This is a genomic window from Kitasatospora sp. NPDC058170 (assembly GCF_042883905.1).
In the GTDB taxonomy this organism is placed as follows: domain Bacteria; phylum Actinomycetota; class Actinomycetes; order Streptomycetales; family Streptomycetaceae; genus Kitasatospora.
This window is the reverse complement of sequence record NZ_JBHVUV010000020.1, coordinates 57672-170369: the sequence shown is the minus strand read 5'-3', so window position 1 is coordinate 170369 and position 112698 is coordinate 57672. Positions and strand designations below refer to the sequence as shown.

Annotated in this window: 102 protein-coding genes and 3 pseudogenes (1 of these 105 cut by a window edge); 52 read left to right on the top strand and 53 right to left on the bottom strand. The window is 73.2% G+C overall.

Annotated elements, in window-relative coordinates:
- Positions 1-98 carry the final stretch of an alpha/beta fold hydrolase gene (locus ACFVVX_RS23315; RefSeq protein WP_387948506.1) on the top strand. Its footprint begins 748 nt before the window's first position, so the window shows 98 of its 846 coding nt (coding positions 749-846); its start codon lies beyond the left edge, outside the window; its stop codon occupies positions 96-98.
- A gap of 72 nt (positions 99-170) precedes the next feature.
- Positions 171-800 (top strand): TetR/AcrR family transcriptional regulator, encoded by a 630-nt coding sequence (locus ACFVVX_RS23310; RefSeq protein ID WP_387948505.1) that lies wholly within the window; start codon positions 171-173, stop codon positions 798-800.
- Here ACFVVX_RS23310 and ACFVVX_RS23305 read toward each other — a convergent pair.
- The 4 genes and pseudogenes from ACFVVX_RS23305 to ACFVVX_RS23290 form a co-directional block, all read right to left on the bottom strand.
- Positions 797-1150, bottom strand: a complete 354-nt coding sequence (locus ACFVVX_RS23305; RefSeq protein ID WP_387948504.1) for a hypothetical protein — start codon at positions 1148-1150, stop codon at positions 797-799. The genes ACFVVX_RS23310 and ACFVVX_RS23305 overlap by 4 nt on opposite strands.
- Before the next feature lie 782 nt (positions 1151-1932).
- A pseudogene (locus ACFVVX_RS23300) lies at positions 1933-3066 on the bottom strand (diguanylate cyclase domain-containing protein); the annotation flags it as partial.
- Positions 3067-3434: 368 nt separating this feature from the next.
- On the bottom strand, positions 3435-4559 hold the full coding sequence (locus tag ACFVVX_RS23295; RefSeq protein WP_387948503.1) for an adenylate/guanylate cyclase domain-containing protein: 1125 nt from the start codon (positions 4557-4559) through the stop codon (positions 3435-3437).
- A 169-nt stretch (positions 4560-4728) separates the two neighbouring features.
- Positions 4729-5643 carry a biotin--[acetyl-CoA-carboxylase] ligase gene (locus ACFVVX_RS23290; protein ID WP_387948502.1) on the bottom strand — a complete coding sequence of 305 codons (915 nt, stop codon included), beginning with the start codon at positions 5641-5643 and terminating at the stop codon, positions 4729-4731.
- A gap of 385 nt (positions 5644-6028) precedes the next feature.
- Here ACFVVX_RS23290 and ACFVVX_RS23285 point away from each other — a divergent pair, with 385 nt between their 5' ends.
- From ACFVVX_RS23285 to ACFVVX_RS23260, 6 genes are all read left to right on the top strand, one after another.
- The gene (locus ACFVVX_RS23285; RefSeq protein ID WP_387948501.1) at positions 6029-7618 is read left to right on the top strand and encodes an acyl-CoA carboxylase subunit beta; all 1590 of its coding nucleotides are present in this window, start codon (positions 6029-6031) and stop codon (positions 7616-7618) included.
- A gap of 40 nt (positions 7619-7658) precedes the next feature.
- A complete protein-coding gene (locus ACFVVX_RS23280) occupies positions 7659-7880 on the top strand; it encodes an acyl-CoA carboxylase subunit epsilon (RefSeq protein ID WP_387948500.1) in 222 nt (73 codons plus the stop codon).
- Positions 7881-8051: 171 nt separating this feature from the next.
- A complete protein-coding gene (gene mmpB / locus ACFVVX_RS23275; protein WP_387948499.1) occupies positions 8052-8177 on the top strand; it encodes a morphogenic membrane protein MmpB in 126 nt (41 codons plus the stop codon).
- Positions 8178-8210: 33 nt separating this feature from the next.
- A complete protein-coding gene (locus ACFVVX_RS23270; protein ID WP_387948498.1) occupies positions 8211-8810 on the top strand; it encodes a nucleoside triphosphate pyrophosphatase in 600 nt (199 codons plus the stop codon).
- A 140-nt stretch (positions 8811-8950) separates the two neighbouring features.
- Positions 8951-9709: a hypothetical protein gene (locus ACFVVX_RS23265; RefSeq protein ID WP_387948497.1), complete on the top strand. Its 759-nt coding sequence runs from the start codon at positions 8951-8953 to the stop codon at positions 9707-9709.
- 228 nt (positions 9710-9937) lie between these two features.
- Positions 9938-11713: an acetyl/propionyl/methylcrotonyl-CoA carboxylase subunit alpha gene (locus tag ACFVVX_RS23260; RefSeq protein ID WP_387948496.1), complete on the top strand. Its 1776-nt coding sequence runs from the start codon at positions 9938-9940 to the stop codon at positions 11711-11713.
- Positions 11714-11798: 85 nt separating this feature from the next.
- Here the strand turns inward: ACFVVX_RS23260 and ACFVVX_RS23255 are convergent, their stop codons facing one another.
- A complete protein-coding gene (locus tag ACFVVX_RS23255) occupies positions 11799-12749 on the bottom strand; it encodes a DeoR/GlpR family DNA-binding transcription regulator (RefSeq protein ID WP_387948534.1) in 951 nt (316 codons plus the stop codon).
- A 236-nt stretch (positions 12750-12985) separates the two neighbouring features.
- Positions 12986-14440, bottom strand: coding sequence for an NAD(P)H-quinone dehydrogenase (locus ACFVVX_RS23250; protein ID WP_387948495.1), 1455 nt, complete (start codon positions 14438-14440; stop codon positions 12986-12988).
- A 99-nt stretch (positions 14441-14539) separates the two neighbouring features.
- Here ACFVVX_RS23250 and ACFVVX_RS23245 point away from each other — a divergent pair, with 99 nt between their 5' ends.
- On the top strand, positions 14540-14977 hold the full coding sequence (locus tag ACFVVX_RS23245) for a gamma-glutamylcyclotransferase (RefSeq protein WP_387948494.1): 438 nt from the start codon (positions 14540-14542) through the stop codon (positions 14975-14977).
- A gap of 16 nt (positions 14978-14993) precedes the next feature.
- On the opposite strand, the gene ACFVVX_RS23240 is transcribed toward ACFVVX_RS23245, so the two are convergent.
- Positions 14994-16001 (bottom strand): hypothetical protein, encoded by a 1008-nt coding sequence (locus ACFVVX_RS23240; protein ID WP_387948493.1) that lies wholly within the window; start codon positions 15999-16001, stop codon positions 14994-14996.
- 195 nt (positions 16002-16196) lie between these two features.
- Between ACFVVX_RS23240 and ACFVVX_RS23235 the strand changes: the two genes are divergently transcribed.
- The 6 genes from ACFVVX_RS23235 (at position 16197) to ACFVVX_RS23210 (ending at position 24436) form a co-directional block, all read left to right on the top strand.
- Positions 16197-18410 carry a HAMP domain-containing protein gene (locus ACFVVX_RS23235; RefSeq protein WP_387948492.1) on the top strand — a complete coding sequence of 738 codons (2214 nt, stop codon included), beginning with the start codon at positions 16197-16199 and terminating at the stop codon, positions 18408-18410.
- A 17-nt stretch (positions 18411-18427) separates the two neighbouring features.
- Complete coding sequence (pgsB, locus tag ACFVVX_RS23230; RefSeq protein WP_387948491.1) at positions 18428-19864, top strand: poly-gamma-glutamate synthase PgsB; 1437 nt, start codon at positions 18428-18430, stop codon at positions 19862-19864.
- On the top strand, positions 19861-20343 hold the full coding sequence (locus ACFVVX_RS23225; RefSeq protein WP_387948490.1) for a poly-gamma-glutamate biosynthesis protein PgsC/CapC: 483 nt from the start codon (positions 19861-19863) through the stop codon (positions 20341-20343). Before pgsB ends, ACFVVX_RS23225 begins: the two co-directional genes overlap by 4 nt.
- Before the next feature lie 72 nt (positions 20344-20415).
- Positions 20416-21513: an NlpC/P60 family protein gene (locus ACFVVX_RS23220; protein WP_387948489.1), complete on the top strand. Its 1098-nt coding sequence runs from the start codon at positions 20416-20418 to the stop codon at positions 21511-21513.
- A gap of 171 nt (positions 21514-21684) precedes the next feature.
- Positions 21685-22506, top strand: a complete 822-nt coding sequence (locus ACFVVX_RS23215; protein ID WP_387948488.1) for a purine-nucleoside phosphorylase — start codon at positions 21685-21687, stop codon at positions 22504-22506.
- Positions 22507-22714: 208 nt separating this feature from the next.
- Positions 22715-24436 carry a phospho-sugar mutase gene (locus ACFVVX_RS23210; RefSeq protein ID WP_387948487.1) on the top strand — a complete coding sequence of 574 codons (1722 nt, stop codon included), beginning with the start codon at positions 22715-22717 and terminating at the stop codon, positions 24434-24436.
- Between the two features lie 88 nt (positions 24437-24524).
- Here the strand turns inward: ACFVVX_RS23210 and ACFVVX_RS23205 are convergent, their stop codons facing one another.
- Positions 24525-25202, bottom strand: a complete 678-nt coding sequence (locus tag ACFVVX_RS23205; protein WP_387948486.1) for a PH domain-containing protein — start codon at positions 25200-25202, stop codon at positions 24525-24527.
- 140 nt (positions 25203-25342) lie between these two features.
- On the opposite strand from ACFVVX_RS23205, the gene deoC reads away from it, so the two are divergent.
- From deoC to ACFVVX_RS23185, 4 genes are all read left to right on the top strand, one after another.
- Entirely contained in the window at positions 25343-26329 is a 987-nt protein-coding gene (deoC, locus tag ACFVVX_RS23200; RefSeq protein WP_387948485.1) for a deoxyribose-phosphate aldolase, read from the top strand.
- Positions 26330-26334: 5 nt separating this feature from the next.
- Positions 26335-27819 (top strand): aldehyde dehydrogenase family protein, encoded by a 1485-nt coding sequence (locus ACFVVX_RS23195; RefSeq protein WP_387948484.1) that lies wholly within the window; start codon positions 26335-26337, stop codon positions 27817-27819.
- Positions 27812-28738, top strand: a complete 927-nt coding sequence (locus ACFVVX_RS23190) for an aldehyde dehydrogenase family protein (RefSeq protein ID WP_387948483.1) — start codon at positions 27812-27814, stop codon at positions 28736-28738. The genes ACFVVX_RS23195 and ACFVVX_RS23190 overlap by 8 nt, the downstream gene beginning before the upstream one ends.
- Positions 28739-28961: 223 nt before the next feature.
- The gene (locus ACFVVX_RS23185; RefSeq protein WP_387948482.1) at positions 28962-29612 is read left to right on the top strand and encodes an ATP-binding protein; all 651 of its coding nucleotides are present in this window, start codon (positions 28962-28964) and stop codon (positions 29610-29612) included.
- 171 nt (positions 29613-29783) lie between these two features.
- On the opposite strand, the gene ACFVVX_RS23180 is transcribed toward ACFVVX_RS23185, so the two are convergent.
- Complete coding sequence (locus ACFVVX_RS23180; RefSeq protein WP_387948533.1) at positions 29784-30488, bottom strand: SigE family RNA polymerase sigma factor; 705 nt, start codon at positions 30486-30488, stop codon at positions 29784-29786.
- Positions 30489-31047: 559 nt separating this feature from the next.
- On the opposite strand from ACFVVX_RS23180, the gene ACFVVX_RS23175 reads away from it, so the two are divergent.
- The 4 genes from ACFVVX_RS23175 to ACFVVX_RS23160 all read left to right on the top strand — a co-directional run bounded on the left by ACFVVX_RS23175 (position 31048) and on the right by ACFVVX_RS23160 (position 34314).
- Positions 31048-31725, top strand: coding sequence for a response regulator transcription factor (locus tag ACFVVX_RS23175; protein ID WP_329487983.1), 678 nt, complete (start codon positions 31048-31050; stop codon positions 31723-31725).
- Positions 31726-31764: 39 nt separating this feature from the next.
- Positions 31765-33270: an ATP-binding protein gene (locus ACFVVX_RS23170; protein WP_387948481.1), complete on the top strand. Its 1506-nt coding sequence runs from the start codon at positions 31765-31767 to the stop codon at positions 33268-33270.
- The gene (locus ACFVVX_RS23165; protein ID WP_387948480.1) at positions 33267-33632 is read left to right on the top strand and encodes a hypothetical protein; all 366 of its coding nucleotides are present in this window, start codon (positions 33267-33269) and stop codon (positions 33630-33632) included. Before ACFVVX_RS23170 ends, ACFVVX_RS23165 begins: the two co-directional genes overlap by 4 nt.
- Positions 33633-33771: 139 nt before the next feature.
- Complete coding sequence (locus ACFVVX_RS23160; protein ID WP_387948479.1) at positions 33772-34314, top strand: VanZ family protein; 543 nt, start codon at positions 33772-33774, stop codon at positions 34312-34314.
- Here ACFVVX_RS23160 and ACFVVX_RS23155 read toward each other — a convergent pair.
- Positions 34289-36805, bottom strand: coding sequence for a tetratricopeptide repeat protein (locus ACFVVX_RS23155; protein WP_387948478.1), 2517 nt, complete (start codon positions 36803-36805; stop codon positions 34289-34291). The two genes, ACFVVX_RS23160 and ACFVVX_RS23155, sit on opposite strands and share 26 nt — an antisense overlap.
- Positions 36806-37019: 214 nt before the next feature.
- Between ACFVVX_RS23155 and ACFVVX_RS23150 the strand changes: the two genes are divergently transcribed.
- The gene (locus ACFVVX_RS23150; RefSeq protein ID WP_387948477.1) at positions 37020-37175 is read left to right on the top strand and encodes a hypothetical protein; all 156 of its coding nucleotides are present in this window, start codon (positions 37020-37022) and stop codon (positions 37173-37175) included.
- Positions 37176-37201: 26 nt separating this feature from the next.
- Here ACFVVX_RS23150 and ACFVVX_RS23145 read toward each other — a convergent pair.
- Positions 37202-37848 (bottom strand): annotated as a pseudogene (locus tag ACFVVX_RS23145) (PhzF family phenazine biosynthesis protein).
- A gap of 140 nt (positions 37849-37988) precedes the next feature.
- On the opposite strand from ACFVVX_RS23145, the gene ACFVVX_RS23140 reads away from it, so the two are divergent.
- Positions 37989-38417, top strand: coding sequence for a hypothetical protein (locus tag ACFVVX_RS23140; protein WP_387948476.1), 429 nt, complete (start codon positions 37989-37991; stop codon positions 38415-38417).
- 66 nt (positions 38418-38483) lie between these two features.
- Here the strand turns inward: ACFVVX_RS23140 and ACFVVX_RS23135 are convergent, their stop codons facing one another.
- From ACFVVX_RS23135 to ACFVVX_RS23115, 5 genes are read right to left on the bottom strand one after another with little or no spacing between them, the layout of a single operon-like run.
- Positions 38484-38684, bottom strand: coding sequence for a DUF397 domain-containing protein (locus tag ACFVVX_RS23135; RefSeq protein WP_387948475.1), 201 nt, complete (start codon positions 38682-38684; stop codon positions 38484-38486).
- 22 nt (positions 38685-38706) lie between these two features.
- Positions 38707-38907: a DUF397 domain-containing protein gene (locus tag ACFVVX_RS23130; RefSeq protein WP_387948474.1), complete on the bottom strand. Its 201-nt coding sequence runs from the start codon at positions 38905-38907 to the stop codon at positions 38707-38709.
- A gap of 28 nt (positions 38908-38935) precedes the next feature.
- Positions 38936-39151, bottom strand: coding sequence for a DUF397 domain-containing protein (locus tag ACFVVX_RS23125; protein WP_387948473.1), 216 nt, complete (start codon positions 39149-39151; stop codon positions 38936-38938).
- 25 nt (positions 39152-39176) lie between these two features.
- Positions 39177-39377: a DUF397 domain-containing protein gene (locus ACFVVX_RS23120; protein ID WP_387948472.1), complete on the bottom strand. Its 201-nt coding sequence runs from the start codon at positions 39375-39377 to the stop codon at positions 39177-39179.
- A 10-nt stretch (positions 39378-39387) separates the two neighbouring features.
- Positions 39388-40266 (bottom strand): helix-turn-helix domain-containing protein, encoded by an 879-nt coding sequence (locus ACFVVX_RS23115; protein ID WP_387948471.1) that lies wholly within the window; start codon positions 40264-40266, stop codon positions 39388-39390.
- Positions 40267-40513: 247 nt separating this feature from the next.
- On the opposite strand from ACFVVX_RS23115, the gene ACFVVX_RS23110 reads away from it, so the two are divergent.
- Genes ACFVVX_RS23110 through ACFVVX_RS23090 form a run of 5 tightly spaced genes read left to right on the top strand, consistent with a single transcriptional unit; the run spans position 40514 to position 41853 of the window.
- Positions 40514-40888 (top strand): ATP-binding protein, encoded by a 375-nt coding sequence (locus tag ACFVVX_RS23110; RefSeq protein ID WP_387948469.1) that lies wholly within the window; start codon positions 40514-40516, stop codon positions 40886-40888.
- Entirely contained in the window at positions 40885-41139 is a 255-nt protein-coding gene (locus tag ACFVVX_RS23105) for a hypothetical protein (RefSeq protein WP_387948467.1), read from the top strand. The genes ACFVVX_RS23110 and ACFVVX_RS23105 overlap by 4 nt, the downstream gene beginning before the upstream one ends.
- Positions 41136-41348 carry a hypothetical protein gene (locus ACFVVX_RS23100; protein WP_387948465.1) on the top strand — a complete coding sequence of 71 codons (213 nt, stop codon included), beginning with the start codon at positions 41136-41138 and terminating at the stop codon, positions 41346-41348. Before ACFVVX_RS23105 ends, ACFVVX_RS23100 begins: the two co-directional genes overlap by 4 nt.
- The gene (locus ACFVVX_RS23095; protein ID WP_387948463.1) at positions 41345-41476 is read left to right on the top strand and encodes a hypothetical protein; all 132 of its coding nucleotides are present in this window, start codon (positions 41345-41347) and stop codon (positions 41474-41476) included. The genes ACFVVX_RS23100 and ACFVVX_RS23095 overlap by 4 nt, the downstream gene beginning before the upstream one ends.
- Positions 41477-41520: 44 nt before the next feature.
- Positions 41521-41853, top strand: a complete 333-nt coding sequence (locus ACFVVX_RS23090; protein ID WP_387948461.1) for a hypothetical protein — start codon at positions 41521-41523, stop codon at positions 41851-41853.
- A gap of 444 nt (positions 41854-42297) precedes the next feature.
- Here ACFVVX_RS23090 and ACFVVX_RS23085 read toward each other — a convergent pair whose 3' ends face one another.
- Positions 42298-42450 (bottom strand): hypothetical protein, encoded by a 153-nt coding sequence (locus ACFVVX_RS23085; protein ID WP_387948459.1) that lies wholly within the window; start codon positions 42448-42450, stop codon positions 42298-42300.
- Between the two features lie 403 nt (positions 42451-42853).
- Between ACFVVX_RS23085 and ACFVVX_RS23080 the strand changes: the two genes are divergently transcribed.
- Positions 42854-43036, top strand: coding sequence for a PspC domain-containing protein (locus ACFVVX_RS23080; RefSeq protein ID WP_387948457.1), 183 nt, complete (start codon positions 42854-42856; stop codon positions 43034-43036).
- Between the two features lie 151 nt (positions 43037-43187).
- Here ACFVVX_RS23080 and ACFVVX_RS23075 read toward each other — a convergent pair whose 3' ends face one another.
- From ACFVVX_RS23075 to ACFVVX_RS23065, 3 genes are all read right to left on the bottom strand, one after another.
- Positions 43188-43556: an ATP-binding protein gene (locus ACFVVX_RS23075; RefSeq protein WP_387948455.1), complete on the bottom strand. Its 369-nt coding sequence runs from the start codon at positions 43554-43556 to the stop codon at positions 43188-43190.
- A 198-nt stretch (positions 43557-43754) separates the two neighbouring features.
- Positions 43755-44903, bottom strand: a complete 1149-nt coding sequence (locus ACFVVX_RS23070; protein WP_387948453.1) for an adenosine deaminase — start codon at positions 44901-44903, stop codon at positions 43755-43757.
- Positions 44904-45121: 218 nt separating this feature from the next.
- The gene (locus ACFVVX_RS23065; protein ID WP_387948532.1) at positions 45122-46069 is read right to left on the bottom strand and encodes a LysR family transcriptional regulator; all 948 of its coding nucleotides are present in this window, start codon (positions 46067-46069) and stop codon (positions 45122-45124) included.
- Positions 46070-46200: 131 nt separating this feature from the next.
- On the opposite strand from ACFVVX_RS23065, the gene ACFVVX_RS23060 reads away from it, so the two are divergent.
- Complete coding sequence (locus ACFVVX_RS23060) at positions 46201-47502, top strand: MFS transporter (RefSeq protein ID WP_387948451.1); 1302 nt, start codon at positions 46201-46203, stop codon at positions 47500-47502.
- A 175-nt stretch (positions 47503-47677) separates the two neighbouring features.
- Here ACFVVX_RS23060 and ACFVVX_RS23055 read toward each other — a convergent pair whose 3' ends face one another.
- Positions 47678-48187 (bottom strand): hypothetical protein, encoded by a 510-nt coding sequence (locus tag ACFVVX_RS23055; RefSeq protein WP_387948449.1) that lies wholly within the window; start codon positions 48185-48187, stop codon positions 47678-47680.
- 357 nt (positions 48188-48544) lie between these two features.
- Between ACFVVX_RS23055 and ACFVVX_RS23050 the strand changes: the two genes are divergently transcribed.
- Positions 48545-49219: an alpha/beta fold hydrolase gene (locus tag ACFVVX_RS23050; protein WP_387948447.1), complete on the top strand. Its 675-nt coding sequence runs from the start codon at positions 48545-48547 to the stop codon at positions 49217-49219.
- A gap of 42 nt (positions 49220-49261) precedes the next feature.
- Entirely contained in the window at positions 49262-49816 is a 555-nt protein-coding gene (locus ACFVVX_RS23045) for a Uma2 family endonuclease (RefSeq protein WP_387948445.1), read from the top strand.
- Positions 49817-49843: 27 nt separating this feature from the next.
- Here the strand turns inward: ACFVVX_RS23045 and ACFVVX_RS23040 are convergent, their stop codons facing one another.
- The 8 genes from ACFVVX_RS23040 to ACFVVX_RS23005 all read right to left on the bottom strand — a co-directional run bounded on the left by ACFVVX_RS23040 (position 49844) and on the right by ACFVVX_RS23005 (position 60435).
- Positions 49844-51121 (bottom strand): thymidine phosphorylase, encoded by a 1278-nt coding sequence (locus tag ACFVVX_RS23040; RefSeq protein ID WP_387948443.1) that lies wholly within the window; start codon positions 51119-51121, stop codon positions 49844-49846.
- A 98-nt stretch (positions 51122-51219) separates the two neighbouring features.
- Positions 51220-51615: a cytidine deaminase gene (locus ACFVVX_RS23035; RefSeq protein ID WP_387948441.1), complete on the bottom strand. Its 396-nt coding sequence runs from the start codon at positions 51613-51615 to the stop codon at positions 51220-51222.
- Positions 51612-52877 (bottom strand): ABC transporter permease, encoded by a 1266-nt coding sequence (locus tag ACFVVX_RS23030; RefSeq protein WP_387948439.1) that lies wholly within the window; start codon positions 52875-52877, stop codon positions 51612-51614. Before ACFVVX_RS23030 ends, ACFVVX_RS23035 begins: the two co-directional genes overlap by 4 nt.
- Positions 52874-54034 carry an ABC transporter permease gene (locus ACFVVX_RS23025; protein WP_387948437.1) on the bottom strand — a complete coding sequence of 387 codons (1161 nt, stop codon included), beginning with the start codon at positions 54032-54034 and terminating at the stop codon, positions 52874-52876. The genes ACFVVX_RS23030 and ACFVVX_RS23025 overlap by 4 nt, the downstream gene beginning before the upstream one ends.
- Positions 54035-54038: 4 nt before the next feature.
- Complete coding sequence (locus ACFVVX_RS23020; protein WP_387948435.1) at positions 54039-55862, bottom strand: ABC transporter ATP-binding protein; 1824 nt, start codon at positions 55860-55862, stop codon at positions 54039-54041.
- A 90-nt stretch (positions 55863-55952) separates the two neighbouring features.
- Positions 55953-57008, bottom strand: coding sequence for a BMP family protein (locus ACFVVX_RS23015; RefSeq protein ID WP_387948433.1), 1056 nt, complete (start codon positions 57006-57008; stop codon positions 55953-55955).
- A 358-nt stretch (positions 57009-57366) separates the two neighbouring features.
- Positions 57367-58620 (bottom strand): amidohydrolase, encoded by a 1254-nt coding sequence (locus tag ACFVVX_RS23010; RefSeq protein ID WP_387948431.1) that lies wholly within the window; start codon positions 58618-58620, stop codon positions 57367-57369.
- A gap of 225 nt (positions 58621-58845) precedes the next feature.
- Positions 58846-60435 carry a methylmalonyl-CoA mutase gene (locus ACFVVX_RS23005; RefSeq protein ID WP_387948429.1) on the bottom strand — a complete coding sequence of 530 codons (1590 nt, stop codon included), beginning with the start codon at positions 60433-60435 and terminating at the stop codon, positions 58846-58848.
- 180 nt (positions 60436-60615) lie between these two features.
- On the opposite strand from ACFVVX_RS23005, the gene ACFVVX_RS23000 reads away from it, so the two are divergent.
- From ACFVVX_RS23000 to ACFVVX_RS22990, 3 genes are all read left to right on the top strand, one after another.
- Positions 60616-61371 (top strand): SDR family oxidoreductase, encoded by a 756-nt coding sequence (locus ACFVVX_RS23000; RefSeq protein ID WP_387948427.1) that lies wholly within the window; start codon positions 60616-60618, stop codon positions 61369-61371.
- A gap of 67 nt (positions 61372-61438) precedes the next feature.
- Positions 61439-63109 (top strand): alpha/beta hydrolase, encoded by a 1671-nt coding sequence (locus tag ACFVVX_RS22995; RefSeq protein ID WP_387948425.1) that lies wholly within the window; start codon positions 61439-61441, stop codon positions 63107-63109.
- 294 nt (positions 63110-63403) lie between these two features.
- Positions 63404-63889 carry a 2-oxo-4-hydroxy-4-carboxy-5-ureidoimidazoline decarboxylase gene (locus ACFVVX_RS22990; RefSeq protein WP_387948423.1) on the top strand — a complete coding sequence of 162 codons (486 nt, stop codon included), beginning with the start codon at positions 63404-63406 and terminating at the stop codon, positions 63887-63889.
- Positions 63890-63895: 6 nt separating this feature from the next.
- On the opposite strand, the gene ACFVVX_RS22985 is transcribed toward ACFVVX_RS22990, so the two are convergent.
- Positions 63896-64735 carry a hypothetical protein gene (locus ACFVVX_RS22985; RefSeq protein WP_387948421.1) on the bottom strand — a complete coding sequence of 280 codons (840 nt, stop codon included), beginning with the start codon at positions 64733-64735 and terminating at the stop codon, positions 63896-63898.
- Between the two features lie 192 nt (positions 64736-64927).
- Here ACFVVX_RS22985 and sdhC point away from each other — a divergent pair, with 192 nt between their 5' ends.
- Genes sdhC through ACFVVX_RS22965 form a run of 4 tightly spaced genes read left to right on the top strand, consistent with a single transcriptional unit; the run spans position 64928 to position 68378 of the window.
- On the top strand, positions 64928-65308 hold the full coding sequence (gene sdhC, locus ACFVVX_RS22980; protein ID WP_387948419.1) for a succinate dehydrogenase, cytochrome b556 subunit: 381 nt from the start codon (positions 64928-64930) through the stop codon (positions 65306-65308).
- Between the two features lie 8 nt (positions 65309-65316).
- A complete protein-coding gene (gene sdhD / locus ACFVVX_RS22975; RefSeq protein WP_387948417.1) occupies positions 65317-65808 on the top strand; it encodes a succinate dehydrogenase, hydrophobic membrane anchor protein in 492 nt (163 codons plus the stop codon).
- Positions 65809-65862: 54 nt separating this feature from the next.
- Positions 65863-67605 carry a succinate dehydrogenase flavoprotein subunit gene (sdhA, locus tag ACFVVX_RS22970; RefSeq protein ID WP_387948415.1) on the top strand — a complete coding sequence of 581 codons (1743 nt, stop codon included), beginning with the start codon at positions 65863-65865 and terminating at the stop codon, positions 67603-67605.
- Positions 67605-68378, top strand: a complete 774-nt coding sequence (locus tag ACFVVX_RS22965) for a succinate dehydrogenase iron-sulfur subunit (protein ID WP_387948413.1) — start codon at positions 67605-67607, stop codon at positions 68376-68378. The genes sdhA and ACFVVX_RS22965 overlap by 1 nt, the downstream gene beginning before the upstream one ends.
- Before the next feature lie 88 nt (positions 68379-68466).
- On the opposite strand, the gene ACFVVX_RS22960 is transcribed toward ACFVVX_RS22965, so the two are convergent.
- Entirely contained in the window at positions 68467-68724 is a 258-nt protein-coding gene (locus tag ACFVVX_RS22960) for an SCO4848 family membrane protein (protein ID WP_387948411.1), read from the bottom strand.
- Positions 68725-68869: 145 nt separating this feature from the next.
- On the opposite strand from ACFVVX_RS22960, the gene ACFVVX_RS22955 reads away from it, so the two are divergent.
- Positions 68870-70078 carry a D-alanyl-D-alanine carboxypeptidase family protein gene (locus tag ACFVVX_RS22955; protein WP_387948409.1) on the top strand — a complete coding sequence of 403 codons (1209 nt, stop codon included), beginning with the start codon at positions 68870-68872 and terminating at the stop codon, positions 70076-70078.
- Between the two features lie 32 nt (positions 70079-70110).
- Here ACFVVX_RS22955 and ACFVVX_RS22950 read toward each other — a convergent pair whose 3' ends face one another.
- Both ACFVVX_RS22950 and ACFVVX_RS22945 read right to left on the bottom strand, forming a co-directional pair.
- Positions 70111-71046, bottom strand: a complete 936-nt coding sequence (locus ACFVVX_RS22950; protein WP_387948407.1) for a YihY/virulence factor BrkB family protein — start codon at positions 71044-71046, stop codon at positions 70111-70113.
- A gap of 100 nt (positions 71047-71146) precedes the next feature.
- A complete protein-coding gene (locus tag ACFVVX_RS22945; RefSeq protein WP_387948405.1) occupies positions 71147-72145 on the bottom strand; it encodes a glycosyltransferase family 2 protein in 999 nt (332 codons plus the stop codon).
- Between the two features lie 175 nt (positions 72146-72320).
- Between ACFVVX_RS22945 and ACFVVX_RS22940 the strand changes: the two genes are divergently transcribed.
- Positions 72321-75893, top strand: coding sequence for a CDP-glycerol glycerophosphotransferase family protein (locus ACFVVX_RS22940; protein WP_387948403.1), 3573 nt, complete (start codon positions 72321-72323; stop codon positions 75891-75893).
- 283 nt (positions 75894-76176) lie between these two features.
- Entirely contained in the window at positions 76177-78675 is a 2499-nt protein-coding gene (locus ACFVVX_RS22935) for a CDP-glycerol glycerophosphotransferase family protein (RefSeq protein WP_387948401.1), read from the top strand.
- Between the two features lie 7 nt (positions 78676-78682).
- On the opposite strand, the gene ACFVVX_RS22930 is transcribed toward ACFVVX_RS22935, so the two are convergent.
- The 6 genes from ACFVVX_RS22930 to ACFVVX_RS22905 form a co-directional block, all read right to left on the bottom strand.
- Positions 78683-79171: a 2'-5' RNA ligase family protein gene (locus tag ACFVVX_RS22930; RefSeq protein WP_387948399.1), complete on the bottom strand. Its 489-nt coding sequence runs from the start codon at positions 79169-79171 to the stop codon at positions 78683-78685.
- A 104-nt stretch (positions 79172-79275) separates the two neighbouring features.
- On the bottom strand, positions 79276-80316 hold the full coding sequence (trpS, locus tag ACFVVX_RS22925; protein ID WP_387948397.1) for a tryptophan--tRNA ligase: 1041 nt from the start codon (positions 80314-80316) through the stop codon (positions 79276-79278).
- A 30-nt stretch (positions 80317-80346) separates the two neighbouring features.
- Entirely contained in the window at positions 80347-81669 is a 1323-nt protein-coding gene (locus ACFVVX_RS22920) for a hemolysin family protein (protein WP_387948395.1), read from the bottom strand.
- Positions 81670-81772: 103 nt separating this feature from the next.
- Positions 81773-82765 (bottom strand): malate dehydrogenase, encoded by a 993-nt coding sequence (locus ACFVVX_RS22915; protein ID WP_387948393.1) that lies wholly within the window; start codon positions 82763-82765, stop codon positions 81773-81775.
- Positions 82766-82970: 205 nt separating this feature from the next.
- The gene (locus tag ACFVVX_RS22910; protein WP_387948391.1) at positions 82971-83396 is read right to left on the bottom strand and encodes a DUF3017 domain-containing protein; all 426 of its coding nucleotides are present in this window, start codon (positions 83394-83396) and stop codon (positions 82971-82973) included.
- Between the two features lie 54 nt (positions 83397-83450).
- Complete coding sequence (locus tag ACFVVX_RS22905) at positions 83451-84305, bottom strand: bifunctional methylenetetrahydrofolate dehydrogenase/methenyltetrahydrofolate cyclohydrolase (RefSeq protein WP_387948389.1); 855 nt, start codon at positions 84303-84305, stop codon at positions 83451-83453.
- A gap of 474 nt (positions 84306-84779) precedes the next feature.
- Between ACFVVX_RS22905 and ACFVVX_RS22900 the strand changes: the two genes are divergently transcribed.
- Positions 84780-85532 (top strand): RDD family protein, encoded by a 753-nt coding sequence (locus ACFVVX_RS22900; RefSeq protein WP_387948387.1) that lies wholly within the window; start codon positions 84780-84782, stop codon positions 85530-85532.
- Positions 85533-85653: 121 nt separating this feature from the next.
- On the opposite strand, the gene purH is transcribed toward ACFVVX_RS22900, so the two are convergent.
- Positions 85654-87237, bottom strand: coding sequence for a bifunctional phosphoribosylaminoimidazolecarboxamide formyltransferase/IMP cyclohydrolase (gene purH, locus ACFVVX_RS22895; RefSeq protein WP_387948385.1), 1584 nt, complete (start codon positions 87235-87237; stop codon positions 85654-85656).
- Complete coding sequence (gene purN / locus ACFVVX_RS22890) at positions 87234-87893, bottom strand: phosphoribosylglycinamide formyltransferase (protein ID WP_387948383.1); 660 nt, start codon at positions 87891-87893, stop codon at positions 87234-87236. The genes purH and purN overlap by 4 nt, the downstream gene beginning before the upstream one ends.
- A gap of 358 nt (positions 87894-88251) precedes the next feature.
- Here purN and ACFVVX_RS22885 point away from each other — a divergent pair, with 358 nt between their 5' ends.
- Entirely contained in the window at positions 88252-88902 is a 651-nt protein-coding gene (locus ACFVVX_RS22885) for a hypothetical protein (RefSeq protein ID WP_387948381.1), read from the top strand.
- Between the two features lie 27 nt (positions 88903-88929).
- Here the strand turns inward: ACFVVX_RS22885 and ACFVVX_RS22880 are convergent, their stop codons facing one another.
- On the bottom strand, positions 88930-90465 hold the full coding sequence (locus tag ACFVVX_RS22880) for a DUF6350 family protein (protein WP_387948379.1): 1536 nt from the start codon (positions 90463-90465) through the stop codon (positions 88930-88932).
- A 135-nt stretch (positions 90466-90600) separates the two neighbouring features.
- Here ACFVVX_RS22880 and ACFVVX_RS22875 point away from each other — a divergent pair, with 135 nt between their 5' ends.
- Positions 90601-92763, top strand: coding sequence for a sigma factor-like helix-turn-helix DNA-binding protein (locus ACFVVX_RS22875; RefSeq protein ID WP_387948377.1), 2163 nt, complete (start codon positions 90601-90603; stop codon positions 92761-92763).
- 78 nt (positions 92764-92841) lie between these two features.
- Here ACFVVX_RS22875 and sucD read toward each other — a convergent pair whose 3' ends face one another.
- From sucD to ACFVVX_RS22850, 5 genes are all read right to left on the bottom strand, one after another.
- Positions 92842-93726 (bottom strand): succinate--CoA ligase subunit alpha, encoded by an 885-nt coding sequence (sucD, locus tag ACFVVX_RS22870; RefSeq protein WP_387948375.1) that lies wholly within the window; start codon positions 93724-93726, stop codon positions 92842-92844.
- 18 nt (positions 93727-93744) lie between these two features.
- Positions 93745-94920, bottom strand: coding sequence for an ADP-forming succinate--CoA ligase subunit beta (gene sucC, locus ACFVVX_RS22865; protein ID WP_387948373.1), 1176 nt, complete (start codon positions 94918-94920; stop codon positions 93745-93747).
- 337 nt (positions 94921-95257) lie between these two features.
- Complete coding sequence (locus ACFVVX_RS22860; protein ID WP_387948371.1) at positions 95258-96430, bottom strand: VWA domain-containing protein; 1173 nt, start codon at positions 96428-96430, stop codon at positions 95258-95260.
- 103 nt (positions 96431-96533) lie between these two features.
- Positions 96534-98933, bottom strand: a complete 2400-nt coding sequence (locus tag ACFVVX_RS22855) for a DUF5682 family protein (RefSeq protein ID WP_387948369.1) — start codon at positions 98931-98933, stop codon at positions 96534-96536.
- 37 nt (positions 98934-98970) lie between these two features.
- On the bottom strand, positions 98971-100053 hold the full coding sequence (locus tag ACFVVX_RS22850) for an AAA family ATPase (RefSeq protein ID WP_387948367.1): 1083 nt from the start codon (positions 100051-100053) through the stop codon (positions 98971-98973).
- A 194-nt stretch (positions 100054-100247) separates the two neighbouring features.
- Between ACFVVX_RS22850 and ACFVVX_RS22845 the strand changes: the two genes are divergently transcribed.
- Complete coding sequence (locus ACFVVX_RS22845) at positions 100248-101558, top strand: SWIM zinc finger family protein (RefSeq protein ID WP_387948365.1); 1311 nt, start codon at positions 100248-100250, stop codon at positions 101556-101558.
- Between the two features lie 75 nt (positions 101559-101633).
- Positions 101634-103223, top strand: coding sequence for a DUF5691 domain-containing protein (locus ACFVVX_RS22840; protein ID WP_387948363.1), 1590 nt, complete (start codon positions 101634-101636; stop codon positions 103221-103223).
- Between the two features lie 35 nt (positions 103224-103258).
- Here the strand turns inward: ACFVVX_RS22840 and ACFVVX_RS22835 are convergent, their stop codons facing one another.
- On the bottom strand, positions 103259-103666 hold the full coding sequence (locus ACFVVX_RS22835; RefSeq protein ID WP_387948531.1) for a cobalamin B12-binding domain-containing protein: 408 nt from the start codon (positions 103664-103666) through the stop codon (positions 103259-103261).
- Between the two features lie 326 nt (positions 103667-103992).
- Between ACFVVX_RS22835 and ACFVVX_RS22830 the strand changes: the two genes are divergently transcribed.
- The gene (locus ACFVVX_RS22830; RefSeq protein ID WP_387948361.1) at positions 103993-104799 is read left to right on the top strand and encodes a M23 family metallopeptidase; all 807 of its coding nucleotides are present in this window, start codon (positions 103993-103995) and stop codon (positions 104797-104799) included.
- A gap of 64 nt (positions 104800-104863) precedes the next feature.
- On the opposite strand, the gene pcrA is transcribed toward ACFVVX_RS22830, so the two are convergent.
- The 3 genes from pcrA to ACFVVX_RS22815 form a co-directional block, all read right to left on the bottom strand.
- The gene (gene pcrA / locus ACFVVX_RS22825) at positions 104864-107479 is read right to left on the bottom strand and encodes a DNA helicase PcrA (protein WP_387948359.1); all 2616 of its coding nucleotides are present in this window, start codon (positions 107477-107479) and stop codon (positions 104864-104866) included.
- An 84-nt stretch (positions 107480-107563) separates the two neighbouring features.
- Positions 107564-108316 (bottom strand): LuxR C-terminal-related transcriptional regulator, encoded by a 753-nt coding sequence (locus tag ACFVVX_RS22820; RefSeq protein WP_387948357.1) that lies wholly within the window; start codon positions 108314-108316, stop codon positions 107564-107566.
- The gene (locus ACFVVX_RS22815) at positions 108309-109709 is read right to left on the bottom strand and encodes a PspC domain-containing protein (protein ID WP_387948530.1); all 1401 of its coding nucleotides are present in this window, start codon (positions 109707-109709) and stop codon (positions 108309-108311) included. The genes ACFVVX_RS22820 and ACFVVX_RS22815 overlap by 8 nt, the downstream gene beginning before the upstream one ends.
- A 202-nt stretch (positions 109710-109911) precedes the next feature.
- Here ACFVVX_RS22815 and ACFVVX_RS22810 point away from each other — a divergent pair, with 202 nt between their 5' ends.
- Positions 109912-111390: a PspC domain-containing protein gene (locus ACFVVX_RS22810; protein WP_387948355.1), complete on the top strand. Its 1479-nt coding sequence runs from the start codon at positions 109912-109914 to the stop codon at positions 111388-111390.
- A complete protein-coding gene (locus ACFVVX_RS22805) occupies positions 111387-111596 on the top strand; it encodes a hypothetical protein (RefSeq protein ID WP_387948353.1) in 210 nt (69 codons plus the stop codon). Before ACFVVX_RS22810 ends, ACFVVX_RS22805 begins: the two co-directional genes overlap by 4 nt.
- 33 nt (positions 111597-111629) lie before the next feature.
- Here ACFVVX_RS22805 and ACFVVX_RS22800 read toward each other — a convergent pair whose 3' ends face one another.
- Together ACFVVX_RS22800 and ACFVVX_RS22795 are read right to left on the bottom strand one after the other, a co-directional pair.
- Entirely contained in the window at positions 111630-111929 is a 300-nt protein-coding gene (locus ACFVVX_RS22800) for a ubiquinol-cytochrome c reductase iron-sulfur subunit (protein ID WP_387948529.1), read from the bottom strand.
- A 186-nt stretch (positions 111930-112115) separates the two neighbouring features.
- Positions 112116-112646 (bottom strand): annotated as a pseudogene (locus ACFVVX_RS22795) (DoxX family membrane protein); the annotation flags it as partial.
- Positions 112647-112698 lie beyond the last annotated feature (52 nt).

Sequence of the window (112698 nt, the reverse complement as noted above, 5' to 3'; positions counted from 1 at the left end):
TGCGCCTGCCCGGCGGCCACAACGGCAATCTGACCCACCCCCGGGCGTTCGCGGCCCGGCTCGACGAGGCGCTGACCACGGCACTCCGGGCGGGCTGAGGCCCGATCGGGCGGACACCCCACCCATCAAGACGATACGAATCGTCTCGCCATGCCGGTACGATGGGGCCCATGTCCCGCGACACCGCCCCCGATCCCAGCCGCCGCAGCGAGCAGAGCCGCACCGCGATCCTCACCGCCGCCGCCGAGCTGGTCGCCGAGCTCGGCTTCGCCAAGCTCACCATCGAGAAGATCGCCGCCCGGGCCGGGGTCGGCAAGCAGACCATCTACCGCTGGTGGCCCTCCAAGGGCGCGGTGGTCTTCGACGCCTTCCTGGCCGCCGACCGGAACGCCTCCGGCGGCAGCCTCACCCTCCCGGACACCGGCAACCTCGCCGCCGACCTGCGGGCCGTCCTGCGCCCCACCGTCGACGAACTGGCCGACCCCGTCTTCGACCGCACCGGCCGCGCCCTCACCGCCGAGGTGCTCAACGACCCCGCCCTGCTCCGCGAGTACCGCGAGCGGCTGCTGGACCCGCTGCTGGGGGTCACCCGCGACCGCCTGCGCAGCGCCCGCGCGGCCGGGCAGCTCGCCGGGGACGCCGACCTCGACCTCGCCGTCGAGCTGCTCTTCGGCCCGGTGTACTACCGCTGGCTGCACGGCCTCGGCCCGCTCGACCACGCGTACGCGGACCGCCTGGTGGAGGCGGTCCTGCGCACCCTCGGCATCCCGGCGGACCAGGGGCCGTCCAAGGGCGACTAGCCCCGGTTGCGGCGGCGGAGCATCACGACCACCGCGATGATCACGGCGATGACCACCAGGACGGCCAGGACGCCGATCAGCAGACCGAGGATCTTGCCGAGGCCCTTCTTCTTCTTTTTCTTGGACTTGTCCTTGGACGCGGCCAGCTGGGTCGCGCCGTGCCGGTCCGCGGTCACGGCGGCCGGGGCCGCCTGGAGGGCGCCGCCCGCGACGGCCGGTCCGACCGCCGCGCCCGTGCCGGCCGCGACGGTGCTCACCGCGGCGGCGCGGGGCGCGGCCTGGGCGGCCGGCGCGGCCGCGAGCGCGGCACCACCCAGGGCCAGCACCGCGGACACCACAAGGCTTGTCATACGAGCACGCATGGATTCAACCCCCGATCCGGCCCGGCCACCATGGCCGCCGACCGCGGACACCATCCCACGCCGGTGCCGCCCCGCCCAGCCCTCCCGCCGTCCCCGCACCGGACCGCGACCCGCTCGGAACACCCCGGTCACCGAACCGGCACAACCGGCCCCCGGACCCGCGCCCCGCGGCCCCCAGGTCAGCCCGGCGGCGGCGAGGCCGGGCCCGCCAGGGCCACCGCCACCAGCGCCCGCATCGCCGTGGCCGCCTGTCCGAGCGGCAGCGTGGCATCGTCCGCGAACAGCTCCACCAGCCAGCCGCCCGCCGCGTTCTGCCCGCCCGCCGCGACCATCCCCCGGTAGCCGCTGACCACCAGCACGGCCTCCTCCGACGGGTCGTTCCCCGCCGCGCCCGCGCGCAGCGCGAACGCGCCGCCGCGCACCGCCCCCCGGGTCATCGGGTAGTGCCGCAGGTCGAACACCGCGTCCGGGGCCTCGATCTGGGCCCGCTGGGTCTCCGCCCGGCTGCTGGTCGGCCCGCTGGTCATCCGGTAGACGGCGTGCTGCGCGGTGCGCATCAGGTGCGAGCCGGGCGGCACGTACGAGACCCACCAGCCGACCGCGTCCAGCAGCCGGGCCGAGGTCTCCGCGACGAGGGCCAGCTTGCCGATGGTGTCGGCCGGGTGGATCGAGCGGGTCGAGCCGTGCTGGTCCAGCGCCGTGAGCACCGCGGCGAGCAGCTGCCCCGGGTCCGCGCTGTGCGCCGCGCCGCGGAACCGCCGCCGGTCGCCGGAGCCCGCCCGGCCGGAGCCCCGGCCGCGCCCGTCGGCCCGGTGGTGCGGGTCGGCGGCGTCCGCGAGCAGCACCGTCGGGTCCGGCGAGAAGCCCGGCCCGTGGCTGCGCCCGGCCACGACCGGGTGGGCGGCGCGGGCGGCCTTGGCCCGGTACTGGGCGGCGTCGGCGAGCCGGAACAGCCGGTCGGGCGTGGTGACCGGCCCGATCGAGTCCCCGGTGGAGGCGACCCCGCAGGCCACGCCCTCGCCCTCGGCCAGCGCGAGCGCCCGCGCGCACAGCTCCTCGGCCGCGGCGACCACCTCGTCCGCCTTCTGCCCCTCCACCAGCAGGCAGAACTCGTCGCCGCCGAGCCGGGCGGCGAGGCTGCCGGGGAGCTTGGCGGCGGCCAGCGACAGCTGGTGGGCGAAGCGCTCCAGCAGCCGGTCGCCCATCTCGTGGCCGAGCTGGTCGTTGACCCGCTTCAGCCCGTTGACGTCGCAGACCACCAGCGAGACCACGGTGTTGTCCCGGTTGTGCGCCTCCAGCGCGCTCTCCAGCCGGGCGTCCACGGCGCGCCGGTTGGCCAGGCCGGTCAGCGGGTCGGAGAAGGCGAGCTTGCGCAGGTCGGCCAGGCGCTCGGTCTGGGCCAGACCGGCCGAGATCTGGGCGGCCAGCAGGGTGGCGTAGTCGGCGTCCGCCTCGGTGAACTCGGCCATCCCGGCGGTCCGGGCCAGGTAGAGCTCGCCCCAGGCCTGTCCGTGCAGCACGATCGGCGCGACCACGCAGCAGGCCCGCCCGCGCCGGCGCAGCGCCGCGGCGCGCTCCTGGCAGTACGCCCCCGCGGTGGGGTGCGCGTGCCCGGGGTGCGGGGTGGAGTTCTCGGCGCTCTGCAGCCAGGCGCGCGGCAGCCGGCCGGTGGACCAGCGCTCCTCCAGATAGGTGACGATCTCGGGGAAGTCGGCCACCGGGTAGGACTCGTCCTCCGGCAGCTCCTCCTCCCCCGGTGCCAGCTCCCCGTGGTTGACCAGCACCCGCAGCCGCCCGGACTCGCGGTCCCAGACCGAGACCGCCGCCATGGTGGCGCCGAGCGCCCCGGTGGCGCGGACGGCGGCCGCCCGGACCGCCTCCAGCGGGGTGAGCGCCCCCGCCATGTCCTGGGCGAGCTCGACCACGGACGTCAGCCGCGGGTCCGGGGCGGCGGGCGGCCGCGCACCATCGCAGTCGCAGCCGCGGTCCGCCATGATCGTCTCGCTGCTCACCGGCTCGCCTCGCTCCCTGTGCCCGGTCATGCTCGGCTCCCCTGGCGCACCGCGCCGGGAACCGCACCCATCCGGCCGCTTGCACCAAGACTATGGCGGTTTGCGCCGCTAATGCCGCGTTTGCCCGGATCGATCCGCCCGGCCGTCCGGGTTTCATTCGTTGCGCCTACGTCACCCGGTCCGCGTACCCCCGTCGGAGCCCGGCAACCACCCGCCCTGCGGCGACGTCCCGGTGCAGGGGGACGGCAGGGCTGCGGACGTCAGCCGCCGCGGGGCCGGCGCGACAGCAGCCACGGCTCCACCAGCCCGAGCCCGCGCACCGGGCGGCGCCACATCGGCTGGAGGTGGAAGCGGTGCCCGGCCTCCGGGCCGGTCGCCGACAGGCCGGCGGGGTGCAGGCCGGCGGCGGCCGACAGCGCCTCGGCGAGGCCGACCCCGTCCGAGTCCGCGGGTGCCACGCTGCCGTTCTGCTCCAGCGCGGCCGCGAACTCGCCGTCGATCAGCACCGCGTCCTTCGGGGCGATCGAGGTGAGCCGGCTGGCCAGGTTGACGGTGGTGCCGAAGACGTCGCCCATCCGCGAGGTGACGGTGCCGAAGGCCATCCCGACCCGCAGCGCGGGGATGGTGTCGTCCTCCGCCAGCGCCTCGATCAGGCCGAGCGCGATCTCGGCGGCCGTCACCGGGTCCTCCGAGACGTAGAGGATCTCGTCGCCGAGGGTCTTGACCACCCGGCCGCCGAGGCCGGCGATCAGGTCGGAGCAGGTGTTCTCGAAGGTCTCGACCAGCTCGCCGAGCTCCTCCTCCTCCAGCCGGCGCGACAGCCGGGTGAAGCCGACCAGGTCGGCGAAGCCCACCGCGAGGCGGCCGCTGGTGATCTCGGTGTCCTCGGCGGCCTGCACCACCCGGCCGGTGACGGCGGCCAGCTGCCGGCGCCAGACGTACACCAGGAACTGCTCCAGCTCCGGCAGCAGCAGCTCGACCAGCGGGTACGCGACGTCGGCGCGGGTCAGGCCCGGCTCGACGGCCTGGGTGAGGTTCTCCAGGAAGGTGTCCATCTGCCAGCCGGCCAGCCGGGCGGTGGTCTGCCCGGTGGACCGCGCCACCTGGATCGCCATCGGCTCGCTGAGCAGGCCCGACTCCACCAGTCCGGCGAGCCGGCGCAGCGCGATCACGTCGCCGTCCGTCAGCGCCCGGGACTGCCCGATGTCGGGGAAGCCCATCGCCCGCCAGAAGCGGGTGGCCAGCTCCATCGGCACATCGGCCGCGCGCGCGGCCTGGTACGGGGTGTAGCGGCGCGGCGCGTCCAGGATCAGGCGTTCCAGGTCGAGGGCGACCGTCGGGTCGTCGGACTCCGCCGTGCCGCCGCTGCTGCCGTCCTCTGCCACCGGTCCGTCCCCGTGCGGTCGCCGCACTTGCCTCGTGTCCTGCCTGTTCGGGCGCGCCCGCCACCCGGCGGGCAGTGGCGCGCCTCACACCGCTGCCAGGTGGAATATTCGCACGGAATCGCGCGATCCGGGGCATCCGCCGGGGTCAAGGGGAGGTGAAGAGTGCCGTTCAGCGCGGCTCGGGCCGGACGTGGACGACGTCCCCGGCGCCCACCGCCGTGCGGCTCCCGTCGGAGGTGCGGACCACCAGCCGGCCGTCGCCGTCGATCGCCACCGCCTCGCCGAGCAGTTCGCGGTCGCCCGGCAGCAGGACCTTCACCGACCGCCCGAGCGTGCTGCAGCGGTCCACGTACGCGGGCAGCAGGCCGCTGGCGTGCGGGTCGCCGGAGGCGGCCGTCCACTCCGTGTACAGCACGGCGAACTCGCGCAGCAGGGCGCGCAGCAGGGTGGTCCGGTCGGTGACGGTGGCACCGGCCAGTGCCAGCGAGGCGGCGGCGGGGACGGGCAGCTCGGCCGCGCGCAGCGAGACGTTGATCCCGAGGCCCGCGACCACCCCGCCGCCGCTCAGCTCGGTCAGGATGCCGCCGAGCTTGCGCTCCTCGCCGTCGATCCCGACCTGGAGGTCGTTGGGCCACTTCAGGCCGACCTCCACCCCGGCGACCCGGTTCAGCGTGCTGGCCGCCGCCACGCCGACCAGGATCGGCAACCAGCCGTACCGCTCGACGGGTACCTCGTCCGGGCGAAGCAGGAAGGAGAGGAAGAGCCCCGAACGCGGCGGCGCCGTCCACTGCCGCTCCAGCCGCCCGCGCCCGGCGCTCTGCACCTCGGCGACCAGCACCGCGCCCTGCGGCGCGCCCTCCCGGGCCCGCGCGGCGAGGTCGCTGTTGGTCGACCCGGTCTCGGCGACGACGTCCAGCGAGGTCCACAGCCCGCCCGGCAGCACCAGGTCGCGGCGCAGCGCCTCGGTGTCCAGCGGCGGCCGGTCCAGGTCGGTCCACGGCGACGGCCCGTCCTGGCCGAAGCCGCGCAGTCCACTGCGGCGGGGGGTGGCGGGCTCGCGCACCGGATCGTTCGAGTCGGTCATGCGGGAAACCCTAGGGTCTGTCAGGCCGTCCGCGCCCGGTGGGAATCACCCGAACGGCGCCTCGGGGCCCCGAGGCTTCGTCCGAGAAGTCCTAGTGCCGCGTCAGGCAACCTTCGCCCCGTCGCGACGCCCGGCACGCCGATAGCACGCACCGGACGCCGCTCCTTGACGGGCAAAAGTTGCCTGACGCGGCACTAGGCCGCCACATCGTCCCGCAGAACGCGCGTTAACACACTGTGTCGCTGGCCATAACAGGAAGCCCCGCGCGCTGGCTACGCTACTTGGCGGTAGTTCGTTGCGCCGCCCTGCCCTCACGCGCCCGGTCCCCTCCTGGCCCGTGCACCACCCGACAGGTCGCGGCCCATGGATCAGGGAGAGCCACCGGATGACCGAGGCGTCGTACGACCCCCACACCACCGCCGGAAAGCTCGCCGACCTGCGGCGCAGGATCGACGAGGCAGTCCACTCCGGCTCCGCCAAGGCGGTGGAGAAGCAGCACGCCAAGGGCAAGCTGACGGCCCGCGAGCGCGTCGTCGAGCTGCTGGACGAGGACTCCTTCGTGGAGTTCGACGAGTTCGCCCGCCACCGCTCGATCAACTTCGGCCAGGAGAAGAACCGCCCCTACGGCGACGGCGTGGTGACCGGCTACGGCACCGTCGACGGCCGCCAGGTGGCCGTCTTCGCCCAGGACTTCACCGTCTTCGGCGGCTCCCTCGGCGAGGTGTTCGGCGAGAAGATCGTCAAGGTGATGGACTTCGCGCTGAAGACCGGCTGCCCGGTCATCGGCATCAACGACTCCGGCGGCGCCCGCATCCAGGAGGGCGTGGTCTCGCTCGGCCTCTACGGCGAGATCTTCCGCCGCAACGTGCACGCCTCCGGGGTGATCCCGCAGATCTCGCTGATCATGGGCCCCTGCGCCGGCGGCGCGGTGTACTCCCCCGCGATCACCGACTTCGTGGTGATGGCCGACCAGACCTCGCACATGTTCATCACCGGCCCCGACGTGATCAAGACCGTCACCGGCGAGGACGTCGGCATGGAGGAGCTGGGCGGCGCCCGGACCCACAACACCAAGTCCGGCAACGCGCACTACCTGGCCACGGACGAGAAGGAGGCGATCGAGTACGTCAAGAGCCTGCTCTCGTACCTGCCCTCCAACAACCTGTCCGACCCGCCGGCCTTCCCCGAGGAGGCGGACCTCACCGTCACCGACGAGGACCTCGAACTCGACACCCTGGTGCCCGACTCGGCGAACCAGCCGTACGACATGCACAAGGTGATCGAGCACGTCCTGGACGACGGCGAGTTCCTGGAGACCCAGCCGCTGTACGCGGGCAACATCATCACCGGCTTCGGCCGGGTCGAGGGCCACCCGGTCGGCATCGTCGGCAACCAGCCGATGGACCTGGCCGGCTGCCTGGACATCGCCGCCAGCGAGAAGGCCGCCCGGTTCATCCGGACCTGCGACTCGTTCAACATCCCGGTGCTGACCTTCGTCGACGTGCCCGGCTTCCTGCCCGGCACCGAGCAGGAGTGGGACGGCATCATCCGCCGCGGCGCCAAGCTGATCTACGCCTACGCCGAGGCCACCGTCCCGCTGATCACCGTGATCACCCGCAAGGCCTTCGGCGGCGCGTACGACGTGATGGGCTCCAAGCACCTGGGCGCCGACCTCAACCTGGCCTGGCCGACCGCGCAGATCGCCGTGATGGGCGCGCAGGGCGCGGTCAACATCCTGCACCGGCGCGAGATCGCGGAGGCGCAGGCCGCCGGGAACGCCGAGACCAGGCGGGCCGAGCTGATCGCCTCCTACGAGGACACCCTGCTCAACCCGTACCTGGCCGCCGAGCGCGGGTACGTCGACGCCGTCATCGCGCCCAGCGAGACCCGCCGGCACATCGTGCGCGGCCTGCGGGCGCTGCGCGGCAAGCGCGAGGTGCTGCCGCCGAAGAAGCACGGCAACATCCCCCTGTAGGAACACTCCCCAGACAGCGGCCGTCGCGAGAGGATTGAGCATGGCCCCGATCCACGTGCTGCACGGGCAGCCGACCCCCGAGGAGCTCGCCACCGTCCTGGCGGTGGTCCAGTCCCGGGCCGCCGCCGCGCAGGCCGCCGCCGAGGCGGCCCGCCGCGCGGGCGCCGGCCCGGACTCCCCCTGGAACGACCGCGCCCGCCGGATGCGCCCCACCCCCCGCCCGGGCGCCAACGTCTGGCGCACCTCCGGCTGGGCGGGCTGACCGGCCGCGCCGGGGCTGGATGTCGGCCGGTCCGACGTCCCGCCCCGGCGCACCGCACCCCGCCCCGGCGCACCCCCGCGCCGGGGCTCAGGCGCCGGGATGGCCCGGATTGCCCGAAAGCTGAGTACGGATACTCAGGCGTCCGCCCGGCCCGCGGCGCACCCTGGAACGGTGCTCTGGTCAGACCCCCGCGACGAGCCCTCCCCCGAGGCCCGCCGGATGCAGCAGAAGCTGCACCGCGCCGGGCGGGTGCTCGCCGTCCTCGCCCTGGTGATCGCCGTCCTGCTGATGCTCTGACGGCCGCCTCGGCCACCCCCTACCCTGGTGGGCATGACCGACCAGCGCGCCCTCGTCCTCGCTTCCGCCTCCCCCGCCCGCCTCGGGCTGCTGCGCCAGGCGGGCCTCGACCCGCGCGTGGTGGTCAGCGGCGTCGACGAGGACGCGCTCAGCGCCGCCACCCCCGCCGAGCTCGCCCTGGTGCTGGCCGAGGCCAAGGCCAAGGCGGTCGCCGCCGACCTGAGCGGCGGCGAGCTGGTGATCGGCTGCGACTCTGTCCTGGAGCTGGACGGGCTCGCGCTCGGCAAGCCCGCCGACGCCGTCGAGGCGCTGGCCCGCTGGCGGTCGATGCGCGGCCGGTCCGGCGTGCTGCGCACCGGCCACTGCGTGATCGACACCGCCACCGGCGAGCAGGCCTCCGCCACCGCCTCCACCACGGTCCGCTTCGGCACCCCCGACGACGCCGAGATCGCCGCCTACATCGCCACCGGCGAGCCGCTGCACGTGGCCGGCGCGTTCACCCTGGACGGCCGCTCGGCGCCCTTCGTCGAGGGCATCGACGGCGACCCGGGCAACGTCATCGGCCTCTCCCTGCCGCTGCTGCGCTCGCTGCTCGCCGATCTGGGCGTGCGCATCACCGACCTCTGGGTCTGACCCGGCCGGTACCCGCCCCGACGGCCCGCACCCTGCGGGATCCCACAGATCCTCGGCCCCACATCTGTCCCTCCGGTCCAGCCGTACGACCGTGCGGCGCGGATAGGCTGGCCGCGCCGCCGATCAGGGAAGGGACGTCAATGACCGACAGCGTGCTCAACGTGCTGCTCGGCCTGGTCGCCAGCGCCATCACCGCCGCGCTGGGCTGGCTCGCACAGACGCTGCGCCGACGCCGCAGGCTCGGCCGGGTGCAGGCGTTCTTCGGCCTGCCCGCCGGCGGCGACTGCCTGCTGGTCGTCAACCGGCATGCCGCCTCGGTTCATTCGAACAGCGTGCAGCGCGACGACGTCTACGCCCTGATGGAACTGTCCGGACTGGTCCGGGAGTGCGGTGGGCGGGCCGAGCTGGTCGCCCACGACCGGGTCCGTCAGGGGCTGGGCCACAAGGCGGAGTTCTGCCTCGGCGGCCCGGTGAGCAACGACCGGACGGCGGCCCACCTGGCCTCCTGGCTGCCGGGCGTGGTCTTCACCCCGGACCGCATCATCGAGGAGTTCGACCCCGACGACGCCTCGGTGTCGGCGGGCGACGAGACGTTCAGGTTCGTCCTCGGGGACAACGCGCGGACCGGCCAGGCGTTCGTCCTGCTGGCCCGGCTGCACGCGGGGCCCGGCGGCCGCCCGGTCTTCCTGATCGCCGGTCAGAGCGGGGTCGCCAACCACGCCGCCGTGCGGTACCTGGTCGCCAACCACCGGAAGCTGGCCCGCCGGTACGGCCTCGACCGGACCTTCGCGCTGATGCTGCGGGTCGTCAACCCCGGCGCGTACGGGCCCGACGTGGTCGAACTCGCGTCGGACGTCACCGCGAAGGCGAGTGCGCGACCGGTGGAGGCCGCCGCGTGAACCGCTCCGGCGCCCGGGGTGTGGCGAAGGCCACGACGCGGCCAGGGCGGCTCAAGCGGGCTTCGATGCGGGGCGCGTAGCGTCTCCTACCTGTGGAGCCTCCCGCTCCGCACCCGAGTGATCGTGTTTTCACGACATCCACCGTGTGGGATAGCTCACCAGCTGGGGCTACTCGCCGGTACCACCCCGTAATCCCTAGACTCGACAAGGTTCAAGAAGGGAGCCACAGTGCGCAAGGTGCTCATCGCCAACCGCGGAGAAATCGCCGTCCGCGTCGCCCGGGCCTGCTCGGACGCCGGTATCGCCAGCGTCGCCGTCTATGCCGAGCCGGACCGGGATGCGCTGCACGTCCGCGCGGCCGACGAGGCTTACGCGCTGGGCGGCGACACCCCCGGCACCAGTTACCTGGACATCGCCAAGGTGCTCAAGGCCGCCGCCGACTCCGGTGCCGACGCCGTCCACCCCGGCTACGGCTTCCTGTCGGAGAACGCCGACTTCGCCCAGGCCGTCCTCGACGCGGGCCTGACCTGGATCGGCCCGCCGCCGCAGGCCATCCGCGACCTCGGCGACAAGGTCACCGCCCGGCACGTGGCGCAGCGCGCCGGCGCCCCGCTGGTGGCCGGTACGCCGGACCCGGTCGCGGGTGCCGACGAGGTCGTCACCTTCGCCCGGGAGCACGGCCTGCCGGTCGCCATCAAGGCGGCGTTCGGCGGCGGCGGCCGCGGCCTGAAGGTCGCCCGCACGCTGGAGGAGATCCCGGAGCTGTTCGAGTCCGCGGTCCGCGAGGCGGTCGCCGCCTTCGGTCGCGGCGAGTGCTTCGTCGAGCGCTACCTGGACAACCCGCGGCACGTCGAGACCCAGTGTCTGGCGGACCAGCACGGCAACGTGGTGGTCGTCTCCACCCGTGACTGCTCGCTGCAGCGCCGCCACCAGAAGCTCGTCGAGGAGGCGCCCGCGCCGTTCCTCACCCCCGAGCAGAACGCCGAGCTGTACCGGGCCTCGAAGGCCATCCTCAAGGAGGCCGGCTACGTCGGCGCCGGGACCTGCGAGTTCCTGGTCTCCCAGGACGGACTGATCTCCTTCCTGGAGGTCAACACCCGCCTCCAGGTGGAGCACCCGGTCTCCGAGGAGGTCACCGGGATCGACCTGGTCCGCGAGATGTTCCGGATCGCCGACGGCGAGGAGCTCGGCTACGGCGACCCGGAGGTGCGCGGCCACTCCTTCGAGTTCCGCATCAACGGCGAGGACCCGGGCCGCGGCTTCCTGCCCGCGCCCGGCACCGTCACGCTGTTCGCGCCGCCGTCCGGCCCGGGTGTCCGGCTGGACTCCGGGGTGGAGACCGGCTCGGTGATCGGCCCGGCCTGGGACTCCCTGCTGGCCAAGCTGATCGTCACCGGCACCACCCGCAAGCAGGCCCTGCAGCGGGCCCGGCGCGCGCTGGCCGAGTTCAAGGTGGAGGGCATGGCCACCGCCATCCCGTTCCACCAGGCGGTCGTCACCGACCCGGCGTTCGCGCCCGAGGTGCACGGCGGCGACGGGCCGTTCACGGTCTACACCCGGTGGATCGAGACCGACTTCGACAACACCATCCCCGCGTTCGCCGGTGCGGCCGGTGAGGGCGAGGAGGCCGAGGGCCGGGAGACCGTCGTGGTCGAGGTCGGCGGCAAGCGGATCGAGGTCTCGCTGCCGTCCTCGCTGGGCGTCTCCTCCGCTCCGGCGGCCGCCACCGGCGGTGCGGCCAAGGCGAAGCGCCGGGTCGGCGCCAAGAAGGCCGGCTCGGCCGTCGGCGGTGACACGCTGGCCTCGCCGATGCAGGGCACCATCGTCAAGGTCGCCGTCGAGGAGGGCCAGGTCGTCGCGGAGGGCGAGCTGATCGTCGTCCTGGAGGCGATGAAGATGGAGCAGCCGCTGAACGCGCACAAGGCGGGCACCATCGTCGGCCTGAAGGCCGAGGTCGGCGGCAGCGTCAGCAGCGGCGCCGCGCTGTGCGAGATCAAGGACTGACCCCGCTCGGCCTCCGCTGAGGCCGGGCTCCGTGACCGGTCCGTACACCTCCGGGTGTGCGGACCGGTTCCGTTTCCGGCGCCGCTCAGCGCCCGCGCGGGACGCCCAGCTCCGCCGCCAGGCGGACCGGCAGCGGCACGCCCGGGCCGCCGTGCGTGCCGGGGCGGCGCTGGCCGGGCAGCGGGGCGCCGCCGGGGGGCGGGGCGGCCCGGCGCGGCAGCGGGCCGGGCTGGGTCTGGTGGACGGGCCCGCTGCCGGTGCCGTGCACCGGGGCGTCCCCGGGCGGGGCGCCGAGCGGGGCCAGGTCGATCTGCACCCCGCAGTCGGCGAGCGCGTCCAGCTCCCGGGCCGTCACGTCGTCGGCGGTGGCCCGCTCGTCGGTGACCAGCCGGGTGATGGTCTCGGTCGGGACGGTCTGGAACATGGTGTCCGCGCCGAGCTTGGTGTGGTCGGCGAGGACGATGACCTCGGCGGCCGACTGCACCAGAGCCCGGTCCACGCTCGCGGAGAGCATGTTCGTGGTCGACAGCCCGCGCTCGGCGGTCAGCCCACTGCCGGAGATGAACGCCTTGGAGACCCGCAGCCCGTGCAGGGACTGCTCGGCACCGCTGCCGACCAGGGCGTAGTTGGACCCCCGCAGGGTGCCGCCGGTCATCACCACCTCCACCCGGTTGGCGTGCGCCAGCGCCTGGGCGACCAGCAGCGAGTTGGTGACCACCGTCAGCCCGGGCACCCGGGCCAATCGGCGGGCCAGCTCCTGGGTGGTGGTGCCGGCACCGACCACCACGGCGTCCCCCTCCTCCACCAGGCCGGCGGCGAGATCGGCGATGGCGCTCTTCTCGGCGGCGGAGAGGTGGGTCTTCTGCGGGTAGCCGGGTTCGCGGCTGAAGCCGCCGGGGAGCACCGCACCGCCGTGCCGGCGGTCGAGGAGCCCTTCTGCCTCCAGCGCCCGTACGTCACGACGCACGGTCACTTCGGAGGTCTGGACGACGCGGGCCAGTTCACGGAGCGAGACGGCTCCGTTGGCGCGCACCATTTCGAGGATCAACTGGCGACGTTCTGCAGCAAACACAGAACCGACGGTAACCCGCGTGACCGTCTGCTTTCAGGCGTTTGCTGCTAGTAGCGGGAATTGCTCACCCGAGAGCGGCGCGTGACCGTACAATACGCGCCGTCAGCAACCCGGGACTGCGCCCGCCGTCCGAGTGATGCCCCCGCCCGCGCGCAGGGCGGCCACCGAACGGCGGCCGCCCTCAACTTCGCGCCGGACGCTCAGGATTCGCCCTCGGCCCGCTTGCGGATGTGCAGCTGGCGGGCGGCCTCGGCGGTCGAGCCGGAGACGGACGGGTAGACGGTGAAGGCACTGGCCACCTGTTCGACCGTCAGATTGGCGTCCACCGCGAGCGCGATCGGGTGGATCAGCTCGCTGGCGCGCGGGGCGACCACCACGCCGCCGACCACGATGCCGGTGCCCGGGCGGCAGAACAGCTTCACGAAGCCGTCCCGGATGCCCTGCATCTTGGCCCGCGGGTTGCCGCGCAGCGGGAGCTTGATCTCGATCGCGTCCATCTTGCCGCACTTCACGTCGGCGGCCGTGTAGCCGACGGTGGCGATCTCCGGGTCGGTGAAGACGTTGGAGGCGACGGTCTTCAGGTTGAGCGGCTGCACCGCGTCGCCGAGCGCGTGGTACATCGCGATCCGGCCCTGCATGGCCGCCACCGAGGCGAGCATGAAGACGCCGGTGCAGTCGCCGGCCGCGTACACGCCGGGGGCGCTGGTGCGGGACACCCGGTCGACCTGGATCTGGCCCCAGTCGTTGAGCTTGACCCCGGCCTCCTCCAGGCCCATCTCGGCCGTGTTCGGGATCGAGCCGACCGCCATCAGGCAGTGCGTGCCCTTGATCACCGTGCCGTCGGAGAGGGTCACCTCGACGTGGTCGCCGACGCGCTTGGCGCCCTCCGCCCGGCTGCGGCTCATCACGTTCATGCCGCGGCGGCGGAAGACCTCCTCCAGCACCTCGGCGGCGTCCGGGTCCTCGCCCGGGAGCACCCGGTCGCGGGAGGAGACCAGGGTGACCTTGGAGCCCAGCGCCTGGTAGGCGCCGGCGAACTCCGCGCCGGTGACGCCGGAGCCGACCACGATCAGCTCGCGCGGCAGCTCCTCCAGGTCGTACACCTGGGTCCAGGTCAGGATCCGCTCGCCGTCCGGCTGGGCGTCCGGCAGCTCGCGCGGGTGCGCGCCGGTGGCGATCAGCACCGCGTCCGCGCGCAGCGCGTGGACGGTGCCGTCGGGCGCGTCCACCAGCACCTCGCGGGAGCCGTCCGCGCCCTGGCCCTCGGCGCCGAGCCGGCCCCGGCCGCGCAGCACGGTGACGCCCGCGCGGGTGACCGACTGGGTGATGTCGTGGGACTGCGCGATGGCGAGGCGCTTCACCCGGCGGTTGACCTTGCCGAGGTCGACGCCGACCACTCTGGCCTGCTGCTCCAGCGGCGGGGTGTCGTCCGCGACGATGATGCCGAGCTCCTCGTAGGAGCTGTCGAAGGTGGTCATCACCTCCGCGGTCGCGATCAGGGTCTTCGACGGCACGCAGTCCGTGAGCACCGCCGATCCGCCCAGACCGTCGGTGTCGACGACGGTCACCTCCGCGCCGAGCTGGGCGGCGACGAGCGCCGCCTCGTAGCCGCCGGGTCCGCCACCGATGATCACGATCCGAGTCACACGCACCATTGTCCCGTACGCCGGGCGCGCCGCCACGCCGGGGTCGGGGCTCCCGTGCGATCGCCCGCCCGCCCTGGGCCGTCCGCCGGACGGTCTAGGCTGCACCCCATGCCCCTTTACGCCGCGTATGCCACCAACCTCGATGCCCGGCAGATGACCCGCCGAGCCCCGCACTCCCCACTGCGCGGTACCGGGTGGCTGGACGGCTGGCGGCTCACCTTCGGCGGGGAGCAGCTCGGCTGGGAGGGCTCGCTGGCCACCGTGGTCGAGGACGAGAAGGACCAGGTCTTCGTCTCGCTCTACGACGTCGCGCCGATGGACGAGGAGGGGCTGGACCGCTGGGAGGGCGTCCAGCTGGGCATCTACCGCAAGATCAAGCTGCGCGCGCACACCCTGGACGGCGACATCCCGGTGTGGACGTACGTGCTCAACGACTACGAGGGCGGCCTGCCCGCCGCCCGCTACCTCGGCCTGGTCGCCGACGCCGCGGAGAGCGCGGGCGCCCCGCACGACTACGTGCTGGACCTGCGCCGCCGGCCCTGCTGACCCGCTTCCCCAGGTCCTAGGGTCCGCGCCAGGAGCGGGCGGTGGCGGCCAGGACCTCCGCCACCGCGGCCCGCCGGGCCGGCTCGGTGCGCAGCCCGTTGCCCAGCTCGACGTGCAGCCACGGCACCCCCAGCCCGGCCGCGAACCGGCCCTCCACGTTGGTGGTGCCCTCCAGCTGCCCGCACTTCTCCCGCCAGGCCCGGCAGACCGCGAACCCCGCCTGCCCCAGCCCGCTCGCGGTCAGCTCGGCGGCCGCCCCGGCCGGTCCCGTCCCGCTGGAGACCACCGCGTCCTGGCCCGGCAGGCTGCCCTCGTCGAAGCCGTGCACCTGGATCCCGGGCAGCCCGCGCGCGGTGAGCGCCTCGACCACGGCGGCGAACACCGTGTCGGCGCGGTGCGCCGGGTCCGCGGAGCCGCCCTCGCCCGCCCTGCGGTGCGCCCCGGCGAGCACCAGCACCCCGCCCGGCGCGGCCCGGAACAGCTCGACGCCGAGCTGTTCCGTCCGGCTGTCCGAGACCGGGTGCGGCACCTGCACCGTCCAGCCGGCCGGGGCCGAGAGGTCCAGGTAGACCCGGCCCCAGCCGCGCCCCTCCGGTGCCGTCCCGTCCTCGGCGATCTCCGCGACCCGGCGGCCGCTGCCCGCCTCGGTGAACTCGGTCAGCCGGTAGCCGGCCTGCGCCAGCGCCCGGCCCGCCTCCTGCGGCCGCCCCTCGACCGCCCGCAGCACGCCGTCCGCGACGGCCCGGCGCCGGACCGCGTCCGGCACGGTGTACCCGGTCGCGGGGCCGAAGTCCGCCGTGTACCCGTCCACCCGGGCCGCCAGGTCCACCGGCGCGGGCCCGGCCGGGCCCGCCGGGGCGCCTTCCGAGGAGCCTGCCGGGGTGCCCGCCGAGGTGCCCTCCGCCGTCCCGGGCCGTCCGGCGGAGCCGCGCGCCGCCACCGTCAGGACGACGGCCAGCGCCGCCAGCACCAGCAGCACCGCCACCGGCAGCACCACCGCGCGCCGCGAACCCCGTGTCTCCATGGCCCGAAAACCTACCGTGTGCCCGATACAAACCGAATGGAATCGGAATGTCACCGATAGGAGACCGGAACGTGACAGGTTCCGGTGAACCGCTTCGTACGCTTCTCACGTTTGACCAAGGCTTGACCGCCGGTCACGGCGGGCCCCGAGGGGGGTGGGCACGTCACCCATCCCTGATCCGATGACGAGGCCCCCGTGAACACGGCAACCAACCCGCCGCGACAGCACCGCTATCGCCGCCGGGCCGACATGCCGCTGCTCGGGGGCATCCGCCCGCCGATCGTCCTGCTGCTGATCCTGCTGCTGGCCGTCGCCGCGATCACCGCCCTGGCCGTCGGCGGCCTGCGGGTCGACGACACCCCGCAGGCCCTGCGCGAGTCCCACCAGTACGCCGCCGAGGACACCGCCGCATCGCTGCGCGCCGGACTGCACGAGAGCGCCACCGACCTGCGCCGGGCCGCCGCCCACTACGACGGCGCGCCCGCCGACCCGGCCGCGGTGCTGGGCGCGCTCGGCCAGGCGTACCGGAAGTGGCGCGGCACGGTGATCGTCCGCCCCGACACCGGCCGGCTGCTGGCCGCCCGCGGCGAGACCGTCCCGCTGGCCGGCCTCGACCTCGCCAGGGTCACCGACACCGCGCCCGCGCCGCTGCTGGTGCCCTCCACCGCCGGCACCCGGCTGCTGACCTTCGCCCTGGTCTCCACCAGGGCCGACGGCCGGGCCCTGCTGGTCGCCTCCGACAACCTGCGGCTGCCCGGCATCGCCACCCGCAGGGAGCAGACCGTCCAGGTGCTCGACGCCGCCGGAGCCGTCCTGGACACCGCCGGCGCCCGGCTCGACGCCGATCCCGACCGGCGGCTGGTCGCCGCCGCCCGGGAGCACGCCGCCCAGCAGCGCCCGGCCCCCGGCGGGACGGCCTCGGGGAGCCTGTCCGGCAGCCCGGACGACAAGGGCGTCCGGCGGGTCGCCGGCTACGCGGCGGTGGCCTCCCCCGACGGCCGCGACCTCGCCGCCCCGCTCGGCCTGACCGTCGTCTCCACCAGCAGCACCGACGGCCGGACCGGCAGCCTGCGCCACCCCCTGCTCGGGCTGGCCGCCGCCGGGGCCCTGCTGGCGGTCGCCCTGCTGCTGGCCCGGCTGCTGACCCGGACCCTGCAGCGCCCGCTGCTGCGGCTGTTCCTGGAGTCCCGCCGACTCACCCGCGGCGAGCGCCTCGACGAGCCGGTCGCCGGGCCCCGGCGCGGCGAGGCCGGGCGGATCACCCGCGCCCTGGAGGAGCTGCGCCGCCAGCTGCTCGACCCGGCCCGGCCGCCCGCCGCACCCGCCCCGCGCCGCCGGCGCCCCGGCACCGCGTTGCCGCTGGCACTGAGCGCCGTCGTCGTCCTCGGCTGGTCGGGCCCGCTGCTGTTCCTGGGCGGCTCCGACGGCGAGGTCCGCGTCCCGAACCAGGTGGTCGCCGCCCAGCGGGACCGCACCGACACCGCCGCCGACCGGATCCGCCAGGCGCTCAACGAGGGCTACGCCGACCTGCGGTCGATCGCACCGGCCCTCGCCGAGGCCTCCGTCGGCCAGGCCGAGACCGTGCTGCGCGCCACCCTCGCCGAGCACGAGCGCTACCGCGCGCTCTACGTGCTCGGCGCCGGGGGCGAGGTGCTCGCCCGGGCCGGCGAGCCGCCGCACCGCACCGGCCCGCAGGCGCTCGGACCGAGCGGCGTCCTGCTGCTCAACAGCTCCGGCAAGGAGCCCCGGATCGCCGCCCGCGCGGCCCTCACCGCGGCCCCCGCCGAACCGGCCGAGGGCGACGCCCCCGAGGCCGCGGGGCCGGTGGTGGTCGGCGAACTCCGGACGGACTTCCTCGGCACCCTGCTCACCCGGCCCGGCCTCGGCCGGGTCTGGCTGCTGGACGACCGGCACCGCGTCCTCGCCGCCAACGAGGGCTACAGCTCCTTCGGCGGGCTCCCCGACGGCCGGGCCGCGGCCGTCCTGGCCAAGGCCGCGAAGGAGCCCGCCGCCGACGTGGTCCGCACCGGCGGCGACCCGGCCGTGCTGGCGGCCGCCCCGCTCGGCGGCAACGGCGCCGTCGCCCGGCTGGGCTGGTCGGTGGTCACCGACCATCCGGTGGCCTGGCTGCACCTGGACCAGAACCGGGCCGACCGGCGGGCCGTGCTGGCGGGCATGCTCGGCCTGGCCGCCGCCGTGCTCTGCCTCGGCTGGCTGTTCATCGCCGTCGGCCTGCCGCTGCGCCGGCTGGCCGCGAGCGCCGAGGCGCTGGCCGCCGGGGACCGCCGCACCGTCCTCTACCCCGTCCACCACGACGAGGTCGGCGCCGTCGCCCGCAGCCTGGAGCTGATCCGCCAGGACCTGGAGCGCGCCGCCCGCCGCGCCCCCACCGCCACCGCCGCCCACTGAGACCGAGAAGGACCCCCGTGCTCTTCCTCTACGTCGTGCTGCTGGTGTGCTGCGCCGTCCTGCTGGTCGCGGGCGTCGTCGAGCAGCGCCGGCACTTCGCCGCCCTGGAACAGATCCCGACCCGGGTCCTGGTCAACGGCATCCGCGGCAAGAGCTCGATCACCCGGCTCTGTGCGGGCGCGCTGCGCGGCGGCGACCTGGTCACCGTCGCCAAGACCACCGGCACCGCGGCCCGCTTCATCCACCCCGACGCCACCGAGGAGCCGGTCTACCGCAAGTTCGGCATCGCCAACGTGGTGGAGCAGATCGGCATCGTCCGCCGGGCCGCCACCTACCGCCCGGACGCCCTGGTGATCGAGTGCATGGCGGTGATGCCGGCGCTGCAGGAGGTCAACCAGACCAAGCTGATCCGCTCCACCATCGGCGTGCTCTGCAACGTCCGCGAGGACCACCTCGCCGAGATGGGCCCGACCCTGGACGACGTGGCCCGCTCGCTCTGCCGCTCGATGCCGGTCGGCGGCGTCTGCGTGACCGCCGAGCGGGATCGGGTGCACATCCTGCGCGAGGAGGCGGCCCGGCGGGACTGCGAGCTGATCGTGGTCGACCCCGAGTCGGTCAGCGACGAGGAGCTGCGCGGCTTCAGCTGGTTCACCTTCAAGGAGAACGTGGCCATCGCCCTGGCCGTCGCCGCCCTCCTCGGCGTGGACCGGCAGACGGCGCTGCGCGGCATGTGGCAGGCGCCGCCGGACCCGGGCGTGCTCTCCGTCGAGCGCTACCGCACCCCGGCCGGCGGGCGGCTGCGCTTCGCCAACGTCTTCGCCGCCAACGACCCCGAGTCCACCCTGATGAACGTCCGCCAGCTGGAGGGCCTCGGCGCGATCCACCGCCCGCTCAACGTGGTGGTCAACTGCCGGCCGGACCGGGTGGAGCGCAACGGCCAGATGGGCCAGATCGTGCCGGAGCTGGACCCGGACACGGTGTTCCTGATCGGCCACCCCACCAGGAGCGCCCGGGACGGCATCCCGGCCGGCTGGGCGGGCCGGGTGGTCGACCTCGGCGGCGACCGGCGCGACCCGGCCGCGCTGACCGCCGAGCTGCTGGCCGAGCTCGGCCCGGACTCCTCGCTGGTCGCGGTCGGCAACATCCACGGCCAGGGCGAGCTGTTCCTGGAGGAGCTGGCCCGGCTGGCCCCGGACGAGGACCCGGACGAGGCGCCGGACGAGGCGCCCCCGCACGCCGAGCCCGAGTACACCGAGCACCTGCACACCGAGCACCCGTACACGTGGCCCGACCACCACCAGCCCGGCTACGCCCACCCCGGCCACGCCGAGCCCGGGTACCCCCCCCCCCCGCACCCCCAGCCCGTGTACGTCCCTGAGCCACTGCCCGGCTCCTGGTTCGACCCGGCCCCCGCCCACCGGCACGCCCCCTTCCCGTACGGAGAGCAGCAGTGATCCCCACCGAGCTCACCCCCGAGATCGCCGCCATCGGCATCGCGCTCGGCCTGGTCTTCTCACTCGTCTGCTACCTGACCACCAACCTCTCCCCCGGCGGCATGATCACCCCCGGCTGGCTGGCCCTCACCCTGGTCGAGGACCTCCAGCGGGTGGCCATCGTGGTCGGCGTCACCGTGCTGACCTACCTCGCCACCCGGGTCGTCCAGAAGCTGGTGATCCTCTACGGCAAGCGGCTGTTCGCGGCCGTGGTGCTGATCGGCGTGCTGCTCCAGGCCACCGTGATGCTGGTGCTCCAGCACGAGCTGCCGACCCTGTACGCCAACCAGACCCTCGGCTTCATCGTGCCCGGCCTGATCGCCTACCAGCTGGTCCGCCAGCCCCCCGCGGCCACCCTGATGGCCACCAGCACCGTCACCCTCGCCAACTACGTGGTGCTCACCGCGGGCGTCCTGCTCGGGGCCCTGCCCGGCACCTGATCGCTCCGCGCCCCCGCCCCCTTCGCGCACCCACCCCTCGCGCACCCACACCCGAGCCCGCAGGAAGCCCCCATGCCCGTCACCCGGAAGTCCCTGCTCAGCGGCGGCCTCGCCGTCGCCCTGCTGGCCACCAGCGGCTACCTCACCGTCCGGCTGCGGGACCGCGACCAGCCGGCCGCCGCGGGCTCCACCGCGCCGCTGATCGCGGCCGCCGCCGTCCCGGGCCCCGCCGCCCCGTCGGTCGCCGTCGACCGGGCCGCCGCGGGCCACCGCTACGAGCGGCTGGCCGGCCCGGACCGCACGGTGGTCCGCGACGCCCGCGGCGGCGTGCTGGCCACCCTGACCGACGGCGCCCGCACCGCCGTCCTGGCCGGCCCGAGCCGGACCTTCACCGAGCCGGGCACCACCGCGGCCACGCTGGTCAACGACAGCTGGGTGCGGCTGATGCCGCAGCCGTGGAGGGCCGGCGCCGAGAACGAGGCCTGGTTCCGCAGCTGGTTCCAGCAGTCGCTCGGCAGCACCGCGGACGACGTGCTCGCGATCGCCCTGCAGTACCTCGCGGGCGCACCCGCCGGCCAGGACGCCAAGGGCGTCCGGGTCAGGGGCGACGCCTCCTTCGGCCCGCTCAACCCGAACGGCGCGCCCGGCCAGGACCTGCGCCTGGAGCAGACCGACTTCGTCGACTACCTGGGCACCGCGTACACCTTCGCCGACAAGGTCACCCGGCAGCCCGACCGGGCCCGCTACGGCGCCTTCGACTGCTCCGGCTTCGTACGCATGGTGTACGGCTACCGGTCCGGCTACCCGCTGCTCAGCAAGGACGTGGCCGGTCCCGGCCTGCCGCGCACCGCCAACGGCCTGGCCCGGCTCTCCCCCGGCGTCCCGGTGCTGCCGCTGACCACCGCGCCCGGCTCGGACACCACCCTGCGGCCGGCCTCGATCGATCCGCTGCAACCCGGTGACCTGGTCTTCTTCGAGATCGACGCCCGCACCGGCACCCGGCTGGACCACACCGGCATCTACCTGGGCCTGGACACCGACGGCCACCCCCGGTACGTCTCCAGCCGCGAGGAGGCGGACGGCCCGACCTTCGGCGACAAGGGCGGCACCGCCCGCCTGGACGACAACGGTCTGTACGCCAAGGGGCTGCGCAGCGCGAAGCGGCTCTAGGCCGGCCCTGTCCGGTCTGCCGCCGAACCGGGTACGACCTGTAGACAGCTACGGGCCACCCGGCCCGAAAGGGGCCCCGGAGCTGTACATTCACGCCATCCGGGTAACGATCCGGCACGTCGTACCGGGATTTTCTACGCGCGTAGTCGATTCCCGTCTATCCTCGGACGTGTGAACGCATCTCCTCAGTCGGTCGTCTCCGCCGACCCCTACGCCGCCGCCCAGGCCGCCGCTGCGCGCCTGCGCGAGCTGACCGGTGCCGAGCGCCACGACGTCGCCCTGGTGATGGGCTCCGGCTGGGTGCCGGCCGCCGACGCCCTGGGCGAGACCGTGGCGGAGTTCCCCGTCACCGACCTGCCGGGCTTCCCCGCCGCCGCCGTCGCCGGCCACGCCGGCACGATCCGCTCGGTGAAGATCGGCGAGAAGCGCGCCCTGATCTTCCTGGGCCGCAACCACTACTACGAGGGCCACGGCGTGGCCACCGTCGTCCACGGCGTGCGCACCGCCGCCGCCGCGGGCTGCGGGATCATCGTGCTGACCAACGGCTGCGGCGGTCTGCGCGAGGGCTGGGTCCCCGGCCAGCCGGTCCTGATCAGCGACCACATCAACCTGACCGCGGACTCCCCGATCGTCGGCGCCAACTTCGTCGACCTGACGGACCTCTACTCCAAGCGCCTGCGCGACCTCTGCCGCGAGGTGGACTCCACCCTCGACGAGGCCGTCTACGTGCAGTTCCGCGGCCCGCACTACGAGACCCCGGCCGAGGTCAACATGGCCCGGGTGATCGGCGGCGAGCTGGTCGGCATGTCCACCACCCTGGAGGCCATCGCCGCCCGTGAGGCCGGCTCCGAGGTGCTCGGCATCTCGCTGGTCACCAACCTGGCCGCCGGCATCACCGGCGAGCCGCTCAACCACGCCGAGGTGCTGGAGGCCGGCAAGGCCTCCGCCGAGCGCATGGGCGCGCTGCTGGCGAAGGTCCTCGAGCGGATCTGACCACCCAGGGCATGTCCGACGATTTCCCGCCCGGCTCGTGCGACGGTGATCGTCGGACACGCCCCGGCGCACGATCGTGAGCGACGGGGTCCGCGGGCTGCTGTGATCCGCTGATCACAGCGCCCGCGGGCCCCGTCCGCATGCGCACCCCGTTCTTGCGGAACCCTCCGGCCACCCAACCGACGCACTTCCCGATGGAGCTGCAGCCATGACGCAGGCAACCACCACCGACCTCCTGGCCCGGGCCCGGGCCTGGCTCGCCGAGGACCCCGACCCGCAGACCCGCGAGGAGCTGGCGGCCCTGCTGGCCGAGGCCGAGGGCCCCGAGCCCGAGTCGGACAGCAAGATCGCCTGGTCCCGGCTGGCCGAGCGGTTCTCCGACCGCCTCCAGTTCGGCACCGCCGGCCTGCGCGGCGAGCTGGGCGCGGGCCCGATGCGGATGAACCGCGCCGTGGTGATCCGGGCCGCCGCCGGCCTGGTCGCGTACGTCAAGAGGGAGAACCTCGGCGACCTCGTGGTGATCGGCTACGACGCCCGCCACAAGTCGTACGACTTCGCCCGCGACACCGCCGCCGTGGTGGTCGGCGCCGGCCTGCGCGCCGCGCTGCTGCCCCGCGCACTGCCGACCCCGGTACTGGCCTTCGCGGTCCGCCACCTCGGCGCGGCCGCCGGTGTCACCGTCACCGCCAGCCACAACCCGCCGCAGGACAACGGCTACAAGGTCTACCTGGGCGACGGCTCGCAGATCGTGCCGCCGGCCGACGCCGGGATCGCCGCCGAGATCGACGCCATCGGCTCGCTCGCCGAGGTCCCGCTCGCCGAGGACGGCTGGGAGGTGCTCGGCGAGGACGTGATCGAGGCCTACCTCGACCGCGCCGTCTCGATCGTGGACGAGCACAGCCCGCGCGACCTGGACGTCGTCTACACCCCGATGCACGGAGTCGGCCGGGACACCCTGGTCGCCGCCTTCCGCCGGGCGGGCTTCCCGGCCCCCACCGTGGTCGCCGAGCAGGCCGAGCCGGACCCGGACTTCCCGACCGTGGCCTTCCCCAACCCGGAGGAGCCGGGGGCGATGGACCTCGCCTTCCGCACCGCCGCCTCGGTCGGCCCGGACATCGTCATCGCCAACGACCCGGACGCCGACCGCTGCGCGGTGGCCGTCCCGGCCAACGGCAACGCGGCCGGCGCCGGCAACGGCACCGGTTGGCGGATGCTCCGCGGCGACGACGTGGGCGCGCTGCTCGGCGCGGCGCTGGTCGCCAAGAAGGCCTCCGGCACCTTCGCCACCACCATCGTCTCCTCCACCCTGCTGGGCCGGATCGCCGAGGCGGCCGGCCTCGGCTACGCCGAGACCCTGACCGGCTTCAAGTGGATCGCCCGCGCCGACGGCCTGCGCTACGGCTACGAGGAGGCGCTCGGCTACTGCGTCGACCCGCAGGGCGTGCGCGACAAGGACGGCATCACCGCCGCCCTGCTGGTCGCCGAGCTGGCCGCCACCCTCAAGCGGTCCGGCCGCACCCTCGCCGACCTGCTGGACGACCTGGCGCTGGAGCACGGCCTGCACGCCACCGACCAGCTCTCCGTCCGGGTCGAGGACCTCTCGCTGATCGCCGACGCCATGCAGCGCCTGCGCGACCAGCCGCCGTCCGAGCTGGCCGGACTGCGGGTCGCCCAGGCGGACGACCTGACGGCCGGCTCCGCCGACCTGCCGCCCACCGACGGTCTGCGCTACTACCTGGCCGGCGAGGCCGTCCGCTCGGCCCGGATCGTGGTCCGCCCCTCCGGCACCGAGCCCAAGCTGAAGTGCTACCTGGAGGTCGTCCTCCCGGTGGCCACCGCCGCCGACCTGGCCGGCGCCCGCACCCGGGCCGCCGAGCTGCTCGCCGCGATCAAGCGCGACCTGGCCGTGGCCGCGGGCATCGACGCCTGACCCACGACCCACGACAGCCACCGAAGGGGCCCGCCGTCCGGCGGGCCCCTTCGGTGCTTCTGTCCCTACAGCTCTGCGTCTGCGGCGGTCAGACGGCGATCGCGACGATCAGGCCGACCAGCCCGAGCAGCGTCGGCGCGATGATCCACCAGCACCAGCGGACGACCACCGGTCCGGCCGCGTCCGGCCGCGCGGCGTTGCGCTCCGCCAGCTCCTGCAGCACCCCGACCACCTGGTCGGACCAGGCCCGGTTCGGATCCGGCGCCCCCTCCACCACCGACGGCGTCGGCCGGGCGAAGGCCGTCCCCAGCCGGGAGGCGTGCCGCTCGACACCACCGCGCCGCTCCACCCGGGCGGCCCGCTTGCGCTGGCGCAGCGACACCGGCACCGCCCACACCTGGAACTTCCGGCCGTCCGCCAGCAGCTCGACCGAGTACCCGGCCCGCAGCGCGTCCACGGCCGCCCACGGCGCCGTGATGGTCCGCAGCGGGTTGCGCACCACCAGCCGCCGGCTGTTGGCCAGCACCGCCGGCCGCAGCGTGTAGGCGATCACCGGGAAGGCGAACACCGGGACGGCCGCGAGCGAGACGTAGGGCGTCTTGCCCGTCCCGTTCAGGACCGCGTCCCCGATCAGCCACCCGGCCACGGCCAACAACAGCACACCGGAGATGACGCCGGGAATGGAGCGGTACACGCGGTCCGCGTACACGGGCTCACCATCGGGGGCGGCCGGGCCCCGGTGGGGCTTGCCGTCGGATTCGGTCATGCCGACGATTCTGCCCCATGCCCCCCACGATCTACAGGGGTGACGAGCGGGGCGGGTGGGGGGCCGAGATATCGGTCCGGCATCGAATGGCCGTGGGCCTAGCGGTCGACTACGCGCGTAGATATGCTGGTCTGGTGACTATGTCCACTCTTGCAGCCAATGCCCCCGGCGTTGCGGGCAGCGGTCTCCAGGACGTTGCGGCGTCCGAGGCCTCGCTCCGCCGCTTCCTGCACGGCCTGCCCGGCGTCGACCAGGTCGGCCTGGAGGCGCGCGCCGCCACTCTCGGTACCCGCTCGATCAAGACCGCGGCCAAGGCGTACGCCATCGACCTGGCCATCTCGATGATCGACCTGACCACGCTGGAGGGCGCGGACACGGTCGGCAAGGTGCGCGGCCTGTGCACCAAGGGCAGGACCCCCGACCCGACCGACCCGACCACCCCGCGGGTGGCCGCCATCTGTGTCTACCCGGACATGGTCGCCACCGCGAAGGACGCACTGCGGGGCACCGACATCCAGGTCGCCTCCGTCGCCACCGCCTTCCCCGCCGGGCGCGCCGCGCTCCCGGTGAAGCTCGCCGACACCGCCGACGCGGTCGCCGCGGGCGCCGACGAGATCGACATGGTGATCGACCGGGGTGCCTTCCTCTCCGGCCGCTACCTCGACGTCTTCCAGGAGATCGTCGCCGTGAAGGAGGCGTGCAAGCGCCCGGACGGCACCGCCGCCCACCTCAAGGTGATCTTCGAGACCGGCGAGCTGCAGACGTACGACAACGTGCGCCGCGCCTCCTGGCTGGCGATGCTGGCCGGCGCCGACTTCATCAAGACCTCCACCGGCAAGGTCGCCGTCAACGCGACCCCGCCGGTCACCCTGCTGATGCTGGAGGCGGTCCGCGACTTCAAGGCGCAGACCGGTGTCCAGGTCGGTGTGAAGCCCGCCGGTGGCATCAAGACCACCAAGGACGCCATGAAGTACCTGGTGATGGTCAACGAGACCCTCGGCGACGACTGGCTGACCCCGCACTGGTTCCGTTTCGGCGCCTCCAGCCTGCTCAACGACCTGCTGATGCAGCGGCAGAAGCTGACCACCGGACGGTACTCCGGTCCCGACTACGTGACGGTGGACTGAGAATCATGGCCAAGAACAAGACCGCGAAGACCGAAGAGCCCGTGCAGCGCAACGGCGGCCTCTTCACCTACGCCCCCGCACCCGAGTCCCCCGCCGCCGCGGGCGACATCGCCACCTCCTACGGCCACTTCATCGGCGGCGAGTTCGTCGACTCCTCCGGCAGCGAGGCCCTGAAGACGGTCAACCCGGCCACCGAGCAGGTGCTCGCCGAGTTCGCCCAGGGCACCGACGAGGACGTCGACCGCGCCGTCGCCGCCGCCCGCAGGGCCTTCACCGACTGGTCGGCGCTGCCGGGCAGCGAGCGCGCCAAGTACCTGTTCCGGATCGCCCGGATCATCCAGGAGCGCAGCCGCGAGCTGGCCGTGCTGGAGTCGATCGACAACGGCAAGCCGATCCGCGAGACCCGCGACGTGGACCTGCCGCTGGTCGCCGCGCACTTCTTCTACTACGCGGGCTGGGCCGACAAGCTGGACTTCGCCGGCTACGGCGCGAACCCCCGCCCGCTGGGCGTGGCCGGCCAGGTCATCCCGTGGAACTTCCCGCTGCTGATGCTGGCGTGGAAGATCGCCCCGGCGCTGGCCACCGGCAACACCGTGGTGCTGAAGCCGGCCGAGACCACCCCGCTGACCGCGCTGCGCTTCGCCGAGATCTGCCAGCAGGCGGGCCTGCCGAAGGGCGTCGTCAACATCGTCACCGGTGACGGCCGCACCGGCGCCGCGCTCACCGCGCACCCGGACGTGAACAAGGTCGCCTTCACCGGCTCCACCCCGGTCGGCCGGGCGATCGCCAAGCAGATCGCCGGCACCCGCAAGAAGCTCTCGCTGGAGCTCGGCGGCAAGGCCGCGAACATCGTCTTCGACGACGCGCCGATCGACCAGGCGGTCGAGGGCATCGTCAACGGCATCTTCTTCAACCAGGGCCACGTCTGCTGCGCGGGCTCCCGCCTGCTCGTCCAGGAGTCGATCCAGGACGAGCTGCTGGACGCCCTGAAGCGCCGGATGGGTACTCTGCGGGTCGGCGACCCGCTGGACAAGAACACCGACATCGGCGCCATCAACTCGGCCGCCCAGCTGGCCCGGATCACCGCGCTGACCGACGCCGGCGAGGCCGAGGGCGCCGAGCGCTGGTCGCCCGCCTGCGAGCTGCCCGGCACCGGCTTCTGGTTCAAGCCGACCATCTTCACCGGCGTCAGCCAGGCCCACCGGATCGCCCAGGAGGAGATCTTCGGCCCGGTCCTGTCGGTGCTGACCTTCCGCACCCCCGCCGAGGCGGTCGACAAGGCCAACAACACCCCGTACGGCCTCTCCGCCGGCATCTGGACGGAGAAGGGCTCGCGGATCCTCTGGACCGCGAACCGGCTGAAGGCGGGCGTGGTCTGGGCCAACACCTTCAACAAGTTCGACCCGACCTCGCCGTTCGGCGGCTACAAGGAGTCGGGTTACGGCCGCGAGGGTGGCCGCCACGGTCTGGAGGCCTACCTCGATGTCTGACACCACCACGCGTCTTGACGTCTTCAAGACCTACAAGCTGTACGTCGGCGGGAAGTTCCCCCGCTCCGAGAGCGGGCGGGTGTACGAGGTGACCAAGGCGACAGCTGCCGCCGACGCGGCGGGCAAGCGCGAGTGGCTCGCCAACGTCCCGCTCGGTACCCGCAAGGACACCCGCGACGCCGTGCTGGCCGCCCGCGCGGCCGTCAAGGGCTGGGCCGGCACCACCGCCTACAACCGCGGCCAGGTGTTGTACCGGGTCGCCGAGATGCTGCAGGGCCGACGCGAGCAGTTCGCCGCCGAGGTGGCGCTCTCCGAGAGCATCGGCCCGAAGAAGGCCGCCGCCCTGGTGGACGCCGCGATCGACCGCTGGGTCTGGTACGCGGGCTGGACGGACAAGGTCGCCCAGATCGCGGGCGGCGCCAACCCCGTCGCCGGGCCGTTCTTCAACCTCTCCACCCCGGAGCCGACCGGCGTGGTCGGGATCGTCGCCCCGCAGGCCGGGTACGGGCACTCGCTGCTCGGCCTGGTCTCGGTGATCGCGCCCGCCATCGCCACCGGCAACACCGTGGTGGTCGCGGCGGCCGCCGACGCCCCGCTGCCGGCCCTGTCGCTGGGCGAGGTGCTGGCCACCTCGGACGTCCCCGGCGGCGTCGTCAACATCATCTCGGGCCGTACCGCCGACATCGCCCCGACCCTGGCCTCCCACCAGGACGTGAACGCGGTGGACCTCACCGGGGCCATTGCGGTCGACGGTCCCGGCGCGGCGGCTGCGCTGGAAGCCGCTGCCGCGGATACCCTGAAGAGGGTGGTCCGTCCGGAGCTGGACCCGTTCGCCCAGGACTGGACCAATGCGCCCGGTACGGACCGGCTACTCTCGTTCCTGGAGACGAAGACGGTCTGGCACCCGATGGGGATCTGACCGTCCCCTCCGCAGTACCGCAGTACCGCGTTACAACACCACAGACTGGCCGTCCCCAGTGCCCTCTCCCCCCCAGGGCCCGGACGGTCATAGGACGGACCCGCGCCTCTCCCCCCCCTGGCGCGGGTCCGTCGGTTTTCCCGGCCCGCGCGGAGGCCGGCGCGGAAGTCGGCGCGTACGCCCGGTTTCGGCATCCCGCCCCGATGCGTCAGACTGGTGTCCCGTGAGTGACTCCCCGCTGAACCCTGTGCCGATAGCCCGTGCCCGGGTGGTCCTGCTGTCCGGGCCCTCCGGATCGGGGAAGTCCTCGCTCGCCGAGCGCAGCGGCCTGCCGGTCCTCCAGCTCGACGACTTCTACAAGGACGGGGACGACCCCACCCTGCCGCTGCTGCCGGACGGCGCGGTCGACTGGGACTCCCCGCTCGCCTGGCACCGCGAGCAGGCCGTGGCGGCCATCCGCAGCCTGCACGAGACCGGCCGCGCCGACGTCCCGGTGTACTCGATCCCGGACAACGGCCGGATCGACACCCGCGTCCTGGACCTGGCCGGCGCGCCCGCGTTCATCGCCGAGGGCATCTTCGCCGCCGAGATCACCGCCGACTGCGCCGCCGAGGGCCTGCTGGGCGACGCCCTGTGCCTGCGCAACCGCCCGCTCACCACCGCCTGGCGCCGGCTGCGCCGGGACGTCCGGGAGGGCCGCAAGTCGCTGCCCGTGCTGGTCCGCCGCGGCTGGCGCCTGATGCGCGCCGAGCGCGGCATCGTCGGCCGCCAGGTCGAGCTGGGCGCCCAGCCCTGCGGCGGCGCCGAGGCCGCCCGCCGGATCCGCGCCGCGGCGGACCACCGGGCCCTCGCGGCCGCCCGGGCCACCGCCTGACGGGGCACGACGAACGGCGGGCCCGGTGCGTCTCCCCCGCACCGGGCCCGCCGCCTTCCCGGACGGTCACCGGGCTTCCCTGACCGCGCCGCTCCCCCGAGCCGGCGCCGCCAGTCCCCAACCGTCCTTACCCGTCCCCCGACGGGAGTCTCTCGTCCTGTCCGACAGGACCTACGCGACCAGTTCGCCGAACGCCCGGGCCGTGTCGCCCGACCGGTTCAGGTGCTCGTCGTCACGCAGCCGGCGCAGGGCGCGCCAGATGCTGCTCTTGACCGTGCCGACGCTGATGTTGAGCACATCGGCGATCTCCGGGTCGGTCTTGCCCTCGTAGTAGCGCAGCACCAGCATGGTCCGCTGGTTCTCCGGCAGCTTGGACAGTGCCTGCCACAGCACGGTGCGCAGCTCGGTGCCGCCCATCGCGTCGGTGTCGCCGGCCGTCTCCGGCAGCTCCTCGGTCGGGTACTCGCTGACCTTGCGGCGCCGCCACGCGGAGATGTGCAGGTTGGTCATGGTGCGGCGGAGGTAGCCCCCGACCGCGGCCTTGTCGGTGATCCGGCCCCAGGCCCGGTAGGTGCTGAAGAGCGCGCTCTGCAGCAGGTCCTCGGCCTCGTAGCGGTCACCCGTGAGGTGGTACGCCGTGGCGTACAGGGAGGCGCGGCGCTCGCTCACGTACGCGGTGAACTCCGTGATGTGGTCCTCCGCGACGGCCGGGTGCTCCCCCTGCGCGCCTCCCTGTCCCGCCTCGGTGGTGCGACCTGCCGCGGGCGAAACCCGCAGCAGCGTCGTACCCGCGGCCTCGCGGCCGGCCGACTCCCCCGAATCGACCGTCCGAAGACCGCTCCCCCCGATCCCCCGGGTTCCCCCGTTCCCCCCCAGGGTGTCCTTGCCCTCGACGCGGACGGGGAGGATCCCCCGCAGCGTGAGGGTGTTGGCGGAATCGGCCGCACTCCCCGTCCGGCCGATTCCGTACAGCTCCCCCTGCCTGCTGCCGCCGCTCACCCGGCGGGCAGCAGTGTTTCCACCGGTGCTGTGTGCGCACCCCCGTACGATCACGGCACCGGAGGCCTCGTCGGTCCTGACCTCGTACCGGGTCCGGTGGGTGGTCTCTGACGAACGCGGGGTCCGCCCAGCCGGGTTGGTCCGGGTCTGAAGCGTGGCGTTCATCATGCGCCCCCTTGGTCGGTACGAGCGGATCCTGTCGCCGCCGTTCCGGCCGGCCTGGTGGCCCGCTGTACTGCGGCGACATGGAAAATCCTGCCCGCCGGTTGTGATGGCGCTGTCCGCCGACTGTCACAGGGCTGTCACAGGGACGGGGCCTGCGCCCGGCGATCCCTCCTGCGATCCCGGACGCCGGTGGCACGCCTTCCGGTTCCAGCCCGGCCGGGGAGGGGTGCCGGGGGGTGATTCGGCGCCCCGGGTGAGCCAGAATGAGGCCGTGCCTTTCCTCCTTCTGATCGAGGACGACGACGCCATCCGCACCGGCCTCGAACTCGCCCTCACCCGCCAGGGCCACAAAGTGGCCACCGCCGCCTCCGGCGAGGACGGTCTGAGGCTCTTCAAGGAGCAGCGGCCGGACCTGATCGTGCTGGACGTGATGCTGCCCGGAATCGACGGCTTCGAGGTCTGCCGCCGGATCCGCCGCACCGACCAGCTGCCGATCATCCTGCTCACGGCCCGCTCCGACGACATCGACGTCGTGGTCGGACTGGAGTCCGGTGCGGACGACTACGTCGTCAAGCCGGTGCAGCCGCGCGTCCTGGACGCCCGGATCCGGGCCGTGCTGCGGCGCGGTGAGCGGGAGAGCTCGGACTCCTCCGCCTACGGCACCGTGGTGATCGACCGCGCCGCGATGACCGTCACCAAGGACGGCGAGGACCTCCAGCTCACCCCGACCGAGCTGCGGCTGCTGCTGGAGCTCAGCCGCCGCCCCGGCCAGGCGCTCTCCCGCCAGCAACTGCTGCGCCTGGTCTGGGAGCACGACTACCTCGGTGACTCCCGCCTGGTCGACGCCTGCGTGCAGCGGCTGCGGGCCAAGGTCGAGGACGTCCCGTCGGCGCCGACCCTGATCCGCACCGTGCGCGGCGTCGGCTACCGGCTGGACCCGCCGGCGTGACGCCCGCGCCCCTCCTGACTTCCATAACGACAGGCTGACGTGACTGACCATCAGACGACCCGGCGGTTCTCCTCGGGCCCGTGGCGGCGGCTGCGCTCCCTGCGGGTGCGGCTGATCGCGGTGTTCGCCGCGGTCGCGCTGCTCGCCGCCGCCTCGGCCTCCGGCATCGCGTACTGGCTGAACCGGGACGCCGTGCTCAAGCGCGCCCAGGACACCGCGCTCAACGACTTCCGGGTCTCGCTCACCCGCAACGTCTCCCAGCTGCCGCTGAACGCCACCTGTCTGCAGCTGAACGAGCTGGCCAGCCTGGTCTCCGGTTCGGGCCTGGGCTACGACGTGGTCGTGGTCGACGACGCGCTCCCGGACTGCACCGCCTCCTCCAACCCGGGGCGCTACACGCTCGCCGAGGTCCCGGACCGGCTGCGGTCCACCGTGGCCCGTCAGCGCGAGGTCACCGAGAACAACCCGTACGCCTTCCACCTGTACTGGCAGCGCCAGAACCTGGACGGCCGCCCGTTCCTGATCGGCGGCACCAAGGTGGTGCCGACCGGCCCGACGGCGTACATGTTCAAGTCGCTGGAGAACGAGCGGGCCGACCTCAACACGCTGGGCTGGTCGCTGGCCATCGCCACCCTGCTCGCCCTGATCGGCTCGGCGCTGCTCGCCCAGGCCGCCTCGGCGACGGTGCTGCGCCCGGTCAAGCGCCTCGGAGAGGCGGCCCGACGGCTCGGCGAGGGCCACCTGGACACCCGGCTGGAGGTCGAGGGCTCGGACGAACTGGCCGACCTCGCGCGGACCTTCAACCGCACCGCGGAGTCGCTGCACGAGCAGGTCGAGGAGCTGAGCGCGCGCGAGGCGCAGAGCCGGCGGTTCGTCGCCGACATGTCGCACGAGCTGCGCACTCCGCTGACCGCGATGACGGCGGTGACGGACATCCTGGAGGACGAGGCGGAGTCGCTGGACCCGATGATCGAGCCGGCCGTCCGGCTGGTGGTCAACGAGACGCGCCGGCTCTCCGACCTGGTGGAGAACCTGATGGAGGTGACCCGCTTCGACGCCGGTACCGCGAAGCTGGTCGCCGACGAGGTGGACATCTCCGATCTGATCATGTCCTGCATCGACGGCCGGGCCTGGTACGACGCGGTCGAGCTGGACGCCCCGCGCGGCATCCGGGCCGTGGTGGACCCGCGCCGGCTGGACGTCGTGTTCGCCAACCTGATCGGCAACGCGCTCAAGCACGGCGGCTCGCCGGTGCGGGTGAAGGTCCGGCAGACGGACCACTCCGTGACGGTGGAGGTCTCCGACAGCGGGCCCGGCATCCCGGAGGACGTGCTGCCGCACGTCTTCGACCGCTTCTACAAGGCCGACAAGGGGCGGGCGCGGTCGGAGGGCAGCGGGCTGGGCCTGTCCATCGCGATGGCCAACGCGCAGATACACGGGGGGACGATCACGGCGGCCAACGGGGAGACGGGCGCGGTGTTCACCCTGACCCTTCCGACCGCCCAGCCGACCCCGCCCGTCTCTCCCGAGGAGGATGCGACATGACCTCCCGTCTGCGCCGTACCGCCGGTGCCGTCCTGCTGCTCGCCGTCGCGACCGGGTGCGGCATCCGGCCGACCGCCGTGCCCGTGGACGCGGGCGCGCCGGCCAGCCGGACCGCCTGCCCGACCCAGCCGGCCGTCCCGACGGCACCGGTCGCGCCGAGCCCGGTCGGGCCCACGGCCCCCTCCGGGGCGGCCGCGACGGCCGCGCGCTCGACGGCGAAGGCCGGGCTGAGCCCGGCGCCGGGCGCCGCGTCCAAGGCCCCGTCGCCGGCTCCCTCGGTGGTCTCGCCGGTGGTGCCGTCCACCCCGCCGCCCGACAACGCGTTCAGCGCGCTGCCCTCGCCCTCGCCGACCTGTCGGTAAACCTCCGTGCGCGTACCCGGACGGCGTTCCGGGTGCGCGTCGGAATGTTCGCGCCGCACGTGGAACCGTTGCGCCACCGGCTCACGTCCTTCCCGGCGTGCAGCGAGATGGCACCAGCACACGCGACGAGCGTGCCGGCGTGCGGACCAAGTCAGGGTCGGCGACGGCCGTCCACCGATCCCTCCGGCTGGCGGGAGTCGTCGGTCTCACCCTTCATCTGGCGCTGGCCTGCTGGCTGGTGCTGCGGCCGCTGCCGGTGGCCTGGGTGTACGACGCCAACCTGACGCCACTGGGCTCACTGCGGTCCTCCACGGCGTGGCAGGTGCTCGGGGAACTGCTGATGCTGGCTCCGCTGGGGGCGCTGCTCCCGCTGGCCGGAGGGCGGCTCCAGGCGCCCTGGTTCCCGTCCTTCCTGCGCACCACGGGTGCGTCGGCACTGCTGGCGACGGCGCTGGAGTTCCTGTCCTCGTGGACGCCGGGGCACGTGTTGAACGTCGACCACATACTGTTCGCGGTGGTCGGTGTGGGGATCACCCACCTGGCGCTGGTCCCGGCGTGCCGGTCCCTGCTGCTGCGACCGCAGGGCGTACGGACCACGAGGGTGCGGCCCACCCCGTCGGCGCCGAATCCGGCTCCGGTGTACGCGGAGGCGGCCCTCAGTCCCGGAAGTCCTCGCCGGTGAGCGCCTTGGCCGCCTGGTCGGTCTCGCCGACGGAGGCGTAGGCCTCGGAGGCCTGCCGCCGCAGCTGCCGAACCTCGTCGTCGGGGTGGCCCGCGGCGGCAAGGGTGTCGGCCAACTCACCGAGAGCGTGCGCCTCGCGGTAGGGGTTCCGCGGGGAGCGGAAGTGCTCGACCGCCTGCCGTCCTGCCGCGGTGGCCTCCTCGTACTTGCCCTGACCGCGCAACGCCTTGCCGATGTTGTTCAACGTGGCGCCGACGGTGAACCGACCAAGGATGTCGTGCCTGACCGCGAGGCTCTTGCGGTAGTTGTCGATAGCTTCGTCAAACCGACCCAGAGCCGTGTAGGCCAGCCCGAGGTACCCACGTGTCTGGGCTTCGCCGACGGGGTCGCCCACCTCCTCGATGATGGCGAGTGAGATCTGGTGGGCATCGAGCGCCTCGTCGAATCGTCCCATCAACCGAAGAGCGAAGCCGATGTCGTTCCGAGCGCGCGCTTCCCCCTCCCGGCCATCCTCCAACTGGTGCAGGGCCAATTCCCGTCCATAGGCGTCGATGGCTTCGCTGAAGAACCGCCGCGCACGGAGGGAGTCCCCGAGCGAATTCCACGCATCGGCCACTCGGGTGCCGAGTTCCATACGAATGGCAACGCAGCTTCGATGCACCTCAATCGCGTCATCGAGACGGCGCAGCTCGCGCAGTACATTGCCGAGATTCCCCAACGCATTGCTCTCCTCAATGCGGTTGCCGGAGGCCCGCCCCGCTGCGACGCCGGTCATGGAAGTGCTGTACCAGTCGTCGAGATGACGCCCTCTGGAGAGATAGACGGAGAGGACCGAGTTCAACCGCGCGACGGCAGACCATCGACCATCGACATGCGCCGCATGGACAGCAGCGATGAGGTTGGAGTACTCAGCATCAAACCAGCTCAGTGAGTCCCAGCCGTTCGGGAACGCCATTGCGGCGAACTTCTCGAATTCTGCACGCAGACCCCCGCTCACCGGAATGGAGCGATCGGCGGCCACGTAGGCGGCCGCACACAATTCGTAGTGTTCGTAGAGGCGGTCAAGCGCCACACGATTTCGGGCACCAGCCACCCGGGCCTGCTCCGTAGCGTGGTCCCGTACGAGGTCGTGCATGATCCAGCGACCGCCGCCGACACTCTGCCGGATCAGCCCGGTGGCCGCGAGGGAGATAAGGCGGCGGCGGACCTCCCGAGGCTTCTGGTCGGTGAGTACTGCCGCCGAATCGGTGGAGATGTCCGTGCCCGGGGCGATGGCCAGCAAGTCCAGCAGCTCCGCCTCGGGGATCGTCAGCAGACGGCGCGAGCGGTCGAGCGAGGCTCGGACGACGGCCCGCCGACCGTCCTCCAGCTCGTCGAGCCGGCTGCCCGTCTCGGCGAGTGCCTCTGCCAGGTCGTCGGCGAGTCCGCCCGGGGTCAGGTGCGGGTCCAGAACGTGCTGGGCGGCGGCGAGTTCGAGGGCGAGCGGCAGGTACCCGCACATCTTCGCCAGCCGCAGCGCGCCCTCCGGGTCGGCGGTGATCTGCTGGGGGCGGCGCTTGGTGGTCCGCAGGGTGGTCGCCATCAGTTCGACGGAGGACTCCGGCGTCAGGACGTCGAGGTCGATCAGCTCCGCGTCCAGGTCGGCGAGGGTGTGCCGCGAGGTGATGAGCAGGCGGTGCGGCCCGGCCCCGGGGAGGAGCTGGCGGACCTGCTCGGACGCGGAGGCGTTGTCGGCGACCACCAGGATGCCGCGCCCTTCCTGGATCCGCAGGTCGAGCTGGGCCCGGAAGAGGGCGGCCCGGCCGTCGTCGTCCGGGGGGATGCGTTCGGCCGTGACGCCGAGGATCCGGAGGTTGGAGTCGAGGGCCTGGCCGACGGTGGTCGGGGTCTCGTCGTAGCCGTGCAGGTCGAAGAAGAGGGCGTCGGCGAACCAGCCGTTGTCGAGGGCGCGGTGGGCCACAGCGAGGGCGAGGGTCGTCTTGCCGATCCCGCCCATCCCGGCCACGGAGGCGACCAGCACCGCATCGGCAGTGCTCACGCCGGGGTCGAGGAGCGGTAGCAGCCGCTCCAACTCGCCCTCGCGGCCGGTGAAGTCCCGGGTCAGTTGCGGTAGCGGCGGGAGCGGCGGATGCCCCGGGGAGGAGGCCCGGCCCTTGGCGACAGCCCGGTCCGACTGGGCGTTTTCGAGAAGCGTCGCCCAGGAACGCTCGTCGAACGGACGGCCGGCCCAGGCGCTCCAGATGGTGACCAGGGCGATGAACTGACCGCTACTGGAGGGGACGGGCACCTTGGCGAGCTCGGCGTCCGCCGGTGCCCAGTCGCTGACGCGCTTGGCGGTGAACTTCTTGGCCGCGGCCGAGTTGAGGCTCTTGGCCTGCCGCTCCACCTCGCGGTCGGAGGACGGCTTCCCCGCCCGCTCGCGTGCCGCCTGCGCGGCCTGCTTCAACTCGCGCAGCCTGGTGTACAGCTCCCGCGCCGCCTGCTCGCCCAACCCCGTGCCCCCAGCCCGTGTGCCGCCCGCCCGTCGTGCCCGGTGCCCGTCCTGCCCGCGGCGGGCAGGACGGGCAACGCGCTGGCCAGCAGCTTAGAGCGGATTCGCCCGCTGTGCCCGGGGGTTGGGACGGGCGGCGGGCGGCGGGCGGAACGTTGGCGGCACGCCGGGCCCGGCGCCAACCGTCCGAACTGCTCACAAGGGGGCAACCCGCATGAAGCGCCGCAGCAGCAACCGCCGTAACAGCAACCGCCGCACCACCGCCCGCCGTCTCCTGCGCACCGCCGCGTTCGCCGGGGTGCGGGGGCTGGCCGGCTCCGCCGGGCCGATCGTCGTGGTCGTGATCAAGTGGTGGCTCGACCACCACTGATCCCGGCCGGTCCGGGGAGCCGCGACTCAGCGGCTCCCCGGGCGCACCCGGCCGCCGACCTCGATCAGTCCGCCGGGGCGGACGGCCGTCACGATCTGCGAGCCGCGGCCCTGGGTGATCGTCAGGTCGCGCTGGAGTTCCGCGGTCAGGATGATGGCGGCAGCGCCGGTGGCCTCGTCCTCGTCGATACCGTCACCGCGGCCGGGGAAGGCGCGGGCGCGGACGGTCCCGGCGGCCTCGTCCTGCCAGGCCCAGGCGTAGATCCACTCGCCGGGCGGCGGGACGTCGAGGGCCTCCACCTCGGCGACCGAGCCGTACTGCTTGGTGGTGCGGCCGGGCGCCCACTCGGCGCGGCCCTCGATGCGGGTGAACTCGCCGTCCTGGCGGACGTTCACGGTGCCGGCGAGGGTGACGAGCTGGGGGGTCTTGAGGAGCCAGGCGGAGCCCACGCAGGGGTGTCCGGCGAAGGGGAGGCGGGCGCTGGGGGTGTAGATGTCGATGGCGCGGTCCCGGCGTCGTCGACGAAGACGGTCTCGCTGAAGCCGAGCTCCCGGGCGAACGCCTGGCGTTCGGCGGGGGTGGGGAAGGCGGAGCCTTCGCGGACGACGCCGAGGCGGTTGCCGTGGGCACCGTCGGACGCGCAAAAGACGCGAAGAACCTCATAGTCAGTCATTCCCCCACCCAATCACGGGGGTGGGGACGGGAGTGAAACGACTCCGTGATGAAAACGTGGGGACGGATGTCGGTGGGCTCCAGTACTGTGCGCTGTCGTCCCCAAGAGTTCTACTTCTTCGCTTCCCACAGGAATCTTCTTTGAACCTCGACTTCAGTGCCGAGCCCCTTTTCTCCTGGTACGTCGTGCTGCTGGCCGTCAGCGGTATCGCGATGGTCGTGCTGGGGGCCGTGAACCTCGGCGGCAGCCTGAGCATCGGCTGGCGTGCGATCAACATCCTCGCGGGTGTGGCGTTCGCCGGGTACGCGTACTACCTGGCGTTCGTCTTCGAGGGGGGCGAGTACCGGCTGTTCTTCCAGGCGTTCATCCTGCCGGTGGCGCTGATCGCCAACTCGGTGAAGGCACTGGCCACGCGCGGTAGCGCCCAGGCCGCGCAGCCGGCCCCGCAGCAGTTCGGCCCGCCGCCGACGCCGTACAACCCGAACGCCCAGTACAACCCGAACGCGCCCTACCAGGCCGCCCCGGCCACCCCGCCGCAGCAGCCGGCCCAGCCGCCGCAGGCCGGCTGAGTAAGCAGTGATGCCCCGCCCCTCGCGGAACCGCGAGGGGCGGGGCATCGGCGTTTGTGGGGCCGGTCAGACGAGGTGGTCGAACTCCCCAGCCTTCACGGCAAGGAGGAAGGCCCGGAGCTTGGAAGCGTCAGTTGTGACGATGACACCTGGATCATCCGACTCCCGGAGATGGCAGAGACCCCCAGCTCCAGATGAAAGCTCAAGGCAGTGGCTGCCGTCGTCCGTGTCGCTGAATGACGACTTCTGCCAGTTGAGCAGCCACATGAATGCCTCCCACAGCCGTCTGTCACGCCAGGTGGTCGAACTTCCCCGCCTTGGCCGCGAGCAGGAATGCCCGGAGCTTGGCGGCATCGGTCGTGACGACGACACCCGGATCATCCGACTCCCGAAGATGGCGAAGATCGCCGACTCCGGAGGCGAGTTCAAGGCAGTTATCGGCGCCTTCCGCGTCACTGTAGGACGACTTCTGCCAGTTGAGCTGTTGCATGAGCACCTCCACGTAGCACTACTACCCGTTACAGGAGATGGTCGAACTCCCCCGCCTTGGCCGCGAGCAGGAACGCTCGGAGCTTGGCGGTGTCGGTCGTGACGACGACATCCGGGTCGTCCGACTCCCGGAGATGACGAAGCCCCCCAGCCCCAGGAGCCAGCTCAAGGCAAGAGTTGCCGGCGTCCCCGCCACTGAATGATGACTTCCGCCACTCGAGTAACTGCATGAACGCCTCCTCCATCGACAGGTCTCCAGGACTGCCACCGTCACACGAGGTGGTCGAACTCCCCAGCCTTGGCCGCGAGGAGGAAGGCCCGGAGCTTGGCAGCGTCAGTGGTGAGGATGACCTCCGGCTCATCCGACTCCCGAAGGTGACGAAATCCCCCGGAGCCCAGCGCGAGCTCCAGGCAGTTATTTGCGGCATCTCCTCCGCTGAATGACGACTTCTGCCACAGGGTTTCTGACATCGCAGGCCTCTCAGACTTGGATCAGGTAGAGAAGATGATGGAGGATCCCCCACGAGTCACGCGACGCCGTTCCGCGCCGAGGCTCAGCCGTGTCGACAGCAGGCAGGGCCAGATCCCTCAGCTGCTCGAACATCTGGCGATAGGCCACGATGCTCTCGGGGTCACCATAGTGTTCGGCACGCCCAGGGGCATCCACGATAACCGTGGACAGGTCGAGGCAGCCCGGCTCACAGAACAGGAACGAGTTGGGGCTCGGCGGCTTCTTTGCCGCAGTGAACGGCAACACCTGAATCGTGATGTTCGGGCGCTCTGCCAGGTCCAACAAGTGGATCAGCTGCGCCCTCATGACTGCATCGCCTGCAAAACGCATACGTAGCGCAGCCTCGTGGATGACGAAGTGGAAATCCCTACTCTCATCCAGAATTCGCTGGCGGTCCAGTCGGAAGCGAACCGCATCTGCGATGTCCGTTCCCCCGTCGGCGTCCTCAAAGATCGCCTCCGTATACGACCGCAGCTGCAGGACTCCTGGGATGTAGAGCATCTCGTAGTTCTCCACCCGGACCGACCGATCCTCGGTCTCTGCCAGGTCCAGAGCGAGCGGAGACACCTTGTTCTCATACTCGCTCCACCAACCCTTCCCCGCACTCCGCCCCATCTCTGCAAGTGTGGCGCGGTACGCGGAATCGGTGCAGCCGTAGGCGTCGAGCCAGATCTCAAGCCGCTCTGCATTGAGCGTGATCCGACCAGCCTCGGTGTGACTCACCGCCGGACCGCCCATCCCCACCAGCGCTCCGGCTTCGGCTGCCGACAATCCTGCCGCCACGCGCTGCCGTTGCAGCTCTTCGCCGAATCGGCGCTGCCGCTGGCTGATCGGCCCCTTGTATCCCACGGCTGTCCTTCCCTGTCCGCGCAGTCTCGCGCACAAGCCGCCCACGACGCCACCAACGAGTGACATCGACCCAGGAGACTCAACGATCGGCTTGCAACTTTGCCATAGCCGCCCCTACTCTCAGTGTTGCACCGATCACATGACGGAGTGTCAGTAATGCCTGCCCAGGCGCCGCAGAGCAGCCCCGCGGCCTCGCTCACGGTCACGTCTCCGCCTCGAAATCCCTCTCTCCACACGGAGGTTCTTCGTGCGTGCCTTCACCCGACCCCAGCCGCCCGACTGGTCCGCCGCCCGCGAGGAGCTGCGCGACGCCCTCACCATCGCCGGCTGGCCCCCCGACGTCATCGCCGACGCCGAACTCGCCCTTCATGAGCTGTTCGTCAACGCTTGGAAGCACGGCGGAAGCCCCGCGCCCCTCGTGGTCGTCGTCCTCCTGAACCGCACCCTCCGGGTCTCGGTCTCCGACGACAGCCCCGCGCTCCCCGAGCAGCGATCCAGCTCCGACCCCTACGAACTCTGCGGCCGCGGACTCCACTTGGTCCGCTCCCTCACCCACCGGTTCGGCACCGACCCCCGCAAGCGCGGCAAGTCCGTCTGGTTCGAGCTGGACGCCGCCGCGTGAGCCACCACAGCAGCAGCCGCCACCCCATCAAGCCCACCGACCCCGGGCTCCGCGCCTACACCGAGGCCCAGATCGCCGGGATCCTCGCCGAAGTCCTCATCCTGGGCCGCAAGTTCGGTCTTCTCTTCCCCTCCACGGGCACCGACACCAACCTCGACGGCCGCATCCTCGTCGACTTCGGCAACGCCCCCGCCAGCACCCTGCTCAATCTCCACACCCTCCTCCTCGACCACGAGGAGGACCACCCGTGAGCCCCCTCGCCCACACCGAACGCACCACCATCGCCTACCTCGCCGTCGAGGCCGTGCCCGACGCCGCCCTCCAGCTCCTCGTGGCCGTCGACCTCAACATCCGCGCCGCCCCCGGCGAACACCTCGCCCTCCCCCTCACCCGGGACCAGGCCGAAGAACTCCTGCACGCCCTCGCCGCCCGCCTCACCCCCACCTGGGCGGCCCGGTGAGGCCCGGCACCGCCGCCTTCCTCGTCGGCACGGCCTTCGCCCTCCTCGCCCTCGCGATCGCCACCGTCATCCTCGGCGTCATCACCGCCCTCAACACCACCAGGCCGGACGACGACGACCCGCGCTGACCCCGCCCGCCCCACCCCACCCCCTCCGGAAGGGCGCCACCGCCATGCCCGAAACGCCCCCGCCGCCCCTGGACACCCTCCTCGCCAACGCCCTCGCCGCCACCCACTACGCCGTCGCGGCCGCCTTCCTCGATCACGCCCGCTACCACCGCATCCCCACCCAACTCCCCTCCGTGTCCGACGACTTCGACTGGCCCCAGCTCGAAGCGCTGATCCACCGGCTCGGCTACGAGGCCGACGAGTCCGACGCCGCCCTCAACCTCTACCGACTCCTCACCGCCGTCCAGCGCATCGCCTACCGCGAGGGCGCCGGCCGCAACGCCAACTGGCACCCCGCCCGCCTCAACCCCAGACCGGTCGGCCCGCCCTCCCCGTAGCCGCCACACCCGGAGCAGGAAGTCGGCCCCGCCGACTTCCCATTCCGCTCCCCACCCTTTGCATCCTTGCCACTCGAACACCCGCGCCCGGACCGCCCGAGGGCGGGCAGCGCAGGTGCCCGCCGGGCAAGCCGGATGACATGCGGCTGTTGGGGCTACAGGCTGGGCCGGGAGAGGGTGACAGCGAACCCTCCGACACCCGAGATGGCCGTCACCACCCGAGCTCGTCTGAACGGATGCGCTGACCAGTAGGAATGCCGCCAGCGGTGAGCCCTAGGACGACACCCACGGGGCCGGTACGCGCTGTATCCGCCGCCCCAAGCCCCCGCTGCGAGATCCACCACGAGGCCCATGAGGGCCGTCCGACCGCCCGAACAGGGCAAAGCGGCGATCAGCTGCAGCGGCCGGACTTCGGAGCGGCCGGTACGCCGTTCCGATGCCGCCTCAGCGCTGTGTCCACCAGGTCGCTCCGGTCCCTGCGGCGGTGGTGACGAGCGCGACGAGCCACACGGGCACGCGCTGGATGGTCAAGTGCAGCCCTCCGCAGCGGAGTTCGAACTGTGGCCGCTGCTCGCGGTGCTCTGGTTTCTGGGTCATGCCCCCAGTCAAGGGCACCGCCAGGGACCTGTCAGGGGACATGGAGGCGAAGACAATGGCCCAACCGCACTGCATTTGTACACAACGACCAAGCAGCAGATAACAATTGGGGGACGGGCGCCCCGCAGGCCGCGCCCCCTCCCCCGGACGCGGACCGGCCCTGACCCCGCACCGCCCGGAGTAGGAAGTCGGCCCGGCCGACTTCCTACTCCGACACCCTCTCGCCACGCGCAAACTCGGGGCCGCCCCTGACTCCGACCCCGAGAGCGGGCTACGCCTTGGCGGTGAAATGTCCGGGTGCCGGATCGGCTTGCGGGCTGAGGCTTCGGCGGCGGCAGCGGCGGAGCATGGAAGTACGCCCACCGGAGAGACCGGCACGGGTCACGACACCACGGAGACCGTCATGAGCCGCCTCGCCCGCCCCCGCCACAACCGCGTGATCGCCGGCGTCTGCGCCGGGATCGCCCAGCGCTTCGGACTCACGCCGTGGACGGTCCGGTTGATCTTCCTGGTGTCCTGCCTGCTGCCCGGCCCGCAGTTCCTGATCTACCTGGCGCTCTGGGTGGTGCTCCCCCAGGAGCCGTGAGCCCTGAGCTGCAAGAGCCCGGAGCCGTAAGCCGTAAGAGCCCCGAGCCGCACGGGCCGACGACACACCGCGGGGCGCGAACGCCGACGGGCCGCCCGCCCCGGGATCACCGGGGTGGACGGCCCGTCGCCGGGTACGGCGGAGCCGGGGCTCAGCCGCCCAGGCCCGGCAGCGGCAGGGTGTTGGTCAGCCCTCCGAGCGGGGTCTTGTCCAGGCCGGGCACGCTCGGAATGGCGGCACGGTTGGGCCCGGCGGCCGGCGCGACGTCGCCCATCGGGGCGGCGGCCTGGCCGGCGCTGGGGGCGAGGGTGCCCAGGGTGCCGGCGACCTTGTCGCCGCCCGGCAGCTTGGACGCGGCGTCGGCGACGGCACCGGTCACGGCCGGGTTGGTCACCGCGCCCGTGGGGAGCCCGAGGCCGCCGGCGGCAACGGGGTCGGCGGACGCGCTGCCGGCGCCGACCGCGGCGATGGCGATGCCGAGCACCGCGGTGCCGGCGGCCTTGAGAGTGGCCTGCTTCATGAGTTCGTCCCTTGGATCCTCGTCGGTGGCCGACTCCGGGCATGGCGGTGAACGCCGCACCGTGTCAGCAGTGACGGGCACACCGTAGTGATTGGATCGCACGAGGACCAAAGGGCGTTAACCCACACGAGTGGGTAGTCGGATGAACGCCAATGTCCGTGCCAGACAAAGCCGTTCATCCGACGATCAGCGAGCGACTCAGTCGGTGGAGCTGAACAGCCACTCCGCCTTGAGCTCGGCGTAGCCCGGCTTGATCACGTCGTTGATCATCGCCAGTCGCTCGTCGAACGGCAGGAACGCCGACTTCATCGCGTTCACGGTGAACCACTCCATGTCGCCCAGCGTGTAGCCGAACGCCTCCACCAGGTGCCCGAACTCGCGGCTCATGCTGGTACCGCTCATCAGCCGGTTGTCGGTGTTGACCGTCACCCGGAACTTCAGCCGGCTGAGCAGCCCGATCGGGTGCTCGGCGTACGAGGTGGCCGCCGCGGTCTGGAGGTTGGAGGTCGGGCACATCTCCAGCGGGATGCGCTTGTCGCGCACGTACGCGGCGAGGCGGCCGAGCTCGACGCTGCCGTCCTCGTTCATCGTGATGTCGTCGACGATGCGGACACCGTGGCCGAGCCGGTCGGCGCCGCAGCACTGCAGGGCCTCCCAGATCGACGGCAGGCCGAAGGCCTCGCCCGCGTGGATCGTGAAGTGGTTGTTCTCGCCCTTGAGGTAGTCGAAGGCGGCCTGGTGGCGGGTGGGAGGGTAGCCCGCCTCGGCGCCGGCGATGTCGAAGCCGACGACACCCTGGTCGCGGTGGCGGTTGGCCAGCTCGGCGATCTCCTGCGAGCGCGCGGCGTGCCGCATCGCGGTGATCAGGGTGCCGATCCGGATGCGGTGGCCGGCGGCGCGCGCGTTGGCCTCGCCGAGGCGGAAGCCCTCCTGGACGGCCTCGACGACCTCGTCGAGGGTGAGCCCGGCCTCCAGGTGCTGCTCGGGGGCGTAGCGGACCTCGGCGTAGACGACGCCGTCGGCGGCCAGGTCCTCGGCGCAGTCGGCGGCGACCTTGATCAGGGCGTCGCGGGTCTGCATCACGGCGCAGGTGTGCGCGAAGGTCTCCAGGTAGCGGACCAGCGAGCCGGAGTCGGCGGCCTCGCGGAACCAGACGCCGAGCTTGACCGGGTCGGTGGTGGGGAGGCCCTCGTAGCCGCAGGCGGCGGCCAGCTCGACGACGGTCTCCGGACGCAGGCCACCGTCGAGGTGGTCGTGCAGGAGCACCTTCGGCGCGCGGGCGATCTGGTCGGGGGTGGGGATCCGGGGGCCGGTGCCCGCGGTGGTGACGGGGATCTGCTTCTCCATTGCGGGAGTGTAGCCCCTACGCGCGTAGAACGACTATCGCCAACAGGGCCGAATCGGCCAATGTCCACCGGAAATTCCACCGGACGGGCGATCCGGGCCGCCTACCGGACAGTACGTCTCCGGGTCATTCCGCCTCCCGGTCAGCACGCCCACCGGCCGGTCCGCCCGCCGGTCGGTCCGCCCAATGGTCAGTACGCCCACCCGTCAGTACGCGCCGGTCAGTCGTGCTGCAGCAGCCGCCCGCGCCGCGACAGCACGAAATCCCGGAACGCGGCCACCGGCGGGGTCAGCGGACGGCCCGCCGCCCAGGCCAGCCCGATCGCCCGCCGGGTGCGCGGAGCCGTCACCTCCAGCTCCACCACCCCGGGCCGGGGCACCAGCCCGGGCGGCAGCAGCGCCACCCCCAGCCCGGCCGCCACCAGCCCGCGCAGCGTCTCGGCCTCCTCCCCCTCGAAGGCGATCCGCGGCACGAAGCCGGCCTCCGCACAGAACCCGTCCGTGATCGCGCGCAGCCCGTACCCGCGCTCCAGTCCGACGAACGGCTCCTCGGACACCTCCGCCAGCCGGATCCGGCGCCGCCCGGCCAGCCGGTGGTCGGCCGGGACGGCCAGGTGCAGCCGCTGCTCGTCCAGCGGCCGGGCGACCAGCGCCGGGTCGTCCGGCACCGGCGCGACCAGGCAGAGGTCCAACTCCCCGGCCCGCAGCCGCTCCAGCATCGCCCCCACGTAGTCCTGCACCAGCTGGAACCGCACCTGCGGATGCGCCGCCCGGAAGCCGCGCAGCAGCGCCGGGACGGCGTCCGTCCCCATGGTGTGCAGGAAGCCGAACGCCACCCGCCCGACCGCCGGGTCCACCTCCGCGCGGGCCGCCTCGGCCCCGCGCTCGACCTCCGCCAGCGCCCGCTCCACCGAGGCGAGCAGCAGCCGGCCCGCCCTGGTCAGCCGGACCGTCCGGCCCTGACGGGCCAGCAGGACGACCCCCAGCTCATCCTCCAGCCGGGCCACCGCCCGCGACAGCGTCGGCTGCGGCATCCCCAGCAGCGAGGCCGCCTGCGTCACGTGCTCCAACCGCGCCACCGCCGCGAACTGGGCCAGCCGGGGCGCCAGTTGGGTGGCCGGCAGCTCCGGCCCCAGCTCCGCCAACCGGTGCGGGGGCTCCGCGCCCACTCCGTCGTACGTCACAACCGCCCCTTCCGACCGCGATCGATCCGCCACCACCTGCGCTCATACCCGTACGCATCGATTATCGACCAATCATGCATTGGACGCATCAACCGCACAGGCTTACGTTCAGTGCCATGCAGCCCGCCAGTACCGGGGCATCCGTGGCCGTGCCGGATGCCCTCGCCCACCCGTCCTCCCTCTTCGCCGACGACCGCCACCGCCCCGGGCAGCGCGCCTTCCGCCGCGCCAACCTCGCCCTGTTCGCCGCCGGTATCGCAACCTTCGTCCTGCTGTACTCCACCCAGGGCCTGCTGCCGATCCTCTCGGCCGACCTCGGCATCACCCCCGGCCAGGCCAGCTGGACGGCCTCCGCCGCCACCCTCGGCCTCGCCCTCGGGCTGCTCCCGGCCAGCGCCCTCTCCGACCGGTACGGGCGCACCGCCGTGATGACGGCCTCCGTGCTCGCCGCCTCCGCCCTCGCGCTGGCCCTGCCGTTCGCCCCGGACCTCACCACCCTGGTCGTGCTGCGCGTCGTCCAGGGCGCCGCGCTCGCCGGACTGCCCGCCACCGCGATGGCCTACCTCGCCGAGGAGGTCCACCCCAGCGCACTGGCCTCCGCGATGGGCCTGTACGTGGCCGGCAACAGCATCGGCGGCATGGGCGGACGGCTGCTCTCCGGCTGGACGGCCGCCGGCCTCGGCTGGCGCTGGGGCCTGGCCGCCTCCGCCGCCCTCGCCCTGCTGGCCTCGCTCGCCTTCCGGCTGCTGATCCCCGCCGCCCGGCACTTCACCCCGGCGCCGGTGGACGCCCGCGCCCTGGCCCGTACCGTCGGCCACCACCTGCGCAACCCGCTGCTGGTCCGGCTGTACGCGCTCGGACTGCTGTTCATGGCCGTCTTCGGCGCGGTCTACAACACCGTCGGCTACCGGCTGATCGGCGCGCCCTTCAACCTGCCGGAGTCGGTCGCCGCCTCGATCTTCGTGGTCTACCTGGTCGGCACCGGCACCTCGGCCGCCGCCGGCCGGCTCTCCGGACGGCTCGGGCGGCGCGGCGCGCTGTACGCGGCGATCGGCGTGACCGCCGTCGGCCTGCTGCTCTCGCTCGCCGACTCGCTGCTCTGCGCCCTGCTCGGCCTGGTCCTGATCACGGCCGGTTTCTTCGCCGGCCACGCCACCACCTCCTCGGCGGTCGGCCGCATCGCCACCGAGGGCCGCGCCCAGGCCTCCGCGCTCTACCTGATCGCCTACTACCTGGGCAACAGCCTCGGCGGCACCATCGGGGCCGACGCCTACCACTCCACCGGCTGGCCCGGCGCCGCCGCCGTCGGCCTGACCGCGATGACCCTCGCCGCGGCCGTCACTCTCTACGCCACCCGCCAGGCCATCACCGCCCGCCGCACGGCCAACAGTCTGCCGGGCAGACTTTCCGCCCGGTAGAACTCGGACCCCGGACAGGCTCCGCCCGCCCCGCGGCGAGCCCCGGCAGGTCGCCGGAAATCAGGCGGCCCGCCGCAGTGGCCTGCGCAGGAAGTCGGACCGGCCGACCTCCTGCGCAGCAGTACCTGAGGCCCGGGCACCGGCCGCCCAGGTCAGCGCGGCGGGGCCTCCGGGCTCACTTGGACTTCACCCACTCCTGACACCCCTGGGTCTTGAACACCTTGTCCGTGCTCTTGATCGTGACGACGCCCTGGCCGGTCAGGTTCTCGTTGGCGATGATCGACTCGAAGCCGCCCGCGGCATCCTTGCCCCGCTCCCAGTAGCACATACCGCGGCTCCCCGGCCCGGCCGTCTTGTAGGTGCCGGGCTTGATGTCCTCGCCCACCAGGTAGGTTCCGCTGCCGGGGACGGTGTCACCGGGGGCGGCGGCGGGGGTCTCCTTGGCCGGTGGCGGAACTTCCGCCGGCTGCGTGACGACCACCGTGGCGGTCACGGTGGGAGCGGCCTGGGCAGGGGCCGGGGCCGTCACGGTCCGCGTGACGGTGACGGTCACGGTGGGGGCCGGCACGTCGGCCGCGGCCGACGTGCCGCCGGTGCCCTTCCCCCCGGAGACGACGGCGTTGCAGCCTCCGATGAGGACGAGCCCGCCGAGGATCCCGAGCGTGATCTTCGCACCCTTCGACATGCCCGGTTTCGAGGCTGCGGGCTGCTTGTGATCAAGGGGGGTTGCGGCGTTCTGCGGCACCCAGGAGGGACCGAGTGGAGGCTGGTGGCCGGGGTCGCTCATGTGCGGAGGTCCTCTGCTTCGGAAGTGTCAGGAGGCAGGTCTACAGGGGTACTTGTGGGTACACCGGCCGTTTGCGGAAGCGTTATCCGCACGTCGACACAGGCCCCCGTCCGCCGCCCGCCGCCTCCCGGTGGGCGAACCGCTCGCCGACCGTCCGCCACCGCCTGTACCGGCCCCGGCTGATACCTGACACGCGGTGTCAGGTATCCGCCGTAGGTTCCTCATGTCCAGCCCGCACGACCAGAGGAACGCGACATGGCCACCTTCGTTCTCATCCCCGGCATGCTGCACGGCGCGTGGTGGTACCGGCCGATCACCGACGGGCTGCGCGACGCCGGGCACGAGGTGTACCCGCTGACGCTGACCGGGGTCAGCGAGCGCGGCCACCTGAACACCGCGGCGGTCAACCTGGAGACGCACGTCCAGGACGTGCTGGGCACCCTGGAGGCCGAGCGGATCACCGACGCGGTGCTGGTCTCGCACAGCTACGGCGGGATGGTCGCCTCCGCCGTGGCCGACCGGGCGCCGGAGCGGATCGCCGGGCTGGTCTACGCCGACGCCTTCGTCCCCCGTGACGGCGAGTCGGCCTACAACATCGTCAACGACGTCTGGAAGCAGCGCTACCTGGCCGGCACCGCGGCCGGCGGCGGCCACACCGTGGTCGGCACGAACCCCGCCCTCGACCCGCGCGCCACCGTCCACCCGGCGGCCACCCTGTTCCAGCCGGTCGCCCTCACCGGCGCCGTCGACGGCATCCTCCGCCGCACCTACATCCACGCCGAGCGCTTCGAGGACTCGCCGCTGACCGAGACCTACGAGCGCCTGCGCGACGACCCGACCTGGACCGTCCACACCCTCCCCGTCGGCCACGACCTCGTCCGCGAGGCCCCCGAGGAGCTCCTGAAGATCGCCCTCACCATGGCCGAGTGACGACCGCCTCAGCCGTCGGCGGGCGCCGTTACACTCCGGAGCATGAGCATCGACCCAGCTGTGTACGCGCGGTTGCGTGAGATCGCCGATCAGCTTCCACAGGTACCCGGAATAGGGAAGATCGAGATCGCCGACGGCGAGATCATCATGATGATGTCGCCGGTCAAGCGCCATGAGCTGGCGGTCATCCGGATCGCCCAGCAGCTGAATGCCCAGCTGCCGCAGACCCATCCCGGCTACATCGCCCACGGCGGCGCGGACCTGGAGGATGCCGGCATGGGCCGACTGCGGAATCCGGATCTGATGGTCTTCCCCGATGCCACCCTGGACGACGAACGACCCGCGCTGCTTCCCCACGAGGTGCTGTTGGTCGTCGAGATCGTCTCCAAGTCCAATCCGGAGAACGACTACCAGCACAAGGTCCGCGACTACGCGGCCATGGGGATTCCGCTCTACCTGCTCGTCGACCCCCGCAAGGGCACCGGCATCGTCCATGACGAGCCCGGCTACGCGTCCCGCAAGGAATTCTCCTTCGGCGACACCGTCAGCGTCGGCCCGTGGACCCTCGACACCGGTGTCCTGCGCACGTACGCCTGATCCGGCGTACGTGCGCAGGCCCGCCGGTTACGCGATGCGGTCCAGCACGATCGGGTTCGGGGTGAACGCGGTACCCGCCGGGGCGACCTCGATGCCGCCGGCCAGGGCCTCGATCGCGTACTCGAAGCGCTCGGGGGTGTCGGTGTGCAGGGTCAGCAGCGGCTGGCCGGCCACCACCGTGTCACCGGGCTTGGCGTGCATCTCGATGCCGGCGCCGGCCTGCACCGGGTCCTCCTTGCGGGCGCGGCCGGCGCCCAGGCGCCAGGCGCTGACGCCCACCGCGTAGGCGTCCAGCGAGGTGAGCACGCCGGAGGCGGGGGCCGGGATGACGTGCTGCTCGCGGGCGACCGGCAGCGGTGCGTCGACGTCGCCGCCCTGCGCGGTGATCATGCGGCGCCAGTGGTCCATCGCGGAGCCGTCGCGCAGCGCGTCGGCCGGGTCCTTGCCGTGCACGCCCGCGGCGGCCAGCATCTCGCGGGCCAGCGCCAGGGTCAGCTCGACGACGTCCGCCGGGCCGCCGCCGGCCAGCACCTCGACGGACTCGCGGACCTCCAGCGCGTTGCCCGCGGTGAGGCCGAGCGGGGTGGACATGTCGGTGAGCAGCGCGACGGTGTTGACGCCCGCCGCCTTGCCCAGGCCGACCATGGTGCGGGCCAGCTCCTGGGCGTCGGCGAGGTTCTTCATGAACGCGCCGGAGCCGACCTTGACGTCCAGCACCAGGGCGCCGGTGCCCTCGGCGATCTTCTTGGACATGATCGAGGAGGCGATCAGCGGGATCGCCTCGACCGTGCCGGTCACGTCGCGCAGCGCGTACAGCTTCTTGTCGGCGGGGGCCAGGCCGTCGCCGGCCGCACAGATCACCGCGCCGGACGAGCGCAGCACGTCCATCATCTCGTCGTTGGAGAGCAGCGCGCGCCAGCCGGGGATGGACTCCAGCTTGTCGAGCGTGCCACCGGTGTGGCCGAGGCCGCGGCCGGAGAGCTGCGGGACGGCGGCACCGCAGGCGGCGACCAGCGGGGCGAGCGGCAGGGTGATCTTGTCGCCGACGCCGCCGGTGGAGTGCTTGTCGCTGGTGGGCAGCGGCAGCGAGGAGAAGTCCATCCGGACGCCGGAGCGGATCATGGCGTCGGTCCAGCGGCTGATCTCACGCAGGTTCATGCCGTTCAGCAGGATCGACATGGCCAGGGCGGACATCTGCTCGTCGGCGACCTCGCCGCGGGTGTAGGCGTCGATCACCCAGTCGATCTGAGCGTCGCTCAGCTCTCCGCGGTCTCGCTTGGTCCTGATGACGGAGATGGCATCCATGGGGTACTCCAAGAGGGGGTTTCAAAAAGCGAAGAGTGTCGCGAAAGGTCGGTGATCGACCCACTCGCGACACTCTACGCGCGTAACAAATGACGGGGCTAGAGCCGCTCCGGCCCGAACGCGTCCGGCAGGACCTCGCTCATCGGCTTCACCCCGGAGGGCAGCTCGACCAGCAGTTCCGGCCCGCCGTGCTCGTAGAGCAGCTGGCGGCAGCGGCCGCAGGGCATCAGCAGCTGGCCCTTGCCGTCCACACAGGTGAACGCGACCAGCCGGCCGCCGCCGGTGGCGTGCAGGCTGGAGACCAGCCCGCACTCGGCGCAGAGCGCCAGCCCGTACGAGGCGTTCTCCACGTTGCAGCCCGTGACCAGCCGCCCGTCGTCCACCAGGGCGGCCGCCCCAACCGGGAACCTGCTGTACGGCGCGTACGCGTGGGTCATCGCCTCGCGGGCGGCGGCGCGCAGCCGGTCCCAGTCGACGGCGGCGGCGGACGTCACTTGCCCTGGCCCTTGCGGTAGATCTGACCGTCGGCCGCCGGCGGCCGCAGTCGCTGCGAGGCCAGCGCGAGCACCACCAGGGTGATCACGTACGGCGTCGCGACGATCAGCGGGCGCTGCACCTCGTCGGTGAGGGCGTACCAGGCGCCCAGGCCGCCGGCGACCACGAAGGAGATCACCGCGGAGGTGAACTTGCGGCGGTACAGGTGCCACAGGGCCAGCAGCGCCATCGCGATCGAGACGGTGAGGATCAGCACGTGCACCGACTCGGGGTCGCGCAGCTGGAGGCTGTCGGTGAAGCCGAACAGGCCGGCGCCGGTGGCGAGGCCGCCCGGCATCCAGTTGCCGAAGATCATCGCCGCGAGGCCGATGAAGCCCCGGCCGTTGGTCTGGCCGTCCTTGTAGAAGTGCGCCGCGACCAGCGAGAGGTACGCGCCGCCGAGGCCCGCGAAGGCACCCGAGGAGACGACCGCGAGGTACTTGTACTTGTAGACGTTGACGCCCAGCGACTCGGCCGCCGTCGGGTTCTCGCCGCAGGAGCGCAGGCGCAGGCCGAACACCGTGCGCCAGAGCAGGAAGTAGCTCGCCACGATCAGCGCGCCGGCCAGCACCACGACCACCGAGATGTTGGTGACCAGGCCGCCGAGCACACCGGCGAGGTCCGAGACCAGGAACCAGTGGTGGAGCTCGATGTCCTTCAGGCCGGAGGACAGGCCCGGGATGGTGATGTACGGCAGCGGATCGGCCGGCGGGGACTGGTTCGCGCCGGCACCGACGGAGATGTAGTCCTTGTAGTAGATCCGGTTGACGTACGCGCAGATACCGGGGATCAGCAGGTTGACGCCGACACCGGAGACGATGTGGTCGACGCCGAAGGTCACCGTGACGACCGCGTGCAGCAGACCGCCGAGCGCGCCGCCGATCATGCCGGCCACCAGGCCGAACCACGGGCTGACCAGGTAGCCGCCCCAGGCGCCGCAGAAGGTGCCGGCCACCATCATGCCTTCGAGGCCGATGTTGACCACGCCGGCCCGCTCGGACCAGAGACCGCCCAGACCGGCCATGCCGATCGGCACGGCGGCGCTGAGCGCGGCGGTGACCTGACCGGAGGAGGTCAGCGAGTGGTTGCCGGTGGCCATGCCCACGGCGGAGAAGAGGACCAGGGCGCCCGCGATCAGCAGCAGCACCACCGGCCAGGACAACTTGCGCTTCTTGGCGGGTGCGCCCGGCGCCTTCGCACGGGTGGCGGTGGCCGTACTCATGCCGACACCTCCTTCTTCAGGTTGGCCGCGGCCTGGGCGGCGAGCTCGGCGCCGACCTTCTGCTGCTGGCGCTTGAGGCCGTAGCGGCGCACCAGCTCGTACGCGACGACGACGCAGATGACGATGGTGCCCTGCATGACCTGGACGATCTCGAACGGGAAGCTGCCGTTCTTGGGCAGCGGCAGCTGCGACCCGGTCGAGTCCAGGAAGGCGAACAGCAGCGCGGCGAAGGCCATGCCGATCGGGCTGTTGCGGCCGAGCAGGGCCACCGAGATACCGAGGAAGCCGAGCCCGGGCTGGAAGCTCTGGCCGAAGTAGTACGAGTTCTGCATCAGCTCGGGCAGGCCGATCAGACCGGCCAGCGCGCCGGAGACCGCCATGCTGATGACGATCATGCGCTTGACGTTCACACCGGACGCGGTGGCGGCGGACTCCGAGCGGCCGGTGGCGCGCAGGTCGAAGCCGAAGCGGGTGCGGGTCAGCGTGAACTGGAAGACCACGCCGACCAGGATGGCGATGAACAGGAAGCCCCAGAGCGGGCCGCCCGCGGTCTCCAGCGAGAAGAAGTGGCTGGACTGCGAGATCGGGTCGGTCTGGATCGAGTTGCTGGTGGTGCCCTTCTCCGGCGCGAAGATGCCGGGGACGAGCAGCAGGCCGACGATCGCGACCGCGATGGCGTTCAGCATGATGGTCGAGATGACCTCGCTGACGCCGCGCAGGACCTTCAGCAGACCGGCGATGCTGGCGTAGAGGCCACCGACCAGCATGGCGGTGATCAGCAGCAGCGGGATCTGGATGAACGACGGCAGGTCGAGCCGGCTGCCGACGAAGGCCGCGAACAGCGCCGCGACCTTGTACTGGCCCTCGACGCCGATGTTGAACAGGTTCATCCGGAAGCCGAAGGCGGCGGCCGCGGCGGCCAGGTAGTACGTGGTGGACCGGTTGAGGATGGCCACCTGACCGTCCGACTTGGTGGCGTACGTGAGCATCACGTTCCACGCCTCGAACGGGTTCTTGCCGGAGGTCGCCAGCAGCACCGAGCAGATCGCCACGGAGAGCAGGACGGCGAGAACCGGCGCCGCGAGGGCGAGGACGATCCGCTCGCCGTTGATCCGCTGCGCCAGGCTTCGCTTGGCGTCAGGGTTGGGACTGGTCATGTGGCTACTCCCCCGCCTGCGGGTCGTCGGCGGTGTCGGTGGGCGCGGAGTCCTGCTCGGTGCCCGCGGCCTCGGTGTCCGCGGCCCCGGCGCTCTCGGCGCTCTCGGCCTCGGTGCCCTCGGCGCTGGTCGCGCGGAACTCCTCGACGGCCTCGGGCTCGGACTCGATGTGGCCGCTGGCCGCACCGGTCATCGCGGTGCCCAGGTCCTCGGCGGTCACGGTGGCCGGGTCGGCGTCGGCGACCAGGCGGCCGCGGTAGATCACCCGGATGGTGTCGGAGAGCCCGATCAGCTCGTCCAGGTCGGCGGAGATCAGCAGCACCGCGAGCCCGGCCCGCTGGGCGACCCGGATGTGCTCCCAGATCTGCGCCTGCGCGCCGACGTCCACACCGCGGGTGGGGTGGGCGGCGATCAGCAGCTTGGGCTGGTGGCTCATCTCGCGGCCGATGATCAGCTTCTGCTGGTTGCCGCCGGAGAGGGAGGCCGCGGTGACCTCGATGCCGGGGGTGCGGACGTCGTACTCCTCGACGATCCGCTGGGTGTCCTTGCGGGCGGCCGCCAGGTCGAGCAGCACGCCCTTGGAGTTCGGGCGCTCGGTGACGTGGCCGAGGATCCGGTTCTCCCAGAGCGGGGCCTCCAGCAGCAGGCCGTGCCGGTGGCGGTCCTCGGGGATGTAGCCGATGCCGGCCTCGCGACGGGCCCGGGTGAGCGAGCCGGAGAGGTCCTCGCCGGCCAGCTGGACCGTCCCGCCGTCCAGCGGGAGCATGCCCATGATGGCCTCGACCAGCTCGGCCTGGCCGTTGCCCTCGACACCGGCGATGCCGAGGATCTCGCCCTTGTGGATGCGCAGCGAGATGTCGTCCAGCACGACGCGCTCGATGCCCTCGGCGTCGGTCTTCGCGATCCGCAGGTCGCGGACGGTGAGCATCTCGTCGGCGGTGACGGTGGACTCGCGGCTCTCCGGGGAGGGGAGCTCGGCGCCGACCATCAGCTCGGCGAGCTGGCGGGCGCTGACGCTCCTCGGGTCCGCGTCGCCGACCGTGGTGCCGCGCCGGATGACGCTGATCGCGTCCGCCACCGACAGCACCTCGTGCAGCTTGTGCGAGATGAAGATGACGGTGACGCCCTCGGCCTTCAGCTCACGCAGGTTGTCGAACAGCGCGTCGACCTCCTGCGGAACGAGGACGGCGGTGGGCTCGTCGAGGATCAGGATCTTGGCGCCGCGGTAGAGCACCTTGAGGATCTCGACCCGCTGGCGGTCCGCGACGCCGAGGTCCTCGACCAGCGTGTCCGGGCGCACGCCCAGGCCGTACTGGTCGGAGATCTCCTTGATCTTCGCCTTGGCCTTGGCGCCGATGCCGTACAGGCCCTCGCCGCCGAGGACGACGTTCTCCCAGACGGTCAGGTTGTCGGCGAGCATGAAGTGCTGGTGCACCATGCCGATGCCGCGGCCGATCGCGTCGCCGGGGGTGTTGAACTCGCACAGCTCGCCGTTGACGGCGATGGTGCCCTCGTCCGGCTTCTGCATCCCGTAGAGGATCTTCATCAGCGTCGACTTGCCGGCGCCGTTCTCACCCATCAGGGCGTGCACGGTCCCGGTGCGGACGGTGAGGTTGATGTCGTGGTTGGCCACGACACCGGGGAAGCGCTTGGTGATGCCGCGCAGTTCGACGGCCGGTGTCGCCGTCCCCGCGCTGGGGGTACCGCCCTTGCTGAGGGCGGGGTCGGATGCGGTGATGGCGATCTCCTGGTGGTCTGGAGGCGCGTCGTTGCGCTGGAGGGCCAAGAAAAAACAGGGGGGTACGGGACGGGGCCCGGGGGTACGCATTGAGCGCACCCTGCCGGGCCCCTCCCTGATGCTGTGTCAATCATTGCGCTGCCGGGCAGGTGGCAGCGGCAGCGACGTCCGGAACTCGCCTTACGGGGCGGTCGGAACCGTCGTGGCGCCGGAGGTGATCGCCGTGGAGGCGGCCTTCAGCTTGTCCTGGATGTCGTCGATCTTGCCGCCGGTGGTGGCCAGCGAGACACCCTCGGCCTTCAGGTCGAAGTTCTTGACGCCGGTGAAGGGGGTGCCCTTCTTGACCGACTCGATGTACGAGAACACGGCGTTGTCGACGTTCTTCACCATCGACGTGAGGATGCTGTTCTTGTACTTCGCCAGGGCCGGCTGGCTGGCCTGGTCGGAGTCGACACCGATCGCCAGGGCGCCCGCCTTGTTGGAGACGGCCTCGATGGCGCCGTTGCCGGAGGAGCCGGCCGCGGTGTAGATGACGTCCGCGCCCTTGTCGAGCTGGCCCTGCGCGGCCTCCTTGCCCTTGTCGGGCGAGTTGAAGCCGGAGAAGTCCGGGGGCGTGGTGAGGTAGGTGGTCTCGACGACGATGTTCGGGTCGACGGACTTCACACCCGCCTTGTAGCCGGCCTCGAACTTCTTGATCAGCTCGGTCTGCACACCGCCGATGAAGCCGACGTGCTTGGCCTTCGACTTGTTGGCGGCGGCGACGCCGGCGAGGTACGAGCCCTCCTGCTCGGCGAAGACCAGCGAGGTGACGTTGGAGGGCTGGGCGTCGTCGTGCGAGTCGATGATCGCGAACTTGACGTCCGGGTGCTCCTTGGCGATCTTGTTGACCGCCGGCTGGTACACGAAGCCGACCGCGACGATGGTCTTGTAGCCACCGTCGATCAGGTTCTTGAGGCGGGTCTCCTTGTCGGCCTCCGCCTCGCCGGTCTTGGCGTCGGCCTCGGTGACGGCGACGCCGAGCTCGGCCTTGGCCTTGTCGAGGCCGCGGGCGGCGGAGTCGTTGAACGACTGGTCGCCACGGCCGCCGATGTCGTAGGCCATACCGACCTTGACGGAGGAGTCGGACGAACCGCCCGCGGAGCTGTTGTCAGTGCTCTTTGCGCCGCAAGCGGCGAGCGAGGCAATGCCCAGGGAACCCGAGAGCACAACCGCAGCGAGCTTAGTAGAACGGCGCAAGGGAGTATCTCCTTCTCACACGCACCCGTTTAGCGTGGTCGGACGCCACCGTAACGCGCGTAGAACACGGTTGTATTACGGGCCGCCGGAGCATTCGGGTTGTTATCAAACCGTGGTCTCACGGCACTCCCCGCGCTCCGACACCGCCGCGAACGGTGGGTCGATGCTGGCGCAACCCAGTCTACGGAAGTCGGATAAAAACCCTGGACTGCCCCAAACCGGCCGCCCACCAGGGCAGACGCCTCCCCGTACGGCCCCGGACACCCCCCGTTGCCGCCCCGGACACCCTCCAGCGAGCCCCGCCGAGCCCCGGACGGCGCCCTGTCGCGGTCCCGGGCGGCGCCCGGGACCGCCGCGCTCACAGCTCGCCCGGCTCCAGGGCCAGCGCCGCGAAGAGCTCCACACCGATGGCGATCGCCCGCTCGTCCACGTCGAAGCGGCCCTGGTGCAGGTCCCGCACGGCGGTGTCGCCCGGGGCCCGGACGCCCAGCCTGGCCAGTGCCCCCGGGGCGTGCTCCAGGTACCAGGAGAAGTCCTCGCCGCCGAGGCTCTGCTCGGTGTCCTCGACCACGGTGTGGCCGTCCTGCCCGAACCGGAGCGTCATGGCGGCCTCCAGCAGGCCCACCGAGACCGCCTCGTTGACCACCGGCGGCACCCCGCGGTGGTAGTCGAGCGTCCACTTCGCCCGGTAGGTCTCGGCCAGCTTGGCGATCAGCTCGTGCAGCAGGTCCGGGGCCTCGCGCCAGCCGGCCAGGTCCAGGCAGCGGACCGTGCCCTCCAGCTCGGCGTGCTGCGGGATGACGTTCGGCGCGGAGCCGGAGGCGATCCGGCCCCAGACCAGGCTGACGCCCCAGCGCGGGTCCATCCGGCGGGCCAGCGCGGCGGGCAGGTCGGCCGCCATCCGGGCGATCGCGGTCACCAGGTCGGTGGTCAGGTGCGGACGGGCGGTGTGGCCGCCGGGGCCGTCCAGGTGCAGCACCAGGCGGTCGCAGGCCGAGGTGATCGCCCCGGTGCGCAGCGCGATCCGCCCGGCCTCCACCTTGGGGTCGCAGTGCACCGCGAAGATCCGGCCGACGCCCTCCATCCCGCCGGCGGCGATGACGTCCAGCGCCCCGCCCGGCATGACCTCCTCGGCGGGCTGGAAGAACAGCCGGACCGGGCGGCGCAGCTCGCCAGTGCGGGCGGCCTCGGCCAGCACCAGGGCGGTGCCGAGCACGACGGAGGTGTGCACGTCGTGGCCGCAGGCGTGGGCCCGGCCGGGGACGGTCGAGCGGTACGGCGCCTCGGTCTTGGCGTCGTCGATCGGCAGCGCGTCGATGTCCGCGCGGAAGGCCAGGAACTCGGCGCCGCGCGGCGCCCCCGCCGGGACGATGTCGACGATCAGCCCCGTCCCGCCCGGCAGGACCCGCAGGGTGAGACCGGCTGCCACCAGGCGGTCGCGCAGCAGTCCGGTGGTGCGGAACTCCTGGCGGCCCAGCTCCGGGTGCCGGTGCAGATCACGGCGGAAGGCGATCAGCTCGGACTCGAATCCGCCGACCCGGGCGCGCAGGTCTGCGGCGGGGCGGGCAGCGGTGAGGGTGACGGCCGACTCGGTGGGCTGAGAACGGTTCATCTCAACAAGGGTAGGCCTGTTGGGGGGATTTGGCCCGACTTCCCCAAAAGAAATCCCCGGATGGGCGCATACCGGCCGAGCAGGTGGGTATGACATCTCGTTTCAGCCGCCTTCCGAGGGGTGCCTGCCCTGTGCAACGATCACCCGCGGCAAGGGTCACGGGGCGCTCCCGGCCGGCCGGGGGTGCGGCCAACCACAGCCTTCCACACCGGCGTTGACTCCCGATCAGAACCGTTCGACGGGCGTGTACGTCCCCCACACGGCGCGCAGCGCGTCGCAGACCTCGCCGACCGTGGCCCGGGCGGCCAGCGCCTCCTTCATCGGGTACAGCACGTTGTCGCTCCCCTCGGCGGCCGTCCGCAGCGCGCCCAGGGCGCGGTCCACCTCCGAGGAGTCCCGCTCGGCGCGCAGCCGGGCCAGCCGCCCGGTCTGCCGGGCCTCGATCGCCGGATCCACCCGCAGCGGCTGGTAGGGCTCCTCGACGTCCAGCTGGAAGCGGTTGACCCCGACCACCGTCCGGGCGCCGGAGTCGGTCTCCTGCTGGACGCGGTAGGCGGTGCGCTCGATCTCGGACTTCTGGTAGCCCGCCTCGATCGCGGCCACCGCGCCGCCCAGGTCCTCGATCCTGGCCAGCAGCGCGAGGGCGGCGGCCTCCACCTCGTCGGTCATCGCCTCCACCACGTAGGAGCCCGCGAACGGGTCGACGGTGGCGGTGACGTCCGTTTCGTAGGCCAGCACCTGCTGGGTGCGCAGCGCCAGCCGGGCGGACTTCTCGGTGGGCAGCGCGATGGCCTCGTCGAAGCTGTTGGTGTGCAGCGACTGGGTGCCGCCGAGGACGGCCGCGAGCGCCTGGACGGAGACCCGGACCAGGTTGACCTCGGGCTGCTGGGCGGTGAGCTGCACGCCCGCGGTCTGGGTGTGGAAGCGGAGCATCTGCGACTTCGGGTTCCGCGCGCCGAACTCCTCGCGCATCACCCGGGCCCAGATCCGGCGCGCGGCACGGAACTTGGCGACCTCCTCCAGCAGGGTGGTGCGGGAGACGAAGAAGAAGGAGAGCCGGGGCGCGAAGTCGTCCACGTCCATCCCGGCGGCGACCGCGGTACGCACGTACTCGATGCCGTTGGCCAGGGTGAAGGCGATCTCCTGCGCGGGGTTCGCCCCGGCCTCGGCCATGTGGTAACCGGAGATCGAGATGGTGTTCCAGCGGGGGATCTCGGCCCGGCAGTACTGGAAGACGTCCGCGATCAGCCGCAGCGAGGGCTTGGGCGGGAAGATGTAGGTGCCGCGGGCGATGTACTCCTTCAGCACGTCGTTCTGGATGGTGCCGGTGAGCCGCGCGGACGGCACGCCCTGGGCCTCGCCGACCAGCTGGTAGAGCAGCAGGAGCAGGCCGCCGGGCGCGTTGATGGTCATCGAGGTGGAGACCTCGCCCAGCGGGATGCCGTCGAACAGGACTCCCATGTCCTCGACGCTGTCGATCGCCACGCCGACCTTGCCGACCTCGCCGGCCGCGACCGCGGCGTCCGAGTCGTAGCCCATCTGGGTGGGCAGGTCGAAGGCCACCGAGAGGCCGGTGGTGCCGTTGGCGATCAGCTGCTTGTAGCGCGCGTTGGACTCGGCGGCGGTGCCGAACCCGGCGTACTGGCGCATCGTCCACGGCCGGCCGGTGTACATCGAGGGGTACACGCCCCGGGTGTACGGGTACTCCCCCGGGCTGCCGAGCCGCTGCGCGGGGTCCCACCCGTCCAGCGTCTCGGGGCCGTACAGGGGCTCGATCGGGAAGCCCGACTCGGTGCGGCGCGGCTCGGCTGCCATGGGTCTCTCCACGGGATCGGCGGGCAGGTGCACTGGACTTCGCAATGTAGACCCTGCGGCGGGCCGGAGCCGGTGGCGAAACGGCACCCGCTCCCGCCCACCGGGGCCGTCGCCATTGAGATGATCGGGTGAGCGACTGAAGTGCTTCCAAAACCGACGTGTTTCCCCAGGGAGTGGCAAATGACCGAGCAGAAGGTGGCCGTGGTCACCGGTGCCAGCAGCGGAATCGGCGCGGCGACGGCCCGGCGGCTGGCGGCCGAGGGCTTCGACGTGGTGCTGACCGCCCGGCGGACCGAGCGGATCGAGGAGCTGGCCAAGGAGATCGGCGCCGGCGGCGGTTCGGCCCGGGCGGTCACCCTGGACGTCACCGACCGGGCCGCGGTGAACGCCTTCGCGGCCGGGGTCGGCCGGGTGGACGTGCTGGTCAACAACGCCGGCGGGGCGATCGGCGCCGAGTCGGTGGAGGCCGGCGACCCGGCCGACTGGCTGGCGATGTACGAGGTGAACGTGCTCGGCGTGCTGCACGTGACGCAGGCGCTGCTGCCCGCGCTGCGGGCGAGCGGTGACGGCACGGTGCTGGTGCTGTCCTCCACCGCGGCGATCACCGCGTACGAGGGCGGCGGCGGCTACGTGGCGGCGAAGCACGCCGCGCACACCATCGCGGCGACGCTGCGGCTGGAGCTGTGCGGTGAGCCGATCCGGGTGATCGAGATCGCGCCGGGCATGGTGAAGTCCGAGGGCTTCGCCGTCACCCGCTTCCGGGGCGACGAGGACAAGGCGGCGGCCGTGTACGCGGGCGTGGCCGAGCCGCTGACCTCGGACGACGTCGCGGACACCGTCGCGTGGGCGGTCACCCGGCCCTCGCACGTCAACATCGACCTGCTGGTGGTGCGCCCGCGGGCGCAGGCCGCGAACCACAAGGTCCACCGGGCCTGACCCCCGGCGGCCGGGCGGCCCGGGGGCGCCGATCGGACGTGTCACCCACCAGTGGTACATACGTGCGATGAACTCTCTTCGGGCCGCCCGCCCGCGGGTCCTGCTGACCGCACTCGCGGCCGGCACCCTGCTCCTCTGCTCCGCCTGCGACGACGCCGAACCCGCCCAGGACCGGGCCGCGGCCACCCCCGCGGCCGTCGCCGCGACCACCGCCCCGGCCGCCGCGACCACCCCGCCGGCCGCCGCGGCGCCCACGTCCAGGCCCAAGGGCGCCGACGACCCGGCCCTGAAGTCCTTCTACGGCCAGCAGATCGCCTGGGCCGCCTGCCCGGCGGACCCGCAGGCCGCCAAGGCCAAGATCGACATCTCCGCGATGCTCTGCGGCACGCTGCACGTCCCGCTCGACTACGCGAACCCGGCCGCCGACGCCCTCGACATCGCGCTGATCAAGCTCCCCGCCGCCAAGCCCGAGCAGCGGACCGGCTCGCTGATGGTCAACCCCGGCGGCCCGGGCGAGTCCGGGATCGAGATGGTCAAGTACGGCGCGGACCGCTTCACCGGCGGTCTGCACAACCGCTTCGACGTGATCGGCTTCGACCCCCGCGGCACCGGCGCCAGCTCCCCCGTCGTCTGCTACGACGACAAGCAGCGGGACGCCGAGGAGGAGACGGACGCCCCGCTCGACCCGGCCGTCCGCAAGAGCGAGCACGCCAGGAAGGCCACCGAGCACGCCGCCGCCTGCCAGGCCAGGTCCGGCCGGCTGCTGCCCTTCGTCGGGACCCGCAACACCGCCCGCGACCTGGACGTGCTGCGCGCGGCCGTCGGCGACCGCAAGCTCAACTACCTCGGTGTCTCCTACGGCACCTACCTCGGCGCGCTCTACGCCGAGGAGTTCCCGAAGAACGCCGGCCGGCTCGTCCTGGACGGCGCCGTCGACCCGGCCGAGGACGGCCTGGACCACGGCATCCAGCAGGAGATCGGCTTCGAGAAGTCGCTGAACCGCTTCGCCGCCGACTGCGTCGAGAACCACGCCGACGAGTGCCCGCTCGGCAAGGACCCGGCCAAGGCCGCCAAGAAGGCCGCCGACTTCCTGGACGGCCTGCGCGACCACCCGCTGAAGGGCAAGGACGGCCGCCGGCTCGGCAGCGACCAGGGCTGGACCGGCACGATCAGCATGCTCTACGGCGACGAGAAGACCTCCTGGCAGTACCTGCGCGCCTCGCTCGGCTGGGCGATGGCGCGCGACAAGGGCGACCTGCTGCTCGCCTTCGCCGACGACTACAACGGCCGGGACGAGAGCGGCCACTACAACCCCTCCCAGGAGGCGATGGACGCGATCCGCTGCGCCGACGGCGCGGTCCCCGCGCCCTCGCCCGAGCGCGCCCAGCAGGCCGTGGCCAAGCTGCTCGCCGAGGCCCCGCTGCTGTCCAAGGGCGCCGGCGCGGACGACTACAGCGAGGGCTCCTGCGCGCACTGGCCGTTCAAGACCCCGGAGAAGGCGCACACCATCCGCGCCGAGGGCAGCGACCCGATCCTGGTGGTCGGCTCCACCGGCGACCCGGCCACCCCGTACGCCGCCGCCGAGGCCCTGGCCAAGGGCTTCGCCAACGCCACCCTGCTGACCCGGGTCGGCGAGGGCCACGGCGCGTTCGGCAAGGGCAACCACTGCATCGACTCCGCCCTGGAGGCCTACCTCACCGAGGGCACGCTGCCCGCCGCCGGGACCCGCTGTTCCTGACGGGACACCGCGTCGTAGCGGATGAAGATGGGGAGGGTGCTGACAGCGAGGTGTCAACGTCACAACTTGATAGCTCGATCGGATGAATTCCGCGTGCGCCCTCCCCAACTGATGACCGCTCAACTACCGTGGAGCCGCAGCCCGGCGGGCATCGGAACACCGCCCCGCAGCCCATACTTCAGCTGCTCCACCCCACACTCACCGGCACCTTCCCGCCCTCACGAGGAGGACCCGCTGGCCAGCGACATCCCGTCACAGCGGCTCGATCCCAGCTCCGAGCCGACCCTCCTCGGGTTGCACCGCTTCAACGAGGCCGACGCCGGAGCGGCCGAGGAGGCTCTCCTCGCCTGCTGCGGCAGCCACCGATGGGCCATCCGGCTCACCGCGCACCGGCCCTACCCCGACATAGAGTCCCTGCTCGCCGCCGCGAGCGAGGCGTCCTACGACCTGCGTCCGGCCGACCTGGCCGAGGCGCTCGCCGACGAGAGCTGGATGCCGCAGCCGCTCCTGGGCATGCGCGCACCCGGCAGCCAGGCGGCGCACACCGCGCTGCGGGCGGCCCACGCGGCGTACGAGGCCAGGTTCGGCCACGTCTTCGTGGTCTGCCTGGAGGGCGTGGTCCCCGAGGAGATGCTCGACACCGTGCTCACCTCGATCCGCACCCGACTGGCCCACGACCCGGACGAGGAGCGGCTGATCGCGGCGGACGAGCTCCGCCGGATCGCCCTCACCCGTCTGGAGCACCTGGTCGCCACCCATTCCGGGGCCGCCGCACGCTGACCCGGCTCACCTGCGCGCCTGCGCGGCGCGGAGCTTCGCCACCTGCTGCCGGACGATCCGCTCGTCCGGCGCGGTGGCCTGCTCCGCGCCGACGCCGACGGTGGTGAAGACCGCCAGCACCGGTCCGACCCGGGTCAGCACGGCACGCTGAGAGAGCACCACCGCGCCCGATTCATTCGTCAGGGTGAACCCGGTCACCGCGTCGGCTCCCCCGGGCGTGGGCGTGTCGTCCCGGCTCAGCCGGTGCTTCGTCCGCACACCCTTGCGCCCCTTGTCGGTCGGCGGCGCCGGCGCGGTGGAGGTGAACGCGGCGCACGGGCCGAACAGCTTCTCCAGGTCCCCCTGCAGCTGCGCCGCCCGGCCCGCCGGGTAGGCGAGCAGTCCTCCGTACACGCCGCCCCTGGGGTCGGCCGCCCGCGCCACGCTCAGATCGGTCTCCGCGGTCGGGTGGGCCGCACCGGTCGAGGCCCCGGGCGAGGGCGAGGCCCCGCCGGCCCCGGCGGCCGGGGTCACCGCGTCCAGCAGCGGCTGACAGGCGGCCACGTCCGAGACCTCCCGCCCGCCGCCGGAGCCGGTCTCGCCGTGACCGGGCGTCATCACCGTCACCGTGTACCCCGCCCCCAGGTCGCCGTCCGCCACCGCGGCGGCCCGCAGCTCGGCGGCGGACAGCTCGCGCCCGGCCCCCGCCCGGTCGGCGGAGCCGTCGACCGTGGTGCAGCCGACGGCGGCCAGCAGCACGCAGCCGAGGAGGACGGTGGACGGGCGGGACGGGCGGAGCGGCACGGCGGCCTCAGCAGGGTGTCGGCAGCGGAAGGGGCCGCCACCGTAGCGCAGCCAGGCAGTCACCCAGAGCGACCAAAGGGCCCGCTGTTCCCGCCCGGCTAGGCCACTCGTGCCTGATTGATCACACCTCGGGCCCCCGGAGGCGGTTCCCGACAACGCGTCGATAGGATGCTGGCGGCCGGTGGACCGTACCCGGCCGGGCTGACCGACACCGAAGCCGGCCGAGCCCCCGATCCGCTTCCGGAGGGTTTTTCCGTGCCGGCTGGAACGCTGTACCGCGGCCGGGAAGGCATGTGGAGCTGGGTGGCTCATCGAGTCACCGGCGTCCTCATCTTCTTCTTCCTGTTCGCTCATGTCCTGGACACCGCACTGGTGCGGGTGTCACCCGAGGCGTACGACACCGTCATTCAGACGTACAAGACGCCACTGGTGAACCTGATGGAGTACGGCCTGGTGGCCGCCATCCTGTTCCACGCCCTCAACGGCCTGCGGGTCGTCGCCGTGGACTTCTGGTCCAAGGGCCCGAAGTACCAGAGGCAGATGCTCTGGACCGTCGTCGGGGTGTGGGTCGTCCTGATGGCCGGCGCCTTCTACCCGATCCTGCAGCACACGCTGACCTCCTGGTTCGGGAAGTGATCTGAGACATGTCCACGGAATACTCCGACGCCCTGGTGGTCCCCTCCGCCCAGGCGCACACCGGCAAGGGTCTCGGCACCGGCAACCCGGCGGACGCCTTCGTCATCGAGCCCGCCCGCCAGCGGAGCAAGAAGACCCCGCGCCGCACCCGTACCAACTTCGAGATGCTCGCCTGGCTCTTCATGCGCCTGTCGGGTGTCATCCTCGTGGTGCTGATCCTCGGCCACCTGCTGATCATGCTGGTGCTCGACGGCGGCGTCTCCAAGATCGGCTTCGCCTTCGTGGCGGGCCGCTGGGCGTCCCCGTTCTGGCAGGTCTGGGACCTCCTGATGCTCTGGCTCGCCATGCTCCACGGCGCCAACGGCATGCGGACGGTCATCAACGACTACGCCGAGAAGGACTCCACCCGTCTCTGGCTGAAGGGCCTCATGGGCGCCGCCACGGTCTTCACCGTGCTGCTCGGCACCCTGGTGATCTTCACCTTCGACCCCAACATCTGACGACACAGCATCTAATCGGCAATCGGCAGAGGCCAGAGGCGAGTTAGAACCCCCATGCAGATTCACCAGTACGACACCGTCATCGTCGGCGCAGGCGGCGCCGGCATGCGCGCGGCCATCGAGTCGACCCAGCGCAGCCGTACCGCCGTGCTGACCAAGCTCTACCCCACCCGGTCCCACACCGGCGCGGCCCAGGGCGGCATGTGCGCCGCCCTCGCCAACGTCGAGGAGGACAACTGGGAGTGGCACACCTTCGACACGGTCAAGGGCGGTGACTACCTGGTCGACCAGGACGCCGCCGAGATCATGTGCAAGGAGGCCATCGACGCCGTCCTCGACCTGGAGAAGATGGGCCTGCCCTTCTCCCGGACCGAGCAGGGCCGGATCGACCAGCGGCGCTTCGGCGGCCACTCGCGCAACCACGGCGAGGCCCCGGTCCGCCGCTCCTGCTACGCGGCCGACCGCACCGGCCACATGATCCTCCAGACGCTGTTCCAGAACTGCGTCAAGCACGGCGTCGAGTTCTTCAACGAGTTCTACGTCCTCGACCTGCTGATCAACGAGGGCAAGACCTCCGGCGTCGTCGCCTACGAGCTGGCCACCGGCGAGATCCACGTCTTCCAGGCCAAGTCGGTCGTGTTCGCCTCCGGCGGCACCGGCAAGTTCTTCAAGGTCTCCTCCAACGCCCACACCCTCACCGGTGACGGCCAGGCCCTGGTGTACCGCCGCGGCCTGCCGCTGGAGGACATGGAGTTCTTCCAGTTCCACCCGACCGGCATCTGGCGCATGGGCATCCTCCTCACCGAGGGCGCCCGCGGCGAGGGCGGCATCCTGCGCAACAAGGACGGCGAGCGCTTCATGGAGCGCTACGCCCCCGTCATGAAGGACCTCGCGTCCCGTGACGTCTGCTCCCGCGCGATCTACACCGAGATCCGCGAAGGCCGCGGCTGCGGTCCGGACGGCGACCACGTCTACCTGGACCTCACCCACCTGCCGCCGGAGCAGCTGGACGCCAAGCTCCCGGACATCACCGAGTTCGCGCGCACGTACCTCGGCATCGAGCCCTACACGGACCCGATCCCGATCCAGCCCACCGCGCACTACGCCATGGGCGGCATCCCGACCAACGTCGAGGGTGAGGTGCTGCGCAACAACACCGACGTCGTCCCCGGCCTGTACGCGGCCGGCGAGGTCGCCTGCGTGTCCGTGCACGGCGCCAACCGCCTGGGCACCAACTCGCTGCTGGACATCAACGTGTTCGGCAAGCGCGCCGGCATCGCCGCCGCCGACTACGCGCAGACGGCGGACTTCACCGAGCTGCCCGAGAACCCGGCCGAGAAGGTGCAGACGCTGGTCGACGGCCTGCGCGAGTCCACCGGCACCGAGTCCGTGGCGCAGATCCGCAAGGAGCTGCAGGAGACCATGGACGCCAACGCCATGGTCTACCGCACCGGGGCGACCCTGAAGCAGGCGGTCGAGGACATCGCCGGGCTGCGTGAGCGCTACAAGAACGTCTCCATCCAGGACAAGGGCTTCCGGTACAACACGGACCTCCTGGAGGCCGTCGAGCTGGGCAACCTGCTCGACCTCGCCGAGGTGCTGGCCGTCTCCGCGCTGGCCCGCGAGGAGTCGCGCGGCGGTCACTACCGCGAGGACTTCCCGACCCGTGACGACGTGAAGTTCATGCAGCACACCATGGCGTACCAGGAGGTTGCCGAGGACGGCACCACCTCCATCCGCCTCGACTACAAGCCGGTCGTCACGACCCGCTACCAGCCGATGGAGCGTAAGTACTGATGAGCACTCCGACGATGGAGCAGCACTCGTCCGCTCTGGACGCGGCCGAGGCCGGCAACGTCCAGCTGATCACCGTCACCTTCCGGATCCGCCGGTTCAACCCGGAGGAGCACCCGGACCCGGTGTGGGTCGACTACCAGCTGGAGCTCGACCCGAAGGAGCGCGTCCTGGACGCGCTCAACAAGATCAAGTGGGAGCAGGACGGCACCCTCACCTACCGCCGCTCCTGTGCGCACGGCATCTGCGGCTCGGACGCGATGCGGATCAACGGCCGCAACCGGCTGGCGTGCAAGACCCTGATCAAGGACGTCAACCCGGAGAAGCCGATCACGATCGAGGCCATCAAGGGCCTCACGGTCCTCAAGGACCTGATCGTGGACATGGACCCGTTCTTCCAGGCGTACAAGGACGTCATGCCGTTCCTCATCACCAAGGGGAACGACCCGACCCGCGAGCGCCTGCAGTCCGCCGAGGACCGCGAGCGCTTCGACGACACCACCAAGTGCATCCTGTGCGCCGCGTGCACGTCGTCCTGCCCGGTCTTCTGGAACGACGGCCAGTACTTCGGCCCGGCCGCGATCGTCAACGCGCACCGCTTCATCTTCGACTCGCGCGACGAGGGTGCGGAGCAGCGGCTGGAGATCCTGAACGACCGCGAGGGTGTCTGGCGCTGCCGGACCACCTTCAACTGCTCGGAGGCCTGCCCCCGTGGCATCGAGGTCACCAAGGCGATCCAGGAAGTGAAGCGGGCGCTGGTCACCCGCCGCTTCTGAGCCCCGCCTGAGACACCGAAGGGCCCGTCCGATCCTCAGATCGGACGGGCCCTTCGTCGTTCCCGCCCGCGGCGGGACGCGCAACCGCTCAGTCGGTGGCGGGGGTGCGCCGGGTGGCGCGCAGGCCGCGGACGCCGACGGTCCCGACCAGGACGCCGAGGACGAAGGAGGTCACGGCGAGCAGGAGGTGGACCCAGAAGAACGCGGTCGGCTGGGAGTGGTCGCCGCCGGTGAAGGCCTGCCCGCCGGAGTCCTTCCAGAGGTTCTTGACGAAGGTGATCCAGATGATCATGGACCAGACGCCGAAGGCGGTCAGGAACCAGGAGGTGCGGCGGCTGAGCTTCATGGGGGTCCTCGGCGGGGCGGAGACGTGGAGAAGGCGTGTTCCCCCAGTATGCGCGGAGGGCCGTTCGGAGCACCGCGGACCCCTCCTGCGAAGGAGGGATCCGGAGTGGCGGACGGCCCAGCCGCGGACTGGGTACGGTCTGCGGGTGCCCACACGCCGTCATTTCCCGCGCCGTACGCTCGCACCGCTGATCTCCGCGCTCACCGCGCTCGCCCTGGGAGCCCCGGCCGCCGCCGCGGCCCCGCAGGAGCCGCCCCCGCCGCCGACCGCGATCGGCGGCGAGCGGATGGGGCTGTCGGGCGTCCAGGTGGCCCCGCTGGCCGGCGCACCGGCGCTGCCGGGGGACCTCACCGGGCGGTCCTGGATAGTTGCCGACGCCGCGTCGGGCGAGGTGCTGGCGGCCAGCAATCCGCATCTGCGGCTCGCCCCGGCCAGCACACTGAAGATCCTCTTCGCGGACACCGTGCTGCCCAAGTTCGACCGCAACCTGGTGCACCGGGTCGCCGACGCCGAGATCCAGGGGATCGGCGCCGGCAGCAGCCTGGTCGGCATCAAGGAGGACCTGGACTACAAGGTCGAGGACCTCTGGCGCGGGGTGTTCCTCAGCTCCGGCAACGACGCGGTGCACGTGCTCGCCCACATGAACGGCGGCGTCCAGCAGACCGTCGCCGAGATGCAGGCCCGTGCGGACGCGCTGCAGGCCCGGGACACCAGGGTGGTCTCGCCCGACGGCTACGACATGGAGGGCCAGCTCTCCTCGGCGTACGACCTGACCCTGTTCGCCCGGGCCGGGCTGCGCAACCCCGACTTCCGGATGTACTGCGCCACCCGGGACGCCCTGTTCCCCGGCGCGGTGGACAGGAACACCGGTCAGCGCGGCAGCTTCGGGATCGCCAACACCGACCGGCTGCTCGGCAAGTACCCGGGGCTGATCGGCGTGAAGAACGGTTTCACCACCGAGGCGGGATCGACCTTCGTCGGCGCCGCCGAACGCAACGGCCGCACCCTGCTGGTGACGGTGATGCACCCGACGACCTACCAGAAGGTGTACGACGAGACGGCGGCGCTGCTGGACTGGGGGTTCGCCGCCGCCGACAAGGTCACGCCGATCGGGAAGCTGGTGGACGAGGCGCCCGCCGCGGCCGAGACCGCGCCGACCGGGCAGGCGGGCGGCGCCGCCGGGGTGCCCGCGCCGCCGCCGCACCCCTCGCCGACGGCTGCCCCGGTCGCCGCACCCGCCGTCGCAGGCGGCGACGGGATCGGCCCGGTCGGCTGGCTGGGGATCGCCCTCGGCCTGACGGCGGGCGGCACGGTGCTGCTGGTCGTCCTGCGCAGGCGCGGCCGCGAGGTCTGAGCGCCGGGCTGGGCCCGGTCCCGGGGGCGGGCCTAGCCCCGGGGCCGGGCCCCGGCCGTGTCGTCCGGCTCCGCCAGCACCTCGCGGGCGCGGGCGACGGCGCGTTCCCGGGCGGCGGCCGGATCGGCCAGGGCCGTCCAGGCCACGCAGTACATCAGCAGCCGCGACACGAAGTTGATCCACAGCAGCAGCGCGACCGGTACGCCGAACGCGCCGTACAGGCTCCGGCCGGCGACCGAGCCCAGGTAGGAGGCGAGCAGGACCTTCAGCAGCTCGAAGCCGACCGCGCCGATCAGCGCGCCCTGCAGCACGTCGCGCCGCTGCTGGCCGCCGATCCGGGGGAAGGGCGCCAGCAGGTAGGCGAAGAGCACGGTGTCCGCGGCGACCGCGATCAGCAGGCCGACGCCGGTCAGCAGGTAGCCGCCCGGTCCGCCGGTGCCCAGGCCGATCCAGTCGGCGAGCCGGCCGGCCAGGGTGGTGCCGGCCGCGGAGGCGGCCAGCGAGAACAGCGAGATCAGGCCGAGGCCGCCCAGCACCACGCAGTCCCAGGCCTTGCGCAGCACCGGGTTGCCGTCCTCCTCGGGCAGCTGCCAGATGTCCCGGATCGAGGTGCGCATGGTGTCCACCCAGCCGAGGCCGGACAGCAGCAGCAGGACACCGCTGACCAGCCCGACGGCGCCCGCGTTGGCCACCAGCGACGGCAGGTTGAGCGCGTCCGAGATGCCGGGCAGCTGGTCGGAGATGCGCTTCTGCAGCTCGTCGATCCGGCTGTCGCTGAGGGTGGCCGCCGCGATCGCCAGCGCCACGGTGAGCAGCGGGAAGAGCGCCAGGAAGCCGAAGAAGGTGACCGCACCGGCCAGCCGGTTGCCCCGGGCGGCGGTGAAGTGCTCGTAGACCCGGTAGGGGCGGCTGCGCAGCACCCGCGCCACGAGCGGGCCGATCACCGGGAGGCGGGTGAGGAAGTCCACCGTCCCCTTATACCGGGCCGTCCTCCGAATGGCCGTCAGGCTCGACGTGGCGGGCGGGAGTCGGCCCGCCCGCGGCGGTCGGCGGCGCGGGGCTCGGTGGTCAGCGGCGCAGGGCGCGGCGGGCCCGGGCCAGGGCGCGGACGGCCTGGTAGGCGGAGTAGCGGCCGTGGCTGAGCAGTTCGGTGCGCACGCCGTCGACGCCGGGGGCCGGGCGGTGGCCGGCCGGGCGCAGCCGGTCGCAGTGCGCGGCGGCGCGGCGGAAGTACTCGCGGCGGTCGCCGGGCGGGATCCGGCCGGGCCGGGAGACCACGGTGTTGAGGTGGTGCAGCATCCGGCCGTAGACCACCGGGCGCCAGCGGTCCAGCTCGGGGCGGGCGTCCAGGAAGGCGAAGACCAGGGCGTACTGGGCGAACACGTCGAAGTGCTTGCGGCTGGCGGTGGCCAGGATGTTCCCGCCCTCCTGGCGCTGGCGGTAGTGCACGCCGACCTGGTCGAGCAGGGTGATGCTCGCGGCGGAGAGCAGCGCCGGGTAGGTCCAGGGGGTGTCCTCGTAGTAGCCCGCCGGGAAGGTGAGGCCCTGCGCGGTGATGAAGTCGCGCCGGTAGGCCTTGTTCCAGACCACCTGCAGCAGGTCCAGCAGGTCGGGGCGGCCGTCGAGGTCGAAGACGTCCGGGGAGGGGGCGTCGAAGACCCTGGCCGAGGCGGCCCGGGTGATCCGGCCGTCGGCGTAGGTGCGGGCGTAGTCGTAGACCAGGACGTCCGGGTCCCCGCCGGCCGCGAGCCGGTCGTCGACGGCCTTCAGCAGGCCGGGGGTGAGGGTGTCGTCGCTGTCCAGGAAGAGCACGTACTCGCCGGTGGCGACGGCCAGGCCGGCGTTGCGGGCCCGGCCGAGGCCGACGTTCTCCGGCAGGTGCAGCACCCGCACCCGCGGGTCGCGGGCGGCCGCCTCGTCCAGCAGTGCGCCGCAGCCGTCCGGGGAGCGGTCGTCCACCGCGATCAGTTCGAAGTCCGGTCCGCCCTGGCCGAGCACCGAGTCGAGGCACTCGCCGAGGTACTCCTGCACCTGGTACACGGGGACGATGACACTGAAGCGGGGCATGGGCACACAGTAGCGGTCACCGCCCCGCGGCCTGCCTCCGTGTGCGGGCCCCCGGCACCCGGAAGGCCCCGCAGGCCGGACGGTAGGATCGGTGGGCACGTACGCACCGGTTCAAAGTGCGGCCAGACCCCGAACGGGCTGCCACGCTCCTTCCCAAGAAAGGCCTGCGTAGCCGATGGCTCCCCGCCTCTCCATCGTCGTCCCGATCTACAACGTCGAGCGCTACCTCGAGGAATGCCTCGACTCGATCGCCGCCCAGACCTTCACGGACTTCGAGTGCGTCATGGTCGACGACGGGTCGAAGGACGACAGCGCGGCCCTCGCCGAGGCGTACGCGGCCAAGGACTCCCGGTTCCGGCTGGTCCGCCAGGTGAACAAGGGCCTCGGCGCGGCCCGCAACACCGGCATCCGGCACATCGACCCGGACGGCGAGTTCCTCTGCTTCGTCGACAGCGACGACTCGATGCCGCCGAGCGCCTACGAGCTGATGATCAACACGCTCGACGAGACCGGCTCCGACTTCGCCACCGGCAACGTGCTGCGGTTCCGCGCCGTCGGCTACTACCAGTCCGGCGGCCACAGCAGGCCGTTCAGGGAGACCCAGCTCAAGACCCACATCACCGAGATCCCGGCGCTGGTCACCGACCGCACCGCCTGGAACAAGGTCTACCGCCGCACCTTCTTCGACGCGGCCGGCCTGCTCTACCCCGAGGGCATCCTGTACGAGGACGCCCCGGTCAGCGTGCCGCACCACTACCTCGCCAAGAGCGTGGACGTGCTCTCCGAGCCGATCTACCACTGGCGCGAGCGCGAGGTCGGCGAGATGTCGATCACGCAGATGCGCACCAACCCCAAGGGCCTGATCGACCGCGTCACCTCCGTGGAGCTGGTCCGCGGCTGGCTGAAGAAGCAGACCGATCCGCGCTTCGCCCAGTACCTGCGCTCCTACGACGAGAACACCCTCGTCGAGGAGATCCCGATGTTCTTCTGGTCCGTCGTGGACGGCGACCAGGAGTACCGGGCCGCCTACATCAAGTGCGTCAGCCGGCTGCTCCGGGCGATCGGCCCCGAGCAGGTCCGCAAGCTGCGCGCGCCGCTGCGGCTGAAGTACCACCTGACCCTGCAGGGCCGGATCGACGAGCTGGTCGAGCAGATCAAGTACGAGGGCGAGACCAACGGCGGTGCCCCGGCGAAGGGCCTGCTGCGCCCGTACGCCGACTACCCGTTCCTGCGCGGCGGCCGCAAGAGCGTGCCGAGCAGCGTGCTGAAGCTCGAGAACTCGCTGGTCATGCGCAGCCGGCTGTACGAGTCGGCCTGGGTCGACGGCAAGCTGCAGCTGACCGGGCACGCCTACCCGGAGCAGCTGGGCGCCGAGAACCGGCACGACATGGTCAAGGTGCTGGTGCTGCGCGAGGCCAAGGGCCGCCGGGTGCTCGCCGTGCAGACCAGGACGCAGTACAGCCCGGAGGCCACCGCGAGCTCCAAGCACGACCTGTACAACTGCGACTGGGCCGGCTTCACCGCCGCCATCGACCCCAGGCGGCTCAGGCACCGCGGCCAGTGGAAGGACGGCAACTGGCGCGTGCTGGTGGCCGGCATGGGCAAGGGCGGCGTCTACAAGGGCCGGATCTCCGCCGGCTGGAGCGACAGCGCCGAGTACCTGCCCGCGCACTGGGTCGAGCAGGACGTCCGGATCGTGCCGTGGGTCCGTGAGGGCCACGTCTACCTGCGGGTGGAGACCGTGCGGGCCCGGGTGACCGGTCTGGCCGCGCACGGCGGCCGGGTCGAGCTCTCCGGCGCGGCCCGCTCCGGCTCCGACCTGGCCGGCGCCCGGCTCAAGCTCACCCACGTCGAGTCCGACCGCGAGCTGCTGTACCCGCTGGAGCTCGGTACCCCCGCGGGCCTGCTCCAGCCGTTCAGCGCCTCCTTCCCGGTCGACGAACTGACCGCCGTCCGCGAGGCCTGGGCCGAGCTGGACCCGGTCGCCGAGGACCGCAGCCGCGACCGCTGGGACACCGCCCTGCTGCTCACCGACGGCAGCACCGTGCCGGTGGCGCTGGACGACCGCAACGCGCCCGAGCAGCTGCACCTCGCGCTGAACCCGCAGGCGCCGGCCACCAAGCGCCGCGCGCTGTACTCCAAGCCCTCCCCCGGCGGCTACCTGCAGCTGGCCGACCAGGTGCTGCAGCCCGTCGTGGACGAGGTCGCCTCGCGCGGCGAGGACGGCTTCCTGATCAGCGGGTCCTTCCCGCTGCCCGGCACGCACCGCTGGGAGCTGGTGGTCCGGCACAACTGGCGCGAGGAGGAGCACGCCTACCCCGTGGAGATCGCGGACGGCCGGTTCCGCGCCGCGCTGCCGCCGGTGCCCACGGCCTCCTTCGCCGGCCGGGTGCCGCTCGCCCAGGGCACCTGGGACGTCTTCTTCCGCGAGGTCGGCACCCCGCCCGGCGCGACGGCGCACACGCACGCCCTGATCGGGCCGGAGTGCTTCCGCGCACTGCCGCTGGAGGTCGAGTCGCGCGGCAAGCGGATCGTGCTGGAGCGCCGCCACTACGACGGCCTGTCGCTGGAGTCGCACTCCGCGCTGCTCCCGGAGGAGCGCAGCGGCTACCGCCAGCGCCAGCTGCGGACCGTCGACTACCCGGCCGCCCGCCGCCACCCGCTGCGCGAGACGGTGCTGTACAACGTCGCGCTCGGCGGGCTCTACGCGGACTCGCCCCGGGCGGTCCACGAGGAGCTGGTGCGCCGCGGCCTGCCGCTGCAGCACCTGTGGGGCAGCGACGACCTCCAGGCCGCGGTGCCGCAGAGCGCCGACGCGATCCGGCTCTGGAGCCCGGAGTGGTTCGAGGCGCTGGCCACCGCCAAGTACATCGTCACCAGTGCCCACCTGCCGGACTTCTTCGTCCGGCGCCCGGGCCAGGTGGTCGTGCAGACCTGGCACGGCACCCCGCTGAAGCAGATCGGGTACGACTTCGAGAAGATCTGGTTCACCGACGCGCACTACCTGAAGGGCGTCGCCAAGGAGGTTCCGAACTGGAGCCTGCTGGTCGCGGGCAACACCTTCTCGGCTCCGGTCCTGCGCCGCGCGTTCGACTTCAAGGGCGAGATCCTGGAGAGCGGCGCGCCGCGCAACGACCTGCTGTTCGCCGCCGACCGGGAGAAGACCGCGGAGCAGGTGCGCGAGCGGCTCGGCCTGCCCGAGGGCAAGAAGGTGGTGCTCTACGCGCCGACCTTCCGCGAGGACCGGCGGCGCCCCAACGGCGGCTACCAGCTGGACCTGCGGCTCGACCTGGAGGCCGCCAAGGCCGCGCTCGGCGAGGACCAGGTGCTGCTGGTGCGCCGGCACAGCGTGATGTGCGGTCAGATCCCCGGGGCCGGCAACGGCTACGTCTGGGACGTCGGCAGCTACCCCGACATGGCCGAGCTGCTGCTGGTCGCGGATGTGCTGGTCACCGACTACTCGTCGGCGGTCTTCGACTTCGCCACCACCGGCAAGCCGGTGCTGCTCTTCACGTACGACCTGGAGCACTACCGGGACAACCTGCGCGGCTTCAGCCTCGACTACGAGTCGGAGGCGCCCGGCCCGCTGCTGGCGACCTCCGAGGAGCTGGTCTCCGCGCTGGGCCGGCTGGACGAGGTGAGCGCCGAGTACGCCGACCGGTACGCGGCCTTCCGTGAGGCGTACTGCGACCTGGACGACGGCCAGGCCTCCGCCCGCGTGGTGGACGCGATGCTCCGCAAGGAGTAGCCCCGCCCCGTACCGCCCGACAGGCGCCCGACGCGACCCCGCGTCGGGCGCCTGTTCGGTTTTCCGGGGGGATACCTGGGAACCCCCTGGGCTTTGCCCCCCTTTTGCCGTCGAACTCACGTTTCGTCAACGAATTTCTCAGGGAATACGCCGAACTGCACAGTTGACCACACCAGTCATTTCGGTATGGGATATCGAATCGGCCCCCGTCCCGACTCCCCTCGGCACGAAGGCCCCCGGCCCACCGCCATGGACCGGGATCCCGTTCCGAAGGGCACCCCCCATGCCAGTCCTCACCCGGCTCGTCCTCCCGCACGCCGACCCCCGCGGGACGGACGGCGCACGCCCCGGGGACGAGGACGTCGCCTTCGGCCTGCTGCGCGCCCGCTGGAGCGCCCGCGGCCTCGAACTCACCGGCTTCGCCCGCCCGGACGACCTGGACACCGCCCGCCCCGGCTCCGCCTGGACCTGGCTGACCCTGCGCCGCGGCGAGGACGAGCCCCCGGTCCACCTGCGCTCCAGGCCCCGCCGGCTGCCCGAGGTCACCGACGACAGCGCCCAGCCCGAGCACAACCACGACTGGTCCGGCTTCACCGCCCTGATCGAACCTCGCCGGCTGCGCCGCGGCGAGGAGTGGCTGCTCGGCGACTGGCAGGTCGAGGCCACCCTCTTCACCCGCCCCCGCCCCGCCCGGCTGCGCCGCCAGTACGGCACCCTCGCCCCGCACTGGTGCGGTTCCGGCGAGTACCCGCCGGCCCGCTGGGTCGACCGCGACGTCCGCCTGCAGCCCCGGTTCGAGGACGGCCGGCTGTGGCTGCGCCTCGAACGCCCCGGCGTCCGGCTCGGCTCCGCCCACCCCGGAGCGGACGGCCTCGCCCTGTGCGGCACCGCCGACCACTGCCCGCCCGGCACCGTCCTGCGGCTGCGCCACCGCGAGAGCGACGCCGTCCTCACCGCGCCCGTCGCCCTGACCGGCAACACCTTCGCCGCCCACCTGCCGTTCCGGCCGTTCACCGCCGACGGGCGCGGCGCCGGGGAGCCGGAGCACTGGGACGCCGACCTGCTGCGCCCCGACGGCACCACCGAGCAGCTCACCCTGGACGAGCGCGGCGGCCCGGTCGCCGGCCAGCACCCGCTGCCCGGCGTGCCCGACCGGGTCCTCTACCTCAAGCACCTCGCCGACGGCCGGCTCCAGCTCTGCGTCCAGCCCGCCGCCGGCTGGGTCGAGCGGGTCGCCACCCGCCCGGACGGCTTCGAGCTCAGCGGCCGCCTGCCCGGCCCGGGGCCGCTCGAACTCGTCCTGCGCCACTCCGGCAACGCCGGCGAGGTCCGCCACCCGGTCGACCTCGCCGAGGACGGCCGGTTCCGGATCCGGCTGCCCGTCACCCGGACCGGCTCGGACGGCGCCCCCCTGCCGCTGCGCAAGGGCGTCTGGGAGGCCGCGCTGCGGCCCGTCGGCGGAACCGGTCCGCAGCGGCCGCTGATCGCCGCCCCCGCCGCGCTGGGCTCGCTGCCCGCCGCCACCCGGGTCGGCGGCAAGCGGATCCTGCTCCAGCGGCGCTGGCACGACACCCTGCTGCTGGACTCCACCCCCGTCCTCACCCCGGCCGAGCGCAGCGCCTGGACGCAGGCCCGCCAGCGCACCGCCGGCTACCCGGCCGCCCGCCGCCGCCCGCTGCGCGACGCCGTGCTCTACGACGTGTTCGGCGGCCGCGGCTACGCCGACTCCCCCCGCGCCGTGCACGCGGAACTCGCCCGGCGGGACACCCCGCTGGAGCACCTGTGGGTGGTCGACGACGCCCAGGCCCGGCTGCCCGCCGGGGTCCGGGCGGTGCGGATCTGGAGCCCCGAGTGGTACGAGGCGCTGGGCTCCAGCCGGTACCTGGTCGGCAACACGCACTTCCCCGACTTCCTGCGGCGCCGCCCCGGCCAGGTGGTGGTGCAGACCTGGCACGGCTCGCCGCTCAAGCGGATCGCCCACGACGTCGACAACTCCTGGCTGGCCGACCACGGCTACCTGGAGGCACTCGACCGGGAGACCCCGCAGTGGAGCCTGCTGCTCTCCCCCAGCCCCTTCGCCACCCCGATCATGCGCCGGGCCTTCCGCTACCGGGGCGAGATCCTGGAGGCCGGCTACCCGCGCGGCGACGTCCTCGCCCGGCCCGACGCGCGCACGGCCGCGCTCGTCCGGCGCCGGCTGGGCATCCCCGAGGGCAGGCGCGTCGTGCTGTACGCCCCGACCTGGCGCGAGGACCAGCAGCACGGCGACGGCGACGGCTTCCGCCTGGACCTGCGGATCGACCTCGACCACGCCCGGCGCGCGCTCGGCGAGGACCACGTGCTGCTGATCCGCCCGCACGCGCACGTCCGCGAGCCGCTGCCCGGCGCCGGGGACGGCTTCCTGTACGACTGCGGGGACTACCCCGACGTGCAGGAGCTGCTGCTGATCGCCGACGTGCTGATCACCGACTACTCGTCGATCATGTTCGACTTCGCGATCACCGGGCGTCCGGTGCTGTTCTTCACCTACGACCTGGAGCACTACCGCGACACGTTGCGGGGCTTCTACTTCGACTTCGAGCCGCAGGCCCCGGGCCCGCTCATCCCCGACTCGGCCGGCCTGCTGGACGCGCTGCGCGGGCTCGCCGACGGCGGCGGGGAGCTGCCCGCCGGGTACCAGGAGCGCTACCGGCGCTTCCGGGCGACGCACTGCCGGCTCGACGACGGCGGCGCCGCCCGCCGGGTGGTGGACCGGATGCTCGAACTCGGCGGCGCCGGATGAGGGCCGGTCAGCCGAAGCGGTAGGCCCGCCAGGGCCGCCAGACCTCGTCCGCGTCGAAGCGGGAGAGGCTGAACCCGGGCACCCGGAAGGCCGCCCGGAAGCCCCGGGCCTGCTCGTACGCCTGGTCCAGCGCGTCCTCGGACAGCCCGTGCGCCACGGTGACGTGCGGGTGGTACGGGAACGCCAGCTCGCGGGCCAGCGGGCCGGAGCGGATGTCCGCCTCCAGCAGCCGGCACTCCTGCGCGCCCTCCTCGACCCGGACGAACACCACCGGGGAGACCGGGCGGAAGGTCCCGGCGCCCTGCAGCAGCATCGGGAACGGCCGGTGCGCCCGGGCCACCGCCGCCAGGTGCTCCTCGATCTTCGCCAGCTCCGCGGCGGGCACCTCGGTCGGCGGCAGCAGCGTGACGTGGGTGGGTATCGACCGGGCCAGCGGGTCGCCGTTCCCGGCCCGCGCGTCCTGGATCGCCGAGCCGTACGGATCCGGGACGCTCACGGACACGCCGATGGTGACGACCTCCGGAAGGCCGCCCCCCGCCTCCGAGCGCTCGGGGGCGAAGGGCGAACCGCTGCCACCGCCGGGCAGGCTCGTCGGCGGAGTCACCGCTTGGCGGCCGGGAGGAAGCCGATCCGGTCGTACACCGTCTCCAGCGTCTGCGAGGCCACCGCGCGGGCCTTCTCGGAGCCGATCGCCAGCACCCGGTCCAGCTCGGCCGGGTCGTCCAGGAAGGTGTGCGTGCGCTGCTGGAACGGCGTCACCCACTCGCTGAACAGCTCGGCCAGCTCGGTCTTCAGGGCGCCGTACATCCGGCCCTCGAAGTGCGCGACCAGCTGCTCGATCGACTGGCCGCTGAGCGCGGAGTGGATCCGCAGCAGGTTGGAGACGCCGGCCTTCTCCTCCTCGTCGTAGGAGACGACGGTGCCGGTGTCGGTGACGGCGCTCTTGAACTTCTTGGCGCTCGCCTTCGGCTCGTCCAGCAGGTTCACCAGGCCCTTGGCCGAGGAGGCGGACTTGCTCATCTTGGCGGTCGGGTCCTGGAGGTCCAGGATCTTCGCCGTCTCCTTGAGGATGTACGGCTTCGGGACGGTGAAGGTGGGCTGGTAGCGGGTGTTGAAGCGGTCCGCGAGATCGCGGGTGAGCTCCAGGTGCTGGCGCTGGTCCTCGCCGACCGGGACGGCGTCCGCCTGGTAGAGCAGGATGTCCGCGATCTGCAGGATCGGGTAGGTGAACAGGCCGACCGAGGTGCCCGCCGAGCCCTGCTTGGCGGACTTGTCCTTGAACTGGGTCATCCGGGACGCCTCGCCGAAGCCGGTGAGGCAGTTCATCACCCAGGCGAGCTGCGCGTGCTCGGGCACGTGCGACTGGACGAACAGGGTGCAGTGCTCCGGGTCCAGGCCCGCGCCGAGCAGCTGCGCGGCGGAGATCCGGGTGTTCTGGCGCAGCGTCGCCGGGTCCTGCTCGACGGTGATCGCGTGCAGGTCGACCACCATGTAGAAGGCGTCGTTGGCCTCCTGGAGGTCCACCCACTGGCGGACCGCGCCGAGGTAGTTGCCGAGGTGGAACGAGCCGGAGGTGGGCTGGATGCCGGAGAGCACCCGGGGACGGTCCTTGACCGGACCAGTGACCGCTGCGTTGACCATGCGGGCCATTGTTCCAGTTCCACCGACCGGTCAGGAAACCTCCGCCCCTGGAGGTTCCGACAGTGTGACGGCACTCACCCTGATCCGGGCGATCCGCCGGCCCTCCAGCTTGGCCACCGTCAGCAGTACGCCCTCCGCTCCGTCGGCGATCCGCACCTGGTCACCGTCGGCCGGCAGCCGCCCGAGCGCCGCCACCACGCAGCCGGCCACCGTCTCGTAGGGGCCCTCGGGGAGGGTGACGCCCGTCTCCTCGGTGAAGTCGCCGAGGTTGAGCAGGCCGTCCAGCTCGATGCCGCCGCCGGCCATCCGGCGGGTGGTGGTCGGCTCCTGGGAGTCGTACTCGTCGCGGATCTCGCCGATCACCTCCTCCACCAGGTCCTCCAGGGTGACGATGCCGGCGGTGCCGCCGTACTCGTCCACCACGATCGCCAGGTGGTGGCCCTCGCGGCGCATCTCGCCCATCGCCTCCAGCACCCGCTTGGTGCCCGGCAGCAGCTTGACCGGGCGGGCCAGGTCGCGGACCTTGACCGCCTGCTCGCCGCGCGCGCCGTAGAGGTCGCGGACGTGCACGAAGCCGGTCACCGCGTCGTAGCTGCCCTCGACCACCGGGTAGCGCGAGTGCGGCGAGGAGCCGGCCTGCTCGCGGACCTCCGGGAGCAGGCGCTCGGCGTCCAGGAAGGTCACCTCGGTGCGCGGGACCATCACCTCGCGCAGCTGGCGCTCCCCGGCGGCGAACACGTCGGCGATCAGCGCCCGCTCGTCGCTGCCGAGTTCGGTGTTGGCGGCGACCAGGCCGCGCAGTTCCTCGGAGCTCATCGATCCGCGCCCGGCCGCCGGGTCGCCGCCGAGCAGCCGGACCATCAGGTCGGTGGAGTGGCCGAGCAGCCAGATCACCGGGCGCAGCGCCACCGACATGACATCCACCACCGGCGCGGCGAGCACCGCGATGGAGTCGGCGCGCTGCAGGCCGATCCGCTTGGGGGTGAGCTCGCCGAGGACCAGCGAGGCGTAGCTGATCACCAGGGTCAGCCCGACCAGGGCGACCGCGTCGGCGAGGCCCTCGGAGAGCCCCGCCCGGACGAACACCGGGGCCAGCTTGCCCGCCAGGGTGTCCGCGCCGAAGGCCGCGGACAGGAAGCCCATGCAGGTCACCCCGACCTGCACGGCCGCCAGGAAGCGGTTCGGGTCGGCCGCGAGGTGCGCCGCCCGGGCCGCCCGCCGGGTACCGCGGGACTCCAGGCTCCTGATCTGCCCCTCGCGCAGCGAGATCAGCGAGATCTCGGCGACGTTGAACAGGCCGCCCAGCATGATGAAGACGAGTACGAGCGCCGCGTCCTCGATGGTTTCGCTCACGGGGGGTCAGTGTAGGTGCGGCCGGGGAGCGGGTGGTGGAGGAACGGGAGCGGCCCGCCGCCTCCGGGGAGGCGGCGGGCCGGGTGCCCTGGTGCGGGGGTGCTCAGATCAGGTCGAGCGCCTGGACCGCGTCGCGCTCCTCGACGAGCTCCTTGACCGAGGCGTCGATGCGCCCGCGGGAGAAGTCGGAGATCTCCAGGCCCTGGACGATCTCGAAGGAGCCGTCCTTGGTGGTGACCGGGAAGGAGGAGATGATGCCGGCCTCGACGCCGTAGGAGCCGTCGGAGACGATGCCCATCGAGGTCCACGAGCCCTCGGCGGTGCCGTTGACCCAGGTGTGGACGTGGTCGATGGCGGCGTTGGCGGCCGAGGCGGCCGAGGAGGCGCCACGGGCGTCGATGATCGCGGCGCCGCGCTTGGCCACGGTCGGGATGAAGTCGGACTCCAGCCAGGCCTGGTCGCTGCCGGCCGCCTCGAAGGCGTTCTTGCCGGCGACCTCGGCGTGGAAGATGTCCGGGTACTGGGTGGCGGAGTGGTTGCCCCAGATGGTGACGTTCTTGATGTCGGCCACGGCGGCGCCGGTCTTCCGGGCCAGCTGGGCGACCGCGCGGTTGTGGTCCAGGCGGGTCATCGCGGTGAAGCGCTCGGCCGGCACGTCCGGGGCGTTGCGCTGGGCGATCAGGGCGTTGGTGTTGGCCGGGTTGCCGACCACCAGGACCTTGATGTCGTCCGCGGCGTTGTCGTTGATGGCCTTGCCCTGCGGGCCGAAGATGCCGCCGTTGGCCTGCAGCAGGTCGCCGCGCTCCATGCCGGCGGTGCGCGGGCGGGCGCCGACCAGCAGGGCGACGTTGGCGCCGGCGAAGGCCACGTTCGGGTTGTCGGTGATCTCGATGCCGCGCAGCAGCGGGAAGGCGCAGTCGTCGAGCTCCATCGCGGTGCCCTCGGCGGCCTTCAGGCCCTGCGGGATCTCCAGGAGGCGCAGGTTCACCGGCACGTCGGCGCCGAGCAGGTGGCCCGAGGCGATGCGGAAGAGCAGCGCGTAGCCGATCTGGCCGGCCGCTCCGGTGATGGTGACGTTGACGGGGGTGCGGGTCATTTCTACCTTCTCCAGCAAATCGCCAGGTGCCCCAGGCACACCGGCGCACTGGAGCCGAGGATGGTCTCTCGACATCGAGAGACCGGCGTCAGGTTATCGCAAAGCGAAGCGTACGCCGCGTGGGCGGTGGTGGCTGATAGGTCACAGACGGCGGCGGCCCCCGCCCGGGAGGTCCGGGCGGGGGCCGTCGAAGGGACCGGGCCGGTCAGTGCCGGGGCCGGCCGATCAGCTGGCCCACGTTGTCCATCAGCGGGATCTCCAGCCACGGGTTGGGCTGGGCGACCAGGGTGAGCAGCACGATCGAGACGCCGAGGAAGGTCAGCACGATCACGTCGGTGAAGCGGCTGCGCACCGCCAGCATGCCGACCTCGGGCAGCACCAGGCGCAGCACCGCGCCGAGCAGCACCCCGCCGCCGAGGATCAGCAGGCCGTACTTGAAGCCGTCCTTGAAGTCGGCGAACCAGGTGACGGCGAGCCCGGCGCCGACCACCAGCAGGACCAGCGTTATCGGCCACTGGCGGACCGGCAGGGTGTGGTCCCGGCCCAGTGCCGCGGCCGAGCCCTCGGGGGGCAGGGTCCCGGTGGTCTTGACCGGCCTGCGCCGGGACCGTGCCGGTCGTGGGTCGCTCATGCGTCCACCTCGCTCCGCTCGCTCATGGCTCGCCCCTCTGTCGGACTGCCGGGGTCAGATACCGACGCGGCGCTCGGCCGCCTCGACGATGTTGTTCAGGAGCATGGCGCGGGTCATCGGGCCGACGCCGCCGGGGTTCGGGGAGATCCAGCCGGCCACCTCGGCCACGCCCGGGTGGACGTCACCGACGATCTTGCCCTCGCTGCGGCTGACGCCGACGTCCAGCACGGCCGCGCCCGGCTTGACGTCCTCCGGCTTGACCAGGTGCGGCACACCGGCGGCGGCGACGACGATGTCGGCCTTGCGCAGGTGGTAGGCGAGGTCCCGGGTGCCGGTGTGGCAGAGGGTGACGGTGGCGTTCTCGCTGCGGCGGGTGAGCAGCAGGCCGATCGAGCGCCCGACGGTGACGCCGCGGCCGATCACGACCACCTCGGCGCCGTCGATCGCGACGTCGTGGCGGCGCAGCAGCTCGACGATGCCGAGCGGGGTGCAGGGCAGCGGGCCCTGGATGCCCAGGGCGAGGCGGCCGAGCGAGGTCGGGTGCAGGCCGTCGGCGTCCTTGTCCGGGTCCATCAGCTCCAGGACGGGGTTCTGGTCCAGGCCCTTGGGCAGCGGGAGCTGGACGATGTACCCGGTGCAGGCCGGGTCGGCGTTGAGCTCGCGGACGACGTTCTCGACGTCCTCCTGGGTGGCGGTGGCGGGCAGCTCGCGCTGGATCGAGGCGATGCCGACCTCGGCGCAGTCCTTGTGCTTCCCGTTGACGTACCAGCGGCTGCCCGGGTCGTCGCCGACCAGGACGGTGCCGAGGCCGGGCGTGACGCCCTTCGCCTTGAGGGCCGCCACGCGGGCGGCGAGTTCGGACTTGATCGCGGCCGCGGTGGCCTTGCCATCGAGAATCTGGGCAGTCATGACCCCATTCTCCCGGATCCCGGCAACCGCCCGCGCCAGGGCCCGGCCCGATGCGGAACGTGCGGGTCACGTTGCGGTTGCGCCACAGTCCTGTCCGTTACGCGGGCGCGGCTGGACAGCACCCGGCCGTCCGGTTGACGATATGCGGGCATTCCCTGCCGCTTCCGGCCCGGTGACGGGCCGACGGACACCTGGCGGGGACGTACCCGGGGGAAGAGACAGTGAGCCGACCACCACATCGCACGGCGCCGTCCGCGCTTCGCCGCGGCGTGCTCGCAGGGCCGCAGCAGTCGACGCCCCCGCTTCCGCCGTCCCCACGTCGCTGATCGGCGGCGACCGGGCCCGGACTCCGTGCCGCCCCCGGTGTCGCCCCGCGGCGCTGTCGTCCCGACCGGCCGGCGCCTCGACCGCCCGACCGTCCAGGGTCCTCCCGCTGTCCCCTCCCCACGTCCCCCATCCTGCCCGGAGGCACCGATGAGCTACCCGCCCGACCCGAACAACCCGTACGGCCAGCAGCCCCCGCCGCCGCCCGGCTACGGCTACCCGCAGCAGGCCCCGCCGGCCGCCGGGTACGGCTACCCGCAGCAGCCGCCGCCGCAGGCCCCCGGGTACGGCGTGCCGCAGCAGCCGGCCTACGGGTACGCGCCGATGCCGGGCACCATCCAGGCGAACAACGGCTACATCAACATCGCCCACCTGGGCCCGGTGAAGATCGCCACCATGGGCCAGCGGTTCCTGGCCCGGCTGATCGACGGCGCCGCCGTCGGCGCGGTCTACGCCCTGTTCGTGGCGTTCGGCATGGCCAGCGCGCTGGGCATCGCCAACGACCAGGAGGACTGCGGCTCCAAGTACACCTACGGGGGCTCCAACTCGGCGTACCTCGACTGCCTGCACCAGAACCAGGACGCGGCCACCGGCTGGTTCGTCACGATCCTGATCATCTTCGGCGTGTTCTCGGTGATCGGCCTGCTCTACGAGTGGCTGATGGTGGCCTTCACCGGCGCCACGCTGGGCAAGCTGGCGATGGGCCTGCGGGTCGTCAAGGAGAGCGACGGCCAGGTCCCGGGGATCGGCGGCGGCTTCATCCGCTTCATCATCCCGATCGTCGGCGCGATCCTCTGCTACATCGGGGCCATCCTGGTGTACCTGTCGCCCTTCTTCGACAACTCCGGGAAGCTGCAGGGCTGGCACGACCGTGCCGCCGGCACCGTGGTGATCAAGAAGTAGCACGCGCACCGGTACGACAGAGCGGCCCGGCCCCCTCCGCGGAGGGGGCCGGGCCGCTCTGTCGTACCGTCAGCGCCTCAGCGGCTCAGCCCGTCAGCGGGCCGGTGCCGCAGCCGGTGCCTCAGTGGAAGAAGTGGCGGGTACCGGTGAGGTACATGGTCACGCCCGCCTCGGCGGCGGCCGCGATCACCTCTTCGTCGCGGATCGAGCCGCCCGGCTGCACCACGGCGCGGATGCCGCCGTCGAGCAGGATCCGCAGGCCGTCCGCGAACGGGAAGAAGGCGTCCGAGGCCGCGTACGCGCCCTTGGACCGCTCGCCGGCCCGCTCGACCGCGAGCTTCGCCGAGTCGACCCGGTTGACCTGGCCCATGCCGACGCCGACCGAGGCGCCGTCCTTGGCCAGCAGGATCGCGTTGGACTTGACGGCCCGGCAGGCCCGCCAGGCGAAGGCCAGCTCGGCCAGCTCGGCCGCGGAGAGCGCCTCGCCGGTGGCCAGCGTCCAGTTCGCCGGGTCGTCGCCCTCGGCGTGGATCCGGTCGGCGGCCTGGAGCAGCGCGCCGCCGGAGATCGGGCGCACCTCCCGGCGGTTGGCCGGCGCCTCGGGGGCGAGCAGCACCCGCAGGTTCTTCTTGCGGGCCAGCACCTCGACGGCGCCGTCCTCGTACGCCGGGGCGACGACGACCTCGGTGAAGATCGGGGCGATCTGCTCGGCCAGCTCGACGGTGACCGGGCGGTTGACGGCGATCACGCCGCCGTACGCGGAGACCGGGTCGCACTCGTGCGCCTTGCGGTGCGCCTCGGCGACGTCCGCACCGGTCGCGATGCCGCACGGGTTGGCGTGCTTGATGATCGCGACGGCCGGGGCCTCGTGGTCGTACGCGGCGCGGCGGGCGGCGTCGGTGTCGACGTAGTTGTTGTACGACATCTCCTTGCCGTGCAGCTGCTCGGCGCCGGCCAGGCCGCCGGTGCCGTCGCTGTACAGCGCGGCGCCCTGGTGCGGGTTCTCGCCGTAGCGCAGCACGCTCTGCCGCTCGTAGGAGGCGCCGAGGAACGCCGGGAAGGCGGCCTCCTCGGTCTCCGTGTAGCCGGAGGTCTCGAACCAGTTGGCCACCGCGACGTCGTAGGCGGCGGTGTGCGCGAAGGCCTGGCCGGCCAGGCGCTTGCGGGTCAGCAGGTCGAAGCCGCCCTCCTGCGCCGCCTTCAGCACGTCGTCGTAGCGGGCCGGGTCGACCACGACGGCGACCGACGGGTGGTTCTTGGCGGCGGCGCGGACCATGCTCGGGCCGCCGATGTCGATCTGCTCGACGCACTCGTCCGGGGTGGCGCCGGAGGCGACCGTGGCCTTGAACGGGTAGAGGTTCACGACGACCAGGTCGAAGGGCTCGACGCCCAGCTCGGCCAGCTGCGCGCGGTGCGACTCCAGCCGCAGGTCGGCGAGCACGCCGGCGTGCACGCGGGGGTGCAGCGTCTTCACGCGCCCGTCCAGGCACTCCGGGAAGCCGGTCAGCTCGGAGACCTCGGTCACCGGCACGCCGGCGGCGGAGATCCGGCCGGCGGTCGAGCCGGTGGAGACGATGGCGACCCCGGCGGCGTGCAGGCCCTGGGCCAGCTCCTCCAGACCGGTCTTGTCGTAGACGCTGATCAGCGCACGACGGATCGGGCGGATGTTCTCGGAGACAGGGGGGGTGGTGGAGCTGGCACTCATGCCGGGATCCATACCTTTCGGTCCTCGATGCGGTGACCCTCGCGGGCCAGCCGGCCCACGATGTCGACGAGCAGCTTGCGCTCGACTGTCTTGATGCGCTCGTGCAGCGCTTCGCCGCCATCGGCGTGGTCGGCGTCGGTGACCTCCACGACGCCCTGCGCGATGATCGGCCCGGTGTCCACGCCGGCGTCGACCAGGTGGACGGTGCAGCCGGTGACCTTCACCCCGTACGCGAGGGCGTCGGTGACGCCGTGGGCGCCGGGGAAGGCGGGCAGCAGTGCGGGGTGGGTGTTGACGATCCGTCCGGCGAACGCCGCGACGAACGCGGGGCCGAGGATCTTCATAAAGCCGGCGGTGACCACCAGGTCCGGCCGGTACGCGGCGACGGAGGCGGTCAGCGCGCCGTCCCAGGCGGCCCGGTCGGGGAAGTCCTTCGTCCGGTGGACGAAGGACGGCAGGCCCGCGCGCTCGGCCCGCTCCAGGCCCGCGATGCCGTCGCGGTCCGCGCCGACCGCGAGGATCTCGGCGCCGAAGGCCGGGTCGGCGGCGGCGTCGATCAGCGCCTGCAGGTTGGTGCCGGAGCCGGAGACCAGCACCACCAGACGGGCCGGTCCGGGCGTGCGGGGCGGGAAGAGCTGAGCGGGGGCGGCGGCCACTGCGCGATTCTCCGTAGGTTCGGTCGCCGTACGCTGGTACGTCCACCGGCGGTGGGGCCACTACGAACGGCAGGTCGAGCGAGGGGGAACACACGGGAAACCCGCCGCGACGCGGGCCCCGGGAACCGATGTGAGCTGCTGACCGTCACCACGATAACGGCTGGTCGGACGGCCTCCGAAACGGCCCAAGAGCGCTACGCGCGTAGTTGAGACGGGGATCTCCTCGGCGGCGGGGATCCGGATATCCGGGCGGCTCCGCGGCCCGCGACGGCAGGCCGCCGAAGGGCCCGCGCGCGACTGCGGGATCATAGGGTGCGCGGGGTACCCGTCGCACCGACCGAGAAGGAATGGCTGAACCATGAGCAGCGGTGACAGCACCGGCGAGCGCAACCCCTTCGCGCCGCCGCCGGCGGATGCCCCGGACCAGCCGTGGCAGCCGCGCAATCCCCGGCCCGACGGCTCGGAGAGCCCCGAGGGCGGCGAGAGTCCCGAGGAGCGTCCCCAGGTCCCGCCGCCGCACCCGTGGAGCCCCGGCTACCAGGGCGGCGGCTGGCAGCCCCGGCCGCCCGCCTCGCAGCCGCCCCGGCTCGACCCCGCCGACCCCGCCCAGCGCAAGGCCCGCAACGCGGCCCTGGCCGGGATGGCCGCGCTGGTCTGCGCGGTCGCCGGGATCTACTACGTCGCGCTGTTCCTCGGCGCGCTCGCCATCCTCTGGGGCGTCATCGCGATGCGCTCGCCCAAGCCGGCCGCCACCGCCGCCACCGAGGGGGCGCCCGGCGCGGCCGGCCCCGCGGCCGGCCCGACCCCCAACCCGCTGACCCCGGCGGCCCTCGGCGGGGTGCTCACCGGCGCGATGACGGTGGTCTTCGTGTCCGGCGTGATCGGGCTCAGCCTGTACTACAACGACTACGTCACCTGCGTGCGGGACTCGCTCACCTCCACCGGCGAGCAGAACTGCGACCGGCTGGCGCCCAAGTGGTACGTGGACATCGCCACCAAGGGCGACTGACCACCCGCCGCCGACGGATGCGAGCGGTCAGTCCGCGTCGTCCGTCGGCCGCCCCAGCCGCAGTACCACCGCGTACGCCCGGGCGCGCAGCAGCAGAGCGCTCCGGCGTGCGCGCACGGCGAACGCGCCGCCCAGCTCGTCGAGGCGCCCGGTGGCCGGGGTCCAGCCCCGGACCAGCAGCGCGCCGGGCACGGCCACCACCGCGAACCAGCCGGCCGCCGCCAGGCCGGTCCGCCAGGGCACCGGGCCCAGCTCCGCCATCCGACCGCCGGCCAGCGCGCCGCCGGAGAACCAGCCCAGGGCCGCCGCCGCGCCACCGGTCAGCAGCGCCGCCGCCAGCGCCGCCACGGCTGTCGCCGCCGGGTGCCAGGGGGCCGCGGCGCGCTCCGCCGCTTCGTCCTCCCCGCCGTCGCGGCCGTCGTGGCCGTCGAGTCCGTCGCGGCTGTCGTAGCCGTCGTAGCCGTCGTAGCCGTCGAGTCCGTCATGCCCGTCGCGCCCGTCGTGCGCGGGGCCGGCCGCGGCCGCCCGGCCGAGCAGCAGGGCCGGTACCGCCCCGGCCAGCACGGGCAGCAGGCAGACCAGCAGCCGCCAGCCGCCCGCGCCCGGCTCCGGGAGCAGCGCGAACAGCGGGAACTCGGGCACCGGGCCCAGCGCCGCGCCGGAGGGCGCCACCACCGTCCCCGTGCCCGCCGCGAACCCCGGTCCCAGCGCGTACGCGGTACCCCAGAGCACCGCGTTCGGCAGCAGGAGCACGCTGAGCAGCAGCAGTCCGGCCACCGCGGCCGGGCCGTGGCCGAGCGCCGCCGTCGCGGGCCCGCCGCCGCCCACCGCGGCCAGCACCGCCGCCACCGCGACCAGAACGGCCCCCGCCGCCACCAGTCCGGCCAGGGCGGCCAGCGCCGCCGACCGGATCACCGGCGCGGCCCCGACCGGGCGGGCCCAGCCGGGCACGCGGTCCAAGGCCGGCCACCGGGGGGCGCCGGGTCCGGCGGAGCGGTCGGGTCCCGTGGAGCGGGCCGGCGGGTGGACCGCTCGGCCGGCTGCCGTCCGGTGGGCCGACCGGGCGCCGGCGGCCGTCGCGGCGGCGGCCAGCAGGGCCACCACCAGCACGTCCGGCAGCACCCGTGCCCGGAACAGCCCGGCTCCCGAGCACTGCACCACCACCGCGAGCGCCACCGCGCAGTAACCGGCCCACACCGCCACCGGACCGCCCCAGCGGGCCCGCGCACCGCGCCTGGCCGCCACCCGGGCACCCGCCCGGTGGAGCTGGCCCACCGCCAGCAGGCTGAGCAGCAACGGGGTGACGGTCAGCGGGGCGTCCAGGCCGCCGCGCAGCACCGGGGCTCCGTGCCCGAGCAGCCAGAGCGCCCCCGCCAGCCGGGCGGCACCGGCCGCGCCGTCGTCCGCGTACGGGGTCACCACCCAGAGCCCGAGGACCGGCACCGCGACCACCGCCAGGCCGAGCAGCGCCGTCCGCACCCCCGCGAGCAGGTCGGCCAGAACGGGTCCGGCACCCAGTTCGCCCGGCACTTCCAGGATCGGACGGCCCATCAGCTGCGTCATGCGCCTCATGGTGCCAAGGCGACTCGCCATGCTCCGTGAAGAGGCAAACCGCCGTCGTGTCCCAGATTATTGGCTTATGCGCATTTTCAGACCCTGCCCCCGCGCCGTCGCCGCCAGTCCGGCCCGGAGCGTCTGATGACCACGCCGCCGACCGCCGAGCGCCCCACCGACGCCACCGACGCCACCGACGCCGCCGACCAGTCCTCGCCGCCGAGCCGCCCCGGAAAGGCCCGCACCGGACGCGGCCGGGCCGCGAAGGCCGCCAAGGCCACCCGCACCAGAGCCGCGGGCCCCGACAGCGGGCCCCCGCCCCCACCGGACGCGGCCCTGCTGCTCCGGCAGCTGACACCGCGTGAGGCGCAGGCCCTGGCCCACCTCGCCGCCGGCCTGGACGCCGCCCAGTCCGCCGCCGCCCTGGGCGTCACCCCGGCCACCGCCAGGAGCCACCTGCAGCGGGCCATGCGCAAGCTCGGCACCCGTACCCAGGCCGAGCTCGCGGCCTTCGCGGCGCTGCTGAGCACCCCTCAGGCGTCCCCGCCGGGCCCGGCGCCCGACCGGCCCGCCGAGAGCGGCGCCCGGGGCTCCGGACCGGCCACCGCGCCGCAGGGCTCCCCGGGTGTCGGGGCCGGTACCGCGCACCGGGAGGTGTCCGCGGCAGCAGGCGACGGCGGCCACCGGGGCGGCAGGCCCGCGCCGGGGGGCGACGGCCCGCAGAAGCCGCAGGCCACCCGGCCGACCGGCAGACCGGAGGCGGCCGCCGCCCGGCCGGGCACCGACCGGAAGGATGCCGGGTCCGGTCCTTCCGCTCCTCCCATTCCTTCCACGCCTTCCATGCCTTCCACCGGTACCGCCGGAGACCGCGGCCGACCCCGCACCGGCCGCGTCGACGGCGCACCGCACCCCGACCCGCGCAAGCCCGCGGCCGCCGCCACGCGCACCGGCACAGGCGCAGACACCGGCACATCCGGCCGGCGGGCGGTGGACTCCGCTGCCCCCTCGACCACCCCCGCCACCCCCGCGGCTCCCGCCGCCACGCGCGACGGCGGCCGCCGTACCGCCGACCCGGCCCGGTCCGCACCGGCCGGCGCCGCCGGGCCCGGAGGACGGCCGGGCAGGCAGGCCGCCGGGCCCGCCCCGGCGGGGCCAGGCGGGCAGGGCCGGGTCCGCCAGGGCGGCCGCCGTACCGCCGACCCGGCACCGCCCGCGCCGACCCCCGCCCCCGCCCAGGCCGCCCCCGCCCGGGCCGCCGAGGCCGACGGGCCGGTCACGGCCGCCACCGCGCCCTCCTTCGAGGAGCTGTACGAGGCCGCCCACACCCGCCTGGCGCAGCAGATGTTCCTGCTCACCGCCTGCAAGCACCGCGCCCTGCACTGCGTGCGGCGGGCGTTCGGCGAGGCGGGACGCCAGTGGGAGGAGGTCGCGGCCGGGCCCGATCCGGAGGGGTGGGTGCGGGTACGGGCCTCCGAGGCGGCGCTCTCGCCGTGGCACCGGGGCGGCCCGCGCCGCGCGCACGCGTGGCGGCTCCCGCACCGCCGGATCAAGGTCCGCCCGGCCGACGAGAGCCAGGCCGTGCTGCCCGACCACGACCGCCTCACCGACCGCGACCGCGCACTGCTCAAGGCCCTCAAGCGGCTCTCCCGCCCGCAGCGCCGGGCCCTGGTGCTGCACGACGGCCTGGGCCTGCCCGCCGCGGCCATCGCCGTCGAGGTGGAGTCGACGCTGGCGGCCGCCGAGGGCCGGGTCTGGGCGGCCCGGACGGCGCTGGCGCAGTGGGTGCCGGACCTGGTGGGGACCGACCCGGCCGCCGAGGGCTTCGCGGACCGGCTGAGCGGGCTGCTGCACCGGGCGGCCGTCCGGGGCTGCCCCGCGCCACACCGCCCGCCCGTACCGCTGCTGCGCGCCCGGCACGGGCTGCGCAACGCCACCCGGACCGGGGCCGCGGCCCTGCTCACCGTCGCGGTCGGCGGAGCCGCGGTGGCGACGCTGGCCGGGGGCGGCCCGGCGGCGCTGTTCCGTCCGCCCGAGGCACCGGCCCCGACGCTCTGCGCCCCGACCGGGGGCGACGGCGCCCTGCCGCTCGTCCCGGCCGGCCCGCCGACCGGCGTCCTCAGCCTGTGGTGCAGTCCGACCCCGGGCCTGCCGCCGGTGGTGGTGGACCCGCCGCCGCCCCGGGACCGGCCGTGGCGGCTGCCGACCGACAGCCGCGCCGCCGCCGCACTGCCCCCGCCCGGGACGGTCGCGGCCGGCCCGCTGTCCTGCACCCGCTGGTCGCTGCACCCCTGCCCGAGCGACCGCTGAGCGCCGCGCGCCCCCGGGCGGAAACGTCGAGCGCCCCCGCCCGGAGTCCGGACGAGGGCGCTCGACGAGCGGGCGGCGTCAGCCGCCGATGATCTCGCGCGCCAGGCGGGCGGTCTCGGACGGCGTCTTGCCGACCTTGACACCGGCGGCCTCAAGGGCCTCCTTCTTGGCCTGCGCGGTGCCCGAGGAGCCGGAGACGATGGCGCCGGCGTGGCCCATGGTCTTGCCCTCGGGGGCGGTGAAGCCCGCGACGTAGCCGACGACCGGCTTGGTGACGTGCTCGGCGATGTAGGCCGCGGCACGCTCCTCGGCGTCGCCGCCGATCTCACCGATCATCACGATGATCTCGGTCTGCGGGTCCTCCTGGAACGCCTTGAGGGCGTCGATGTGGGTGGTGCCGATGACGGGGTCGCCACCGATGCCCACGGCCGAGGAGAAGCCGATGTCGCGCAGCTCGTACATGAGCTGGTAGGTCAGGGTGCCCGACTTCGACACCAGGCCGATCTTGCCGGCCTGGGTGATGTCGGCCGGGATGATGCCGGCGTTCGACTGTCCGGGGCTGATCAGACCCGGGCAGTTCGGGCCGATGATCCGGGTCTTGTTGCCCTTCGAGCCGGCGTAGGCCCAGAAGGCGGCCGAGTCGTGGACCGGGACACCCTCGGTGATGACGACCGCGAGGCCGATCTCCGCGTCGACGGCCTCGACGACGGCGTCCTTGGTGAACTTCGGCGGCACGAAGATGACGGTGACGTCGGCGCCGGTCTTCTCGATGGCCTCGGCCACGGAGCCGAAGACGGGCACGTCGGTGCCGTCGACGTCCACGGTGGTGCCGGCCTTGCGCGGGTTGACACCGCCGACGATCTGGGTGCCGGAGGCGAGCATGCGGCGGGTGTGCTTCATGCCCTCGGAGCCGGTCATGCCCTGGACGATGACCTTGCTGTCCTTGGTAAGGAAGATAGCCATGGTGTTAAGTCCCCTTCCTTACTTGGCGTTGGCCAGCTCGGCGGCGCGGTCGGCCGCACCGTCCATGGTGTCCACGCGCTGGACCAGCGGGTGGTTGGCGTCGTCCAGGATCTTGCGACCCAGCTCCGCGTTGTTGCCGTCGAGGCGGACGACGAGCGGCTTGGTGACGGCCTCGCCCTTCGACGTGAGCAGCTCCAGGGCCTGCACGATGCCGTTGGCCACGGCGTCGCACGCGGTGATGCCACCGAAGACGTTGACGAAGACCGACTTGACGTCGGGGTCGCCCAGGATGATCTCCAGGCCGTTCGCCATCACCTCGGCGGACGCGCCGCCACCGATGTCGAGGAAGTTGGCGGGCTTGACGCCGCCGTGGTTCTCACCGGCGTAGGCGACCACGTCGAGGGTGCTCATGACGAGGCCCGCGCCGTTGCCGATGATGCCGACCTGGCCGTCGAGCTTGACGTAGTTCAGGCCCTTGGCCTTGGCAGCGGCCTCCAGCGGGTTGGCCGCGGCCTTGTCCTCGAGCGCCTCGTGGTCCGGCTGGCGGAACTCGGCGTTCTCGTCCAGGGAGACCTTGCCGTCAAGCGCGATGATCTTGCCGTCGCCGGACTTGATCAGCGGGTTGACCTCGACGAGGAGCGCGTCCTCGGCGATGAAGACCTTCCACAGCTTCTGCAGGACATCGGCGACCTGGTCCGCGATCTCCGCCGGGAACTTCGCGGCGGCGACGATCTCGGCGGCCTTCTCCGGGGTGCAGCCCTCGTTGGCGTCGACCGGGATCTTGGCGAGCGCCTCGGGGTTCTCCTCCGCGACGACCTCGATCTCCACACCGCCCTCCACGCTGGCCATGGCCAGGAAGGTGCGGTTGGTGCGGTCCAGCAGGAAGGAGACGTAGTACTCCTCCTTGATGTCCGCGGTCTGGGCCAGCATCACCTTGTGAACGGTGTGGCCCTTGATGTCCATGCCGAGGATCGCCCCGGCCTTGGCGACGGCGTCCGCCGGGTCGGCGGCGAGCTTCACGCCACCGGCCTTGCCTCGGCCACCCACCTTCACCTGAGCCTTGACGACGGCGCGGCCGCCGAAGCGCTCCGCGATGGCGGCAGCGTCTGCGGCGGTCTCGATGACATCACCGTCAAGCACGGGCACACCGTGCTTGGCGAAGAGGTCCCTCGCCTGGTACTCGAACAGGTCCACGTGTTTGTCCTTGTTCGTGGTCGCGGATTGTGTCTCTACGAGCGTGCCACGGCAGGATCTTCGCTGCGGGTCGTCGAGGCGGTGCGGGTACGCAGAGGTACGGCCTTGCGGCCCACACAGCCACGGGCGCACACGTCAATCAACACGCGCGTCACGTCCGTCTGGCAGGTTATCCCCGGACGACGGGAGTGTTTCGCCCGGGGCCGTCCCGTCCATGGTGAGAACCGTCACAGGCAGAGCACGAAGGTGTGCGGCGCGCCCTGCTCAGCGGGTGGGCAGGTCAGCGGTGCAGGCGGGTGGCGGTTCGCCCGTCCGGGTGAACCTGCGGGCCGCCGTCCTACGCCTGCCGGTCCGGCACCGGGATCGGGCGCTTCTCGATCGCCGCCGCCATGATGTCCGGGAAGGCGTCCGGTGTGCACGCGAACGCCGGGGCGCCGAGTGCGGCCAGGGCCGCGGCGTGGGCGTGGTCGTACGCGGGCGCACCTTCGTCGGAGAGTGCGAGCAGCGCGATGAACTGGACGCCGGCCGCCTTCATCGCCGCCACCCGCTTCAGCATCTCGTCGCGGATTCCGCCCTCGTAGAGGTCGCTGATCAGCACCACGACGGTCTCGGACGGGCGGGTGATCCGCGACTGGCAGTAGGCGAGCGCCCGGTTGATGTCGGTGCCGCCGCCGAGCTGGGTCGCGAACAGGACGTCCACCGGGTCGGCCAGCTGCTCGGTGAGGTCGACCACCGAGGTGTCGAAGACGACCAGCCGGGTGTCCAGGGTCCTCATCGAGGCGAGCACCGCGCCGAAGACCGCCGAGTGCACCACCGAGGGGGCCATCGAGCCGGACTGGTCGATGCAGAGGATGACGTCCTTCTTCACCGCGCGCTGGGCGCGGGCGTAGCCGATCAGCCGCTCGGGGACGACGGTGCCGTGCTCGGGCAGGTAGTTCTTGAGGTTCGCCCGGATGGTGCGGTCCCAGTCGATGTCGCGGTGGCGCGGGCGGTTCACCTTCGCGCTGCGGTCCAGCGCGCCGCCCAGGGTGGCCCTGGTCCGGTCGGCGAGCCGGCGCTCCAGTTCGGCGACCACCTTGCCGACCACCGCGCGGGCGGTCTCCCGGGTGGTCTCGGGCAGCGCGTGCTTCAGCGAGAGCAGGGTGCCGACCAGGTGCACGTCCGGCTCGACGGCCTCCAGCATCTCCGGCTCCAGCAGCAGGCGGTCCAGGCCGAGCCGGGTGATGGCGTCCTGCTGCATCAGCTGGACGACGGTGGACGGGAAGTACTCCCGGATGTCCCCCAGCCAGCGCGCCACCTGGGGCGCCGACCCGCCCAGGCCCGCACTGCGCCGACCGGCCCGACCGGCCCGGCCCTCCTCGGGCGCCCCCCGGTACAGCGCGGCGAGCGCCCCGTCCATCGCGGCGTCCCGGCCCCGCAGCGCGCAGCCGGTGCCGTCCGCCTCGCCGCCCAGCACCAGTCGCCAGCGGCGCAGCCGCTCGTCGGCGGCGAGGGGGGTGGTCACAGCCATCGGGTGCTCCTTCGTGGGGCGGGTGGAGAGGGACGGGCGGAGAGCGGCGGGCGGAGCGGAGCGGGTGCCGGCCGGGCCGGGCCGCCCGCTCCGCCACCGGGTGTCAGGTGTCGCGCCCGGAGGCCTGCTTCGGGATCCGCGGACGCTCCGCCGGGGCCGGTGCGGGCAGGCCGAGCAGCAGGGCGAGCACGGGAAGGGCGGCGTCCGCGCGGACCGGGTCGAGCCCGGCGCCGGCCGGCTCGGCCGCCCGGTCCGGCTCCGCGCCGAGCGGACCGGCCGCGACCCGGCTGCCGACGGTGTTCCGCACGCCCGCCTCCAGGGCGGAGAAGGTGCGGCGCAGCAGCGGCAACACATCGGTGAACACCTCGCCCGGGACGCCCGTCAGCCAGGCGTCGAGCAGGCCGAGCAGCCGGGGGTCGTGCAGCAGCAGGGCGCCGCCGCCGGTGAGGAAGCCCTCGATCCAGCCGGCCGCGTCGGCCGGCGCGTTGGCCGCCGAGAGGACCAGGCCCATCCGGCGGCCCGCCTCCTCGGAGTCGAGCCGGCCGTCGTCCAGCAGCAGCCGGACGGCGCGGCCGCGCAGCAGGCCGGGCACGCCCGTCGCCGGTCCGCCGGACGGCTCGCGGCGGGCGAGCGCGCGCAGCGTGCCGGCCCACCGGTCGGACAGCTCCCCCTGGGCCCCGGCGGGCTCCAGCAGGGCGATCGCGCCGTGCACCTCGTCGAGGTGGCCGCGCAGCACGGCGGCGCCGGCCGCGTCCAGGCCCACGCAGGCGGGCGGCAGGCCGACGCAGATCCGGTCGGCCAGCCCGCCCGCCACCTCGGCGAGCGCGCCGTCGTCGGTGCCCCGGACGTCGCCGTAGCGCAGCGCCCGGACCAGGGCGGGCAGGGCGCCCGCGAGATGCGCGACGTCGGTGTCCAGGGCCGCGCAGTCCGCGAGCACCCGCATCACGGCGGGCAGCGCCCGGCCCAGTCCGGCGAGCAGGCAGGTCTCCACCAGGCCGGTCAGGTCGGCGAGCTCGACGGCGGCGCGGGCGGCGCCGACGGCCTTGCCGGTCGCCGCGTCCTCGACCGTGGTGCCCCACTGGGCGGCCTCGGCGATCCGGACGGCGAACTCCGGCTCCCAGCGCAGCAGCCAGCTCTCCCGGAAGGTGCCGGTCGAGTTCACGGCGGAGCGGCTCGGCACGCCCCAGTCGACGCCGAGCAGCCGCAGCCGGTGCAGCAGCCGCGAGCGGGCCGCGTCGTTCTCCTTGCGCAGGTCCAGGTCCAGCTCCCGGGGCTCCGCCTGCGGCTTCAGCCGCAGCGAGCGCTGCAGCCGGTCCAGATCCCGCTGCAGCGGCACCGCCGGCGCACCCTGCGGCACCTCGCCGAGCGCGTCGCCGATCACCAGGCGGTCGTGCACCAGCGCCAGGGCGACGTCCGAGCCGTCGCACATCACCGACCGTACGGCGTCCAGCGTCTCGGTCAGGCCGGCGAGCGGGCGGCCGCGCATCACGGCCAGGGTGCGGGCCAGCCGGACGGCCTCGATGACGTGGGCGGAGGAGACCGGGTGGTCCTCGGCGCGCAGCAGTGCGGCGGCCCTGGTGAGCCAGCCGGGCAGCGGGTCCCCGGTCGCCGTGAACAGGTGGTGGTACCAGCCCGGCGAGACGATGCCGGCGCCGTAGCCGGTGGCCTGGGAGAGCCTGCGGTGCGTCCAGGGCACCCAGGTGACGTCCGTCCGCACCTTCTTCGGCAGGCCGGCGAGCAGCGCCCGGTCGTGGGCGGCGGTCGGCATCACGGCCAGCGCGGGCACGTGGAACGCCCCGCACACCACCGCGATCCGCCGGTGTCCGGCCCGGCGGGCGGCCCGGATCTGCTGGCGCATGTAGGCCTCGCGCAGGTCGTCGCGCCGGGCGGAGCCGCCGCCGAGCCCCTGCTCGCGCAGCGCGGTCATCGCCTCGGCGACGGCCGTGAAGGGGGCGAGCGGGTCCGAGCCCGGGGTGCGGTGCTCGATCACGTCCTCCCACCAGCGCTCCGGGTCGTCGTGGCCGGCCGCCTCCGCGAGCAGGGCGATCGGATCCCCGGACGTGCCCCCCGGCACGCCCGGTTCCTCCTGCGCCCGCTCCTCCTGTGGCTGCCCCGGCTGCGTCTGCCCTTCCGGCGGCCGGTCCTCCTGCGGCGCGAAGCCGTAGGCCGCCGGGAGGTCGATGAAGCGGACGGGGAGTCCGAGTTCGACGCCGTACCGGATCGCCACCCACTCCGGGGAGAACACCGCGTAGGGCCAGAACGCGGCCTTGCCCGGGTCGTCCACGGCGTGGGCGAGCAGGGCGACCGGCGGCACCATGTCCTTCTCGGCCGCCAGTCCGATGATCGGGTCGGCCTCCGGCGGGCCCTCGATCAGCACCGCGTCCGGCCGCAGCCACTCCAGCGCGGCGGCCACCGCACGCGCCGAGCCCGGGCCGTGGTGCCGCACCCCGAGCAGCGTCACCTCCGTGCTCACGGCCGGGACCCCCTCGCTCCGCTCGTTCACGCGCCCTCCCTCCTCGAACTCTCGAAGTACCGTCGGCTCAGCGGGCGTTCTCGCGGGCGGCGCGGTAGAAGTCCTTCCAGCCGTCACGCTCGCGGACGACCCCCTCGACGTACTCGTGCCACACCACCTGGTCGGCCGCCGGATCGCGGACGACGGCGCCGACGATGCCGGCCGCGACGTCACCGGCCCGCAGCACGCCGTCCCCGAAGTGGGTGGCCAGCGCCAGGCCGTTGGTGACCACCGAGATCGCCTCGGCGGTCGACAGGGTGCCGCTGGGCGACTTGACCTTCGTCCGGCCGTCCACGGTGAGGCCGGCCCGCAGCTCGCGGAAGACCGTCACCACACGGCGGATCTCCTCGGCGCCGCCGGGCAGTTCGGGCAGCTCCAGGGAGCGGCCGAGCTGGCCGACCCGGCGGGTGACGATGTCCACCTCCTCCTCCAGCGAGCCGGGCAGCGGGAGCACCACCGTGTTGAACCGTCGGCGCAGCGCGCTGGACAGCTCGTTCACCCCGCGGTCCCGGTCGTTCGCCGTGGCGATCAGGTTGAAGCCGCGCACGGCCTGCGTCTCGCCGCCCAACTCCGGCACCGGCAGCGTCTTCTCCGACAGGATGGTGATCAGACTGTCCTGCACGTCCGCCGGGATGCGGGTCAGCTCCTCGACCCGCGCGATCTTCCCGTCCGTCATCGCCCGCATCAGCGGCGAGGGCACCAGGGCGTCCCGGCTCGGACCGTGCGCCAGCAGCTGGGCGTAGTTCCACCCGTAGCGGACCGCCTCCTCCGGCGTACCGGCGGTGCCCTGGACCAGCAGCGTCGAATCGCCGCTGATCGCGGCGGCCAGGTGCTCCGACACCCAGGTCTTCGCGGTACCCGGCACCCCGAGCAGCAGCAGGGCGCGGTCCGTGGCCAGCGTCGTGACCGCGACCTCCACCACCCGGCGCGGTCCGATGTACTTGGGCGTGATCACGGTGCCGTCCGGCAGCTCGCCGCCCAGCAGGTAGGTGGCGACGGCCCAGGGCGACAACCGCCACCGCTCCGGGCGCGGACGGTCGTCCTGGGCGGCCAGCGCGGCCAGTTCACCGGCGAACGCGTCCTCGGCGTGCTGCCGCAGAACGTCGGTCATGGGGGCTCCTTCAGGTCGGCCGCCGGACACACCTGTGGCAGGCGACGGGGTGATCAGAGGGGAGCATCGGCGCAGATGACGACAGAGCGGCGTCCCGACCTGCGAGAACCACTCTGCACCCGACCACTGACAATTCTGACCGGACCTCAGTTCGACCGGTCGGCCTGTCAGTGCCTCCCCCTAGCGTCGTCACCATGGAGGAACGCTGGAGCACCGAACACGTCCTGTCCCTGGCACCTGACGCCGCCTCGCGCAAGGCCGCCGGCAAGCTCTCCGCGCCCGCGCCCTGGTCGGGCGCCGGCACCGACGGCAGTGCGCTCTGGGGGGAGTGCAAGGGCAGCGGCAGCACGCCGTACCGAACCGTGGTCGAGCTGGCCACCCCCGCCTACCAGTGCAGCTGCCCGAGCCGGAAGTTCCCGTGCAAGCACGCGCTCGGGCTCCTCCTGCTCTGGAGCGGCAGCCCCGAGGCCGTCCCCGACGGCGCCGAGCCCGCAGGGTGGGCGTCCGACTGGCTCGCCGAACGCCGCGACCGGGCCGAACAGCGCGCCGCCAGGGCGGAGAGCGCCCCCGACCCGGCCGCCGCCCGCCGCCGCGCCGAGCGGCGCGCCACCCGGGTCGCCGCCGGCGCCGCCGAACTGCGCCTGCGGCTGGCCGACCGGATCCGCCACGGGCTCGCCGACCAGTCCACCGCGGGCCCGTGGGAGGAGGTCGCCGCCCGGATGGTCGACGCCCAGGCCCCCGGCCTGGCCACCCGCGTCCGCGAACTCGACACCACCCCCCAGCACCGCCTCCTGGAGGAGTACGCCCTGCTGCACCTGCTCGCCACCGCCGCCACCCGGGTCGACGACCTGCCCGCGCCGCTCGCCGCCACCGTCCGCGCCCGCGTCGGCTACACCACCAGCACCACCGAACTCCTCGCCGGCCCCACCGTCCGCGACCGCTGGCAGGTCCTCGGCAGCCGGGACACCTCCGACGACCGCCTCACCACCCGCCGGGTCTGGCTGCGCGGCGCCAAGACCGGCCGCCCCGCCCTCCTGCTCGCCTTCGGCAGCCCCGGCCAGGCCCCCGACCTCGCCCTGCCCACCGGCCACTTCCTGGAGGCCGACCTCGCCTTCCACCCCGGCGCCCGCCCGCTGCGCGCGGCCCTCGGCGAGCGCTACGCCGCCCCCGAGCCCGCCCCGCCCGCACCACCCGCCGGCCTCACCCCCGCCGAGGCCGTCACCGCCTACGGCGCCGCCGTCGCCGACGACCCCTGGCTCGACTCCTGGCCCACCGTCCTCACCGGCGTCGTCCCCGTCCTCACCCCCGACGGCTGGCACCTGACCGACAGCCGCCACACCATCCCCGTCCACCACCCCGGCACCCCCGAGTCCGCCCTCTGGCGCCTGGCCGCCGTCTCCACCGGCCGCCCACTCACCCTCTTCGGCGAACACGGCCACCGGGGCTTCACCCCCATCACCGCCTGGACGGCCGAGGGCCGCGCCACCGGCCTCACCACCGCCTGAGGCGGCCGACACCGCACCGGCAGACCCACTAGGCCGGACAGGGCCTAGGCCCCGACCGAACCCGCAGGAGCCCACATGCAGCCCGCCCTCTGGGAACCCCTCCACACCACCGCCCTGCTCGGCACCGACCGCCGGCCCCTGCCGCCCCTCCCCGAGGCCGGCCCCACCCACCACGGCGTCGACCGCACCGACCCCGCGACCGCCCTCCTCGAACTCGCCGCCCTGGAGACCGTCCGCCGCCGCGCCGGCGCCCTTCCCACCCCCGCCGCCGAGCCCCCGGGCGCCCCCGCCCCCGAGGACCCCCGACCCGAGCTCCCCACCCCCGCCGCCCGCCGTCTCGCCGTCCTGCTCAGCAGCCGCAGCGGCAGCGCGGCCGGCTCCCTCGCCAACCTGGCCGAACTGCTCCCGCAGTGGCTCACCACCGCCCGCACCCGCGGCTACCGCCCGCCCGCCGCCCTCGTCCCCGCCCTGCTGGACGCCGCCCGCGCCCGCAGCGAACTGCGCCCCGACGCGGTCGCCCTCTGCGGCCCGCTCGGCCGCTGGCTCGCCGCCCGCAACCCCGACTGGCGCTTCGTCCTGCGCACCGCCGACGCGACCACCGCCCCCGGATCCGCCGCCGACGGGGACCACCACCTCTGGCACGAGGGCCTGTTCGCCGAACGCGTCACCCACCTCACCCTGCTGCGCCGCACCGACCCGGCCGCCGGTCTGGCCCTGCTGCGGAGCACCTGGCCGACCGAGCGCGCCGAGGACCGGCTGCTCTTCCTGGACGCCCTCCAGGACGGCCTCTCCCCCGCCGACGAGCCCTTCCTGGAGGCCGCCCTCGGCGACCGCAGCAAGAACGTCCGCGCCACCGCCGCCGAGCTGCTCTCCACCCTGCCCGGCTCCGCGCTGGCCCTCCGGATGGCGACCCGCGCCCGCGCCACCGTCCGCCTCTCGGAGCGCGGCACGCATCTGCTCGTCACCCCGCCCGCCGAGTGCGACCCGGCCATGCAGCGCGACGGCATACCGCCCAAGTCCCCGACCGGGCGGGGCGAACGGGCCTGGTGGTTCGGCGAGGTGATCGCCGCCGCGCCCCTCGCCACCTGGCAGGAGGCCACCGGTCTGACGCCCGAGCGGCTCCTGGCGCTGCGGGTCGGCGACAGCATCGACGAGACCAGCAGCAGCTGGGCCGACGACCTGCGCGAGGCCTGGGCCAGGGCCGCCGTCCGGCAGCAGGACGCCGACTGGGCCCGCGCCCTGCTCGGACCGGCGCCCGGCGGCCGCGGCCGGGGCGGCCGGGCGGCCCGCACGGCCGGCGCGCCCGCCAAGCTGCTCTCGGTGCTGCCGCCCGCCGAACGGGCCGTCTGGACGGCAGCGTTCATCGAGGTGCACGGCCTGGGCGAGGCCTTCCAACTGCTCGGCGCCTGCGCCACCCCGTGGACGCCGCCGCTGTCGACCGCCGTGGTCGCGGCGCTGGAGCGGGCGACCGCCTCCGGCGCGTACCCGTGGAGCCACAGCGGGGTGCTCGGGATGACCGAGCGCGCGCTCTCACCCGGGGCGGCGGCCGCCGTCGAGGCGCTGGCGGCCACGGCCGCGCCCGCCTCGGCCTGGGCCGAGACCTTCGCCCGGCTGGCCGGCACCCTGCGCTTCCGGGAGGCGATGCTCGCCGAGCTGGGCGCCTAGGGCTTGTCTGACAAGCCCTAGACCGTCCGACGAACTCAGCCCGCGGCCCGCAGATTGGCCTCGACCCACGCGACCACGTCCCGGGTCGGCGTGCCCGGGGTGAAGATGTCCGCGACGCCCATCGCCTTCAGCTCGACGATGTCGTCCTCCGGGATGATCCCGCCGCAGAAGACCTTGATGTCCTCCGCGTCGCGCTCCCTCAGCAGTTCGAGCACCTTGGCGCAGAGCGTCATGTGCGCACCGGAGAGGATCGACAGGCCGATGCCGTCCGCGTCCTCCTGGATCGCGGTGTCGACCACCTGCTCGGGCGTCTGGTGCAGACCGGTGTAGATGACCTCCATACCGGCGTCGCGCAGGGCGCGCGCGATGACCTTGGCGCCGCGATCGTGACCGTCGAGCCCCGGCTTGGCGACCACCACACGGATCGGCCCTGAAACACCCATCACTGCCTCCTGGACCTCGTCGTCCATCACCCCACCGGACCTCGTCGGGCGCGGGCGCGGTTAACCAGCAATAACAAACCTGAGGGGAGGGTAGCGCCACCCTGACCGGTTGGCCGTGCCACCCCTCAAGACGAGTGGAAAATCACAGGTCCGCGCCCCCGTCCGGACAAGTCCCCGACAGCGGGGGCGATTCCCGGCCACCAGGAGTCCGCCGGGCCTCTTGACATCCGGACTTTTGTCCGGATGTCGGCGTTCCGGCTACAGTCTCGGCTGTTTTCCCCCCTCGCCCGACGACGCGCCCGAGGCCCACCAGGAGGCAGCCCCCGATGGCTCCCGACGCAGCCGCCCGCCCGACCCGAGCGGAGCTGCGCATGGCCGCCCGCGAGCAGTCGCGCGCGCAGCGCCGCGACGCCGCCAAGGCCGCCACCCGGACGGCCCTGCTGCGGGTCGCGCTGCCCTCGGTGGCCGCCCTCGGGGTCGCCGCCGCGGCCGCCGTGACGGTCCAGGGCGAGGCCGACCAGCAGCGCGCGCAGGCGGCCGGCCGGCTGCCTGCCCAGGCCACCGCCCCCGACACCGCGAACACCGCCGTCACGGCCGCCCGGCAGGCCCTGGCCACCGGCGACGTCGAGCAGGCCTCGCGCGGGGACGCCCGCCAGCCGCTCTCCGGTGCGCAGCCCGCTCCGGGCGAGCCGTCCGCCGTCCCCGCCGCCGAGGCCCCCAAGCCGCCGGAGCGCCCCAAGGTCTCGCTGCCCGTCGCCCAGCGCGGCCTCGGCGAGACCTTCGGCGCGGCCGGTACGCACTGGGCGGCCCGGCACACCGGCATCGACTTCCCGGTGGACGGCGGCACCGAGGTGATGGCCGTCACCGACGGCACGATCCGCACCCAGTGGAACCCGTCGTACGGCTACATGACGATCCTGAAGATGGCGGACGGCACCGAGGCCTGGTACTGCCACCTGCGCGCGTACAAGATCCGCAAGGGGCCGGTGAAGGCGGGCGATGTCATCGCCTTCGTCGGCAGCAGCGGCAACAGCACCGGCCCGCACCTGCACTTCGAGATCCGCCCGGCCGGCGGCGGCGCCCCCGTCGACCCGCTGCCCTGGCTCCTCGCCCAGGGCGTCGACCCGCGCTGAGCCGGGGCCCGCACGGATCGACGCCGCCCCCGGACCGTGTCGGCCACGGCCCGGGAAGCGGACCCTAGAGCTTCTCCACCGGCGCGTAGCGCAGCAGCAGCTGCTTGCGCCCGTCCGTGCCGAAGTCCACCGTGGCCTGCGCCTTGTCGCCGACGCCGGTGGTGGCCACCACCGTGCCCAGGCCGAAGGTGTCGTGGGTGACGCGGTCCCCGACCGCCAGCGCCACGACCTCCCGCTCCACGGCCCGCCGGGCCGACTGGCCCCAGCCCGCCTTCGGCGAGGCCGCCGCACCGCCGCGCGCCGACCCGCGCGAGCCGCCGCCCGAACCGGCGAAGCCGCCCGAACCGCTGGAGTACCCGCGCGAGGCCGGCGCCGAGGCGGCCCCCTTGCGCTTCCACTCCACCAGCGTCTCCGGGATCTCCTCCAGGAACCGCGAGGCCGGGTTGTACGCGGGCTGGCCCCACGCGCTGCGCAGCACCGACCGCGTCAGGTACAGCCGCTCCCGCGCCCGGGTCAGCCCGACGTACGCGAGCCGCCGCTCCTCCTCCAGCTCCTTGACCTGGTTGAGCGCCCGCATGTGCGGGAAAATGCCGTCCTCCATGCCGGTCAGGAAGACCACCGGGAACTCCAGGCCCTTGGCGGTGTGCAGGGTCATCATCGTGATGACGCCCTGGCCCTCCTCGTCCTCGTCCGGGATCTGGTCCGAGTCGGCGACCAGCGCGACCCGCTCCAGGAAGTCGGCCAGCGAGCCGACCGGCGGCGCGCCGTCCTCGCCCGCGTCGGGCCGCTCGCCCGGGTCCTGCTCGTACTCCAGCGCCACCGAGGCGAGCTCCTGGAGGTTCTCCACCCGCGTCTCGTCCTGCGGGTCGGTGGAGGACTGCAGCTCCGCGAGGTAGCCCGTCTCCTCCAGCACGGCCTCCAGCACCGCGGCCGGCCCGGCACCGGACGCCACCACCTGGCGCAGCCCGGCCAGCAGCTCGTTGAACTTGCGCACCGCGTTCGCCGAGCGCGCCGCCATGCCGTACGCCTCGTCGACCCGCACCAGCGCCTGCGCGAAGGAGATCCGCTCGCGCGAGGCCAGCGCGTCGATCATCGCCTCGGCCCGCTCGCCGATGCCGCGCTTGGGCACGTTGAGGATCCGGCGCAGCGGCACGGTGTCCTCCGGGTTGGAGAGCACCCGCAGGTACGCCAGGACGTCCCGGACCTCCTTGCGCTCGTAGAAGCGCACCCCGCCGACCACCTTGTAGGGCAGGCCGACCCGGATGAACACCTCCTCGAACACCCGGGACTGGGCGTTGGTCCGGTAGAAGATCGCGACGTCGCCGGGCTTGGCGTCGCCCTTGTCGGTGAGCCGGTCGATCTCCTCGGCGATGAACTGGGCCTCGCCGTGCTCGTCGTCGGCGACGTAGCCGATCACCTTCTCGCCGTGGTCACCGGCCGTCCAGAGCTTCTTCTCGCGCCGGCTGGTGTTCCGCTCGATGACGGCGTTGGCGGCGCTGAGGATGGTCTGGGTGGAGCGGTAGTTCTGCTCCAGCAGGATCGTCGTCGCGTTCGGGTAGTCCTCCTCGAACTGGAGGATGTTGCGGATCGTGGCGCCGCGGAAGGCGTAGATCGACTGGTCGGCGTCACCGACCACGCAGAGCTCGGCGGGCGGCACCTCGGAGAGCCGTCCGGCCGCCGGGTTCACGAAGTCCCCGTCGACGGTGCGCTTGGGGGCGGTCGTGGCGGTGCCCCCGCTGAGCTCGCGCACCAGCATGTACTGGGCGTGGTTGGTGTCCTGGTACTCGTCGACCAGGATGTGCCGGAACCGGCGGCGGTAGTGCTCGGCGACGTCGGGGAAGGCCTGCAGCAGGTTCACCGTGGTCATGATGATGTCGTCGAAGTCCAGCGCGTTGGCCTCGCGCAGGCGCCGCTGGTAGAGGAAGTACGCCTCGGCGAGCTTCTTCTCCGTCGGGTTGGCGGCCTGGTCGGCGTAGGTCTCCTCGTCGATCAGCTCGTTCTTGAGGTTGCTGATCTTCGAGGTGAAGGACTTCGGCGGGAACTGCTTCGGGTCGAGGTCGAGATCCCGGCAGACCAGGGACATCAGCCGCTGGGAGTCCGCCGAGTCGTAGATCGAGAACGACGAGGTGAAGCCGAGCAGCTTGGACTCGCGGCGCAGGATCCGCACGCAGGCGCTGTGGAAGGTCGACACCCACATGGCCCGGGCGCGCGGCCCGACCAGCTGCTCGACGCGCTCGCGCATCTCGCCGGCCGCCTTGTTGGTGAAGGTGATCGCCAGGATCTCGCCCGGCTGCACCCCCCGGGCGCCCAGCAGGTAGGCGATCCGGTGGGTGAGCACCCTGGTCTTGCCGGAGCCGGCGCCGGCCACGATCAGCAGCGGCGCGCCCGCGTGCAGCACGGCCTCGCGCTGCGGCTCGTTCATCCCCTCCAGCAGCTGCGCCGGGTCCACCACCGTCCGGGCCGCGCCGTTGCGGTAGTAGGCGTCCCGCTCGGTCTCGGCGGCGTGGTCGGTCTGGAAGAGCCCCTCGGGGATGGCCTCCTCGTACGCGTCGTACGGGAGGTCGTCCTCGTACGGCGGCGCCTCCTCGTCGAGGGGCGCGGCACCGCCGGGCTGCTGCTTCGACCCGGCGGCGGGCGCCTCGAAACCGGGGAGCGGAAGGTTGTCAAAGAGGCTACTCATGGCACTCCGAGTCTATGGCCAGGCACTGACAAGCCCGCCCGGTCCGCGGGAATCCGGACCGGGCGGGCTCGTCGGCGGCGGGCGTCAGACCAGGCGGCGGGCGGTGGCCCAGCGGGTCAGCTCGTGCCGGTTGCTGAGCTGGAGCTTGCGCAGCACCGCGGAGACGTGGCTCTCCACGGTCTTCACCGAGATGAAGAGCTGCTTGGCGATCTCCTTGTACGCGTAGCCGCGCGCGATCAGCCGCAGCACCTCGCGCTCGCGCTGGGTCAGCCGGTCCAGGTCCTCGTCCACCGGCGGGGTGTCGGTCGCGGCGAAGGCGTCCAGCACGAAGCCGGCCAGCCGCGGGGAGAACACCGCGTCGCCGTCGGAGATCCGGAAGATCGCGTTGACCAGGTCGGTGCCGGTGATGGTCTTGGTGACGTAGCCGCGCGCACCGCCGCGGATCACGCCGATCACGTCCTCGGCCGCGTCGGAGACGGACAGCGCGAGGAACTTCACGCCCTCCCGCCGCCCGCCGCCCTTGTCCGCGCCGCCGCGCGCCGCCCCGGCCGGCTGCTCGCCCATCAGCCCCGCCGAGCGGCGCAGCACCTCGACCCCGCCGCCACCGGGCAGGTGGACGTCGAGCAGCACCACGTCGGGCATGGTCTCGGCGACCACCCGGACCGCCGACTCCACGTCGTCGGCCTCGCCGACCACGTCGATGCCGGTCGTCTCGGTGCGCCCGATCTCGGCCCGGACCCCGGTGCGGAACATCCGGTGGTCGTCGACCAGGACGACCCGCGCGACCCTCCCCCCGCCGTCGGCCGGGGGCACCCCCATCGGCGCTGCGTCAGTCATTCGCTCTCTCCATCTCCAGCTCGACCTCGGTGCCGCCGTCCGGCGCGGGCCGCACCCGTGCGGTGCCGCCGTTGCGCTTCATCCGGCCGATGATCGACTCGCGGACACCCATCCGGTCCTCGGGCACCGTCTCGGGGTCGAAGCCCGGGCCGTGGTCGCGTACGAACACCGACACCGTCTTCCCCTCCACCTCGGCGTAGACCTGGACCGGTCCCCCGCCACCGTACTTGGCCGCGTTGACGGTCGCCTCCCTCGCGGCCTGCATCTGTGCCGCGATCCGGTCGTCCATCGCGCAGTCGCCGACCACGACCACCTCGACCGGCACCCCGTGGCGGTCCTCGACCTCGGCGACCACCGCGCGCAGGCTCTCCGCCATGGTGTCCGGCGCGGCCTCGGCGGCGGCCTCCGGGCGGTAGAGCCACAGCCGCAGCTCGCGCTCCTGGGCGCGGGCGAGCCGCAGCACCTCCTTGGGGTCCTCGGCCCGGCGCTGGATCAGGGTCAGGGTGTGCAGCACCGAGTCGTGGACGTGCGCGGCGATCTCGGCGCGCTCCTGGGCCCGGATGCGGGCGGTGCGCTCGGCGCCGAGGTCCTGCCACATCCGCAGCGCGTAGGGGCCGACCAGGACGAGCACCCCGGCCAGCACCGCGAGCGAGGCCTCCACCACCGAGCCGAGCGTGGAGCCGCTGCCCTGCATGGCGAGGAAGGCGATGGTGCCGGCGACCACCAGCAGGACGCCGGCGCCGACCCGGGTGTAGGCGCCGCGCCGCTTCTCGCCCTCCTCCAGGCCGAACCAGCGCTGCCAGCGGGAGTCGTCGGCCTGCCGCCAGACCAGCGCGACGCCGACGCCGATCGCCAGCAGCGGCCAGGTGTAGGGCTTGGCGGTCTGCCAGCCGAGCGCGCTGAGCAGCGCGATCAGGCCGATCACCAGCATCACCAGGGCCGCGAGCTGCCAGAGGCCGCCCTGGCCGCGCCCGGCGGCGGGCCGGGCCGGGGCGCTCTCGTCGCCCGTGCCGCCGCCCGCGGGGACGGGCTCGCCCTGGAAGGTGTGCTGGAGGAGCTCGCGCAGCCGGCCGAGCCGCCCGCGCCGCCCCTTGTTCAGCGCCGTCCCCGGGACCTGCCCGGATCCGGCGGGCACGAAGGCGCCGTTGAGGTAGACCCACTGGGCGCCGCCGCGGTGCGAGGGCTCGCCGATGCCGATCGGCACCACGAACCAGAAGGCCGCGTACAGCAGCACCCCGATGCCCTGGGCGAGGAACAGCAGCACGAAGGCGACCCGGACCCAGGCCACCGGCAGCCCGAGGTGCACCGCGAGCCCGTGGGCGACCCCGCCGAGCATCCGCCCCTGCGGGCTCCGGTAGAGCCGCCGGTACGGCGGGCGTCCCTCACCGGGCACGGCCGGGTCGGGGCCCGGCGACGGGGTGTCGGGGACGAGGGGGCGGGGATCGGTGCCGGGTGCTGCCACGCCACCGATGGTTCCACGCGGGCGGGCCCGGGCGCATCAGGGTGGAGCCCTACCCGTTCTCAGGGACAAGTCAGGGTCCGGGCAGGGCTCGGCCCGGTTGGGCGGGGGCCCGGCAGCCACCAGGATGGTGGGCATGACGGAAGACCACCTCGCCCAGGAGAGCGGGCCCAGCGCCCCGCCGGAGCCGGAACGCCCCCCGCTGACCCGTACCGAGCACCACCGCGTGGTGGCCGGCGTGTGCGGCGGCCTCGGACGGCACCTGGACATCGACCCGGTGGTCTTCCGCGTGGTGACGGTGGTGCTCTGCCTGTCCGGCGGGCTCGGCCTGTTCCTGTACGGGCTGGCCTGGCTGGTCGTCCCGACCGAGCCGGTCCCGGACGGCAAGGGCGGCAGCCGGGCGGGGCGCACCGAGCTCCAGCGGGTGCTCACCGGGCGGGTGGACGGCCAGTCGGTCGGCGCGGTGCTGCTGACCGTGATCGGCACCGGGGTGTTCTTCTCCTCGATGGGCGACGGGGACCAGATGTTCCCGCTGCTGCTGCTCGGCGCGCTGGTCTTCATGGCGGTGCGCTACGACCCGGAGCGCCACCGCGGCGGCCGGCTCCGCGGGCGCCGGCGCGGCCGACGGCACCACGGCGGCCCGTACGACCGGTTCTTCCCCGGGTCCGAGGCCCCGGCCTCCGACTACAGCTGGCCGCGCACGGAGGAGGCCGAGGCGGTGCGCGAGCGGCACGCCCAGGAGCGCGCGGCCGGGACGGTCCCCGCCGACACCCCGCACGCCGGCCCGACCGGCTACCTGTGGGACCCGCGCCACCCCGAGCGCAACCCGTACGGCGAGCCGGCGTCCGCCGCCGCCACCCCGACCCCGCCGTTCGGCACCCCGACCCCGCCGCCCGGGGCACCCGCCCAGCCGTGGTGGCAGCGCCCCGACCTGCCGAAGGGCGACCCGCTGCGCAAGGGCGGCGGCCCGGCCGTCCCGCCCCCGGCCGCGGTCCGCCGCCGGCGCCGCGAGCACTCCGCCCTCGGCCTGGTGGGCCTGCTGCTGGCGGTCGGCGCGGCGAGCGCGGTCTGGTCCGCCTCGGCGGGCCACAGCACCACGGTGGTGGGCTCCGCCGCCCTGGCCACCGCCCTGCTGGTGGTCGGTCTGACACTGCTGGTCGGGGCGAAGTTCGGCCGGGCCCGGAAGCTCACGGTGGTCGGGCTGCTGCTCACCCTGGCGCTCACCTTCGTCGGCCACTCGCCGGACTCGCTGCAGAACGCGGCCGGCACGCGGTCCTGGACGGTCACCTCGGCGGCCGGGCTGGAGCCCAAGTACGTGCTGGGCGCCGGCGAGATCCGGCTGGACCTGCACACCCTCGACCCGGCCGGCGCCACCCTGTCGACCACCGTCGAGCTCGGGGCGGGCGTGCTGAACGTCGTCCTGCCGCCGGACGTGACGGTCAACCTGAAGACCCGTCTGCTGCTTGGCGACGTCCGCGCCCCCGGTGAGCCGCTCACCAGCGAGGGCACCACCCGCACCTACCAGTACCACCCGTTGAACGGTCAGACATCCAAGGGCACGCTCGACCTCCAGCTGACGGTCGGGCTCGGCGACATCAAGGTGGTCCAGTCGTGAGGAAGCACCAGCTCGATCTCTTCTCGCTGATCGCGGGCGCGCTGTTCACCGTGATCGCGGTGCTCTACCTGGTGGCGGCGCTGAACGACCTGTCGGTGAACGGCCGGATCGTCATCCCGGTGACGTTCGTCGTGCTCGGCCTCGGCGGCCTGGCCGGGGCGGTCGCGGCGGTGGCCCGGCGCGGCCGGACCGACGTGCCGGAGTAGGCCCGCCCACCGCCGGAGCGGGCCCGCGCGCCGTCAGCTCTGCAGCGGCCCGAGGTTCAGCTTGTCGCCGTCCTTGGTGACGCCGTACCTGGGCAGCGGCTTGGTCGCCGGGCCGTTGACCACCGCGCCGGTGGCCGCGTCGAACCGGGAGCCGTGGCACGGGCAGTACAGCTGCCCGTTCTTCGGCGCGTCCACCGCGCAGCCGGAGTGCGTGCACACCGCGGACAGGCCGCAGTACTGGCCGGCCTTGGGCTGGACGATGTAGACGGCGTCACCGGTGGCCGGGTCCTTGACCTGGGCCGAGCCGCCGACCGGGACGCTCGCCGCGGCCACCGAGGGGGGCGGCCCGGCGGGGCTGACCGGGGCGGCGGACTGCTTGGGCCCGACGGCCTTGCGGTCCCGCCCGAAGGTGGCGGTCAGCGAACCGGTGAGCAGCCCCGCGCCGCCGATCGCGACGGCCGCGATCCCGCCGTCCACCAGCGCCCGCCGCTTGACGTGGTTCTCGCGCAGCCCGCGGGTGCGGTCCCGGGCGGCCCGCCCGGCGAGGTAGCCGTCCAGCGAGAGGTACGGGGTGCCGGCCAGCAGCAGCGGGGTCCAGGCCATCAGGTAGGCCAGGTCGTTGCCGAGGTAGTACGGCGAGACGTTCCAGCTGACGGTCAGCCAGAGGCTGAGGTTGATCAGCGCGCCGCCGAGCGCCGCGACCCGGCCCCAGAGACCGAGCAGCGTCCCGAGGCCGACCGCCAGCTCGCCGAAGGCGATGGCGAGGGCGAACAGGGTCGGTGCGTCCAGGGCCGCGCCGAGCAGGAAGGAGATCGGGCTGGAGCCCTTGGCCGCCTGGGTCTGCGAGACGAAGGAGGCCGGGTCCCCCGCGCCCGCCAGGTAGTGCGAGTCGGCGAGCTTGTCCAACGCCGCGTACACGAAGGTGATGCCGAGGAAGATCCGCAGCGGCAGCAGCGCGTACTGCGCGGCGAACGCCTTGCCCCGGGCCGCCCGCTCGGCTCTGCCGGTCGCTTTCACGCCGGCCGCCCCGGAGCCGCTGGCCTCCGACATCCCTCACACCTTCCCTCGCGGCCTGCCGCACTCTGACAGGTCCGGTCCGCAT

Excerpts from the sequence above, each read along its gene's own strand:
- ACFVVX_RS23240 (WP_387948493.1), bottom strand. The coding sequence starts at position 16,001 with ATGGAGACACGGGGTTCGCGGCGCGCGGTGGTGCTGCCGGTGGCGGTG.
- ACFVVX_RS22810 (WP_387948355.1), top strand. The coding sequence starts at position 109,912 with ATGACGGAAGACCACCTCGCCCAGGAGAGCGGGCCCAGCGCCCCGCCG.
- ACFVVX_RS22945 (WP_387948405.1), bottom strand. The coding sequence starts at position 72,145 with ATGCCCCGCTTCAGTGTCATCGTCCCCGTGTACCAGGTGCAGGAGTAC.
- sdhD (WP_387948417.1), top strand. The coding sequence starts at position 65,317 with ATGTCCACGGAATACTCCGACGCCCTGGTGGTCCCCTCCGCCCAGGCG.
- deoC (WP_387948485.1), top strand. The coding sequence starts at position 25,343 with ATGTCCACTCTTGCAGCCAATGCCCCCGGCGTTGCGGGCAGCGGTCTC.
- ACFVVX_RS23030 (WP_387948439.1), bottom strand. The coding sequence starts at position 52,877 with ATGAGTACGGCCACCGCCACCCGTGCGAAGGCGCCGGGCGCACCCGCC.
- ACFVVX_RS23090 (WP_387948461.1), top strand. The coding sequence starts at position 41,521 with ATGCCCGAAACGCCCCCGCCGCCCCTGGACACCCTCCTCGCCAACGCC.
- ACFVVX_RS22905 (WP_387948389.1), bottom strand. The coding sequence starts at position 84,305 with ATGACTGCCCAGATTCTCGATGGCAAGGCCACCGCGGCCGCGATCAAG.
- ACFVVX_RS22840 (WP_387948363.1), top strand. The coding sequence starts at position 101,634 with ATGCAGCCCGCCCTCTGGGAACCCCTCCACACCACCGCCCTGCTCGGC.
- ACFVVX_RS23190 (WP_387948483.1), top strand. The coding sequence starts at position 27,812 with ATGTCTGACACCACCACGCGTCTTGACGTCTTCAAGACCTACAAGCTG.
- sdhA (WP_387948415.1), top strand. The coding sequence starts at position 65,863 with ATGCAGATTCACCAGTACGACACCGTCATCGTCGGCGCAGGCGGCGCC.
- ACFVVX_RS23305 (WP_387948504.1), bottom strand. The coding sequence starts at position 1,150 with ATGACAAGCCTTGTGGTGTCCGCGGTGCTGGCCCTGGGTGGTGCCGCG.
- ACFVVX_RS23265 (WP_387948497.1), top strand. The coding sequence starts at position 8,951 with ATGACCGACAGCGTGCTCAACGTGCTGCTCGGCCTGGTCGCCAGCGCC.
- ACFVVX_RS22820 (WP_387948357.1), bottom strand. The coding sequence starts at position 108,316 with ATGACTGACGCAGCGCCGATGGGGGTGCCCCCGGCCGACGGCGGGGGG.
- ACFVVX_RS23310 (WP_387948505.1), top strand. The coding sequence starts at position 171 with ATGTCCCGCGACACCGCCCCCGATCCCAGCCGCCGCAGCGAGCAGAGC.
- ACFVVX_RS22830 (WP_387948361.1), top strand. The coding sequence starts at position 103,993 with ATGGCTCCCGACGCAGCCGCCCGCCCGACCCGAGCGGAGCTGCGCATG.
- ACFVVX_RS23060 (WP_387948451.1), top strand. The coding sequence starts at position 46,201 with ATGCAGCCCGCCAGTACCGGGGCATCCGTGGCCGTGCCGGATGCCCTC.
- ACFVVX_RS23075 (WP_387948455.1), bottom strand. The coding sequence starts at position 43,556 with ATGAAGCAGGCCACTCTCAAGGCCGCCGGCACCGCGGTGCTCGGCATC.
- ACFVVX_RS23250 (WP_387948495.1), bottom strand. The coding sequence starts at position 14,440 with ATGGTGCGTGTGACTCGGATCGTGATCATCGGTGGCGGACCCGGCGGC.
- ACFVVX_RS22935 (WP_387948401.1), top strand. The coding sequence starts at position 76,177 with ATGCCAGTCCTCACCCGGCTCGTCCTCCCGCACGCCGACCCCCGCGGG.
- ACFVVX_RS23040 (WP_387948443.1), bottom strand. The coding sequence starts at position 51,121 with ATGGATGCCATCTCCGTCATCAGGACCAAGCGAGACCGCGGAGAGCTG.
- ACFVVX_RS22910 (WP_387948391.1), bottom strand. The coding sequence starts at position 83,396 with ATGAGCGACCCACGACCGGCACGGTCCCGGCGCAGGCCGGTCAAGACC.
- ACFVVX_RS22940 (WP_387948403.1), top strand. The coding sequence starts at position 72,321 with ATGGCTCCCCGCCTCTCCATCGTCGTCCCGATCTACAACGTCGAGCGC.
- ACFVVX_RS23085 (WP_387948459.1), bottom strand. The coding sequence starts at position 42,450 with ATGACCCAGAAACCAGAGCACCGCGAGCAGCGGCCACAGTTCGAACTC.
- trpS (WP_387948397.1), bottom strand. The coding sequence starts at position 80,316 with ATGGTCAACGCAGCGGTCACTGGTCCGGTCAAGGACCGTCCCCGGGTG.
- ACFVVX_RS22875 (WP_387948377.1), top strand. The coding sequence starts at position 90,601 with ATGACCACGCCGCCGACCGCCGAGCGCCCCACCGACGCCACCGACGCC.
- ACFVVX_RS23010 (WP_387948431.1), bottom strand. The coding sequence starts at position 58,620 with ATGAACCGTTCTCAGCCCACCGAGTCGGCCGTCACCCTCACCGCTGCC.
- ACFVVX_RS23255 (WP_387948534.1), bottom strand. The coding sequence starts at position 12,749 with ATGGTGCGCGCCAACGGAGCCGTCTCGCTCCGTGAACTGGCCCGCGTC.
- ACFVVX_RS23025 (WP_387948437.1), bottom strand. The coding sequence starts at position 54,034 with ATGACCAGTCCCAACCCTGACGCCAAGCGAAGCCTGGCGCAGCGGATC.
- ACFVVX_RS22965 (WP_387948413.1), top strand. The coding sequence starts at position 67,605 with ATGAGCACTCCGACGATGGAGCAGCACTCGTCCGCTCTGGACGCGGCC.
- purH (WP_387948385.1), bottom strand. The coding sequence starts at position 87,237 with ATGAGTGCCAGCTCCACCACCCCCCCTGTCTCCGAGAACATCCGCCCG.
- ACFVVX_RS23290 (WP_387948502.1), bottom strand. The coding sequence starts at position 5,643 with ATGACCGACTCGAACGATCCGGTGCGCGAGCCCGCCACCCCCCGCCGC.
- ACFVVX_RS22835 (WP_387948531.1), bottom strand. The coding sequence starts at position 103,666 with ATGGGTGTTTCAGGGCCGATCCGTGTGGTGGTCGCCAAGCCGGGGCTC.
- ACFVVX_RS23210 (WP_387948487.1), top strand. The coding sequence starts at position 22,715 with ATGACGCAGGCAACCACCACCGACCTCCTGGCCCGGGCCCGGGCCTGG.
- ACFVVX_RS22960 (WP_387948411.1), bottom strand. The coding sequence starts at position 68,724 with ATGAAGCTCAGCCGCCGCACCTCCTGGTTCCTGACCGCCTTCGGCGTC.
- ACFVVX_RS23130 (WP_387948474.1), bottom strand. The coding sequence starts at position 38,907 with ATGCAACAGCTCAACTGGCAGAAGTCGTCCTACAGTGACGCGGAAGGC.
- ACFVVX_RS22845 (WP_387948365.1), top strand. The coding sequence starts at position 100,248 with ATGGAGGAACGCTGGAGCACCGAACACGTCCTGTCCCTGGCACCTGAC.
- ACFVVX_RS23195 (WP_387948484.1), top strand. The coding sequence starts at position 26,335 with ATGGCCAAGAACAAGACCGCGAAGACCGAAGAGCCCGTGCAGCGCAAC.
- ACFVVX_RS23080 (WP_387948457.1), top strand. The coding sequence starts at position 42,854 with ATGAGCCGCCTCGCCCGCCCCCGCCACAACCGCGTGATCGCCGGCGTC.
- ACFVVX_RS23055 (WP_387948449.1), bottom strand. The coding sequence starts at position 48,187 with ATGTCGAAGGGTGCGAAGATCACGCTCGGGATCCTCGGCGGGCTCGTC.
- ACFVVX_RS22885 (WP_387948381.1), top strand. The coding sequence starts at position 88,252 with ATGAGCAGCGGTGACAGCACCGGCGAGCGCAACCCCTTCGCGCCGCCG.
- ACFVVX_RS23220 (WP_387948489.1), top strand. The coding sequence starts at position 20,416 with ATGCCCGTCACCCGGAAGTCCCTGCTCAGCGGCGGCCTCGCCGTCGCC.
- ACFVVX_RS23165 (WP_387948480.1), top strand. The coding sequence starts at position 33,267 with ATGACCTCCCGTCTGCGCCGTACCGCCGGTGCCGTCCTGCTGCTCGCC.
- ACFVVX_RS23205 (WP_387948486.1), bottom strand. The coding sequence starts at position 25,202 with ATGACCGAATCCGACGGCAAGCCCCACCGGGGCCCGGCCGCCCCCGAT.
- ACFVVX_RS23150 (WP_387948477.1), top strand. The coding sequence starts at position 37,020 with ATGAAGCGCCGCAGCAGCAACCGCCGTAACAGCAACCGCCGCACCACC.
- ACFVVX_RS22860 (WP_387948371.1), bottom strand. The coding sequence starts at position 96,430 with ATGGCTGTGACCACCCCCCTCGCCGCCGACGAGCGGCTGCGCCGCTGG.
- sucD (WP_387948375.1), bottom strand. The coding sequence starts at position 93,726 with ATGGCTATCTTCCTTACCAAGGACAGCAAGGTCATCGTCCAGGGCATG.
- ACFVVX_RS23070 (WP_387948453.1), bottom strand. The coding sequence starts at position 44,903 with ATGGAGAAGCAGATCCCCGTCACCACCGCGGGCACCGGCCCCCGGATC.
- ACFVVX_RS22995 (WP_387948425.1), top strand. The coding sequence starts at position 61,439 with ATGAACTCTCTTCGGGCCGCCCGCCCGCGGGTCCTGCTGACCGCACTC.
- ACFVVX_RS23000 (WP_387948427.1), top strand. The coding sequence starts at position 60,616 with ATGACCGAGCAGAAGGTGGCCGTGGTCACCGGTGCCAGCAGCGGAATC.
- ACFVVX_RS23005 (WP_387948429.1), bottom strand. The coding sequence starts at position 60,435 with ATGGCAGCCGAGCCGCGCCGCACCGAGTCGGGCTTCCCGATCGAGCCC.
- pcrA (WP_387948359.1), bottom strand. The coding sequence starts at position 107,479 with ATGAGTAGCCTCTTTGACAACCTTCCGCTCCCCGGTTTCGAGGCGCCC.
- ACFVVX_RS23270 (WP_387948498.1), top strand. The coding sequence starts at position 8,211 with ATGACCGACCAGCGCGCCCTCGTCCTCGCTTCCGCCTCCCCCGCCCGC.
- ACFVVX_RS23245 (WP_387948494.1), top strand. The coding sequence starts at position 14,540 with ATGCCCCTTTACGCCGCGTATGCCACCAACCTCGATGCCCGGCAGATG.
- ACFVVX_RS22850 (WP_387948367.1), bottom strand. The coding sequence starts at position 100,053 with ATGACCGACGTTCTGCGGCAGCACGCCGAGGACGCGTTCGCCGGTGAA.
- ACFVVX_RS23020 (WP_387948435.1), bottom strand. The coding sequence starts at position 55,862 with ATGCGTACCCCCGGGCCCCGTCCCGTACCCCCCTGTTTTTTCTTGGCC.
- ACFVVX_RS23045 (WP_387948445.1), top strand. The coding sequence starts at position 49,262 with ATGAGCATCGACCCAGCTGTGTACGCGCGGTTGCGTGAGATCGCCGAT.
- ACFVVX_RS23120 (WP_387948472.1), bottom strand. The coding sequence starts at position 39,377 with ATGTCAGAAACCCTGTGGCAGAAGTCGTCATTCAGCGGAGGAGATGCC.
- ACFVVX_RS22900 (WP_387948387.1), top strand. The coding sequence starts at position 84,780 with ATGAGCTACCCGCCCGACCCGAACAACCCGTACGGCCAGCAGCCCCCG.
- ACFVVX_RS23125 (WP_387948473.1), bottom strand. The coding sequence starts at position 39,151 with ATGGAGGAGGCGTTCATGCAGTTACTCGAGTGGCGGAAGTCATCATTC.
- ACFVVX_RS22880 (WP_387948379.1), bottom strand. The coding sequence starts at position 90,465 with ATGACGCAGCTGATGGGCCGTCCGATCCTGGAAGTGCCGGGCGAACTG.
- ACFVVX_RS23285 (WP_387948501.1), top strand. The coding sequence starts at position 6,029 with ATGACCGAGGCGTCGTACGACCCCCACACCACCGCCGGAAAGCTCGCC.
- ACFVVX_RS22915 (WP_387948393.1), bottom strand. The coding sequence starts at position 82,765 with ATGACCCGCACCCCCGTCAACGTCACCATCACCGGAGCGGCCGGCCAG.
- ACFVVX_RS23280 (WP_387948500.1), top strand. The coding sequence starts at position 7,659 with ATGGCCCCGATCCACGTGCTGCACGGGCAGCCGACCCCCGAGGAGCTC.
- ACFVVX_RS23050 (WP_387948447.1), top strand. The coding sequence starts at position 48,545 with ATGGCCACCTTCGTTCTCATCCCCGGCATGCTGCACGGCGCGTGGTGG.
- ACFVVX_RS23135 (WP_387948475.1), bottom strand. The coding sequence starts at position 38,684 with ATGTGGCTGCTCAACTGGCAGAAGTCGTCATTCAGCGACACGGACGAC.